Genomic DNA, 115,343 nt, shown 5'->3' with positions numbered 1-115,343 from the left:
AGACGACGTCGGGGCGGTGCTCGGCGATCGCCCGCTCGGCCGCGGCGACGCCGATCGAGAAGTCGGCCTCGCGCGGCCCGGAGATCCAGCCGGTGCCGGTGCCCCGGGCGATCAGGGCGTGCATGGAGTACGACGGCTCGAAGCCGAGCGCGGTGCGGCCGGGCCCGCCGAAGGTCTGCAGCAGCTGCTGGATGACCTCGTTGGAGCCGTTGGCCGCCCAGACCTCGCCCACGCCGACGGGGTACCCGGAGGTCTCGGTCAGGTAGGCGGCGAGCCGGGTGCGCAGCTCGACGGCGTCGCGGTCCGGGTAGCGGTTGAGGTCGCGGGCGGCCTCGCGGACCCGGGCGGCGATGGACTCGACGAGCGGTTCGGGCAGCGGGTAGGGGTTCTCGTTGGTGTTCAGCCGTACGGGCACGTCGAGCTGGGGCGCGCCGTAGGGGGACTTGCCCCGCAGTTCGTCCCGTACGGGGAGTGCGTCGATCGAAGTGGTCACGTGCTCGTCGGTACCTTCCAGCCGAACCTCGCCTTGATCGCCGCGCCGTGCGCGGGCAGGTCCTCCGCCTCCGCCAGGGTCACCACGTGGTGGGCGACGTCGGCGAGCGCGTCCTGGCCGTAGTCGACGATGTGGATGCCGCGCAGGAAGGACTGGACGGACAGGCCCGAGGAGTGGCAGGCGCAGCCGCCGGTGGGCAGGACGTGGTTGGAGCCGGCCGCGTAGTCGCCGAGGGAGACCGGGGCCCAGGGGCCGACGAAGACGGCGCCCGCGTTGCGCACCCGGTCGGCGACCGCGGCGGCGTCAACGGTCTGGATCTCCAGGTGCTCGGCGCCGTAGGCGTCGACCACGCGCAGGCCCTCCTCGACGCCGTCGACGAGGACGGTGGCGGACTGCTTGCCGGACAGGGCCGGCACGATCCGGTCGTCGATGTGCTTGGTGGCCGCGACCTGCCGGGCCAGCTCGGCGTCGACGGCGTCGGCGAGCTCCGGCGAGTCGGTGACCAGGACGGCGGCGGCCAGCGGGTCGTGCTCGGCCTGGCTGATCAGGTCGGCGGCGACGTGCACCGGGTCGGCGGTGGCGTCGGCGAGGATGGCGATCTCGGTGGGGCCGGCCTCGGCGTCGATGCCGATCTTCCCGGTGAAGTAGCGCTTGGCGGCGGCCACCCAGATGTTGCCGGGGCCGGTGACCATCGCGGCGGGCGGGCAGGACTCGGTGCCGTGCGCGAACATCGCGACGGCGGTGGCGCCGCCGGCCGCGTACACCTCGTCGACGCCGAGCAGGGCGCAGGCGGCGAGGATGGTCGGGTGGGGCAGCCCGCCGAAGTCGGCCTGGGCCGGGGAGGCGAGGGCGATCGACGGGACGCCCGCCTCCTGCGCCGGGACCACGTTCATGATCACGGAGGAGGGGTAGACGGACCGGCCGCCGGGCGCGTACAGCCCGACGCGGTCGACCGGGACCCACTTCTCGGTGACGGTGCCGCCCGGCACCACCTGGGTGGTGCGGGTGCTGCGGCGCTGCTCGCGGTGGACGACGCGGGCGCGGCGGATGGACTCCTCCAGGGCCGCGCGCACGGCGGGATCGAGCCCTTCCAGGGCGTCGTCGAGCGCCCGGGCCGGGACCCGGACCGACTCCAGGCGCACCCCGTCGAACTTCTCGGCGAAGTCGATCAGCGCCGCGTCGCCGCGATGATGCACGGCCTCGGCGATCGGCCGCACCTTCTCCAGGGCGGTCGCCACGTCGAAGTCGGCGCGCGGCAGCAGGTCGCGCAGCGCGGGGCCCTCGGGGAGGGCGTCGCCGCGCAGATCGATTCGGGCCAGGAAGGAATGTTGCAGCACGGCACCAATTCTCTCAGACCCGCGCCGGAGGCCGTGCGCCCGTTCCAGTGGCTGATACGGAGCACCCTCGGTGACCGTCCGCACACGCGATTCCCGTCGATTTCACTTTCCGTGTTCAACGGGTCACCGGATCGGGCATCACCGATTGTACGAAGGACCGAACCGGCGAGTACCCGGGAGGGAGGGGAAGGCCGTGACCGACGGGGCGGGACCGGACACGGGACGCACGGGCGAGCCGCCGGAGGACCTGACGCCGGTGGAGGCCGGCATGTGGCAGGCGTTCCGCGACGGCAGCGTGTACGACCTCAGCAGCGGTGACCCGGGCGTCGACGACCCCCACGGGGTGCACCCCTGGGGACCGGAACGGACCGTGCGCGCCCGCGTCGTGTGCTGGCTGCTGCTGGACGGACCGCCCGCGCTGACCGGCCGGGTCTCCTCGCTGAAGCTGGTGGGGGTGCGCATCAGCGGCACCCTCGACCTGGCGGGCGGCACGGTGGTGCCGTACCTGGAGATGCGGGGCTGCCGCTTCGAGCGGGACGTGCTGCTGCCGGAGGCGCGGTTCACCACGGTGCGGCTGGTGGACTGCTCGGTGCCGCGGCTGGAGGCGGCCCGCCTGCACACCGAGGGCGACCTGCACCTGCCGCGCTGCCGGTTCCTGGGCGGCATACGGCTGACGGACGCCCGGATCGGCACGGACCTGCTGCTCAACCAGGCCGTCGTGCACCGGGACCGCAGCGGCCGCTCGATCGCCGGGGACGGCATGACGGTGGGCCAGGACCTGACGGCGGAGATGCTGGAGTCACACGGGGAGCTGAGCCTGCGCAGCGCGCAGATAGGCGTCTCGCTGAGCCTGCGCGGCGCCCGGCTGAACAACCCGCACGCCCGGCTCGCGCTGAACGCGCCCCAGCTGACGGTGGAGCGGTCGCTGTACCTGACCCCGGCGGGGATCGGTTCCCAGGCGCGCAGCGGCATGACACCGGCGCGCGGGACGCGGATCCAGCGCTTCGACTGCCGCGGCGGGATACGCCTGGACGACGGGCGGTTCGGGGACGCGGTCGACTTCGAACGGGCCCGGTTCGTCCTCACCGACGACCAGGAGCTGTCCCTGCGCCGGGTGCAGACGTCCGAACTGCGCTTCCTCGGGGAGCGGCCGGCACGCGGCCGGGTGGTGCTGTCCGGGGCCCGGGTGGTGAACCTGATGGACCGCGCGGACAGCTGGCCGGGGCCCGGCCGCCTGCACATGGGGGGCTTCACCTACGAGAACCTGGTGCCGCGCGGCCCGTTCCCGCTGGAGATGCGGCTGAGGTGGGTGGCCGCGGCGAGCGCCGAGTACAACCCGGAGCCGTACGAGCGGCTGGCCGCGGTCCTGCGGGAGAGCGGCGAGGACGAGGACGCCCGCGAGGTGCTGCTGGCCAAGCAGCGTCGCCGCCGCGAGAGCCTCCCGGTCGCGGCGAAGCTCTGGGGGTACGCCCAGGACTGGACGGTGGCCTACGGGTACCGGCCCGGCCGGGCCGCCGTGTGGATGGCGGTGCTGTGGGCGGGCGGGTCGCTGGCGTTCGCCCGCGCGCACCACCCGCCGATCAAGAGCGGCGAGCACCCGGCCTGGAACCCGTCCCTGTTCGCCCTGGACCTGCTGCTGCCGGTGATCGACCTCGGCCAGGTGGGCTTCTGGCAACTGCGGGGCGGCTGGCAGTGGCTCGCGGCAGCGTTCGTCCTGCTGGGCTGGATCCTGGCCACCACGGTCGCTGCGGGCGCCACCCGGACCCTGCGGCGCCACTGACGGCGGGGGCGCGGCGCCGCACTCCGGTGGCCGCCCCGGCCGTCGACGACCGGCCGGCGACGACCGGGGGCCGGGCCCGGTGGCACGCCCGGCGGGCTTCCGGGCGCCCCGGTCCGGGCCCGTGCGGAACCCACGAGGTCCCCGGGGCGCCATTTTGCCGTCCCTTGACCGAGCGGCGTACAACCTTCCGCGACTTCCACACCAGGGGTGGCGCCGCTGTGACCTGCGGTCTTTCAATGGTCGACACCATGACCCCGCTGCACCCCTCCACCCGTTCGTCCCGGATCCGCGGGCTCAGGGGATTCCGGCGCCCCGCGCCCTCCTCCCCCGGCACCGTCGTCCTGCCGGCCGACGACGACGTGCTGCTCGACGCGCCCGACGACGTGCTGGGCCCGGCCCTCGTCGGTGCCGCCGCCGGGGACCACCGGCCCGCCGCCGACCTGCTCGCGGCGACCCGGCGCACCCGTGCCTGGGAGCGCCGCGACCGGTACGTGCGCCGCCTGGCGGGCTTCGCGCGCTCCCGGCCGGACTGGCTGGACACCTGGCGGGCCCTCGGCCCCGGGAACGCGGACCTGCTGCTGGTGGAGGCCCAGCTGGCGGTGGACCGGGCCTGGGACTCCCCCGCCCGCGCCGAACTGCTGCGGGAGCTGAACCACCTGATCACCGCCGCCGCCCGGGCGGACCGACGGGACCCGGTGCCCTGGCGCCTGGCCCTGGACCACGCGCGCGGGGCCCGCACCGGGCACCGGTACGTCGAGGAGGTGTGGGCGGCGGCCGTCCGCCGCGCCCCGCACCACTACGGCAGCCACGTGGCCGCCCTGCGCTACCTGGCGTCCGCCTGGCACGGCGCGCACCGCGAGTGCTTCGACTTCGCCGACCGGGCGGCCCAGGACGCGCCGGAGGACTCGCTCACCCGGACGCTGCCCCTGCTGGCGGCGTACGGCTACCTGACGGACGGCTGCGGCCCCGAGGTGCCGCGCGCCCGGCTCGACGCGGCGGCCGACCGCGCCGTCGCCCTGTCCGCCCGCCTCCCGGCGGGCCGCTCCTGGCCCGCCGGACCGCGCAACGTGCTGATCCACGTCCTGGTCCGTCTGGAGCGCTGGACGGACGCCCTGGAGGAGCTGCGCCGCACCGGCCCGTACGCCACCTCCTTCCCGTGGGACCGGGACGCGGAGGACCCGCTGGGCCGGTTCCTGGAGGTGCGCCGGGCCGTGCGCGAGGCGGTGGCGTCCGGCGCCCCCGCCACCCGGCGCGCGCCCCTGCGCGGCGGACCCGGCCATCCGCGGAGTGAACGGGGCGGCCGGTCCGGCCGCGGCGACCATTAGGCTTTTGCGTCGTGACCACCGTCCGGCTCCCGCTCTTCCCCCTGAACACGGTGCTGTTCCCGGGGCTCGTGCTCCCGCTCAACGTCTTCGAGGAGCGTTATCGCGCCATGATGCGCGAGCTGCTGAAGACCCCGGAGGACGAGCCGCGCCGGTTCGCCGTCGTGGCGATCCGCGACGGCCACGAGGTCGCGCCCAGCGCCCCCGGCATGCCGGACCCGACGGCCGTGCCGGAGCGCGGAGCGGCCGCCGGGTTCGGCGCCGACCCGGCGCGCGCCCTGCACCAGGTCGGCTGCGTGGCCGACGCGGCGACCGTCCGGGAACGGCCCGACGGCACCTTCGAGGTGCTGGCGACCGGCACCACCCGGGTGCGGCTGCTGTCGGTCGACGCCTCGGGGCCCTACCTGGAGGCGGAGCTGGAGACCGTCCCCGAGGAACCGGGCGACGAGGCCGGGGCCCTGGCGGAGGGCGTGCTGCGGTCGTTCCAGCAGTATCAGAAGCGGCTCGCCGGGGCGCGCGAGCGTTCCCTGTCCACGGGCTCGGAGCTGCCGGACGAGCCGGGCGTCGTGTCCTACCTGGTCGCCGCCGCGATGATGCTGGACGTCCCGACCAAGCAGCGGCTGCTCCAGGCCCCGGACACCGCCTCACGGCTGCGGGACGAACTCACCCTGCTGCGGGCGGAGACGGCCATCATCCGCAACCTGCCGTCGCTGCCCGCGGCGGACCTGACCCGGGGGCCGACGAGCCTCAACTGACTCCCCGCGCCGGGCCGGCCGGCCACGCGTCCCCGGCGGGGGCGGCCGTCCGGCCGACCCACGACGCCCCGCGACGCCCCACGACGCCCCGCGACGCCCCGCCGCAGCGTGCGGCACCCAGCAGACCCACGAGGACCGGGAGGTACCCGCCGCGATGGCGAAGAAGTCCAGGAAGCAGCAGCCGGGGGGCACCCCCGCGACGGTGGCGCTCACCGCGGCCGGCGTGGAGTACACGGTGCACACCTACGAGCACGACCCCGCGCACCCGTCCTACGGGGAGGAGGCGGCCGAGGCCATGGGGGTGCCGCCGGACCGGGTGTTCAAGACGCTGGTGGCGGACGTCGACGGCACGCTGACGGTGGCGGTGGTCCCGGTGGCCGGGCAGCTGGACCTGAAGGCCCTGGCCTCGGCGGTCGGCGGCAAGCGGGCCGCGATGGCCGACCCGGCCCTGGCGGAGCGCACCACGGGCTACGTCCGCGGCGGCATCTCCCCGCTCGGCCAGCGCAAGCGGCTCCGCACGGTGCTGGACGAGTCCGCCGCCCGCCACCCGACCGTCTGCGTCTCGGCCGGGCGCCGCGGTCTGGAGGTCGAGCTCTCCCCGGACGACCTGGCGGCACTGACCGGCGCGGTCGTCGCGCCGATCGGGCGCGGGTGAGGCGGGCCGCTCGGACGCGGTCAGCCGGGCCGGACGGGCACGGGCCGGACGGGCACGGGCCGGACGGGCACGGGCAGGCCGGACGGGCCGCTCAGGCACGGTCAGCCGGCCCCTCGGGAACGGGCGGGCGACGGACTGGACGGGCCGCGCCACGGATCGGGCGCGCCGCCGCCCGGACACGGGCCGGACAAGCCGCGCGCCCCGGGTGAGGCGGCGGACCGGGCCGCCCGGGTGAGACCGGCGGCGGGCGCCGGGCTGTCCCGGCCGCCGGCACGGCTCAGGCTCCGGGCGCTCCGTACGGGCCCTGCGGCAGGTGCGGGTCGGCCGGCGGGTAGGGCTCCGGGTCGCGGGGGCCGAACAGCGCGGTCAGACCGAGGTGCACGACGAGGGCCGCCAGCGGCCAGGCCAGCAGCGCGCCCTCCGCGCCCAGCTTCATCGGGGCGTCGAACGTGGCGCCCTCGCCCACCCGGCGCGCCTCGGCGATCACGTCCTGGGCGGGTCCCAGCCACACCCCGAGCCGCCAGGCCAGCACCGAGCCGAGCAGACCGCCGACGGCCAGCGCCACCACCAGCGGCACCCCTCCGTGCCGGCGGACCAGGAACACCGCGAGCGCGCTCACCGCGCCGAACGCCAGCGCGAGCAGCGTGAACGTTCCGTCGACGCCGACGGCCTGCTCGCCCTCGGTCTCCTTGACGTAGACGACCCAGTTGCCGTCGACCGCGTCACCGACCAGCGGCACGCGCGGCGCGAGCCACCACCACAGCACCCCGAGCAGCACGCCGCCGAGCGCCACCGCCACCGCGGCCACGGCGGCTTCCCGCAGTTCCGTCTTCATCCCGGGGCCGTCCTGTCCGTACCAGCCGTCTTGGGGGTGTCCGGTGTGCGCCGCGTCCTCGGCCGGGGCGGTCGTGCTGTCGACGGCCGCGGACCGGCCCGCGCCGGAGGCGGAATGCTCGTGCGGAGGCGGTGGTGGTGTCAGAGGTGCGCTCACCCTGACATCGTGCCAGGCGTCGCTGTGCGGCGCGTCACCGGACGGCGGCCCTGCGGTAGGCCCAGGTCGCCACGGCCAGGGACAGCACCCCGACCACTCCGCAGACGGCGAGGTCGCCGAGGACGAAGGCCCAGTCGGGATCCGGCGCGAACGTGCGCGCGTACGCCTCGACGCCGTACGTCGACGGCAGCAGGTCGCGCGCCAGCCGCACCGCCTCCGGCATCCGCTCCGCGGGCAGCACGCCCAGCAGCAGCGCCGCCGACATGCCGAGCTGGCCGAGGAGGGTGGCGAGCTCCGGCCGCGGGGCGAGCAGGCCCAGGGCCGCGCCGAGCCCGGCGAGTGCGGCGCCCGCCAGCGGGATCACCGCGGCCAGCACCCACAGGTGGGTCAGCGGCAGCCCGAACAGCAGGCAGCCGAACACGGCGGTGACGACGGTCCCCGGCACCGTGAACGAGGCGTACGCGCCGGCCGCGCCGAGCACCACGGCGGCCGGGGGGACGGGCAGGGTGGCGTAGTGGTCGAGGCCGCCGCTGGAGCGCAGCTGCCCGAAGTACTGGGCGAGCAGGTTCAGCGCGACGAAGGCGACGACCAGGACCGACGATCCGGCGACCACGGCCCGCGCCTCGCCGCCGCCGTCGACCACGCCGCGCATCAGGATCATGATCCCGACGGACTGGAAGGTCGCGACGAACAGCAGGGGGATCCGCGCCACCCGCGCCCGGGAGAGCTGGGCCCGGTACACCGCCGCGAGCGAGGGCCACAGCCGGGCCCGGGGACCGAGCTCGGCGGCGGCCGGCGCGGTCTCCTCGGCGGCCAGGGCACCGCCCGGCAGGACATCGGCGGGAACGACACTCACGTCGCGCTGCTCTCCTTCGCTAGGACCTTCGCCCGGAAGCCGGCCCGGCCGCCGTGCCGGGGTTTCGCCCGGCCCGGCGGAGGTGGTCGCCCCGTTCCGTACGGATGCCGCGGCCCGTGTGCTCACGCCTTCACCAGCCCCTGCCGCACGGCGCCGCCCAGCGCGAGGTACACGTCCTCCAGGCTGGGCGTGGCCAGCGTGAAGTCGTCCAGCGCGGCGAAGGCGGCACCGCCGGTGACGGTGGCGACGACCGTGCGGGCCTCCTCGGGCGCGAGCCGCAGGGTCCAGCGCCGGCCCGACTCCACGGCCCGGTCCCGCAGGGCGGCCACCTCGGGCACCTGGAGCGGTGCCTTCTCGCGCCAGACCAGGTCGACCCGGACCTCGCCGGCGACCTGCTCCTTCAGCCCGGCCGGGGAGTCGCAGGCGATGACGCGGCCCCGGTCCAGGACGGCGACCCGGTCCAGGACGGTCTCGGCCTCGATGACGTTGTGGGTGACCAGCAGCACGGTGGTGCCGTGCTCGGCCCGGCGCCGGTCGACGGCGGACCACACCGCGCGGCGCGCCACCGGGTCCATGCCGGTGGTCGGCTCGTCCAGCACGAGCAGCGGCCGCCGGCCCACCAGGGCGGCGGCGAAGCAGGCCAGCCGGCGCTGCCCGCCGGACAGCTTGCGCAGCGGACGCCCGGCGAGCGGGGTGAGCCCCAGTTCCTCCAGGACGACGTCGCGTTCCGCCCGCGCGCGCCGGGCCTCCAGGCCGCGCAGCCGGCCCGTGGTCTCGGCGGCGAGCGACACGGTGAGGTCGTCGAGGGCGGTGGACTCCTGGCCGAGGTAGGCGAGGATGCGGGAGGCCCGCTCGGGGTGGCGCACGATGTCGTGGCCGAGGATCTCCACGCTGCCGTGGTCCGGGCGCATCAGTCCGGTGAGCTGGCGCACGAGGGTGGACTTGCCGGCGCCGTTGGGTCCGAGCAGCCCGAAGATCTCCCCGCGGCGGATGTCGAGCCGGACGTCGTCGGTGGCCCGGACCTCGGGTGTCGCGGGCACCCCGCGCCGTCCGCGGACCGCGGGATAGGTCTTGGTCAGCCCGCGCACCGCACACACGACCTCGCCGTCGTGCCGGGTTCCCTGTGCCGCGCGCGTACTCACAAGGCACGAGACTACGGGGTCGCGAACCCCGGCCGGCCCTCGGGTCGCCCCGGGGCCCGCATGTCCCCCGCCGGGTGCCCAACCGGCCGCAACCGCGATCAACCCGGCAGCGGACGGCGGACCGGGCGGCGGACGGCGCCGGCCAGGGGAAAGACCGGCCACTCCCCGGCGCCGGGAGCGACAGCCGGGTCATTCCCCGGAGGGGGCCGCCCGTTCCGTGCCCGTCCGCAGGTCGAGTTCGCGCCAGAAGCCCGCCCGGATGGCGTAGCGGTCGCGTTCGTCGATCTGGTCGTCCTTGTGGGCGAGCAGGCCGAAGCGGGCGGCGTAGCGCAGCAGCTCGCCGTCCACGCGGTGCGGGATGCGCGGGTACATGGCGGACAGCTTCTGGATGTGGCTCTGGTCGCCCAGGCGTTCCACCCAGCGCCGGGCGAACACCTGTCCCACCTCGTAGGGGTCGCCGCCGACGGTGGTGATGTCCTCCTCGCGGTCGGCCCAGCGCTGCTCGGCCGTGGTCAGCTGGGCGAGGGTCGGCATGGAGGCGGCCTCGGCGGGTTCGGCGGCCGGGCGGTCGACCCAGCCCCTGTCGGAGGACCAGCGCAGGGTGGCGGAGGCGGGCGGCTGGGGGTGCGCGGCGGCGGGCCCGCGCAGGGCCGCCAGGTCCTTCGGGGTGGGCACCCCCTTGGTGCCGGGCGCCGGGGGCCGCTCGGCCGTGCCGTTCCGCCCGGCGGGGGCCGCCTCGCGGGGCTCCTGGGCGGTGCGCTCGGCCGCCGCGGCGAGCGCGGACTCCGGCAGCGGCGCGGACAGGATGGCGGCGATCTCGGGCCGGGGCGCGGGCGGCGGGGCGCACGTCCCGGGGTGCTCCTTGGGCCGTACCGCCTGGGTGATCCAGGCCCGGTCCAGCACCCGGCGCTCGTCGGCCTCGGCGACGAGGTCCTCCGACTGGTTGTAGTCCCCGTCGGCGGCCTGCACGGCCCACAGGTGGACGGCGACACCGTGTTCCTTGGCCGCCATCATGCCCGGCAGCAGGTCGCCGTCGCCGGTGACGAGGACGATGTCGGAGCAGGCGCGGTTGCGGGCCAGCTCGGTCAGCTCGGCGTGCATCGCGGCGTCCACGCCCTTCTGCGCCCAGCGGCCGTCGCTGCGGGTCAGCGCACCGAGCCGGACGGTGACACGTGGCATCACGCGCAGCCGGCGGTGCTCGGGCTGGGGGACGCGGTCGGGGGCGCCGTCGAACCAGTAGATGCGCAGCAGCGGCTGCTCGGTGTCCGATTCGGCGCGCTCGCGCAGGCCCTGGATCAGGGCGGTGTGGTCGACGGTGATGCGGGAGCGGGAGGGCTCCCCGGCGAGGAGACTGGCGGCCGCCCCCAGCAGATAGCCGGCGTCCACCAGGACGATGCAGCGGTCCACGCGATCCACCCTCTTTCCGGGAGGCTTGCTTCGGGCTGGGCTCGGTTCGAGTCTGCCCGACCACGCCGGGGTTGACGGCCCGAACTCGATCTTCGGCGTGGCGTTTCCACACTTCCTCCCCACCGTCCCTGTCACGCACGGTAATTGTCCAACATGCGCTTGTTATCAGGGTATGTGAATCTGATCCCGGCCCTGGCCCCTAGATACCCACAGGAGGCACCACCATGGCCAAGAACAAGAACCGTGACCGTAAGCAGCCGCAGGCCGAGCGCGCCCCGCGTGGGGCGCAGCCCACCGCGATGGAGACGCCCGACGAGCAGCGCACCACGGAGGTGACCCCCGGCGACGTCGGCCGGGGCAAGGGCCGGCAGAAGCGCTTCGGCCACAACTGACCCCTTCGTCCCGGAACGTTGACGCCCGGGACGGGGCAGGAAGAGGGGCACACCCGCCGGCGGGTGTGCCCCTCCTGTCGTACGGCTGCCGCGGGGCGGCCCGGCGCGCCTGCCGCGGCGCGGTTCCTGCCGTGGAGGCTCACCGGCGTCCCGGCGGGTCTCCCGGGCGGTTCAGCCCGCCAGGCAGGAGGGGCCCAGCAGGACCTTCAGGTCGCCGAACAGCGCCGGGTCGGGCTTCACCCGGTGGCGGTCCAGCCGCAGCACCGTCGTCCTCGTCGGCCCCTGGAGCTTGATGCGGACCTCGCTCTCGCCCTTGTGGTGGGTGAGGATCTCGCCGAGCCGGCTGACCATGGGCGGGGTCACGCGCGTCGCCGGGATGGTGAGCACGACGGGCGCGTTGGTGCCCGCGTTGGACAGGTCGGGGACCTGGAGCTCCATCGCGACCAGGCGCGGCACGTCCTCGCGCTTGTCCAGCCGGCCCTTGACGAACACGACGGCGTCCTCGACCAGTTGCGTCGAGACGAGCTGGTAGGTCGCGGGGAAGAACATGCACTCGATGGATCCGGCGAGGTCCTCCACGGTGGCGATCGCCCAGGCGTTGCCCTGCTTGGTCATCTTGCGCTGGAGGCCCGAGATGATGCCGCCGATGGTGACGACCGCGCCGTCACCGAAGTCGCCGCCGGTGAGCTGGGAGATGCCCGCGTCCGCCTTGTCGGACAGCACGTGCTCCAGGCCGAACAGCGGGTGGTCGGAGACGTAGAGGCCGAGCATCTCGCGCTCCTGCGCGAGGAGGTAGGTCTTGTCCCACTCGTCGTCGGTGAAGGTGACGTCCAGACCGAAGCCGGGCTCGCTGGTCTCGGCCTCGCCCATGCCGCCGAACAGGTCGAACTGGCCCTCGGCCTCCTTGCGCTTGACCGCCACCACGTTGTCGATCATCGGCTCGTACTGGGCGGTGAGGCCCTTGCGGGTGTGCCCCATGGAGTCGAAGGCCCCGGCCTTGATCAGGGACTCGGTGGTGCGCTTGTTGCAGACCACCGCGTCGACCTTGTCCAGGTAGTCCGGGAAGGAGGCGTACTTCCCCTTGGCCTTGCGGCACTTGATGATCGACTCGACCACGTTGGTGCCGACGTTGCGCACCGCCGAGAGGCCGAAGAGGATCACGTCGTCGCCCTGGGCGGCGAAGTTGGACTCGGACTCGTTGACGTTGGGCGGGAGCACCTTGATGCCCATGCGGCGGCACTCGTTGAGGTAGACCGCCGACTTGTCCTTGTCGTCCTTGACCGAGGTGAGCAGCGCGGCCATGTACTCGGCGGGGTGGTTCGCCTTGAGGTAGGCGGTCCAGTACGACACCAGGCCGTACGCGGCGGAGTGCGCCTTGTTGAACGCGTAGCCGGCGAAGGGGACCAGCACGTCCCACAGCGCCTGGATGGCTTCGTCGCTGTAGCCGTTCTTGCGGGCACCGGCCTGGAAGATGGTGAAGTTCTTGGCCAGTTCCTCGGGCTTCTTCTTGCCCATCACGCGGCGGAGGATGTCGGCCTCGCCGAGCGAGTAGCCGGCGATGATCTGGGCGGCCTTCTGCACCTGCTCCTGGTAGACGATCAGGCCGTAGGTGACGTCCAGGACCTCCTTGAGCGGGGCCTCCAGCTCCGGGTGGATCGGGGTGATCTCCTGCTGACCGTTCTTGCGCAGGGCGTAGTTGGTGTGCGAGTTCATGCCCATCGGGCCCGGCCGGTAGAGGGCCGAGACGGCGGAGATGTCCTCGAAGTTGTCCGGCTTCATCAGCCGGAGCAGGGAGCGCATCGGCCCGCCGTCGAACTGGAACACGCCGAGGGTGTCGCCGCGCTGGAGCAGTTCGAAGGTCGTCGGGTCGTCCAGGGGCAGCGACAGCAGGTCGATGTCGACGCCCTTGTTGGCCTTCACCATCTTGACGGCGTCGTCCATGATGGTCAGGTTGCGCAGGCCCAGGAAGTCCATCTTCAGCAGGCCGAGCGACTCGCAGCTCGGGTAGTCCCACTGCGTGATGGTCACGCCGTCGGTGTGCCGCACCCAGACGGGGACGTGGTCGGTGATGGTCTCGCTGGACATGATCACGCCGGCGGCGTGCACGCCCATCTGCCTCACCAGGCCCTCGACGCCCTTGGCGGTGTCGATGACCTTCTTCACGTCGGGTTCGTTCTCGTACATCGCCCGGACCTCGCCCGCCTCCGAGTAGCGGGGGTGGTCGGGGTCGGTGATGCCGGACAGCGGGATGCCCTTGCCCAGGACGTCGGCGGGCATGGCCTTGGTGATGCGGTCGCCCATCGCGTACGGGTAGCCCAGCACGCGCGCGGAGTCCTTGATCGCGTTCTTGGCCTTGATGGTGCCGTAGGTGCCGATCATGGCGACCTTGTCGGCGCCGTACTTCTCCGTCACGTAGCGGATCACCTCGACGCGCCGGCGCTCGTCGAAGTCGATGTCGACGTCGGGCATGGAGATGCGCTCGGGGTTGAGGAACCGCTCGAAGATCAGGCCGTGCGGGATCGGGTCGAGGTCGGTGATGCCGAGGGCGTAGGCGACGATCGAGCCGGCCGCGGAGCCTCGGCCGGGGCCGACGGCGATGCCCTGCTTCTTGGCCCACATGATGAAGTCGGCGACCACGAGGAAGTAGCCCGGGAAGCCCATCGAGATGATGGTGTCCATCTCGTACTCGACCTGCTTCATGCGGTCGTCCGGGATGCCGTCCGGGAAGCGGCGGTGCATGCCGCGCAGGGTCTCCTCGCGGAACCAGGTGACCTCGGTGTAGCCCTCCGGGATGTCGAACTTCGGCATCAGGTCGCGCTTGACGAACATGCCGGTGGTGTCGACCATCTCGGCGATCAGCCGGGTGTTGGCGCAGCCCTCCTGCCAGGCGTCCGAGGAGTCGATGGCGTACATCTCGTCCGTGGACTTCAGGTAGTAGCCCGTGCCGTCGAACTTGAAGCGGTCCGGGTCGGAGAGGTTCTTGCCGGTCTGGATGCACAGCAGCGCGTCGTGCGCGCTCGCCTCGTGCGCGTAGGTGTAGTGCGAGTCGTTGGTGACCAGGGGCGGGATGCCGAGCTTCTTGCCGATCCGCAGCAGGTCCTCGCGGACCCGGTGCTCGATGTCGATGCCGTGGTCCATCAGCTCCAGGAAGTAGCGGTCCTTGCCGAAGATGTCCTGGTAGTCGGCGGCCGCCTTGAGCGCCTCGTCGAAGTGGCCGAGACGCAGCCGGGTCTGCACCTCGCCGGAGGGGCAGCCGGTGGAGGCCACGATCCCCTCGGACCACTGGGCGATGGTCTCCTTGTCCATCCGGGGCCACTTCTGCAGCCAGCCCTCGGCGTAGGCGTCGGAGGACAGCCGGAAGAGGTTGTGCAGACCGGTGCTGTTCACCGCCCACATCGTCTTGTGGGTGTAACCGCCGGAACCGGAGACGTCGTCCCGCTTCTGGTGCGGCTGACCCCACTGGATCTTGCGCTTGTTGCGCCGGGACTCGGGGGCGACATAGGCCTCGATCCCGATGATCGGGGTGACCCCGGCCTTCTGGGCGGAGTGGAAGAAGTCGTACGCGCCGTGCAGGTTGCCGTGGTCGGACATGGCGATGTGCGTCATGCCCATCTCGTTGCAGGCGTCGAACATGTCCTTGAGCCGCGCGGCACCGTCCAGCAGCGAGTACTGGGTGTGGACGTGCAGGTGCGTGAACGGCGGCTTCGACACGGTGCGGCCTCCTGGGGGGACGTGCGGTGACGGACAGGCGGACGGTGGGGTGGTCAGCGTCGAAGTCTATGCCTCGGCACTGACACCGGGGTGCCTCACCCGCGTACCTTCGGGCAGGGGTCCCGGGCACTCCCGTGACCCGTCACACGTTAGGCGGGGGACGGATCAGCCGTCCCTCACCGTCCCGTACCTGGAGGCACCCCGCGATGTCGGTCCCGCAGCTCAATGACGAGCACCGCGGCGAGGAGATCCTCGCCGTCCTCGACACCGCCTTCGGCGAGCTCCTGGCCGCCGATCCGGCCGCGTTCCGCGTGAAGTTCCGCAAGATGGCGGCGAGTGCCTTCGCCTTCTACCGGGGGACGGCCTGCCTCTATTACCACGACTTGGACAGCGAGAAGCGCGGCGGCTCGTACCTGGACGACCGCACCTCGCGCGTGTGGATCCACGGCGACCTGCACGCGGAGAACTTCGGCACGTACATGGACTCCAACGGCCGCCTGGTCTTCAACGTCAACGACTTCGACGAGGCGTACGTCGGCCCCTTCACCTGGGACCTCAAGCGCTTCGCCGCCTCGATGGCGCTGATCGGCTACGCGAAGGCGCTCAGCGACGAGCAGATCACCGAGCTGGTGGAGATCTACGCCGCCGCCTACCGGGAGCGGATCCACGCGCTGGCGACCGGCGCCAAGAGCGACGAGGTGCCGCCCTTCACGCTGGACACCGCCCAGGGCCCGCTGCTGGACGCGCTGCGCGACGCGCGGTCGCTGACCCGCTTCGGGCTGCTGGACTCGATGACCGAGATCCGCGACTTCGAGCGCCGTTTCGCCCCCGGCGGCGGCGCGGTCGAGCTGGACGCGGCCACCCGCTACAAGGTGCTCGCGGCCTTCGACGGCTACCTGGAGACCCTGCCCGACTCCTCGCTGGCCCGCCCGGACTCCTACCGCGTCAAGGACGTCGTGGGCCGCCGCGGCATCGGCATCGGCTCGGCCGGGCTGCCGTCGTACAACATCCTGCTGGAGGGGCACAGCGACGCCCTGGAGAACGACGTCGTGATCTACATCAAGCAGGCCCAGACCCCGGCGGTTTCCCGCCACGTCACGGACTCGGCGATCCGGGACTACTTCCAGCACGAGGGCCACCGCACCGTGATCTCCCAGCGCGCCCTCCAGGCGCACGCCGACCCGTGGCTGGGCTGGACGGAGCTGGACGGCTCGGGACAGCTGGTCGCCGAGGTCTCGCCGTACGCCGTGGACCTGGACTGGGGCGACATCGACGACCCGGAGGAGATGGCACAGGTCGTCGCGGACCTCGGCCGGGCCACGGCGACGATGCACGCGGCGGCGGACGACACCTCCGGCGAGTCCCTGGTGCCGTTCTCCACCGAGCGGGCCATCGACGCGGCGATCGCCGCCGACGAGGAGGGCCTGGCGCCCCTGCTGGTCGACTTCGCCCACACCTACGGGGCCCGCGCCCGGCGCGACCACCAGATCTTCCTGGACCTGTTCCGCAACGGCAGGATTCCGGGGCTGTAACGTCCCGGCCGCACCCGCACCCTTTAGGAACCCCTTACGGGGACGCATGACAGACTCGTGACCGCCATGGACCTCACCGGAACCCCGCTCAGAGCCGTACGCGCGGCGTTGTTCACGGCCGTCGCCGTGACCCTCAGCACCGCGTCGCACGTGCTGCTGTCCGGGGCCCCGCTGCCGCTGAACACGGTGACCGCGATCGCGGCCGCCGTGTTCGTCCTGGCGTACGCGCTGGCCGGCCGGGAGCGGTCCTTCGGGCGGATCGCCGCCCTGCTGATCCCGCTGGAGCTGGCCGCGGACACGGTCTTCACCACCGGCCAGCACGTCTGTTACGGCCGGATGGGCGGCCCCGTCGCCGGCCCGCTGCGCTCCGTCGGCTTCGACCTGCTGTGCGGCGACGGCACCAGCGTGGGCGCGCCGCTCGCCCGGGTCACCGGCGCCACCGCCGACGGCGGCGACCGGCTGGCCGCCCTGCTGGCCCACGCCGACCAGGGCACCGCCTGGCTGCTGCTCGGGGCGCACGTCGGGGTCGGCCTGTGCGCGGCCGCCTGGCTGCGGCGCGGCGAGCGGGCGCTGGGCCAGGTGCTGCGCGCGGTGGCGGCCACCACCTTCCGGCCGCTGCTGCTGGCCGTCGCGGCGGTGTCGGCGCGCCGCACCCCGGACACCGGCCGCCCGGCCCGCCCGGCGGCCCCCGCGACCCCGGCCCGCCTCCTGCTCCTCGTGCACTCCCTGGGACGGCGCGGACCGCCGTGCTCCACCGCCGCCGCCCTCGCCTGAGGACGACGGCCCACCGGGCACCAGCAGTTCCCCCCAACCCACCGCACGCGCGCGGCGTGTGCGAGACCCCCATGGAGAACACCAGCATGAGCAAGCGGAACAGCCAGGCGGCGAGGACGGCGGCCCGGGAGCGGCTGCGCGCCGAGCGCGAGCGCGAGGCGAAGCGGGCGAAGGTCAAGCGGCAGATCGTCGTCGCCTGCTCGGTCGTCGGCGTCCTGGCGATAGCCGGCGGCGTCGGCTACGCCCTCGTCCAGGCCAACAAGCCGGGCGCCTGGGAGGCGGCGGCCGAGGAGAAGGTCGTCGCCCCGGCCAACACCTCGGGCAAGAACGGCACGACCGTCGTGATCGGCAAGGACAGCGCCAAGAAGACGCTGAAGCTGTACGAGGACCCGCGCTGCCCGGTCTGCGCCTCGTTCGAACAGTCGGTCGGCCCGACCATCCTCGAGGACTACGAAGCCGGCAAGTACAAGCTCCAGTTCATCGGCGGCACCTTCCTCGACGGCGACACCCGGGAGGGCGACCGCATGGCGGTCGGTGCCCACGGCGAGGGCTCCAAGAACGCGATGAGCGCGCTGGGCGCGGCCCTGAACGTGAGCCCGGAGGCGTTCCTCGAGTTCAAGGAGGCCCTCTACTCCGCGAAGTGGCACCCGCAGGAGTCTCAGGACAAGTTCAAGGACGACGACTACCTGATCGAGATCGCCGACTCGACCGACGCCCTGAAGAACAACAAGAAGTTCCAGGACGCCGTCAAGAACGGCACGTTCGACGCCTGGGCGCTCGCGATGTCGTACACCTTCAACACCAACAAGGACGACGTGCAGGGCACGCCCAGCCTGATCATGGACGGCAAGAAGCTGACGGGCGCGGACGGGCAGAACACGCCCATGACTCCCGAGGACTTCAGGACGGCCGTCGACAAGGCTCTGAAGGGCTGACGCCGCCGCACGACGGCCGTCGCCCCGGGGAGTGACGGCCGTCGCGGTCGGCCGGAATGATCTTTGACGATGACCCCGGGTCTGACATATACATGTCATGACCATTTCTCGAAAAGGGGGAATCATCATGTCTTTTCGTGTGAAGTCCATCCTGGGTGCCGTGGTCGCGGGAGCGGCCACGGTGATGCTCGCGTCCGCTCCGGCGGCCGCGGGCACCAATGTCTTCGTCGCCACGACGGACCCGTTCAACGGCGGGGGCGCCGGCTTCCACGCGGACGGTGAGATCTTCACCGTCTGCGACAACCGCGCCGACGGCATGCGGGCGAGCGGCCACATCGGCTGGATCGACTCGAAGGCCTCGCACTGGATCAAGCTGGAGGACGCCAACGGCTCCGGCAACTCCTGCGCCCGCAAGAACCTGTCGATCGGCGAGGGCATCTCCGTGACGGTGCAGATCTGCCTGAAGGACGGCGCCAAGGGCACGGCGAAGTACTGCGCCACCAAGCGCGGCAAGGCGTAACCCGGCCTCCCGGCCGGACGTCCGGGATCCGCTGGACGAAGAGTGGGCGAACTTTGGCGAGTTCGCCCACTCGGGCGTGTACCTGTCAGTAACCTGATCGGCTGTGACCAGTCGATACAGATCATCCGAGAACGGCGTCCCGGCCACCGCCGGCGCCACCTCCCCCTCCCCGCGCAGACGTACGGTGGTGAAGGCGGCCGCCGCCACCGCGGTGCTCGCCGCGCCGCTCGCCGGGGCGCTGCCGGCGCGGGCCGCGGCCACCCAGGCGCCCGCGTTCCTGCACGGCGTGGCCTCCGGTGACCCCCTGCCGGACGGTGTCCTGCTCTGGACGCGCGTGACCCCGGCGCCCGAGGCGATACCCGGCTCCGGTGCCGGGCCGGACACCGAGGTCAGCTGGACCGTCGCCCGGGACCGGGCGTTCACCGACGTCGTCGCGCGCGGGACCACCCTCGCCACCGCCGCGTCCGACCACACCGTGAAGGCGGACATCCGCGGCCTGTCGCCCGCCACCGACTACTGGTTCCGCTTCTCCGCCGGCGGGGCCGACTCCCCCGTCGCCCGCACCCGCACCGCCCCCGCCGCCGACGCCGCCGTGGGCGGGCTGCGCTTCGGCGTGGTCTCGTGCTCCAACTACGAGGCCGGCCACTTCGCCGCCTACCGCCACCTCGCGGCCCGCGGCGACCTCGACGCCTGGCTGCACCTCGGCGACTACATCTACGAGTACGGCACCGGCGAGTACGGCTCCCGCGGCCGGGCCGTCCGCCCGCAGGCCCCGGCCCACGAGATCGTCACCCTCGCCGACTACCGCGTGCGGCACGCCCACTACAAGACCGACCCGGACCTCCAGGCGCTGCACGCGGCGGCACCGGTCGTGGCGATCTGGGACGACCACGAGTTCGCCAACGACACCTGGTCCGGCGGCGCCGAGAACCACACCGAGGGGCCCGAGGGCGCCTGGGCCGCGCGCCAGGCCGCCGCCAAGCAGGCGTACTTCGAGTGGATGCCGGTGCGTCCCGCGCTGGCGGGCACCACCTACCGGCGGCTGCGCTTCGGCAAGCTCGCCGACCTGTCGCTGCTGGACCTGCGCTCGTTCCGGGACCAACAGGTTTCCGTCGGCAAGGGCGAGGTCGACGACCCCGACCGCACCCTCACCGGCCGGGCCCAGCTGGACTGGCTGAAGGCGGGCCTGAGCGCGTCGGACACCGCCTGGCGGCTGGTCGGCACCTCGGTGATGATCTCGCCGTTCGCCGTCGGGGCGCTGCCCGCCAGCCTGTTGAAGCCGCTCGCCAAGCTGCTGGGCCTGCCGCAGGAGGGCATCGCCCTCAACACCGACCAGTGGGACGGCTACACCGACGACCGCCGGGAACTCCTCGCCCACCTGCGGACGAACGGCATCCGCAACACCGTCTTCCTCACCGGTGACATCCACATGGCGTGGGCCAACGACGTGCCGGTGAACGCGGGCACCTACCCCGCCTCCCCGTCGGCCGCCACGGAGTTCGTGGTCACGTCGGTCACCTCCGACAACCTCGACGACATCGTCCGGGTGCCGGAGGGCACCGTCTCCGCCGTCGCCTCCCCGCTGATCCGCGCCGCCAACCGGCACGTCCGCTGGGTCGACACCGACCGCCACGGCTACGGCGTCCTGGACCTCACGGCCCAGCGCGCGCAGATGGACTACTACGTGCTGGCCGACCGCGCCGACCGGAACACCGCCGCCACGTGGGTCCGCTCGTACCGGACGCTCACCGGCACGCAGAAGGTCGAACGCGTCCACACCCCGGTCTGACCGGCCCCGGCCGGGGTACCCGGCCCGGTTCAGTCCTGGAGCGAGCCGAGGAAGCCGAGCGCCACCCGCCAGGTGGCCTCGGCGGCCTCCTCGTCGTAGTCCGGCAGGTCCGGGTCGGTGTAGAGGTGGCCGGCACCGGCGTACCGGTACACCTCGATGTCGGCACCGGCCCGGCCCAGCTGGAGGTACCAGGCGCTGAGCCAGTCGTCGGTCTCGAACGGGTCCGGCTCGGCGACGTGCAGCTGCACCGGCAGCTCGTCCACCGAGGCGTTCGCGGCGATGTCCGAGGTGCCGTGCAGGAGCAGCAGCCCGCGGGCCTTGTCGTCGCCCAGGGCGAGCGTCTGGGCCACGGAGGCGCCGAAGGAGAACCCGGCGTAGACCAGTCCGCGCTCGGAGTACGGCGCGGCGGCCAGGACCGCCCGCTTGAGCAGCTCGTCCTTGCCCGTCTCCTCCTGGTGGGCCATGCCCTCCTCGACCGTCTCGAACGTGCGGCCCTCGAAGAGGTCCGGCGTCCACACCTCGTGTCCGGCCGCGCGCAGCCGGTCCGCGGCCTGCCGGACGGCGGGCCTCAGGCCGTAGGTCGAGTGAAAGAGCATGATGTTCATGACGCCCATGGTGCCAGCCGGTCCGGCCCCGGCGGCGCCCGGCGGGAGGCAGAACCGGACGTAGGTCACAGGTTCACGCGGGCGCGGGCCGGTTAGGTTCGCAGACATGGATGACGTGCTCCGCCCGCTGATCGTGGTCGGCGGTTCGGTCCTGCTGACGCTGCTGCTCGGCTGGGCGACCGACCGTCTGCTGCGCAAGGCCGACGAACGCCACCACGACACTCCGTTGTGGGGGCTGCTGCGCCGTGCCCGCGTTCCCTGGCAACTGGTGCTGTGCGCCGCCCTGCTCAGAGCGTCCTACGTCGAGGCCCGCGTGTTCCCCGACCACCGGGAGAGCGTCGGCAGGATCCTGACCCTGGTGCTCATCGGGTCCACCGCCTATCTGGTGATCAGGATCGCGGCGGCGGTCGTGGAGACCACCTACACCCGGTACGCCAACGCGCAGTACCACCGCGATCCGGCGCGGGTGCGCCGGGTGCGCACCCAGGTGACGCTGATCAGGCGGGTGGTGTCGGCGGTCGTCGGCGTGGTGGCGGTGGCCGCGATGCTGCTGACCTTCCCCGCGATGCGCGCCGCCGGCGCCTCGCTGCTGGCCTCGGCCGGCATCCTCGGCATCGTCGCCGGTGTGGCGGCGCAGTCCACCCTGGGCAACATGTTCGCCGGGCTGCAGATCGCGTTCGGCGACATGGTGCGCATCGGCGACACGGTGGTGGTGGACGGCGAGTGGGGCACGGTCGAGGAGATCACCCTCACCTTCCTGACCGTCCGCACCTGGGACGAGCGCCGGATCACCATGCCCGTGTCCTACTTCACGTCGAAGCCGTTCGAGAACTGGTCGCGCGGTACGCCGCAGATGACCGGCACCGTCTTCTGGCACTTCGACCACCGGGCCCCGCTGGAGGCGATGCGCGAGAAGCTGCGCGACATCCTGCGGGAGTGCCCGGCCTGGGACGGCCGGGCCTACAACCTGACCGTGACGGACACCACGCCCACCACCATGGAGGTGCGGGCCCTGGTCACCGCCAAGGACGCCGACGACATATGGACGGTCCGGGTCACGGTCCGCGAGCAGATGATCCGCTGGCTGGCCGCCGAGCACCCCTACGCCCTGCCGCGGGTCACCACGGCGGGCGCTCCGGAGCGTGCCCCGGCCGACGCGGACGGCCGCCGCCGCACGGCCCCGGTACCGGCCGCCCGGCGCCCGCGCCTGTCCAAGAAGGACGGGTGAGGACGGCCGGGTACGCGCGGGGCAGGGCGACGGCCGCCCTCAGTGGCCGCGTTCGGCGCCGCCGTTGACCTGGATGATCTGCGAGGTGATGTGCGCCGCGCCCGGGGAGGCGAGCCAGTGCAGGGTGGCGGCGACGTCCCCGGGCGTCCCGACCCGCCCGGTGGACGTCTCGGCCGCCAGCCGGGCCCGCCGCTCCTCGTCGATGCCGTCGCCGAAGAAGGCGGTGTCCTCGACGTAGCCGGGCGCGACCACGTTGACGGTGATGCCGTGCGGGCCCAGCCGCCGGGCCAGGTCGTGCGCGTAGGGGTGCAGTCCCGCCTTGGCCGCCGCGTAGGCGACCTGCCCGGAGCCTCGGTAGGCGGCGATGGAGCTGAGGAACAGGACCCGCCCCCCGGGCTCGGCGAGCCGGTCCCGCAGTGCCTCGGTGAGCAGGACGGCGGTGAGCACGTTGAGCCGGAAGTTGACCGTCCAGTGGCGGGCGACGGCGTCCAGCGGGTCGTCGCCGCCGGCCGGCGGTTCGAGCAGGCCGTTCCCGCCGGCGCTGTGGATCAGGACGTCCACGGCGCCGAACTCCCGGCCGACGAAGGCCGCCACGCCCCGTACCGCCTCCGGGTCGGCCAGGTCGGCCGCGTGCGTCAGGGCGCCCGGCACCTCCGCCCGCTCCAGCACGTCACCGCGCCGTCCGAGCAGCAGCACCCGGTCCCCGTCCGCGGCGAACGTCCGTGCCGCCGCCAGCCCGATCCCCGTACCGCCCCCGCTGATCACCACGTTTCGCGTCATGCCCCGACCCTACGAACGGAACGGGCCCCGGCCGCGGCGCGCCGCACGGGACACGCCCGCCGGTGCGCGGCCTACCGCAGGCTGCGCACGTCCAGGTGGCGCAGGACCCGGTCGACGACCTCCGGGTGGGCGCCCGCCTCGCTGCGCGCGGCCAGCACCTCGTGCCGTGCGGCGCTGAGCAGTTCCTGCTGGATGCGGCGGATCCGCTTGGCCCGGCGGGCGCGCTGCCGGTGCGCCTCGCGCCGTTCCTCGTCGGCCATGTCCGGGCTGATGCGCACCCCGATGTCGAACGCGGTGCGCTGCATCTGCTCGGAGAGTTCCTCCGTCAGCTCCTCGGACTCCTCCAGCTCCCGCAGCCGCGCTTTGGCCGCCCTGGCCGCCCGGATCGCGAGTTCGCGCTCGTAGGCCTGCTCGCGGGCGGTGTCGGCCCGGACGCCCAGGCGTCGGACCATCCAGGGCAGGGTCACCCCCTGGAGCAGCAGCGTCGCCATGATCACGCCGAACGCGATGAAGATGATCTCGCTGCGTCCGGGGAACGGCTCCCCGGACTCCGTCTCCAGGGGGATGGCGAGGGCCAGGGCGACGGAGGCCACGCCGCGCATGCCCGACCACCACATGACCACGGTCTCCCGCCAGCCGAGGGGGATCTCCTCGCCGGTGTCGCGGGCGACGTGCAGCCGTTTCGTCAGCCAGGTCGCCGGCAGCAGCCAGGCGAGGCGGACCAGCACGACCACGGCCACCACCGCTCCGGCCCAGCCGAGCAGTTCGCCCCAGTGGCCGGCCGCGGTGTCGACGGCGTTGTGCAGTTCGAGGCCGACCAGGCCGAAGGCGATCCCGGTGACGAGGGTGTCGACGATGTCCCAGAAGGCGTGCCCGGCGAGCCGGGTCATCACGGCGTCGGCGTCGGTGGCGTACTCGACCAGGAACAGGGCGGCGGTGAGCACCGCGAGCACCCCGGAACCGTGCATCTCCTCGGCGAGGACGTAGGCGGCGAAGGGCACCAGCAGGCTCAGGGCGATCTGCAGGGTGGCGTCGCCGAGCCGGTCCATCAGCCGGTTGGCGGCCCAGCCCAGGGCGAGCCCGACGGCGACCGCCACCACCGCGGACAGGACCAGGTCCAGCCCGGCCTCCCAGGCGGAGAAGGAGCCGGTGACGGCGGCGGCGATCGCCACGTGGTAGAGCACGATGGCGGTCACGTCGTTGAACAGGCCCTCGCCCTCCAGGATCGACACCAGGCGGCGGGGCAGGCCGAGCTTGCCGGCGACGGCGGTCGCCGCGATGGGGTCGGGCGGTGCCACCAGCGCGCCCAGCGCGACCGCGGCGGCGATCGGCAGGCCCGGCACGATCGTGTGCGCGACGGCGGCCACGCAGAAGGTGGTGACGAAGACGAGCGCCACCGCGAGCAGCAGGATGGGCCTGACGTTGGCCGCGAACTGCCGCCAGGAGGTGCGGCGCACGGCCGCGTACAGCAGCGGCGGGAGCAGCAGCGGCAGGATCAGGTCGGGCGGGACGTCCACGTTCGGTACGAAGGGCAGCAGCGCCAGGACGATGCCGAAGACCGTCATCAGCACCGGCGACGGCAGCCCCAGCCGGTCCGCGACCGGAACGCTCACCACGGCCGCGAGCAACAGGGCGAACAACAGGGCCAGCTGATCCACGGTCACGGCTCCGGAACGAATCGACGGTCTGGGCTGTCCGGCACGAGCGCGAGCGGATCACCAGCCTGCCACGCCGCCGCCCCGGGGCCCGGTTGCGCCGGGCGCCCTACAGGGCGCGCCGCATGGCCCGGTGCGGCATCCCCGCGTCCGCGAACTCCGGTCCGTACGCCTCGTACCCCAGTCGCTCGTAGAAACGCAGGGCGTGCGTCTGGGCGTGCAGGTCGACGGCGGTGAGCCCGCGGGCGCGGGCGGCGTCCTCCAGGGCGCGCACCAGGGCGGCCCCGACGCCGAGGCCGCGCGCCTCGCGGAGCACCGCCAGCCGGCCGAGGGAGCCGACCTCCGGGCCGCCGCCGGTGCGCTCCGCGGCGGCGGCGCCGTGCAGCAGCCGGCCGGTGCCCAGCGGGCGGCCGTCCGCGCCGACCGCCAGCACGTGCACGGCACCGGCGTCGTGGGCGTCGTACTCGATGTCCTCGGGAACGCCCTGTTCGGCGACGAAGACCTCCCTGCGCACGGCGAAGCACGCCTCCCGGTCGGCGGCGTCCACCGCTTCGCGGACCGTGGGGCCGGCGGTCGTCGCCGTCATGCGTAGGTCTCCTCCCGGACCGTGTCCAGCGCCTGCTGGAGGTCGTCCGGGTAGTCGCTGGCGTACTCCACCCACTGCCCGTCGCCGGGGTGCTCGAAGCCGAGCCGCACCGCGTGCAGCCACTGGCGGGTCAGCCGGAGCCGCTTGGCGAGGGTGGGGTCGGCCCCGTAGGTCAGGTCGCCGACGCAGGGGTGGCGGTGGGCCGCCATGTGCACGCGGATCTGGTGCGTGCGCCCGGTCTCCAGCTTCACGTCGAGCAGGGAGGCCGCGCGGAACGCCTCGATCAGGTCGTAGTGCGTGACGGACGGCTTGCCCTCGGCGGTGACCGCCCACTTGTAGTCGTGGTGCGGGTGCCGGCCGATGGGGGCGTCGATGGTGCCGCTGGTCGGGTCGGGGTGGCCCTGGACGAGCGTGTGGTAGCGCTTGTCGACCGTGCGCTCCTTGAACTGGCGCTTCAGCGACGTGTAGGCGTACTCGGACTTGGCGACGACCATGAGGCCGGAGGTGCCGACGTCCAGGCGGTGGACGATGCCCTGGCGCTCGGCGGCGCCGGACGTCGAGATGCGGTACCCGGCGGCGGCGAGGCCGCCGATCACCGTCGGCCCGGTCCAGCCCGGCGAGGGGTGCGCGGCGACCCCGACGGGCTTGGCGATCACCACGACGTCGTCGTCGTCGTGCACGATGACCATGCCCTCGACGGGCTCGGCGACCACCCGCACCGGCGCGGGGGCCTGCGGCATCTCGACCTCGAGCCAGGCGCCGCCGCTGACCCGCTCCGACTTGCCGACCACCGATCCGTCGACCGTGACCTTCCCCGCGGCGGCGAGTTCGGCCGCCTTGGTCCGGGAGAAGCCGAACATGCGGGAGATGGCGGCGTCGACGCGCTCGCCCTCCAGGCCGTCGGGCACGGGCAGGGTACGGATCTCGGGAAGCGTGCTCACCCCGTCGAGTATGCCGGACCGCGGCGACCGCCCCGTACGCGCGTTCAGTCCTTGTGGACGGTGCCGTCCGGGTCGAGGCCCCGGAACGACAGCAGCACGATCAGGATGCCGCCGCACACGATCGCCGAGTCGGCCAGGTTGAACACGGCGAAGTGCTTCGGCGCGATGAAGTCGACGACCGCGCCCTGGAAGACCCCCGGGGAGCGGAAGATCCGGTCCGTGAGGTTGCCGAGGGCACCGCCGAGCAGCAGGCCGAGCGCGATCGCCCAGGGCAGGCTGTACAGCTTCCGGGCCAGCCGGATGATCACCACGATCACCACGGCGGCGATCGCCGTGAAGATCACGGTGAAGGCCTCGCCGAAGCCGAACGCGGCGCCCGCGTTGCGGATCGCCTCGAACCTCAGCCAGTCCCCGATGATCTCGATCGGCTCGTGGTGCTCCAGCTTCGCGACCACGATCATCTTGCTGATCAGGTCGAGGGCGTAGGCGAAGGCGGCGACGGCGAACAGCACCATCACCCTCCGCCTGCCCCGGGGACGCCCGGTCTCCTCCCGCGCCTCGGCGTCCTGGGCATCGGCCCGCTCCTGCCCGTCCCGGCCGGCGTCCGGGGATTCCGGCGTACCGATGATGCGCTCCGCCTCTGCCACGTGAGTCCCTCAACCTAGGTACCTGACTGAGGACGAGGGTACGACACGCCGTACGCGGCCCACCTGCTCAGTCGGCATCCGGGTCCGGTCAGTAGCGCCGCTCCTGCTTCTGCTTGCACTCCACGCACAGCGTGGCCCGGGGGAACGCCTGCATGCGGGCCTTGCCGATGGGGTTGCCGCAGTTCTCGCACAGGCCGTAGGTGCCGGTGTCCAGGCGCTGCAGGGCGTGCTCGGACTGGGTCAGCATCTCGCGGGCGTTGGCCGCCAGCGCCAGCTCGTGCTCCCGCGTGATGTTCTTGGTGCCGGTGTCGGCCTGGTCGTCGCCCGCGCCGTCCCCGGAGTCCCGCATCAGGCCGGCCAGGGACCGCTCCGAGGAGGAGATCTCCTCGCGCAGCCGCAGCACCTCGGACATCAGCCCGGCGCGTGCCTCCTCGACCTCCTCCGGCGTCCAGGGCTCCTCGCCCGGACGCACCGCGAGATCGCCGGGCTCCGCCGCGCCGATCCGTGCCTTGGGTACGGCGGTCGTGGCCGCCGTGGCCGTGCCCGGAGTCTTCTTAGCGCCCACCGTCGTCGCTCCCGTCTGCGGTGCGGTCGTGTCCGCGCCCGCGTCAGTGGCCGTGCCGCGCCCGGCCGTGTCGTGTGTGCCCCCGTCGTCCCCGGTGGTGCCCTTGCCCGCCCCGCCCGCTCCCCCGGTGCCGGCCCGCCCCCCGGCGGCGCCACGGGTCTTCCCGGCCGCGCGCCCGGCCCCGGTGTCCTTCCCGGCTGCGGTGCGCTTCCCCGGGGCGGGCGCCCCGGCGTCCGCCGGCGCCGCGGCGGCGGTGTCCCGCCCGGTCCGCGGTTCCTTCTCCGGGGCGCCCTTCCCGGCGCCCGCGGCCTTCCGTCCGGCGGATGCCCGCTTTCCCGCCGCCGGCTGCCCGGCGGCGTCCTCCGGGGTGCCCGCGCGGGCCGTACCGGTGTCCGCCGTCGCCTTCATGCCCGTGCCCGCCTTTCCGCCCGCGGCCGTCCCCCCGCGTGCGGCCGCGGTGCCGTCCGCGGCCGTGCGTCCCGCGGCTGCCCCGGATCCGGCGGACGCCTTCGCGCCCGCCGCTTTCTTCCCGGGGGTCGCCTTCCGCTCGCTCGCCTTCCTGCCCGCGGACGCCTTGGCGCCCGGGGCGGCCTTCGTCCCGGCAGGCGCCTTCCGAGCCGCCGGTCCCGTCCCGCCGGCCTTCGCCTTCGCCTTCGCCGGGTCCTTCGCCCTCCCCCGGTCCGCCGCCGCGGTGCCCTTCGCGGTCCCGGCATCCTCGGCCGTCCCGGGTGCCTTCGTGGTCCCGGCGTCCTCGGCCGTCCCGGGTGCCTTCGCGGTCCCGGCGTCCGTGTCCGTCCCCGTCTTCCGCTCCGGGTCCGGCGCACGCGCCCCGGCCTTCTTCGCCCCGGCGCTCCCGCCCGCCGCCCGGCCCGCGGACGGCCCGCGGGCCGTCCGCGCCGCGGTCTTCCGCGCCGGGTCCGCCGCCCGCTTCCGCCCGGCTCCACCGTCGGCAGCGTGCCCGGCGTCGCCGGACGCCGACTGCTGTACGGCGGTCTTCTTCGCCACCATGGCCGCGGCCCCTTCACATTTTGTGATCTTGCGCGCGAATCGTGCTGGGACGATAAATCGACTCGACCCCCACGGCAACGGGGCACACCGCCCGATTCCCCCGCCCCGCGGGCACCGCGCGGCGAGCCTGCATGCGTTGTGCCCAGCTCCCCGCCGGGTATGCCGCCCGGACGCACCTCCCGGGGATCCGGAACGGCACGGGTCGCCATTCGGGGCATGCCGCGCGTCCCGGCCACGCGGAAACCGGTCGGCCGCCGTCCGCCGCGCGCCGTACACTGGGCGCAGCGAAAAGCGTGGATGGGGACGAGTAGCGGCGTAGGCAGCCCAGAGCGACCCGGGGACGGTGTGAGCCCGGGGGCGAGCGCGACGTGAAGATCACCCCGGAGCCGCCGGAAGAAAGCCGCAGCGAGCAGCCGCGGCGAGTAGACCCGGCATCGCGACCCCAATGAGGGGGCTCACCGGCGCACACCACGCACCGGGGGGCCAAGGAGGGTGGTACCGCGGGAGCGCGCCGACGGCGGCGCACAGACACAGCTCTCGTCCCTCCGGACGGAAGGCAGCAAGTCCGCCGGAGGAAGCCCGCTGATGACAACGCCGACGTACCGACCGGTACCCGCCCAGGTCGACCTGCCCGCGCTCGAACACGCGGTGCTCGACTTCTGGCGCGAGCAGAAGATCTTCGCCAAGAGCCTGGAGCAGTCCCAGGGCCGCCCCGAGTGGGTGTTCTACGAGGGCCCGCCCACCGCCAACGGCATGCCCGGCGCCCACCACATCGAGGCCCGGGTCTTCAAGGACGTCTTCCCCCGCTTCCGCACCATGCGCGGCTACCACGTCGGCCGCAAGGCGGGCTGGGACTGCCACGGCCTGCCGGTCGAGCTGGCCGTGGAGAAGGAGCTGGGCTTCTCCGGCAAGCAGGACATCGAGGCGTTCGGCATCGCCGAGTTCAACGCCAAGTGCCGCGAGTCGGTGACCCGGCACACGGACGCCTTCACCGAGCTGACCCACCGCATGGGCTACTGGGTCGACCTCGACGACGCCTACCGCACCATGGACCCCGAGTACATCGAGTCCGTCTGGTGGTCGCTGAAGGAGATCTTCGGCAAGGGACTGCTGGTCCAGGACCACCGCGTCGCCCCCTGGTGCCCGCGCTGCGGCACCGGCCTGTCCGACCACGAGCTGGCCCAGGGCTACGAGACGGTCGTCGACCCGTCCGTCTACGTCCGCTTCCCGCTCACCTCCGGCCCGCTGGCCGGCGAGGCGGCGCTGCTGGTGTGGACGACCACGCCCTGGACGCTGGTGTCGAACACCGCCGTCGCCGCGCACCCCGAGGTCAGCTACGTCGTCGCGACGAACGGCCCCGAGGGCACAGAGAAGCTGGTCGTCGCCGAGCCGCTGCTCGCCAAGGCGCTCGGCGAGGGCTGGGAGGCCACCGGCGAGACCTTCACCGGCGCCGACATGGAGCGCTGGACCTACCGGCGCCCCTTCGAGCTGGTGGAGTTCCCCGAGCCCGCGCACTACGTGGTCAACGCCGACTACGTCACCACCGAGGACGGCACCGGTCTGGTCCACCAGTCCCCCGCCTTCGGTGAGGACGACCTCAAGGTGTGCCGCGCCTACGGCCTGCCCGTGGTGAACCCGGTCCGTCCCGACGGCACCTTCGAGGAGGACGTCCCGCTGGTCGGCGGCGTCTTCTTCAAGAAGGCCGACGAGAAGCTGACCGAGGACCTGGACGCCCGCGGCCTGCTCTTCCGGCACACCCCGTACGAGCACAGCTACCCGCACTGCTGGCGCTGCCACACCGCGCTGCTCTACTACGCGCAGCCGTCCTGGTACATCCGCACCACGGCGATCAAGGACCGGCTGCTGGAGGAGAACGAGGGCACCAACTGGTTCCCGGACTCCGTCAAGCACGGCCGGTACGGCGACTGGCTGACCAACAACATCGACTGGGCGCTGTCCCGCAACCGCTACTGGGGCACTCCGCTGCCCATCTGGCGCTGCGCCGAGGACCACCTCACCTGCGTCGGCTCGCTCGCCGAGCTGACCGAGCTGACCGGGACCGACCAGTCGGGCCTCGACCCGCACCGTCCGTTCATCGACGAGGTCACCTTCGCCTGCCCCGAGGACGGCTGCGGCGCCACGGCCACCCGCGTGCCGGAGGTCATCGACGCCTGGTACGACTCGGGCTCGATGCCGTTCGCGCAGTGGGGCTACCCGTACAAGAACAAGGAGCTGTTCGAGTCCCGCTACCCGGCGCAGTTCATCTGCGAGGCCATCGACCAGACCCGCGGCTGGTTCTACACGCTGATGGCGGTCGGCACCCTGGTCTTCGACAAGTCCTCCTACGAGAACGTCGTCTGCCTCGGGCACATCCTCGCCGAGGACGGCCGCAAGATGTCCAAGCACCTGGGCAACATCCTGCAGCCGATCCCGTTGATGGACCAGCACGGCGCGGACGCGGTGCGCTGGTTCATGGCGGCCGGCGGCTCCCCCTGGGCGGCCCGCCGGGTGGGCCACGGCACCATCCAGGAGGTGGTCCGCAAGACGCTGCTCACGTACTGGAACACGGTCGCCTTCCAGGCCCTGTACGCGCGTACGTCCGGCTGGGCGCCGTCCGAGGCCGACCCGGCGCCGGCCGACCGCCCGGTGCTGGACCGCTGGCTGCTCTCCGAACTGCACGCCCTCACCGAGCAGGTGACCCAGGCGCTGGAGGGGTACGACACCCAGCGGGCCGGCAAGCTGCTGTCCGCGTTCGTCGACGACCTGTCCAACTGGTACGTGCGCCGCTCGCGCCGCCGCTTCTGGCAGGGCGACAAGGCCGCGCTGCGCACGCTCCACGAGGTGGTGCAGACGGTCACCCAGCTGATGGCGCCGCTCACCCCGTTCATCACCGAGCGGGTCTGGCAGGACCTGGTGGTCCCGGTCACCCCGGGAGCGCCGGAGTCGGTGCACCTGTCGTCCTGGCCGGAGGCCGACCTCAGCGCCGTCGACCCCGAACTGTCGCGGCAGATGGTGCTGGTGCGCCGCCTGGTGGAGCTGGGGCGGGCGACGCGTGCCGAGTCGGGGGTGAAGACGCGTCAGCCGCTCAGCCGCGCCCTGGTGGCCGCGTCCGGCTTCGCCGCGCTCTCCCCCGAGCTGCACGCGCAGATCACCGAGGAGCTGAACGTCGAGTCCCTGGCGTCGCTGTCCGAGGTGGGCGGCTCCCTGGTGGACACGACGGCCAAGGCCAACTTCCGCGCGCTGGGCAAGCGGTTCGGCAAGCGCGTCCAGGACGTGGCCAAGGCGATCGCGCGGACCGACGCCGCCGCGCTGTCCCAGGCACTGCGCGAGGGCACCGCCTCGGTGGAGGTCGACGGGGAGAAGGTCGACCTCGCCCCGGACGAGGTGATCATCACCGAGACCCCGCGCGAGGGCTGGTCGGTGGCCTCCGACGCCGGTGCCACGGTCGCCCTGGACCTGGAGATCACCGAGGAGCTGCGCCGGGCGGGCCTGGCCCGGGACGCGATCCGGCTGATCCAGGAGGCCCGCAAGAACAGCGGCCTGGACGTCGCCGACCGCATCGCGCTCCGCTGGACGGCCGAGGACCCCGCGACCGTCGCCGCGCTGGAGGAGCACGCGGCCCTCATCTCCGACGAGGTCCTCGCGACGGACTTCGCCCGGGGTGAGGCCGACGACACGTTCGGTACGCCGTTCACCGACGCGGGCCTGGCCCTGACGTTCCGCCTGCGCCGGGTGTGACCCACGGGACGCGTCCCGCGCCGAGGGGTGCGGGACGCGTCCCCGTGCGGGTGCCGGACCGGCGGGCGCCTCACGCCCCGGCGGCACCGCACCGCACGTACCCCGAAGGGCGGGCCCCCGGAATCACCCGGGGGCCCGCCCTTCGGCGTTGCGTACGTCGGACAGCCGGTCCGTGGTCGAACACACGCCGCACGGACGTGTGGACGCGCGTAGCACGAGGGCGGGGCCCCGGTCTGGTGAAGACCGGGGCCCCGCCCTGAACGCTGCCGAGCGCTACGCCGTACTCATGGCCACGGGGGCCGTCAGTTGTCGTCCTCGTCGATGAGGAAGCCGCGCATCGGCGAGGGAGCCTGACCCATCGGGCCCGGACCCTGCGGACGCACCGGCGCCATCGGCTGGGTCATCGCCGGCTGCATCTGCTGCTGGCCGCCGCCGTAGGACGGGCCGCCGGACTGGCCGGGACCGCCCATGGGCTGGTTGCCGCCGTAGGACGGCGCACCGGCACCGGCCGGAGCCATCGAGGGCGCCGGGGACGGCGGCAGCGACGGAGCGGCGCTCGCGGGCTGACGCGGCGGGGCGAGCGAGTCGTCCGCCTGGGTCTCCAACTGACGCAGCTGCGACTCCAGGTAGGACTTCAGGCGGGTGCGGTACTCGCGCTCGAAGCCGCGCAGGTCCTCGACCTTGCGCTCCAGCGTGGCGCGGGCGGACTCCAGCGAGCCCATCGCGACACGGTGCTTCTCCTGCGCGTCCCGCTCCAGGGCGTCGGCCTTGGCACGGGCGTCCCGCTCCAGGCCCTCGGCACGCGAACGCGCCTCGCCCACGATCTTGTTGGCCTCACTGCGGGCCTCCGCGATCGCCTGGTCGGCGGTCTGCTGCGCCAGCGACAGCACGCGCGCGGCGCTGTCGCCGCCGGGGCCGCCCTGCTGGCCGGGAAGACCGGGAGGACCGCCCATGGGGCCGCCCATCGGGCCGCCGTGGCCCATCTGCCCCTGCATCGGGCCGCCCTGGCCCATCGGTCCGGGACCCTGACCCATCGGGCCGGGACCCTGCGGACCGCCCTGACCGCCGGGGCCGGCGGGCAGCTGCGGAGCGCCGCTGGGCAGCTGCGGCGGGCCCCCCATGGGGCCGCCCATCTGCTGCGGCGGGCCCGATATGCCGGCGGGCACCGGTGCACCGGGACCTCGCATGCCCTGCTGGGGCATGCCCTGGGGCGGACCCTGGGGTGGCCCCTGCTGGTCCTGCTCCGGTGGTTTGCGCATGTTCTGCTGGTTCTGCGCGGCGGCGCGCGTGGCCGCGGCCAGCTTGGCGCGCAGGTCCTCGTTCTCGCGCAGCAGGCGCGTCAGTTCGGCTTCGACCTCGTCGAGGAAGGCATCGACCTCGTCCTCGTCATAGCCTTCTCGGAGGCGGACGGTCGTGAACTGCTTGTTCCGCACGTCCTCGGGGGTCAACGGCATCTCTTCACCTCAGCGTAGTCATCGGCAGTCGGCAGGCCCATGTCGTCCACAGTCACCTCAGTGCATTGCCCACGATGGTGATCAGGATGTAGACGATGATCATCAATACGAAGAAGGACAGGTCGAGCGCCACGCCCCCGAGACGCAGCGGCGGGATGAACCGCCGCAACAGCTTCAGCGGTGGATCGGTGACAGTGTAGGTGGCCTCCAGGACGACCACCATCGCCTTGCCGGGTTGCCATGAGCGGGCGAACTGGAAGACGTAGTCCATGACCAGACGGAAGATGAGGACGATCAGGAACACCATCAGCGCGATGTAGATCACCTGCAAGAACACGCTCATGGCCTGTCTGTTCCCTCTCCCCTGTGTCCTGCTCGTCCGGTCTCACGTCTCAGCTCTGGTTGAAGAACCCGCCCTCTGCGATGCGGGCCTTGTCCTCCGCCGTGACATCGACGTTAGCAGGCGACAACAGGAACACCTTCTGCGTCACCCGCTCGATGCTGCCGTGAAGACCAAACACCAAACCGGCCGCAAAGTCGACAAGTCGCTTCGCGTCTGTGTCATCCATCTCAGTCAGATTCATGATCACCGGAGTGCCCTCACGGAAGTGTTCCCCGATGGTACGGGCCTCGTTGTAGGTCCGGGGGTGAAGTGTGGTGATCCGGTAAGGCTCTCGTTCCGACACGACCTTGGGCATGATCACCGGTGCGTTCTTCTCCAGGCTTGCGCGTTCTTGTGTGATGGATGCCACGGGCGCGATGCGCGCCGGGCGTGCCGATTCCGCGGGCAGCGAAGCGGCACGGGCGACCGGTTCACGGGGGGCGGGCGGCTGTACGACTCGTACCTCTTCGTCCCTTTGGGGCTGAAGTGAGCCGTGTGACGCGTGCGACGGTTCGTGCCGCCGGCGGTCCCGCTCGGGTTCGGGGTCGAGTTCGGGTTCAAAGTCGTCGTCTGGGTCGAATCCGCGGCCGTCGTACCCATCGTCCTCCACGAGGCCGAGGTAGACCGCCATCTTGCGCATCGCGCCGGCCATGCTTCGAGTCCTCCGCTCTGTGGTGGATCCGCTGACGACCGCCAAGTGCCCGCGATCCACGAGGTCCTTTACCCCCGCTGTCCGGCGGTATTGACCATATTTTCTGCTGTGGTCCGACTTCTTGGCGACGTTACCCGAGCGCGGGGCGGACTCCGAGTACCGCACTGCCGACGCGTACATGTGTCGCACCGGCGGCCACGGCCTGTTCGAGGTCCGCGCTCATCCCCGCGGAGACCATGTTCGCAGCCGGATGGGCCCTGCGCAGGTCGGTCGACAAATCCATCAACCGCTCGAACGCCGCCTGTTGACGCCCGGCGTACTCGCCGGTGAGCGGGGCGACGGTCATCAGGCCGTCCAGCCGCAGCCCTTCGGCCCCCGCGACCAGGTCGGCCAGCTCCCCGATCCCGCCGGGAGCGACCCCGCCGCGCTCGCCCCGGGCGGCCTCGCCCGCGTCCAGCGCGACCTGGATCAGGCACCCGACCTCGCGCCCGGCGCGGACCGCCTCCTTGGAGAGGGAGGTCACCAGCCGGGCCCGGTCGACGGACTGCACCAGGTGCGCGTAACCGGTCACCGAGCGGACCTTGTTGGTCTGCAACTGACCGACGAAGTGCCACGTCAGCGGCAGATCCGCGCACGCGGCCGCCTTCGGGGCGGCGTCCTGGTCCCGGTTCTCCGCCACATGACGCACACCGAGTTCCGACAGGATCCGCACATCGCTCGCGGGGAAGGTCTTGGTGACGACGATGAGGGTGACCTCGTCGCGCGCACGTCCGGCGGCGGCGCACGCGGCAGCGATCCGCTGTTCCACTTCCGCCAGGTTTGCGGCGATTTCCTGCTTACGGTCCGTCATGCCCCATCAGTCCAGCCACACATAGCCGGCGAGCCGACCCGTGGTGCGGTCGCGGCGGTACGAGAAGTGATCATCGGACTCCAGTGTGCACACCGGGGAGTGCTCCCTCTCGCGCACCCCCAACCGTTCGAGCTGCGCGTGCACGCCCGCGCCCACGTCGACCGCCGGCGTGCCCCAGCTCGTCTCGGCGTACGCCGAGGGCTCTGCCGCGGCGACCTCGTCGCGCATCGCCCCGGGCACCTCGTAGCACCGGCCGCACACGGCCGGGCCGGAGCGGGCGACGATCCGCGCCGGGTCGGCGCCGAGTCCGGTCATGGCCCGCACGGCGGCCGGGACCACTCCGGCGACCAGGCCGGGCCGGCCCGCGTGGGCCGCCGCGACGACACCGGCCACCGGGTCGGCGAGCAGCACCGGAACGCAGTCGGCGGTGAGCACGGCGAGGGCGAGGCCCCGCCGGGCGGTGACGACCGCGTCGACCTCGGGGACCGGACGGTCGCCCCAGGGCTCGTCGACGACGGCCGTGGCGGCCCCGTGCACCTGGTTCATCCAGACCACGCGGGACGAATCCAGGCCCAGGTGCTTCGCGGCCGCTTCCCGGTTGGCGCGGACGGCGCCGGGATCGTCGCCGACCGCTCCCCCGAGGTTGAGCTCCTCATACGGAGCGGCGCTCACCCCGCCCCACCGGTCGGTGAAGGCGAAGTGCGCGCCGCTCACGCTCTCGCGCAGACCTATCACTTCAGGAAGTCCGGTACGTCCAGCTCCTCGGCCGCGCTGTCGGCGTAGGTCCGGGACGGGGGCACCGGCGGCTGGGCGATCGGCAGGTCGGTCACCGGCTCCGGGGCGACCGGCTCCGGGTCCTCCTTCGGCGTGACGCTGCCGAGGGACCCGAAGGACGGGCGGCTCTCGGGCCGGGCGGCCGGGGCGGGCTCCTCACGCTTGGCCGAGGTCGAGCCGAGGACGTTGTCCCGCTTGGCCGGCGGCTGTCCGCCGTCGAAGCCGGCCGCGATCACGGTGACCCGGACCTCGTCGCCGAGGGCGTCGTCGATCACCGCGCCGAAGATGATGTTGGCCTCGGGGTGGGCGGCCTCGCTCACCAGCTGGGCGGCCTCGTTGATCTCGAACAGGCCGAGGTCCGAGCCGCCGGAGATGCTCAGCAGCACGCCCCGCGCGCCGTCGATGGAGGCCTCGAGCAGCGGCGAGGAGATCGCCATCTCCGCCGCGGCCACCGCGCGGTCGTCGCCGCGGGCGGAGCCGATGCCCATGAGGGCCGAACCGGCCTCCGACATGACCGACTTGACGTCGGCGAAGTCGAGGTTGATCAGGCCGGGGGTGGTGATGAGGTCGGTGATGCCCTGGACACCGGACAGCAGGACCTGGTCCGCCGACTTGAACGCGTCGAGCACCGAGACCTGGCGGTCCGAGATGGACAGCAGCCGGTCGTTGGGGATGACGATGAGGGTGTCGACCTCTTCGCGGAGCTCGGCGATGCCGTCCTCGGCCTGGTTCGCGCGCCGCCGCCCCTCGAAGGTGAACGGGCGCGTGACCACACCGATGGTGAGGGCGCCGAGCGAGCGGGCGATGTTGGCGACGACGGGTGCGCCGCCGGTGCCGGTGCCGCCGCCTTCACCGGCCGTCACGAAGACCATGTCGGCCCCCTTGAGGACCTCCTCGATCTCCTCGCGGTGGTCCTCGGCGGCCTTGCGGCCGACGGCCGGGTTGGCTCCGGCGCCGAGTCCGCGGGTGAGTTCGCGGCCGACGTCCAGCTTGACGTCGGCGTCGCTCATCAACAGAGCTTGCGCGTCGGTGTTGATGGCGATGAACTCGACGCCCTTGAGACCGACCTCGATCATCCGGTTGATGGCATTGACACCACCGCCGCCGACACCGATGACTTTGATGACTGCGAGGTAGTTCTGCGGTGCTGCCACGTCGAAGGCCTCTCGCCTCGAGTTACGTGTCGCCGCCTCACGGCCTTGCCGCGATCCGACGACTGATGCCGATTGGGACGGTCCGTATCGCCGACCCGAACCCTAACGTTGAAGTTTAGGGTTACCAGTGTGTCTGTTCCCTGGAGTCTTCTGAACAGGACACTAAGTCGACAAGTGGCGCACGTTCAACGAACACGCCGAACCTCCCGTTTTTCTTTTCACCCTATGTGATCAGGCGTAGCGCTGCCCAACCAGGGTGCTGGCCTGCACGGATACCCGTCAACTCCCTGATGACGCCGGAGCGGTGGGGACACTCACGTCGAAGTGCCGTGCGTCCGGGACGGCTTTCATGAGAGCGGTGAGCGTGCGGGCCTTGTCCGGCCCCTTCTCGCTGCTCCCCCAGGCGACCGTCCGCCCGTCCTTCAGCTCCAGCGAGACGGCGTCGTAGGAACGGACTTCGACCTTCCGGGTGGTGCGGGCCACGGACGCGGGGAGGTCGCGGGCCACCCGGACCGCCTCCCGCACCAGCCGGTCCTCGCCGAAGCGGCGCACGCTCGCGGCCGCGGAGCCGCGCCGGGGAAGGTCCAGGTCGAGCTCCGGGACACCGCGGGGGGCCTTGGTCACCGTGGCGAACCGGACGCCCTCGTCGTCCACTTCGACGAACTTCCCGCCCTTGCGCACCAGCAGGACGGGGCTGCGTTCCGTCACCCTCAGCTCCAGGCCGTGCGGCCAGGAGCGCACCACCTCGACGGTGTCGATCCGGGGCAGTTCACGCGCCAGGCGGGCCTCGATCGCCCCGGTGTCCACGGAGATCAGCGGCCCGCCGAGAGGGACGTCGGCCGCCTCGCGCACCTGCTTCGGCGTCAGGACCCGGGTGCCGCTGACGGACACCTTCTCCAGCCGCGCCAGATCGGATCCGTACAGCAGCCAGAAGCTGCCGCTGCCGAGGAAGGCGAAGGCGATGCCGAGCAGGACGAGCAGGCGCAGGCGCCTCAGGCCGAGGCGCCGTACGGGCGGCGGGCCGGACGACTCCCGCCGGCGTTCACCGCGCTCGGCGGTCGTCGATCCGGCCACGCTCCCTGCCTTCCGTCATACGCGTCTAACGGGGCGCACGGGCGGCGATCGCCTCGTACACCATGCCGACGAGCAGGTCGTCGGCGTCCCGGCGGCCGAACTCGGCGGCGGCGCGGGACATCTCGTACAGCCGGTGCGGGTCGGCCAGCACGGGCAGTACGTTCTGCTGCACCCACTCGGGCGTCAGCTCCGCGTCGTCGACCAGCAGTCCGCCGCCCGCCTTGACCACCGGCTGGGCGTTCAGCCGCTGTTCGCCGTTGCCGATGGGCAGCGGGACGTAGGCGGCCGGGAGTCCGACGGCGGAGAGTTCGGCGACGGTCATCGCGCCCGCGCGGCAGAGCATCATGTCGGCCGCGGCGTACGCGAGGTCCATCCGGTCCAGGTAACTTACCGGGATGTACGGGGGCATCCCCGGCATCTGCTGCACCTGCGGCAGTTCGTTCTTCGGACCGACCGCGTGCAGGATCTGGATCCCGGCCTGCTGGAGCCACGGGGCGACCTGCTGCACGACCTCGTTGAGCCGGCGGGCGCCCTGCGAGCCGCCGGAGACCAGCAGCGTGGGCAGGTTGGGGTCCAGCCCGAAGGCGGCCCGGGCCTCGGGGCGCACGGCCGCCCGGTCCAGCGTGGCGACGGCCCGGCGCAGCGGGATGCCGATGTAACGGGCGTTGCGCAGCTTGCTGTCGGGCGTGGACACCGCGACCTGGGCCGCGTACCGCGAGCCGATCTTGTTGGCCAGTCCCGGGCGGGCGTTGGCCTCGTGGACGACGATCGGCACGCCGAGCCGCTTGGCCGCGAGGTAACCGGGCAGCGCCACGTAGCCGCCGAAGCCGACCACGGCGTCGGCCTTGGTGCGCTCCAGGATCTGCTCGGTCGCCTTGATGGTGCCGCGCAGCCTGCCCGGCACGGTGATCAGCTCGGGAGTGGGCTTGCGCGGCAGCGGAACGGCGGGGATCAACGCCAGTTCGTACCCGCGCTCGGGTACCAGGCGGGTCTCCAGGCCGCGCTCCGTGCCCAGGGCCGTGATGCCCACGGTCGGATCCTGCCTGCGCAGGGCGTCCGCGAGGGCGAGCGCGGGCTCGATGTGGCCCGCGGTTCCTCCGCCGGCGAGTACGACATGCACCGAAATTCACCGCTCTCCGGACGGACGCGCCCCCGGGGCACGCCGTCGCATCGTGTTCCATCTCCGGGGGCCCTGAGAACCCCCGGCCCGCTTTCTACCAAAGCGGGGTTGCCGCATCGCAAGCGCCGCCCGCGCAGCGGGTTCGTCGCGCGCGAAGGCGATCAGCAACCCGATGGCGAACATGGTCGGCAGCAGGGCGGATCCCCCGTAGGAGAACAGCGGGAGCGGGACGCCGGCGATCGGCAGCAGTCCGAGGACCGCACCGAGGTTGATCACGGCCTGGGCCGTGATCCAGGTGGTCACGCCTCCCGCGGCATACCTCACGAAGGGGTCCTCCGTGCGTCCGGCCACGCGGATACCCGCATAGCCTAGAGCGGCGAACAGGGCGAGCACCGACAGCGTCCCCGCCAGGCCCAGTTCCTCACCGGTGACGGCGAAGATGAAGTCGGTGTGGGCTTCTGGCAGTTGGCCCCATTTCTCCACACTCGCGCCCAGTCCGGATCCGAAGATGCCGCCGGACGCCAGCGCGTAGATCCCGTGCACCGCCTGCCAGCAGTCCACCGGCCCCGCCTGGGGTTCGGTGGCCCCGAGGCAGGCCAGCCGGGCCATGCGGTTCGGGCTGGTCCGGATGAGGATCGCGCCGATCACCGCGGCGACCGACAGCACGCCGACGAAGAGCCGGGTGGGGGCGCCGGCCAGCCACAGCAGGCCGAAGAGGATCGCGGTGAGGATGATCGCGGTGCCCATGTCGCCGCCGATCATGATCAGTCCGAGCAGCATGAACGCGGCCGGGACCAGCGGCACCAGCATGTGCTTCCACTGGGTCAGCAGCCGCTTGTCGTGCTTGCGGGCGAGCAGGTCCGCGCCCCACAGCACCAGGGCCAGCTTGCCGAACTCGCTGGGCTGGATCTGGAAGGAGCCGCCGAGGGCGATCCAGTTCTGGTTGCCTTTGACCGCGACCCCTATCCCGGGCACCTGGACCAGCACCATCAGGAACACGGCGCCCGCGAGGATCGGGTAGGCCAGCGCGCGGTGCAGCCGCACCGGCATCCGGGAGGCGGCCAGCAGCAGCACCGATCCGATCACGGCGGCGAGCAGCTGCTTGCGGAAGAAGTAGGAGCCGGGCAGCGACATCTGCAGGGCGGTGATCTGGGAGGCCGAGTAGACCATCACCAGACCGAGCACGGTGATCAGCGAGCTGCCGCCGAGGATGAGGTAGTAGGCGGTCAGCGGGCGGTCCCAGGCCCGCCGGGCGCGCAGGTGGAAGGCGAGTACCGGGTTCTCGCGCCGGGGACGGCCCGCGTCGGCCGGGCGGGTGCGGGCCACGGGGGGCCCGCCGGTGCGGCTACCGGGCATCGCGGCCCCCGCGGTGTCCCGGACGGCCGGCCTCCGGTGCCCGGCCGTCCCGCGGGCGTACGCGGCACCGGCCGCCCGGCCCGGTCGCGGGGCGGCGTCGGCCGGAGCCGGCCGGATCCGCACAACAGGCCCTCGACGGTCCCACGCGTCCCTCCCAAGGTCGCCCGGCGCAGGCGGCCGGGTCAGGCGCCGAGTTCGCGCACCGCCTGGGCGAACGCCTCACCGCGCCGGATGTAGTTGGCGAACATGTCCATCGAGGCGCAGGCCGGCGCCAGCAGCACCGTGTCGCCGGGCCGTGCGAGCCGCCGCGCCTCCTGGACGGCCTGGAGCATGGCCCCAGTGTCGGTCCGGTCGAGGTCGACCACTGGTACCTCGGGGGCGTGTCGCGCCAGGGCTTGTCGGATCAGGGCGCGGTCCTCGCCGATCAGGACGACGCCGCGCAGCCGCCGGGCGGCGCCCGCGACCAGTTCGTCGAAGGTCGCGCCCTTGGCCAGGCCGCCGGCGATCCACACGATCGGGTCGTAGGACGCCAACGAGGCTTCGGCCGCGTGCGTGTTGGTGGCCTTGGAGTCGTCGACGTAGGCGACGCCGTCCACGTCGGCCACGTGCGCGATGCGGTGGGCGTCCGGCGTGAAGGCCCGCAGTCCGTCGCGCACCGCGCTCGCCGGGACGCCGTAGGCGCGGGCGAGGGCCGCCGCCGCAAGGGCGTTGGCGATGTTGTGCGGGGCGGGCGGGCGGACGTCGGAGACCTCGGCGAGCTCCTGGGCGCTGCGGTGCCGGTCCTCGACGAAGGCGCGGTCGACGAGGATGCCCTCGACGACGCCGAGTTGGGAGGGCGCGGGCGCGCCGAGGGTGAAGCCGACGGCGCGGCAGCCCTCCTCGACGTCTGCCTCCCGGACCAGGTCCTCGGTCGACGGCTTGCCGGTGGCGTCCGCGTTGTAGACGCAGGCGACCCGGTTGCCCTCGTAGACGCGGCCCTTGTCGGCGGCGTAGGCCGCCATGGAGCCGTGCCAGTCGAGGTGGTCGGGGGCGAGGTTGAGCACGGCGGCGGAGTGGGCGCGCAGCGACGGCGCCCAGTGGAGCTGGTAGCTGGACAGCTCGACCGCCAGGACGTCGTACGTCTCCTCGCCGGTCACCGCGTCCAGCAGCGAGACGCCGATGTTGCCGACGGCGGCCGTGCGCAGGCCCGCCGCCTCAAGGATGGCGGCGAGCATGCGCACGGTGGTGGTCTTGCCGTTGGTCCCGGTGACCGCGAGCCAGGGCGCGGCGTCCGGGCCGCGCAGCCGCCAGGCCAGTTCGACGTCGCCCCAGACGGGGACGCCGGCCCGCTCGGCGGCGGCGAACAGCGGCTTGTCCGGCCGCCAGCCGGGGGCGGTGACGACGAGGCCGGTGCCCTCGGGCAGGGTGTCCCCGTCGCCGAGGCGGACGGTGACGCCCAGCTTCTCCAGTTCGGCCGCCTGGGCCCGGGCGCGCTCGTCGTCGCCGTCGTTGACGACGGTGACGTGGGCGCCCAGGCCGTGCAGCACCTTCGCCGCCGGGACGCCGGACACGCCGAGCCCGGCGACGGTGATGCGCCGGCCGCTGAAGTCGTCAGGCCCCGTGGAGGTCACTTGTCCGCTGCCCATCCCGCGTAGAAGAGGCCGAGTCCGACGATCACACAGATGCCCTGGATGATCCAGAAGCGGACCACCACGAGGACTTCGGACCAGCCTTTGAGTTCGAAGTGGTGCTGGAGTGGCGCCATGCGGAAGACCCGCTTGCCGGTGAGCTTGAACGAACCGACCTGGATGACCACCGACATGGTGATGAGGACGAACAGGCCGCCGAGGATGGCGAGCAGCAGCTCGGTGCGGGAGCAGATCGCGAGACCCGCGAGCACGCCGCCGAGCGCCAGCGAACCGGTGTCGCCCATGAAGATCTTGGCCGGCGAGGTGTTCCACCACAGGAAGCCCAGGCAGGCGCCCATCAGGGCGGCGGAGACGACCGCCAGGTCGAGGGGGTCGCGCACCTCGTAGCAGGCGCCCGGGTTGGTGAGGGTCTGCGCGTTGGCGCAGGACTCCTGGAACTGCCAGACGCCGATGAAGGTGTAGGCGCCGAAGACCAGGACGGAGGCGCCGGTGGCGAGGCCGTCCAGACCGTCGGTGAGGTTCACGCCGTTGGACATGGCGAGGATCATGAACAGCGCCCACACCACGAACAGCACCGGGCCGATGCTCCAGCCGAAGTCGGTGATGAACGACAGCTTGGTGGACGCCGGGGTGTTGCCGCGGTTGTCGGCGAACTGCAGCGCCAGGACCGCGAAGGCGATGCCGACGATCAGCTGGCCGGCCATCTTCGCCTTGGCCCGCAGGCCGAGCGAGCGCCGTTTGACGATCTTGATGTAGTCGTCGAGGAAGCCGACCAGACCCATGCCGACCATCAGGCCCAGCACCAGCAGGCCGGAGAACGTCGGCCCGGCGTCGACGTCCTCGTCCAGGTAGCCGGTGATCATCTTGGCCAGGAAGTACGCGATGACCGTCGCCAGGATGAAGGCGATGCCGCCCATGGTGGGCGTACCGCGCTTGCTGGCGTGCTCGCGCGGGCCGTCGTCACGGATGTACTGGCCGTAGCCCTTGCGGGCCAGCAGCTTGATCAGCAGCGGGGTGCCGACCAGCGTCAGGAAGAGGCCAATGACTCCCGCGAACAGGATCTGCTTCATCATCGGGCGGCGACCTCACCCTCGGCCCCGGTCCCGACGAGCGCCTGCGCCACGCTCTCGAGCCCGACCGAACGGGACGCCTTCACGAGTACGACGTCTCCCGGGCGCAATTGACTGCGCAACAGGTCGACCGCCGCCTGTGCGTCGGACACGTGCACCGACTCCTCACCCCACGAACCCTCGTTATATGCGCCCAGTTGCAGCCAGGCGGCTTCCCTGCCCCCGACCGCGACGAGCTTGTTGACGTTGAGCCGGACGGCGAGCCGTCCGACCGCGTCGTGCTCGGCGAGCGCCTCGTCCCCGAGCTCGGCCATCTTGCCGAGCACCGCCCACGTGCGTCCCCCTGCGGCCCGGGAGGCCCTGCCCATGGCTGCCAGGGCGCGCAGGGCGGCCCGCATGGACTCGGGGTTCGCGTTGTAGGCGTCGTTGACGACCGTCACGCCGTCCGGTCGCTCGGTGACCTCCATGCGCCAGCGGGAGAGGGAGCCCGCCTCGGAGAGCGCACGGGCGATCTCGTCTGCGGACATGCCCAACTCGTGGGCGACGGCGGCCGCGGCGAGCGCGTTCGACACGTGGTGCTCACCGTACAGGCGCATGGTCACATCACTTGCACCGGAGGGTGTGTGAAGTCTGAAGGAGGGCTGCCCGCTGTCCGTGAGTCGCACGTTCTCGGCGCGTACGTCCGCTTCGCCGGACTCTCCGAAAAGGAGTACCTTCGCCTTCGTTCGGGAGGCCATGGCGCGCACGAGGGGGTCGTCCGCGTTGAGGATCGCGGTGCCGTCCTCCGGGAGGGACTCCACGAGTTCGCCCTTGGCCAGGGCGATCTGCTCGCGTCCGCCGAACTCCCCGATGTGGGCGGAGCCGACGTTCAGGACGAGTCCGATCCGCGGGGGCGTCAGACCGGTGAGGTAGCGGATGTGGCCGATTCCGCGCGCGCCCATCTCCAGGACGAGGAACCGGGTCTCCTCGGTGGCGGTGAGCGCGGTCAGCGGCAGCCCGATCTCGTTGTTGAGCGAGCCGGGGGTGAAGACGGTCGGCGCCTTCTGCCGGAGCACCTGGGCGATGAGGTCCTTGGTGCTGGTCTTGCCGGCCGAGCCGGTGAGGGCGACGAGGGTGGCGCCGAGGCGCCGTACGACGTGCCGGGCGAGGGCCCCGAGGGCCGCCTGGACGTCGTCGACGACGATGGCGGGCACTCCGACCGGGCGGGAGCCGAGCACGGCCGCCGCGCCGGCCTCCACGACCGACGCGGCGAAGTCGTGGCCGTCCACGCGTTCCCCGACGAAGGCGACGAAGAGGCTGCCGGGGACCGCCTCCCGGGAGTCCCGGACGACCGGGCCGGTGACCTGGACGGACGGATCCGGTATGTCGTGCGGCTGCCCGCCGACGACTTCTGCGATCTCGGCGAGGGAGAGGGCGATCACAAGTTCATCCCTGGGTCTTCTTGATGGCTTCGCGAAGCACCTGGCGGTCGTCGAACGGACGCACCACCCCGGCGATGTCCTGTCCCTGCTCGTGGCCCTTGCCGGCGACCAGCACGGTGTCGCCCGGCTCCGCGCGGGCGACGGCGGCGGCGATCGCGGCGGCGCGGTCCTCGAAGACCTGCACCTCGCCGCGCTCGTGGGCGGGCACGGAGGCGGCGCCCTGGAGCATGGCCGCGAGGATCGCCAGGGGGTCCTCGGAGCGGGGGTTGTCGGAGGTCAGGACGGCGGTGTCGGCGAGCCGGGCGGCGGCGGCGCCCATCGGCTCCCGTTTGCTGCGGTCGCGGTCGCCGCCGCAGCCGAGGACGACGTGCACCTTGCCCTCGGTGATCCGGCGCAGGGCGCGCAGCACCGACTCGACCGCGTCGGTCTTGTGGGCGTAGTCCACCACCGCCAGGTACGGCTGCCCCTCGTCCACCCGCTCCAGGCGGCCCGGCACGCCCGGGACGGCGGCGATGCCGTCGGCGGCGGCCTGCGGGTCGAGCCCGGCGGCGGCCAGGGCGACGATCGCGGCGAGGGTGTTGGCCACGTTGAAGGGCCCGGGCAGCGGGGAGGTGGCCGAGATCCGCTCGTCCTTCGGGCCGACCACGGTGAACGTCGAGTCCAGCGGGCCCACCTTGACGTCCTCGGCCCGCCAGTCGGCGTCGGGATGGCCCTCGGCGGAGAAGGTGACGACGGGGACGCCGGACTCCATGGCGAGCCGGCGGCCGTACTCGTCGTCCACGTTGACCACGCCGAACCGGCTGCGGGCCGGGGTGAACAACTGCGCCTTGGCCTGGAAGTAGTCCTCCATCCCGGAGTGGAACTCCATGTGCTCCGGGCTGAGGTTGGTGAAGACCGCGATGTCGAAGACACAGCCGTCGACCCGGCCGAGCACCAGGGCGTGGCTGGAGACCTCCATGGCGACCGCCTCGGTGCCGCGTTCGCGCATGACGGCGAACAGGGCCTGGAGGTCGGTGGCTTCGGGGGTGGTGCGCTCGGACTTGATCCGCTCGTCGCCGATGCGCATCTCGACGGTGCCGATGAGCCCGGTGCTGCGGACGGTCCGCAGGCCGCCCTCGACGAGGTAGGCGGTGGTGGTCTTGCCCGAGGTGCCGGTGATGCCGATCTGCAGCAGGTCGCGGCCCGGGTGGCCGTAGATGGTGGCGGCCAGTTCGCCCATCCGCGCCCGCGGGTCGTCGACCACCAGCGCCGGGAGTCCGGCCGCGGCGACGCGCTCGGCCCCGCCGGGGTCGGTGAGCACGGCGACCGCGCCGAGGCTCGCCGCCTGGGTGACGAAGTCGGCGCCGTGCACCCGGGCGCCCGGGAGGGCGGCGTACAGGTCACCGGGCCGGACGGCCCGCGAGTCGTGGGTGATGCCCGTGACCTCGGGGGCGTGTTCCGGCGCGGGGGCACCCAGCTGACCGGCGAGGTCCGCCAGGGGTGTGGCGGACGGCTGCACCGGCCGGGGCGGTCCCGGATAGGTCACGGGGTGGCCCTTCTGGGTGGTTTGCGACTGATCAGGGTGTGGCACGGCGGTGAGCGTACCGGGCCCGGCCGCGTCGGAGCCAAAGCGGGGCCCCGGCTCACCTCCGTCGCGGGCGGGCGGGGGTGCCGGGCGGGCGGCCGGGGTGGACGGGAGGTGCGGTGTTCCGGAGTCCGGGTGGTTCGTGGTCACGGGGTGGTTCCTGGTGGCTCGGTGTGCGGGGCGCGGGGGCTCGGGAGGGACGGGGGACGGCCGGCGTACGCGGGCGTACGGCCGGGGAGTGCCCGGCCCGGGACGGGGGCCGGACGGGGGGGCGGCGGTCGGGGGCGGACGGTCAGGGGGTGAAGGTGACCGGCAGTCTGGCGGGTTCGGCCCCGGTCGGCGGGACCTGGAGCGACTTCAGGGCGAACTCCATGACCTGCTTGTAGACGGGTCCGCAGATCTGGCCGCCGAAGTAGCTGCCGCGGGTGGCGTTCTGGATCACGCAGGAGACGGTGATCCGGGGCTTGTCGGCGGGCGCGAACCCGGCGAAGGAGGAGGTGTAGCCGTGGTACTTGCCGGTGGCCGGATCCACGCGGTTGGCGGTGCCGGTCTTGCCCGCGACGCGGTAGCCGGGGATGCGGGCCTTGGTGCCGGTGCCCTCCTCGTCGTCGACCACCGACTCCAGCATCCGGGCCAGGGTCGTGGCGGTCTTCTTGCTGACCACCCGCCGCTTCTCGGGCTTCGGCGCGGGGGTGAAGCGGCCGTCGGGGCCCTTGCTGCCGCGCACCAGCGTGGGCTCGATGCGCACGCCGCCGTTGGCGATGGTGGAGTAGACCGAGGCCGCCTGCATGGCGTTGACGGACACGCCCTGGCCGAAAGGAATCGTGTACTGCTGGGAGGTCGACCACTGGTCGGGCGGTGCCAGGATGCCCTTGGTCTCGCCCGGGAAGCCGAGTCCGGTGTGGCTGCCGAGGCCGAACCGGCGGAGGTAGTCGTACAGCACCTTGTTGGCGGCGGGCTGGGTCTTGCCGAGCTGTCCGGTGGCCAGGATCGTCCCGATGTTGCTGGACTTGGCGAGGACGCCGTTGAGCGTCAGGTACCAGGTGGGGTGGTCGACGTCGTCCTTGAACAGCCGGTCGCCGCGGTGCAGCCGGTTGGGCACCACGACGTGGGTGTCCGGGGTGGCGGCGTTCTCCTCCAGCACGGCCGCCATCGACATCACCTTGGCGGTGGAGCCGGGCTCGAAAGCGTCCTGGAGGGCGGCGTTGCCGAGCGTGGCGGGGTCGGCGTCGGAGAGGTCGTTGGGGTCGAACCCGGGGGCGTTGGCCATCGCGAGGACCTCGCCGGTGCGGGTGTCCTGGACGATGACGTAGCCCCGGTCGGCCCGGGACTTCTCCACCTGCTTGCTGATCGCGTTCTGCGCGGCCCACTGGATGTCGCGGTCGATGGTGAGCTCGATGTCGCTGCCGGGCACCGCCGGGGTCTCGGTGGAACCGGCCGTGGGGACCAGCCGGCCGCCGGACTGGGCGTAGCGGATCTTGCCGTCCTTGCCGGCCAGCTGCTCGTTCAGCTGGAGCTCGATGCCGCCGCCGCCCTTGCCGGAGGCGTTGACCCAGCCCAGTATCCCGGCGGCCAGCTCGTTGTTGGGGTACACGCGTTTGCTGGTGGGCACGGAGAAGACGCCGGCGAGGACGTTGACGGCCGCGTCGTCGCTCTCCGTCTTCTTCGCCAGCGCGGACCTCAGGTCCTTGATCTGTTTCCACACCTGCGGGGTCTGCCGGCCGGCCAGCTTGACGTAGCGCAGCTTCTCGTTCTCCGGCCGCAGCTTGTCGACCAGCTTCTCCTGGCTCTGGCCGAGGATCGGCGCGAGGAGGGCCGCCGCCTGTTCGGGGCCGTCGGGGATCTCCAGCTCGTCGGGCGCGAACATCGTCGGGTCGGCGGTGATGTCGTAGGCGTCCTCGCTGGTGGCGAGGGCGACCCCGTGGCGGTCGGTGATCTCGCCGCGCTCGGCGGCCAGCACCTGGCCGACGTAGCGGTTCTGTTCGGCCTTGGAGGCGTAGGTGCTCGCGTCCACGGCCTGCACCTGCACCAGGCGCACGACGAAGGCCAGGAGCACCAGGGTCAGGGCCAGGCCGACCAGGCGCAGCCGGGGGCGCGGGCTGCCCAGCCGGATGGCCTTGGGGGCCGGGCGGGCGGGGCCCGGGCGCCGGGCGGGCCGGGCGCCGGGCGCCGGGCGGCGGCGCGCGTCCGGCCGGCCGGCGGACCTGGCGGGGCCGGGCACCCGGCGGCGCGGCGGTTGCCTGTCGGACACTTCCGTCACCTGCCGGGGTTCGTCGAGGGGGCGGGCGTGGGGGCGGGGGCGCCCGTGGGGACGGACGCGGCGGCGCTGGGCAGCGGGACCGTCGCGGTGGCCATCGCCTCGGGCGCCGGGACGCGGGGCGCGCCGGAGGCGGCGGGCCCGGGGACGCCCTTGATGCTGCCGTCGGGCGCCAGGAAGGCGGGGTCGCCGCCGGGGACCATGCCGAGGTCGCGGGCGCGGCGCTGGAGGGCGTCGGGCGCGGAGTGGGCGTCGATGTCCCGCTGGAGGGCCTGTTCCTCGTCGGTGAGGTTCTTGGTGTCCCGCTTGAGGTCGTCGAGCTCGAAGGCGCCCTCGCTGAGCGCGGAGTTCAGCACCAGCAGGCCGATCAGTCCGCCGCCGAGGAGGAGGACGACGAGGAGGACGAAGGGGGTGCGGGCCGCCCTGGCCCGTCCGGCGGGGAGGAGCCGCGCGAGTCGGGCCGCCCTCCCCCTCAGTTCGGGTTTCCTGCTCACTCACGCTCCCCTGGGTTCGTTCTTCCTGCCCGTGTGCACGTCCCCTCGCCGGGCGCCGTTACTCCAGGTGCTCCCTGACGCGCTGGGCGCCGCGCAGCCGCGCGGGGGCCGCGCGCCGGTTCTCGGCGATCTCCTCCTCGGTGGGGAGTTCGGCACCTCGGGTGAGCAGCTTGAGCCGGGGCTGGTACCGCTCGGGGACGACGGGCAGGCCGGGCGGGGCGGTGGTGGCGGCTCCGGCCGCGAACACCTGCTTGACCAGCCGGTCCTCCAGGGAGTGGTACGACAGCACGGCGATGCGTCCGCCGACGTCGAGGGCGGCGACGGCGGCCGGGACCGCCCGCTCCAGCACGGCCAGCTCGCCGTTGACCTCGATCCGCAGGGCCTGGAAGGTGCGCTTGGCCGGGTTGCCGCCGGTGCGCTTGGCGGCCTGCGGCAGGGCGTCGCGGATCAGCTCCACCAGGCGCGCGCTGCGGGTGAACGGCTCCTTCTCGCGCTCGCGGACGACGGCGGCGACGATCCGCTTGGCCTGCTTCTCCTCGCCGTAGGTCCGCAGGATGCGCACGAGGTCGCCGGGCGGGTAGGTGTTCAGGACCTCGGCGGCGCTCACGCCGGCCGTCTGGTCCATGCGCATGTCGAGGGGGGCGTCCTGGGCGTAGGCGAAGCCGCGGTCGGCCTCGTCGAGCTGCATGGAGGACACCCCGAGGTCGAACAGCACGCCCTGCACGCGCGGCAGGCCGAGCCGGGCGAGGACGTCGGGCAGCTCGTCGTAGACGGCGTGCACCAGGGTGGCCCGCTCGCCGAAGGGGGCGAGCCGTTCGCCGGACAGGCGCAGGGCCTCCTTGTCGCGGTCCAGGGCGACGAGCCGGGCCTCGGGGAAGCGCCGCAGCAGGGCCTCGCTGTGGCCGCCGAGGCCGAGGGTGCAGTCGACGACCACCGCTCCGGGCCGCTCAAGGGCGGGGGCGAGCAGGTCCAGGCAGCGGTCGAGCATGACCGGGACGTGCCGGGCCGGCCCCGCCCCCCGCTCGCCGTCGCCGGCGTTCTCAAGCGCTTCGCGCCCTGTCACTGATGGGCCCTCTCACATCCGGCCCGGCCGTGACGCACCGCCGGGTCCCCGCCCTGACCCGGTGACGGGGCGGCCTGTCGGCGCCGGAAGCGGGAGGAGGCCGGGAGCGGGAGGAGGCCGAGCCGTGCGTACGCGCCGCGCACGCGAGGAGATCCCCGGGCGGGCCCGGGTCTCCCTGGAAAAACAGTCGGGCGGGAGGGCCTCGCCTCCCGCTTCGCGCCACTTTAGTCCACGGTGTCGCCCGGTCAATCAACCGGCCTGCGCGTCGCCCGTCCGGGCGCGGAACAAGCCCCGGAGGGGGACAATTCACCCAGAGGAGGCAGATCACATCGCCCCTGTGGATTACCTCACAACAAAGTCCGATGCGGTTCTTTGTCCCGTCTCATGACGCGCCCCGGCGGGAGGTGAGCATTACCGTCATGAGTATGACGACTTCTGCATCGGTCCCCGCAGGCTCAGGTGGCGCGGCACTCGGCGAGGAGACGGTCACCGACCGCCTGGTCGACGCCAACCATCGGTACGCCGCGGCCTTCACCGACCCCGGCATGGACGCCCGCCCCGTACTGCGGGTCGCGGTCGTGGCCTGCATGGACGCCCGCCTCGACCTGCACGCGGCACTCGGCCTCGAACTCGGTGACTGCCACACCATCCGCAACGCCGGCGGCGTCGTCACGGACGACGTGATCCGCTCGCTGACCATCAGCCAGCGCGCCCTGGGCACGCGCAGCGTGGTGCTGATCCACCACACCAACTGCGGCCTGGAGTCGATCACCGAGGAGTTCCGGCACGACCTGGAGATGGAGGTCGGCCAGCGCCCGGCCTGGGCGGTGGAGGCCTTCCGGGACGTCGACCAGGACGTGCGGCAGTCGATGCAGCGGGTGCGCACCTCGCCGTTCCTGCTGCACACCGGGGACGTCCGCGGTTTCGTCTTCGACGTCAAGAGCGGCCTGCTGCGGGAGATCGACCCCGCCTGACCTGCTGCCCGCCCGTTCGCGCCCCGGAGACCCCAGGACGTACAAAGGTCATACGACCTGACATATCGCCGCCGGTTGTCCACAGGCGAGTGACACGAATCGGTAACGGCGGCAAGAATGCGGGAGTGGTGTCGCGCGGAACCTTTCCCGCGTGGCATCCGTGATTCGGGGTGGGCCGGTCCGCACAGCGATGCGTCGGCCCGGGAACATGTGCCCCCGCTCCCACCGCGGGAGCGCGGGGAAAGGCCGAGGAGGGCCGGGTGCCGACCTTTGACGATCGAGCGAGCCATGGGGGCGCCCCCGACCGAGCGTATTCGAGGGTGGGGGATGATCTGACCGCCGTCGCGGAGCGCGTGCGGGGGTCGGTGGAAGGCGTGATCGAGGGCAAGCCCGAGGTCGTGCGGCTCTCGCTGACCGTGCTGCTCGCCGAGGGACACCTGCTCATCGAGGACGTCCCGGGAGTCGGCAAGACAATGCTGGCCAAGGCGCTGGCGCGGTCCATCGACTGCTCGGTGCGGCGGATCCAGTTCACGCCGGACCTGCTGCCCTCGGACATCACGGGGGTGTCCATCTGGGACCAGCAGCGCCGCGACTTCGAGTTCAAGCCGGGCGCCATCTTCGCGCAGGTGGTGATCGGCGACGAGATCAACCGCGCCTCGCCCAAGACGCAGTCCGCGCTCCTGGAGTCGATGGAGGAGCGCCAGGTCACCATCGACGGCAAGACCTACGAGCTGCCCAGCCCCTTCATGGTGGTGGCGACGCAGAACCCGGTCGAGATGGAGGGCACGTATCCGCTGCCGGAGGCCCAGCGCGACCGCTTCATGGCCCGTGTCTCGGTCGGCTACCCGAGTCCCGAGGCCGAACTGCAGATGCTGGACGTGCACGGCGGCGTCTCCCCGCTGGAGGACCTCCAGCCGGTGGCGCACGCGCACGAGATCCTCAAGCTGATCGAGGCGGTGCGCGGCGTGCACGTCGCCGAGCCGGTCCGCCGGTACGCGGTGGACCTGGTCGGGGCCACACGCACCCACCCGGACCTGAGACTCGGCGCCTCGCCGCGCGCGACCCTGCACCTGCTGCGCGCGGCCAAGGCGGCGGCGGCCCTGAACGGCAGGGAGTACGCCCTGCCGGACGACGTGCAGGCCCTCGCGGTGGCGGTGCTCGCCCACCGGCTGCTGCCCACCGCCCAGGCGCAGCTCAACCGCCGCACCGCCGAGCAGGTCGTGCAGGAGATCCTGCAGAGCACGCCGGTCCCGGCGGCGGCCCCGCAGCAGTCCGGCTTCGGTCCGGCACCGAGCGTCCCGGGGTACGGCCAGCACCCGCCGCGGAGGCTGTGATGTCCGCCGCGGGGGCGGTCCGGGCCGAGGGCGGACGCGGCGAGAAGGGCGGTGTGCGCACCGCCCTGGCCGGACTCACCACCCGCGGGCGCTCCTTCCTGGCCGCCGGGGTGGCCGCCGCGATCTGCGCGTACGTGCTCGGCCAGAGCGACCTGCTGCGGGTCGGGCTGCTGCTGTCGGTGCTGCCCCTGGTCTGCGCGGGGGTGCTGTACCGCACCCGCTACCGCGTCGCGGCCAGCCGGCGGCTCTCCCCCGCGCGCGTGCCGGCCGGGTCGGAGGCCCGGGTGCACCTGCGGATGGACAACGTCTCCCGGCTGCCCACCGGTCTGCTGATGCTCCAGGACCGGGTGCCCTACGTCCTCGGTCCGCGCCCGCGCTTCGTCCTGGACCGGGTGGAGGCGGGCGGGCGCCGCGAGGTGTCCTACCGGGTCCGCTCCGACCTGCGCGGCCGGTACCCGCTGGGGCCGCTCCAGCTGCGCCTGTCGGACCCCTTCGGCATGTGCGAGCTGACCCGGTCCTTCTCCACGTACGACACGCTCACCGTCGTGCCCCGGGTGGAGCCGCTGCCGCCGGTACGGCTCGGCGGCGAGGCGAAGGGCTACGGCGACGGACGGCTGCGGGCCCTGGCCCTGGCGGGCGAGGACGACGTGATCCCGCGCGGGTACCGCTACGGCGACGACCTGCGCCGGGTGCACTGGCGCTCCACCGCCCGCTACGGCGAGCTGATGGTGCGCCGCGAGGAGCAGCCGCAGCGCGCCCGCTGCACGGTCCTGCTGGACACCCGGGCCATCGCCTTCGAGGGCGCCGGACCCGACTCGGCCTTCGAGTGGGCGGTGTCGGGCGCCGCCTCGGTGCTGGTGCACATGCTGGAGCGGGGCTTCTCGGTGCGGCTGCTGACCGACACGGGCACCGTGGTGCCCGGCGAGGCCGGTTCCGACGGGTTCGCGGGCGCCGGCCAGGAGTCGGCCGATGCGGCCGGTCTGATGATGGACACCCTCGCCGTGGTCGACCACTCCGACGGCGCGGGCCTGTCCCGCGCGTACGACGTGCTGCGCGGCGGGAACGAGGGGCTGCTGGTGGCCTTCCTCGGCGACCTGGACGAGGAGCAGGCGGCCGTGTGCGCCCGGATGCGGCAGCGCAGCGGCGGCGCCCTGGCCTTCGTGCTGAGCCGGGAGAGCTGGCTGCGGGAACCCGCCGCCGGGTCCGGCACGTTGAGCGGGAGCGGGGACACCCTGCGGATGCTGCGCGAGGCGGGCTGGACGGCGGTCGGCGTACCCCGCGGTGCGGCGCTGGAAGGGCTGTGGCGGCTGGCGGAGCGGGAGCGTTCCGGCCTGGCCTCGGCGAACGGCGGGGAGGGACCGTGATGAGCGGGCGGATACGGCTGACGCTGGCCTCGTGGGGGGCCACGCTGCTCGCGGCGAGCGCCTTGCTGCCCCTGGTCAGGCCGGCCACCTGGCTGATGCAGGCGGCGTTCCTGCTCGCCGTGCAGGCGGGCGTGGGGGCGGCGGCCCGCAGGGTGCCGCTCGCCCGGCCGGTGACGGTGGCGGCCCAGCTGCTCGTCACCCTGTTCCTGCTGACCCTGGTCTTCGCCCGGGAGCACGCCTTCGCGGGCCTGATCCCGGGGCCGGAGGCGATCCGGTTCTTCGCCGAGCTGCTGGAGAGCGGCGGCAACGACGTCAACCGGTACGCGATACCGGCTCCCCTGTCCGACGGCATCCGGCTGATGCTGATCGGCGGGGTCCTGATCATCGGTCTGCTGGTGGACGCGCTGGCGGTGACGTTCCGCAGCGCCGCCCCGGCCGGGCTCCCGCTGCTCGCCCTGTACTCGGTGGCGGCGGGACTGGCCGACGGCGGCAGCGACTGGCTGTGGTTCCTGCTGGCGGCGGCGGGCTATCTGATGCTGCTGCTCGCCGAGGGACGCGACCGGCTGTCCCAGTGGGGGCGGGTCTTCGGCGGTGCCCCACGCGGCATGGACGGCGAGTCGTCCGGCGCGTCCGCCCCGGTGCGCACGGGCCGGCGGATCGGCGTGGTCGCGCTCGGCATCGCCCTGGTGGTGCCGCTGGCGCTGCCCGCGATGGACGGCGGCCTGCTGGACCCGGCCGGTTCGGGGGTCGGACGCGGCAGCGGGGGCGGCGGCACGATCTCGGCGGTGAACCCGCTGGTGTCGCTGCGCGACTCGCTGAACGTGAACGAGGACCGCCAGGTGTTGTCGGTGCGCACCGAGCTGGAGGACACCTCCGACCTGTACCTGCGGATCGTCTCGCTGGACGACTTCGACGGCACGACCTGGAAGCCGTCCAAGCGGTCCATCACCACGGTGCCTGACGGCACGTTCCCGACCCCGCCGGGCCTGGGCCCGGAGATCGAGCGCACCGAGGTCGGCACGACGATCTCCGCCGCGGACTGGTACGGCCAGGACTGGCTGCCGATGCCGTATCCGCCGAGCCGGGTGAGCATCCGGGGCGACTGGCGCTACGAACCGGTCGGGATGACGCTGGTCGGCGACCACGGCCAGAGCACCCGGGGCCTGACCTACGAGGTGCGCAGCCTCGACGTCCGGCCCACGGCGGAGCAGCTGGCCGGCGCGCCGGAACCGCTGGCCGCGCTGAAGCGGGAGTTCACCCAGCTGCCGGACTCGCTGCCGGAGGTGGTGCACCGGACCGCCCGTGAGGTGACCAGGGGCGCGGCGAGCGACTACGACCGCGCGGTGCTGCTGCAGGACTACTTCGCGGTGAGCGGCGGCTTCGAGTACGACACCCAGGTGGACGTCGGCAGCGGCTCCCGGGCCATCGCCCGCTTCCTGCGCGACAAGCAGGGCTTCTGCGTGCACTACTCGTTCGCCATGGCCTCGATGGCCCGGTCCCTCGGGATACCGGCCCGGGTCGCGGTCGGTTTCGCGCCCGGCACCCCACAGGCGGACGGCACGGTGTCGGTGGGGCTGCGCGACGCGCACGCCTGGCCCGAGCTGTACTTCGAGGGCATCGGCTGGACGCGCTTCGAGCCGACGCCCACCCGGGGCTCGATCCCGTCATACACCCAGCCCGACACGACGGACGACGCGATCCCGGACCCGGCCGCGCCGTCGGAGGAGACCTCGGCGGCCCCGTCCGCGGCCCCGTCGGCGACCGAGGGCTGCACGCTGGAGCGGATCCGGCTGGACGGTGCCTGCCCGAGCGAGTCGGCCGAGGCCGTGGTGGCTGCCGGTGACGACGGCCCGAGGTGGTACGCGATGCTGCTGTGGGCCCTGGGCGGGCTCGCGGTGCTGCTGGTGCCGCTGTCGCCGATGCTGTGGCGGCTGCGGACCCGTGCGGCGCGGCTGGGCGGCCACGGACGCTCGGAGGCCGACGCGGCCCCGTACGTCCTGGCCCTCTGGGACGAGCTGACGGACTCGGCCTGGGACCACGGGGTCTCCCCCGACGACTCCCTGACGCCCCGCAAGGCAGCCGCCCGGATCGTCCGGCTGGGCCGGCTCGACGACGAGGCCGCGGCCTCGGTGCACCGGGTGGCGGACGCGGTGGAGCAGGTGCTCTACGCACCGCGTCCCCGTCCTGCGGCCGGTCTGGCGGACGACGTCCGGCGCGTGATCACCGGCCTGCGGGCCGCGTCGGGACGCGGGACCCGGCTGCGGGCCCGGTTCGCCCCGCGTTCCACCGTGCGCGTGGTCTGGCGGGCGTCGGCGTGGTGGGCCGGGGTCCGCGACCGCGCCGCGGCACTCCGGCCGACGTGGCGCCCGTCCTGGCGCCCGTCGTGGCGCCGGACCTCGCGGCAGCAGGGCTGACGGGGACGGGCCGGGCGGCCGGACGGCAGAGCGGCAGAGCGGCAGGACGGCAGGACAGGGCTCTCCCGGGTTCGCGTGGGGGCGGGTACGGCTTCGGCTGGACCCGCCCCCTTCGGCGTCCGGGCGCGGGGCAGGTGGCCTCGGTGCGGGTTCGGGGCGGGGGGGGGTGGGTGCGGCTGAGCGGGGGTGCAGCGGCTGGGCGCTGAGCGGCAGGGGGGTGACCGGGCCGGGAGGGCGGTGCCGGCTGGGCGCTGAGCGGCACGGGCGTGAGCGGGCCGGGAGGACGGAGCCGGTCGGACACTGAGCGCCACGGGCGTGAGCGGGCCGGGAGGACGGAGCCGGTCGGACACTGAGCGCCACGGGCGTGACCGGGCGGTGACGGAGCTGCCGGGCACTGTGGGCGCCGCGTGCTGTGCTCGGACGGCAGTGGGCGTCGTGGTGCGTTCGGGGCGTCGGCCCCTTGCACTTGCCGGGCCGCAGCGCGGCGGGGGGATCAGCGCACCTCTCACGGCCACCGCACGCTGGGGCCGCGGACGGCACACGGTGAGGTGGCGCGGTCGGCGTGCGACGGGCCGGGGACGGGCGCGTGAGACCGCGCGGCGCACGGTGCCGCAGGACGGTGGGGCGCCGGGGGGCGGGCCCCGGATACCGGAGGAGGGGTGGCCCGGTGGGTCAGGGCATGCGGCAGGGGGTGGCCGCCGTCCGGGCGGTCACCCCCTGCTGCCTGTCTTCAGCTGTTCTGGCGCCTGCGCGATGCCGGTGGAACCGGTCCGGGCCTAATGGCCGCCCTGTTCGTCACGGCGGCGCTGCCAGCGCTCCTCGATCCTGTTCATCATCGAGCGTCGCTGCCGGCCCTGACGGCCTGCCTGCGGGGCGCCCGGCGCACCGGCGGTCTGTTGCTCGCCGGGCTTGGGCGCCTTGCGCCAGCCGGTCACGGCGAGAACCGCGCAGCCCAGCATGACGAGGAATCCCACCACGCTGAGCCAGACCTGCTGGGCGACCATACCGGCCATGAGGAGCGCAATACCTACGAGGAAGCCCACGACCGCCTGGTAGACCCGCCGCCGGGTGTACGTACGCAGCCCGCTTCCCTCGAGCGCCGACGCGAACTTGGGATCTTCGGCGTACAGCGCTCGCTCCATTTGCTCGAGCATGCGCTGCTCGTGCTCCGAGAGCGGCACGGAGTCCTCCTCATCGTGCAGTCGCCGGGGGCGACCCGGGGGGTCCCTACAGGATAGGCAGGGAATCGCCCCCGTGAAACCCGCCCCTCTACGCCAATGGGCCAACCGGAACCCGCCATGGACGTCCCGGCTCGCTGAGGCTCTCATTCCCCGGCGGCCGTCCCGTCATGCCGGGGCGGTCTCCCTCGATCATACGGCGCCCAGCCGCCATTCGGGGGGCCTGTGGCGCACTCCATGCGCGCGCGGGGTTTCGTACGAGCCCCTGATCAGCGGCGCGTCACACCTGACGACTCAGCCCACGGTGGCCCCGGTGCCCCCCGTGGTACCAGCGGCCCCGGTGGTCCCAGCGGCACCGGCCGCACCGGCAGCACCGGCCGTCCTGGTGGCCCCCCGCATCCCAGGTGGTTCAGTCCGTCCCCGGGGCTCCGTCGGCCTCGCGGGCCTCGCCCAGGACGTGGAGCTGGGTGGCCACGGCGTGGAAGGCGGCCAGCTCCGCCGCCGCGGCCTCCAGCCGGAGCAGGGCGTCCAGTGCCCCGGGCTCGGTGTCCACGAGGGCGCCGGGGACGAGGTCGGCGAAGACCCGCACGCCGTGCACGGCGGCGATCCGCAGCCCGGTGCCCTCGGCGAGCGCGGTGAGCTGGTCGGCGGTGAAGCGGCGGGGCATGGGGTCGCCGTCACCCCACCGGCCGTCGGGGTCGCCGAGGGCCTGGTGGGCCTCCGAGAAGTGGCCCGCCAGGGCGCGGGCGATCACGGCGCCTCCGAGGCCCGCGGCGAGCAGGCTGAGCACGCCTCCGGGACGCAGGGCGGCCACCGCGTTGCGCAGGCCGTGGGCGGGGTCGTCGACGTACTCCAGGACGCCGTGGCACAGCACGACGTCGTAGCCGCCCCGCTCGGCCACGTCGAAGAGGCCGTGGGCGTCGCCCTGGCGGCCCTGGACCCGGTCGGCGACGTCGGCCTCGGCGGCGCGGCGTTCGAGGGCGAACAGCGCGTTGGGGCTGGGGTCGACGACGGTCACCCGGTGGCCGAGCCGGGCCAGGGGGACGGCGAAGTTGCCGCTGCCGCCGCCGGCGTCGAGGACGTCCAGGGCCGGCCGGCCGGTCGCCTTCACCCGGGCCTCCAGGGCCTCCTGGAGGACCTCCCAGACCACGGCGGTCCGCAGCGCGGCCCGGGACCGGGAGGGTTCCGGGCGCGGCGACCCCGTCTGCGGGTGGGAGTGGGGGGCGGACGGGCGCATCGGGTCCGGCACGGCAGTTGCTCCTCGGCGCGGCACCGCCTTCATCCTCGGGCGGGGCGGATCGGACGGTCCGCCCGGACCGGGGTCGGGACGGGCGGGGTTCAGGCGCCTTCCACCCTATTGCCTCGGCCACGGGATCCGGTCACCTGCCGTCGCCGCCCGGGCCCGGCCTGCCGGGTCCGGTACGACCGGGCGACCGGGCGGCACGGCAAGCAGCGGCGGGGCGGCCGGGGCCCGGCCCGCACCGGGCCGTCCGGTCCCGCAGCGGGTGAGCGTCCGTGCCGGAGCGGCCGGCCCCGCGGCGGGGCGGCCGGCCCGGACGCGGACGGAACGGCCCGGTGTCGTCAGCCGGCGTCCGGCATCTCCCGTGCGGCACCGCCGCCCGGGTCCGGGGCCTGCGGGCGACCGGTGCGCGGACGGTCCGCGTCGGGGCGGTCGGTGTCGGGGCGGGGCTGCGGGAGGACCGGCTGCAGGACGAGCATCCGCTCCACCAGGCGCAGGAACACCGCCACGTCCCGTATGAGGTCGTCGGCGTCCCGCTCCGTCGCCGCGCCCCTGATGCCCGCCTCGGCCCGGGCGCGGCGCCGGGCCCCGGACGCGAACAGCGCGCTCCACTCGGTGAGTTCCGGCGCTATCTCGGGGAGCACTTCCCAGGCGCTCCGGATCTTCGCCCGCGCCCGGGGCGAGGTCTCGGGCCGGCCCCGGGCGGCGAGCACGGCGGCGGCGGTGCGCAGGGCGGCGAGGTGGGCCGTCGCGTAGCGCTCGTTGGGGGTTTCGAGGACGGTGGCCTCGTCGAGTCCGGTACGGGCCTGGGCGAGCAGGTCGAGGGCGGCGGGCGGGGCCCCGGCGCGGCGCAGCACGGGGTGGACGTCGCTCGCCGGGCCGGTCAGTGAGGGTGCAGGGCCGGCTGCGCGGCGCCGACGGGCGGCGGCTGCGGACGAGTGGGCCATGACGAACCTCCTGTCGTCTTCGTGACGGCACGCCCCGAGACGGGACGCCGTATGACACATCGTGAGGTATGGCACTGACAATCCGTTCTGACCTGCGACTTTGCTTCGAGCGGGCGTTCGGGCTAGCTTTTGCACTGACCAGTCAGTTCAAAAACAGTTCAAAACATGGGGGCATGAGTGGACGGTCAGGGCGGAGCCGCCGTGGCGGCCCGCGACTTCGGCCTGAAGGGACCGCGGGGCTGGGCGTTCCGCGGCGTCTCGGTCGACGCGGAACCAGGTGCGCTGATCGCGGTGGAGGGACCGTCCGGCTCGGGGCGCACCTGCCTGCTGCTGGCGCTCACCGGGCGGATGCGGCCTTCCCGGGGGCGGGCGAGCGTCGGCGGGTTCGACCTGCCGAAGCGGATGGCCGCGGTGCGCCGGATCAGCGCGCTCGCACACGTCACGGGCGTGACGGACCTCGACCCGGCGCTGACCGTCGGCGAGCACCTGCGGGAACGGGCGCTGCTCCAGCGCCGCTTCGGCGACACGCTGTCGGCGTGGCTGCGTCCGCGCGGCACGCGGGCCGAGGAGGAGAAGCGGCGCGTCGCCACCGCGCTGGAGTCGGCCGGACTGGTCCCGGACACCCTGCCCAAGGGCATGCGGACCGCTGTCCGGGACCTGGAGCGGGTGGAGGCGCTGCGCCTGTCCGTGGCGCTGGCGCTGCTCGGCGGGCCCGCGCTGCTCGCCGTGGACGACGTCGACCTGAAGCTGTCGTCCGCCGAACGGGAGGAGGTCTGGGACCTGTTCAGGGCGCTCACCGCCGCCGGCACCACGGTCGTGGCGGTGTGCAGCGAGTCCCCCGACGACGCGGTCCGCGTCCGCACGGACGCCGGCACCACGCCCGAGACCCCCGCGGACGACGCCCGCCCCGGCGCCACTGCGGACGACGCGTCCGCAGCCGAGGCCAAGACGGAGGCGGAGGCGGAGGCAAGGGCGGAGGGCGGGAGCGAGACCGGCGACACACCCGCACCCACGGCGCCCGGGGACGCCACGGACGGCACGGACGGCACGGACCGTACAGACCCCACGGACGGCACGAACCGCACGGACGGGACGGACGCCCCGGACCGCACCGATGCCACGGACGCGCCCGCCCCGCACCACGACACGAAGGAGGAGGCGGCCGATGCGCTCGCCGAAACTCGCCGCTCTTGAGCTCCGGCGGTTCGGCCGGGGCAAGCTGCCGCGGGCCGCGCTGGTCGCGCTGATGGTGCTGCCGCTGCTCTACGGCGCCCTGTACCTGTGGTCGTTCTGGGACCCCTACGACCGTCTGGACCGCATCCCGGTGGCGCTGGTCAACGACGACGAGGGGGCGACCGCGGACGGGAAGAGGATCACCGCGGGCGACGACATCGCGGACGGGCTGCACGACAGCGGCACCTTCGACTGGCGCGAGGTGAGCGCCGAGGAGGCGCGCCGCGGTGTCGAGGACGGCACGTACTACCTGTCGTTGACCATGCCCGCGGACTTCAGCCGCCGCATCGCCTCCAGTTCGGGGGACACGCCGGAGACCGGCGCCCTCCAGGTGCGGACCAACGACGCCAACAACTACATCGTCGGGCAGATCTCCCGCACGGTGTTCGGGGAGGTCCGCCAGGCCGCGTCGACGAAGACGTCCCGCTCGTTCCTGGACAAGATCTTCGTCTCGTTCTCCGACATCCACGGCCGGACGGAGAAGGCGGCCAAGGGTGCCGACGAGCTGAACGGCGGCATCGGCAAGGCGGAGAAGGGCTCCAAGGACCTCGCCGACGGCCTCACCGACGCCAAGGGGGTCAGCGGCAAGCTGTCCAAGGGCCTGGAGGACCTCGGCAAGGCGGCAGGCAGCCTCAAGGACGGCTCGCGCAAGGTCGCCGACGGCACGGGGGCCCTGGCCGACCGGGTGAACGCGATGGACACCACGGTCGGGCCGGTGCTGGAGAAGAACGAGAAGGCCATCGGCTCCACGGCACGGCTGGTCGCCGAGTCGGCCGGGAAGCTCCGGGACGACCTCGACGCCCTCCAGAAGCGCGCCCCGGGGGCCGCCGAGGAGGCCGGCACCGCCTCCACCGCCCTCGACGGCGTGCACCGGGCCCGCTGCGAGGAGGCGGCGGAGCCCGACGCCGCCTGCGCCGACCTGGCCAAGGCGAAGGACGCGGCGGCGGACGCGGCCGGTGTCGCCGAGGACGTCGGCGCCCTGATCACCGGGAACCGCGAGGAGCTGAAGAAGCTGGACACCCGGCTGGGCACCCTGGAGAAGCAGGCCGGGGCCCTCGCCGAGCGCGCGCCGAACCTGTCCGAGGACCTGGACGACGCGGTCACCCGGATCAACGCGCTGGACAAGGGCGCCGGAAAGGTGGCGTCCGGCCTGAAGAAGCTGCACGAGGAGCTGGGCAAGGCAGGGTCGGGCGCGTCGGGGCTCGACAAGGGCATCGGCAAGCTGGGCACCGGTGCCGACGACCTGAACGGCGGCATCTACAAGCTGGTCGACGGCTCCGGCAAGCTGGCGGGCGGGCTGCACGACGGCGCCGAGGCCATCCCGGACTACGACGCCGACGAGCGCGGCCTGCGCGCCGAGGTGATGGCCGACCCGGTGAAGCTGGTCTCCCGCGACCTGCACGAGGCGCCCAACTACGGCACCGGTTTCGCCCCGTACTTCATCCCGCTGTCGCTGTGGGTGGGCGCGATGGTGGCGTACATGCTGATCGCGCCGATGAACCGGCGGGCGCTGGCGGCGGGCGCCTCGGCGTGGCGGATCGCGCTGGCGGGCTGGCTGCCGGTGGTGGCCGTCGGAGTGCTCCAGACGGCGGCGCTGATGGCGGTGCTGCACTGGGCGATCGGGCTGCAGATGGCCCGGGCGGCCGGGACGGTGGGCTTCCTGTGCCTGGTCACGGCGTGCTTCGCGGCGATCGTGCAGTGGCTGAACGCCCGGTTCGGCGCGGCCGGCCGGATCCTGGTGCTGGCGCTGCTGATGCTCCAGCTGACCTCGGCGGGCGGCACGTACCCCGTGCAGACCAGCCCCGGCTTCTTCGAGGCGCTGCACCCGTTCCTGCCGATGAGCTACGTGGTGGAGGCGCTGCGGCGGCTGATCACGGGCGGCGGTCTCGGGCCGGTGTGGCAGGCGTGCCTGGTGCTGGCGGCGTTCACCCTCGGCGCGCTGGCGCTGACCGCCCTGTCGGCCCGGCGCCGCCAGGTGTGGACCCTGGACAAGCTGCACCCGGAGCTGAGCCTGTGACCGGGCGGCGCGGCGGTGCTGTGACAATCGGGGCCATGGAAAGCAGCAGCGCCGCGTCGGGCGGCAGCGCCCGGCGCGAGGCCACCCGGCAGAGACTCTACGAGGCGGCCGTCACCCTCATCGCCGAACAGGGCTTCTCCGCCACCACCGTGGACGAGATCGCCGAGCGGGCGGGGGTGGCCAAGGGAACGGTCTACTACAACTTCGCCAGCAAGTCGGTCCTGTTCGAGGAACTGTTGCGGCACGGGGTGGGTCTGCTGACCGCCTCGCTCCGGGAGGCGGCCGACCGCTCGGCCGGGGCGGGCGGCTCCGCGGTCGACGCCCTGGACGCGATGGTCCGCGCGGGGCTGGTCTTCATCGACCGCTATCCGGCCTTCACGCAGTTGTACGTTGCCGAGCTGTGGCGCACCAACCGGGCGTGGCAGTCCACGCTGATGGTGGTGCGCCAGCAGGCCGTGGCGGTCGTCGAGGGGGTGCTGCGGGAGGGCGTGGAGCGCGGCGAGCTGAGCGAGGAGATCGACGTCCCGCTGACCGCGGCGGCGCTGGTCGGGATGGTGCTGGTCGCCGCGCTGGACTGGAAGTCCTTCCAGGCCGAGCGGTCCCTGGACGACGTGCACGCGGCACTGTCCCGGCTGCTCCAGGGCCGGGTGAGCGGCTGCCGGTGAGCGGCTGCCCGTGAGCGGCTGCCCGTGAGCGGCGGTCGATGAGCGAAGGCGCCGGTCCGCCGGTGGCCGCGTCCCCCGCGGGCCACCGTCGGTCCGGCGCCTTCCTTGCTCCCCCGTGCGTTCCCCCGGTCGGAGCCCGTGCGATCACTCCCCCGGGCTCCCCCGTGCCTCGCTCCCGCCGGCGCCCGCCGGCGGAAGGAGCGGACGAGGGCCGCCTCCGTTCCGGCGCCCCGTGTCGCCGGTACCGGAGCCGCGCCCCCTCTCCGTGGTCCCCACTCTGCCGTTCACCGGGGTCCGCGCCCATCCGCGCGGGTACTCATCCGGGCGCCTGAGTACGGGTACTCACGCCTGGGGCACCGCGCCCGCCCACAGCGGGCCGCCCGCCGGGTGGCGTCATGGGGGCCCGGTACTCGGGCCGGGCCCCGCCGGTGCCGCCGGATACAGTCCCAGGCATGGCACGGATTGCGGTGATCGGCGCCGGGATGGGCGCGATGGGGGCTGCCGCCCGGCTGGCCGTGGCGGGCCACCGGGTGACGGTGTACGAGCGGACGGAGACCTACGGGGGCGCGCTGCGCCGGCGGGAGCGGGACGGCTTCCGCTTCGACACCGGGCCCGGCCTGCTCCCACTGCCCGCGGTGTACCGCGACCTGTTCCTGAAGACGGGCCGGGAGCCGCTGGAGGAGTGCGTCGGGCTGGTCCAGGTCGACCCCTCGTCCCGGCACGTGTTCGCGGACGGCACGGCCGTCGCGCTGCCGAACGCCTCGCGCGCGGGTGTGGTCGCCGCTCTGGACGGGGCCCTCGGCACGACCCCGAGCCGGCGCTGGGGCGACTTCCTGGTGCGGGCCCGTCAGGCGTGGGACCGGACCCGGCGCCCGCTGCTGGAGGAGCCCCTGTGGCCGAACTGGCAGGTGCTGGCCGAACGCGAGCCCTACCCGGCCGTCCCGCACCGCCGGCTGCTGCGCACCCGCACCGCGGGCACCCTCGCCGAGGTGGGCGCCTGGGAGCTGCGCGACCCCCGGCTGACCGCCCTGCTGGAGAGCCACGCGCTCGCCCTCGGCCTGGACCCCCGGACCACCCCGGCCAACGCGGCGGTGCTGCCGTACATGGAGCACGCCTTCGGCATGTGGTACGTGCGCGGCGGTCTGCGGGAGCTGGCCCGTGCGGTGCACGACCGGTGCCGGGCGCGCGGGGTGGAGTTCCGCTTCGGCGCCGAGGTGGTCCGGGTGCGGGAGAAGGACGGCCGCGCGGCGGGCGTGGAGCTCGCCGACGGCAGCGCCGAGGACGCGGAGTTCGTGGTCGCCGGTGCGGCACCCGGCGTGCTGGACCGGCTGTGCGGGGACACCGCGGTGCGCGGGGACGGGGAGCCCCCATCCCTGCGGACGGCGGCGAGCCGGCTCACGGTGCTGCTGGCGCTGCGCGGCGGGCGGCCGGAGGGCACCGCGCACCGCACGGTCGTGCACGCGGAGGACCGCGGGGCCGAGTTGGCGGCCCTGTTCGGCGACCGGCCCCGGCTGCCCGCCCGCCCGACGGTCACGGTGCTGCGGCCGGACGACCCGGCCCTCGTCCCGGACGCCGGCCACGAGGCGGTCACCCTGTCCGCGGTCGTGCCGGTGCCGCCCGGCGGGGGGCACGGGCAGGACGCCGAGGACCTGGCCGCCTGGGCCGGGCGGCTGATCGAGGTCGCGGAACGGGCCGTGCCCGGGCTCCGCGACCGCCTTCTGTGGCACGAGGTGCGCACGCCGGCCGACATCGCGGCGGAGACGGGGGCGGAGGGCGGAGCGGTGCCGGTGCCCGCCCTGGCGGCGGCCGGCGGGCGGCTGCTGCACGCGGCCAACACCACGCGCGTGCCGGGTCTGTTCACGGTCGGCGGCTGGTCCCACCCGGGGGGCGGCCTGCCGCACGCCGGGATGTCGGGGGCGCTGGTCGCCGGGCTGATCGTGGAGGGCCCGGACTTCCGCGGGTCGCAGTGAACGCCGGAGGGCGATCGCCGGACGGGGTGTGCTCGGGGCCGCCGGGACAGGACAGCCGGACGTGGCGCGCTCCGGGCACCGGTGACGCCGGAGGTGCGTGCTCCGGGGGCGCCGTGGAAGCCGGACGGGGTGCGCTCCGGGTCGTCGGAGACGCCTGACCGCGTGTGGTCCGGACCGCCAGGAGGCCGGGCAGCTGTGCCGCGCGTCCGCGGGCGGCCACCGGACCGCGGTACCGGGCCGTGCCGGGCACCGGCCTCAGCCGCCCCGGGTGCTCCGGGGCTCGGGTCGCGCTCGCGCGGGCCGGGCGCCGGGGAGGAGCCGCGTGTCCGGCGCCGGAACTGTCACGCGCCGCGTGCGCTCAGTAACGATACTGCTCGTCGTAGCCGTTGCCCGCGCCGTTGCCCGGCACCTGCTGGTCGCCCTGGTACGGGTAGGACTGCTCGGCCGGGAGTTCGCCGCCGTAGGTGTCGTCGGTGCGCTGCTGCGGCACCCAGAGCCCGCCGGCCGGGGTCTCGCCGCCGTAGCCGGCCGCGTAGCCGTCCTGGCCGTAGGTCTGCTGGTCGTAGTGCTGGGCCTCGGTGTAGCCGGTGTCGTACGAGGTCCCGCCGTAGGTCGCGTTGCCGATGTACGGGTCGGAGTAGGCGGCGTACTGCTGCTGCCCGGTGGTGTCGTAGCCCTGCTGCTGGCCGTAGCCGGAGTAGTCGTAGGAGTAGCCCTGGGCCGCGGTCGCGTACTGGTCCTGGTAGGGGTCCTGGGAGGGCACGGTGTACCCGCCGGTGTCCCCGTAGGTGCCGTAGGAGCCGGTGTCGTCGGGCATGGGCTGCGGCTCGTAGACCGTGGTGGTCTCGGCGGCCGAGGGGCGGGCGGCGGGGGTGAACACGTCGTCGCGGCCGTAGTCGTCGTCCTGGCCGTAGGAGTCGTCCTGGCGGCGGTCGGCGGACTCGTCCGGGTAGGCGGCCTCGGAGCCCTCGGACGCCTCCAGGCCTGAGACCTCCAGGGCCGGCTCCTCGCGGTCGTCGCGGCGGCCCTTGACGGCGGCCAGGCCCGGCGCGTTGACCGCCCAGCCCTCCGCGAAGCCGCGGCGGAAGGACAGGGTGACGTAGGTCTGGCCGATCGCGAAGGCGGCGGCGCCCAGGCCGATGACGACCACCGACGGGATCAGCACGCCGACGACCACGCCGAGGAACCCGCCGAAGGCGAGCAACCGCCAGCGCAGCCGCGCCTTGTACTGCAGCAGCACCTCGCCGAGCAACCACAGCGCGACGATGCCGAACGCGATGTAGAGGACCGTCCAGCCCATGTACGCCCCTCTCCCAGTGGCCGCTACGCAGTGTGTCGTACACCGGTGCGGCCGGTCCAGGCCCGCGGTGCGTGGTGCAGGCCCAGGTTCTCGTAGATTTCCAGCGTCGCCGTGGAGTTGTTGAGCGTGATGAAGTGCAGTCCGGGCACTCCCTCGGCCAGAAGCCGCGCACAGAACTCCGTGGCGAACTCGATGCCAATGGAGCGTACCGCCGCCGGATCGTCCTTGGCTGTGAGGATCCGCTCTTTCAGGGCGTCGGGGAACACGGCGTTGCTGAGCTTCGGCAACCGTTCCAGCATCTTCACGCTGGTCACGGGCATGACCTCGGGAATCACCGGAGTCTCACAGCCCGCGGCGTCGACTCGGTCACGCAGCCGCAGGTAGGACTCCGGCTGGAAGAACATCTGCGTGATCGCGTAGTCGGCGCCGGCCCGGCACTTGTCGACGAAGTGCGCGACGTCCGTGTCCCAGTCGGCCGAGCGCGGGTGCATCTCCGGGAAGGCGGCGACGCCCACGCAGAAGTCGCCCGACTCCTTGATGAGCCGGACGAGTTCGGCGGCGTAGGTCAGGCCCTGCGGGTGGGCGACCCAGTCGCCCATCGGGTCGCCGGGCGGGTCGCCGCGCACCGCGAGCATGTTGCGGATCCCGGCGTCGGCGTACTGGCCGATGATGTTGCGCAGTTCGGCGACGGAGTGGTTGACGGCGGTGAGGTGCGCGACGGGCGTGAGGGTGGTGTCGGCGACGATCTGCTCGGTCTCGTGCACGGTGCCCGCACGGGTCGATCCGCCGGCGCCGTAGGTCACGGACACGAAGTCGGGGGCGACGGCCTCGACGCGGCGCAGCGCGCTCCACAGGTTCCGCTGGCCCTTGGGGGTCTTCGGTGCCGAGAACTCGAAGGAGTACGTCGTCTTGCCACCGGCGAGCATGTCGCGCACGGTGCGTGCGCGGTCGGTCCTGGTGGATGCGGTTCCGAGGGCCATACCGGCAGGTTAGCCAGGGCCTGTCGGTCCCCCAACCGGATGGGGGAGATTTGCCGGAATTGCCGCGTTGCTGTCCACCTTTTGGACACTGCTGAGACGAAACGGGGTCATTCCGCGCCCGGCGCGGTCCGCCGGTCCGCCCCGTCCGCGTCCCCCTCGGCCGCCTGCCGGAGCCGCTTCGCGAACTCGGCCGCCGCCGCGCCCGGGTCGTCCGCCTCGGTGAGGGCGCGGACCACGACGACCCGGCGGGCGCCCGTGTCCAGGACCTCGTCGAGGTTGCCGAGGTCGATGCCGCCGATGGCGAACCACGGGCGCGCGGTGCCGAGGCCGGCCGTGTACCGGACCAGGCCGAGACCGGGGGCGTGGCGGCCGGGCTTGGTCGGGGTGGGCCAGCAGGGGCCGGTGCAGAAGTAGTCCACGCCCTCCTGGACGGCCGCCGCTGCGGCCTCGGACTCGGCGTGGGTGGAGCGGCCGATCAGGGTGTCCGGCCCGAGGATCGCGCGGGCGGCGGGCACCGGGAGGTCGCCCTGGCCGAGGTGGAGGACGTCGGCGCCGGCGGCGTGGGCCACGTCGGCGCGGTCGTTCACCGCGAGCAGCTTGCCGTGCCGCGCGCACGCGTCGGCGAGCACGGCGAGGTGCTCCAGTTCCTCGGCCGCCTCCATCCCCTTGTCCCGCAGCTGCACGATGTCGACGCCGCCCGCCAGGACGGCGTCCAGGAACTGCGGGAGGTCCCCCTGCCGCGTGCGGGCGTCGGTGCACAGGTACAGGCGGGCGTCGGCGAGTCGGCCCCGGACGGTGCCGGCGGCGGCCGGAGCGGTGACGGCGGTGGTGTCGGGCATGCGGTGCTTCCCCCAGGTCCCGGAGCGGGCGTCGGTGTGGGCGGTGTGTGCGGTGCCGGGCGCGGCGGTGCGGGCGCGCCGCCGTGGCGTTCCGGCGCCCCGGCGCCCTCCCGGCCGCGCGGTGGCCGCGGCCGCGCGGGCCGTGGCCCGGCGCCGCGCGTCGGGCCGGTGCCGCGCGTCGGGCCGGTGCCGTGCGTCGGGCCGGTGCCGGGTCCCGCCGGGCAGCGCCGAGCGGCCCGGCGGGACCCGGCCGGAACGGCCCGGCCCGCGGATGGTGCGGGTGGGTCAGACGGCGAGCGCCTGGGCGCGGCGCTTCACCTCCGTGCCGCGGTTCTCGCTCAGCGCCTGCGCGGGCGTGCCCGGCAGGCTGGGGTCGGGGGTGAAGAGCCACTCCAGCATCTCTTCGACCGTGAAACCGTCGTCCCGCAGGAGCGTCAGGGTGCCGACGAGGCCCTTGACGACCTTGTCCCCGTCGATGAAGGCGGCGGGGACGTGCAGCGCGCGGTTCTCACCACGGCGGACGGCGATGAGCTGGCCCTCCTTGACCAGCTGCCGGACGCGCGTCACCTCGACGCCGAGCATCTCGGCGATGTCGGGGAGGGTGAGCCAGGCGGGGACGAGAGCATCGATGTTTGCGTCAATCTCGGTCACGGGACAAGCGTGCCACCCGGCGCCGACAGTCGGAAGCCGGGCCCGCCCACCTGGGCCGACGGGCGCGTCGCGTCCCCGGCCCGCCCGCACCCCGGAGAGGCCGGGCACACACCCGGCACCGGCTCGGGCATCGGCGTCGACATCGGCACGGCATCGGCATCGGCATCGGCATCGGCAGGCCCCCTACCCCTCCCGGACTCGCAACGCCCCTTGGCCCTTACATACGCCGCCCGGGTCGGCCCCCACCGGCGCCCGTAGCGTCGCCACGGTCCCGTGGCTCCGTACGCCGTCACGCCCCGCCACGCACCCGTCACCCCGCCGTGGCGTCCGCGCCCGTCGCCCCCGTGCTCACCGCGCCGCCGACTTCAGCGGCCGGGCCGGGTCGGCCGCCAGGTCCGGGTCCAGGGGGGTGCCCGCCTCGATCAGCCGGCGCCCCTGGGCGAGGTCGCGCGGGCGCCCCACCGCCAGCAGCGCGACCAGGCGCCCGTCTCGCAGCCAGCAGACCGTCCAAGCCTGGTCCGCGGGGTCGCCGCGCCACACGGTCCGGTCGGCGTCCGCGTGGTGTCCCGCATATTGGACGAAGCGTCCGAACTGCTCGGACCAGAAGTACGGCACCGGGTCGTAGACGGCCGGCTCCCCGCCGGCCGCCTCCCCGAGAATGTTCGCGGCCACCGTGCGCGGCCCCTGCAGGGCGTTGTCCCAGTGGTGCACCAGCAGGCGCCCGCCGTACCGCAGCGAGGGGAAGGACGCGCAGTCCCCGACGGCGTACACGGACGGCGCGGACGTCCTCAGACGGTGGTCGGCGACGACCTCGCCCTGCTCCCCGAGCTCGATGCCCGAGCCGGTCAGCCAGCCGGTGGCCGGGCGGGCGCCGATCCCGACGACCACCGCGCCCGCGGGCAGCCGCGTGCCGTCGTCGAGCAGGACGGCCCCCGGTTCGACGCTCCGCACGCGGGTGTGCGTCCGCAGTTCCACGCCGGCGTCGGCGTACCAGCGGGCCATCGGCGCGGCGACCTCGGCCGGCAGGGCCTGGGCGAGGGGCAGGCCGGCGGCCTCGACCACCGTGACCACGCAGCCCGCCTCGCGTGCCGCGGTGGCGAACTCGGCGCCGATCCAGCCCGCGCCGACCACCACCACGTCGTGCTTCTCGGCCAGCAGCGGCCGGAGCCGGGCGGCGTCGTCCAGGGTGCGCAGCAGATGGACGCCGGGCACGCCCTCGGCCCCGGGCAGCCGGACCGGTTCGGCCCCGGTGGCGATCACCAGGACGTCGTAGGGGACGGGCCCGGCCTCCGTGTCGAGCACCCGGTCGGCGGGGCGCAGGCCGAGGACCTCGCAGCCGAGCCGCAGTTCGATGTCCAGGTCCTCGAAGTCGACGTCGAAGGCGGAGTCCTCGGCCTTGCCGAGCAGCACCGCCTTGGACAACGGCGGCCGGTCGTAGGGCTGGTGGGGTTCGGCGCCGATCAGGGTCACCGGGCCGGTGAAACCCTGCTCGCGCAGGGCGACCGCGGTCTGCACCCCCGCCATGCCGGCGCCCGCCACCACCACCCGGCGCGCGTCGGACGGTGCGGTTTCCTGCGTCTGCTCGCTCACCCGATCACCTTAGGCACCGGTCGGCGCGCCGGTCAGTCCCGTCGGGTGGTGAACCGGCGCACAGCCCCACCCGTGCGCCCGCCGGGCCCGCCGGCACCGGCCCCCCTGCCGGTGTGCCCGCGCGGGGACTAGGGTGGCCGCCGTAATCACTCGCGGGAGTCCGGACGCACCGGGCTGAGAGGGAGGCTGGCGGCCTCCGACCGTACGTACCTGATCCGGGTCATGCCGGCGAAGGGAGGGGCTGGACGCCCATGTCGCCCACACACACCCCGGGCACCGCACCGACCGCCTCGGACACCCCACCGACCTCGGACGTCCTCGTCGTCGGCGGCGGCATCATCGGCCTGGTGACCGCCTGGCGGGCCGCGCAGCGCGGGCTGGCCACGACCGTGGTGGACCCCGAACCCGGCGGCGGCGCGGCCCAGGTGGCCGCCGGCATGCTGGCCGCCGTCACCGAACTCCACTACGGCGAGCAGACCCTGCTGGGGCTGAACCTCGCCTCGGCGGACCGCTACCCCGACTTCGCGGCCGAGCTCACCGAGGTCACCGGCCGGGACCTCGGCTACCGCAGGTGCGGCACCCTGGCGGTCGCCCTCGACGCCGACGACCGCGCGCACCTGCGGGAACTGCACGCCCTGCACGAGCGGTCGGGCCTGGACTCGCAGTGGCTGACCGGACGGGAGTGCCGGCGCCTGGAGCCGATGCTCGCACCCGGGGTCCGGGGCGGGCTGCGGGTGGACGGCGACCACGGCATCGACCCGCGGCTGCTGGCAGCGGCCCTGGTGACCGCGTGCGAGCGGGCCGGGGTGGTGCTGCACCGCGCGTGGGCGGAGCGGCTGACCGTGGTGCGGGACCGGGCGACGGGCGTGGTCACCGCCGACGGCACGCAGCTGACCGCCGGTCAGGTGGTGCTCGCGGCGGGCAGTCTCAGCGGCCGGCTCGCGGGGATCCCGGAGGAGGTGCGGCCCCCGGTCCGTCCCGTGAAGGGCGAGGTGCTGCGGCTGACCGCGCCCGCGCACCGCACACCGTTCCTGAACCGGACGGTCCGCGCCGTGGTGCGCGGCAGCCACGTCTACCTGGTGCCGCGGGAGAGCGGTGAGCTGGTGATCGGGGCGACCAGCGAGGAGATCGGCTGGGACACCACGGTCACCGCGGGCGGGGTGTACCAGCTGCTGCGCGACGCCCACGAACTCGTGCCCGGCATCACCGAGCTGCCGCTCACCGAGACGCGGGCCGGGCTGCGCCCCGGCTCCCCCGACAACGCGCCGCTCCTCGGCCCCACCGGCCTGGCCGGACTGTTGCTGGCCACCGGCCACCACCGCAACGGGGTCCTGCTCACGCCGGTCACCGGGGACGTCCTCGCGCACGCCCTGACCACCGGTGAACTCCCCGAGGAAGCACGTCCGTTCACCCCCCGGCGGTTCGCCGCCGACGCACTTCTGGAGCAGTCCGCATGAACCCCGCACTCACCATCTCGGTCAACGGCGACCCCCTCGCGGTGGAGCCCGGCACGGTGCTCGACCACGTCGTGCGGTCGCTCACCGCGGCGCCCTCCGGGGTGGCCGCCGCCGTCAACGAGACCGTCGTCCCGCGCGCGCAGTGGCCGTCCACCCCCCTCGTGGAGGGGGACCGGGTGGAGGTCCTGACCGCGGTGCAGGGAGGCTGAGCGTGGCCGACGATCCGTTCGTCCTCGGGGACCTCACCCTCACCTCCCGGCTGATCATGGGCACCGGAGGGGCCCCCAGCCTCGACGTGCTGGAGCGGGCCCTGACGGCCTCGGGCACCGAGCTGACGACCGTGGCGATGCGCCGGGTGGACCCCTCGGTGCACGGCTCGGTGCTGTCCGTCCTGGAGCGGCTCGGCATCCGGGTGCTGCCGAACACGGCCGGCTGCTTCACCGCGGGCGAGGCCGTGCTGACCGCGCGGCTGGCACGCGAGGCGCTCGGCACCGACCTGGTCAAACTGGAGGTCATCGCCGACGAGCGCACCCTGCTGCCGGACCCGGTCGAACTGCTGGACGCGGCGGAGACGCTGGTCGACGACGGTTTCACGGTGCTGCCGTACACCAACGACGATCCGGTGCTGGCGCGGAAGCTGGAGGACGTCGGCTGTGCGGCGGTCATGCCGCTCGGCTCCCCCATCGGCTCCGGTCTGGGCATCCGCAACCCGCACAACTTCCAGCTCATCGTGGAGCAGGCGGGCGTGCCGGTGATCCTGGACGCGGGCGCGGGGACGGCCTCCGACGCCGCGCTGGCGATGGAGCTGGGCTGCGCGGGGGTGATGCTGGCCTCGGCCGTGACCCGCGCGCAGGAGCCGGTGCGGATGGCCGCCGCGATGCGGTACGCGGTGGACGCGGGGCGGCTGGCCCGGCTGGCGGGGCGCATCCCGCGGCGCCACTTCGCGGAGGCGTCCTCGCCCACGGAGGGCCGGGCCGCCCTGGACCCGGAGCGGCCCGCGTTCTGACCGGCGCCTCCCGCCCCGCGCCTTCCGGCCGGCGCCTTCCGACCCGCGCCCTCCGGCGGGCGCCTCCCGACCCGCGCCTCCCGACCCGCGCCTCCCGACCGGCACGTCCGGCACCGGGGCCGGCATCGGCGCGGGGCGGGGCGGGGCGGGCCCGCCCCGGCGGGCCGTCGCCGTCACCGGGGGCGGGCGCCGCCCGGGCCGACCGGGTCCCGCCCGCCCCCTGCGGCCGCGGATGCGGCCCCGCCTGCGTGCGACCGCGCAGTCGTGCGCCCCGCGTGTGTTGCGTCACAGGACGGCTGCAGTCCCGCCCCGATCGGGGCCGACCCGGTGGGGGTGCCGGCGACGGCTCGTAGACTCCCCTGCGTGGACACGACCCTTCAGGACCCTCTGGTCGGGCAGGTGCTCGACGGCCGGTATCGCGTCGAGGCGCGGATCGCGGTCGGCGGTATGGCCACGGTCTACCGGGCCGTGGACACCCGGCTGGACCGCGTGCTCGCGCTCAAGGTGATGCACCCGGCCCTCGCCGCCGACGCCTCCTTCGTCGAGCGGTTCATCCGCGAGGCCAAGTCCGTCGCCCGGCTGGCCCACCCGAACGTGGTGCAGGTCTTCGACCAGGGCACCGACGGGGCGTACGTCTACCTGGCGATGGAGTACATCGCGGGCTGCACCCTGCGGGACGTGCTGCGCGAACGCGGGGCGCTCCAGCCCCGGGCCGCGCTGGACATCCTGGAACCGGTGCTGGCCGCGCTGGGCGCCGCGCACCGGGCCGGGTTCGTGCACCGTGACATGAAACCCGAGAACGTGCTGATCGGGGACGACGGCAGGGTCAAGGTCGCCGACTTCGGGCTGGTCCGGGCGGTCGACACGGTCACCAACACCACCGGCACGGTGCTGGGCACGGTGTCCTACCTGGCACCGGAGCAGATCGAGCACGGCACCGCCGACCCGCGGGTGGACGTCTACGCGTGCGGGATCCTGCTGTACGAGATGCTGACCGGCGAGAAGCCGCACGACGGGGACTCCCCCGCGACGATCCTCTACAAGCACCTGCACGAGGACGTGCCGCCGCCGTCGGCCACCGTCCCCGGCATGGCCTACGAGCTGGACGAGCTGGTCGCGTCGGCGACGGCCCGCACCCCCGGCATCCGCCCGCACGACGCGGTGGCGCTGCTCGCGCGGACCCGTGAGGCACGGGCCGGGCTCACCGGGGAGCAGCTGGACGCCGTGCCCCCGCAGGCCCGGTCGGAGGAGCACGACAACGCCGAGGACCGGACGAGCGTCATCCCGCGCGCGCTGACGATCCCGCGCCCGCTGCCGGTCGACGGGGACGACGACGGTGACCCGTCGGCCGCCGGCGGCGGGGCCGGTTCCGACCACCGCACCAGCCGGCTCCAGGCACCGCCTCCCCTTCCGCCGTCGCCCCGGCGCCGGCCGGCGCTGCGGGGCGGCCCGATGGCGATCGTGGTCGCCGTCCTGCTGGTGCTGGGCGTCGGCACCGGCGTCTGGTACATCAACTCCGGCCAGTTCACCAAGGTCCCGCCGGTGCTGGGCAAGACCGAGCAGCAGGCCCGGGACCGGCTGAAGGACGCCGGGCTCGGCGTCGGCCAGGTGGACGAGGAGTTCAGCGACACCGTGGAGCGGGGCACCGTGATCAGCACGGACCCGAGGACGGGCGCCCGCATCCGGGGCAACGACTCGGTGTCGCTGGTGCTGTCCAAGGGCCCGCAGACGGTCCGGCTGCCCGACCTCGACGGGTACCGGCTGGACGAGGCGCGGTCGCTGCTGAAGGACGAGGGGCTGGAGCCGGGCATGGTCACCCGGGAGTTCAGCGAGGACGTACCGCGCGGCTCGGTGATCGCGACGAAGCCGGTCAAGGGCACCAAGGTCCGGGCGGGCTCGGCGGTGGCGCTCACGGTGAGCAAGGGCCGCCCGGTCGATGTGCCGGACGTCACCGGCGACGAGCTGGACGACGCGCGCGCGGAGCTGGAGGAGGCCGGGCTCGTGGTCGAGGTGGCCACCGAGCGGGTGAACTCGGAGCACGACGCGGGCGAGGTCGCCCGGCAGTCCCCGGCCGCCGGCCGCGAGGTGGCCGAGGGCGACACGGTGACGCTGACGCTGTCCAAGGGCCCGGAGATGGTGGAGGTCCCCGACGTCGTCGGCGACAGCGTGGACGAGGCCAAGGAGAAGCTGACGGGCGCCGGGTTCGACGTGAAGGAGGACCGGGGGCTGCTCGGTCTGTTCGGTGACACGGTCAAGGGCCAGTCGGTGGAGGGCGGCGACACGGCGCCCCGGGGCTCGACCATCACGATCCGCATCCGCTGACCCCGCCGACGTCCGCACCGCCCGCGCACCGGGGGCGCCCCCGGCGTCCGCACCGCCCGCGTACCGGGGGGCGCCCCCGGCGTCCGCACCGCCCGCGCACCGGGGGGCGCCCCCGGCGTCCGCGCCGCCCGGGCAGGGCACCCCCGGCGGCCGTGGCCCGCCCCCGCCCGCCGTCGTGCCCGTGGCCGCCGGTGGCCGCGGGCGTCGGCCGTCCCCGGCTGCCCGCCCCGGCGGCGGGTCCGCACCGTCCCCGGACGCCCCGACGACGGCCCCGCACGGGCCCCCGCCGGGCTCCGTGCGGGGTCATGACACCCTGGAGGGGTGAAGAACCACCCGTCCGGCCGCCTCCGCAACCCGATCGGCGGCCATGTGCCCGTGGCCGGCGGCCTGCATTCCGTCGGTCTGTCCTACGCCCGTGACCTGGGCGCGGAGGCCGTGCAGGTGTTCGTGGCCAATCCGCGCGGGTGGGCCACCCCGGCCGGCAACCCGGCCCAGGACGAGGCCTTCCGGGAGGCCTGCGCGGCCGAGTCGCTGCCGGCGTACGTGCACGCCCCGTACCTGATCAACTTCGGTTCGCACACCGGGGCGACCGTGGAGCGGTCCGTCGCGTCCCTGCGCCACTCGCTGCGGCGGGGGCGGGCGATCGGGGCGCTGGGCGTGGTGGTGCACACCGGCAGTGCGACCGGCGGCCGGGAGCGGCCGGTGGCGCTGGCGCAGGTGCGCGAGCACCTGCTGCCGCTGCTCGACGAGCTCACTAACGACGACGACCCGTTCCTGCTGCTGGAGTCGACGGCGGGGCAGGGTTCCTCGCTGTGTTCGCGGACCTGGGACTTCGGGCCGTACTTCGAGGCGCTGGACGCCCACCCGAAGCTGGGCGTGTGCCTGGACACCTGCCACGTCTTCGCGGCCGGTCACGACCTGACCGGGCCGGACGGCATGCACCGGACGCTGGACCTTTTGGTGGACACGGTGGGCCCGGGGCGGCTGAAGCTGGTCCACGCCAACGACTCGATGGACGTGGTGGGCGCCCACAAGGACCGGCACGCCAACATCGGTGCCGGGCACATCGGCGAGGACCCGTTCCGGGCCCTGATGACCCATCCGGCGACCGAGGGCGTGCCGCTGGTCATCGAGACGCCCGGCGGCAAGGAGGGGCACGCGGCCGACGTGGAGCGGCTGAAGAAGCTCCGGGACGGCTGACCCGCCGCCGTGCGGCGTCCTCAGAGCTCGGGGCCGTCCCCCGGTTCCTCCTGGTAGGAGTAGCGCTGCTCCCGCCAGGGGTCGCCGATGTTGTGGTAGCCGCGCTCCTCCCAGAAGCCGCGGCGGTCGGCGGTCATGTACTCGACACCGCGCACCCACTTCGGGCCCTTCCAGGCGTAGAGGTGGGGGACGATCAGCCGCAGCGGGAAGCCGTGCTCGGCGGTCAGCAGCTCGCCGTCCTTGTGCGTGGCGAACAGGCTCCGCTCGGAGGCGAAGTCCGCGAGCCGCAGGTTGGAGCTGTAGCCGTACTCGGCCCACGCCATCACATGGGTGACGTCGGGGGCGGGCGGCGCGAGGTCCAGCACGGTGCGGGCGGGGATGCCGCCCCACTCGGCGCCGAGCATGCTGAACTTGGTGACGCAGTGCAGGTCGGCGACGACCGTGGTGTACGGCAGGGCCGTGAACTCGTCGTGGTTCCAGCAGTGCTTGTCGCCGTCGGCGGTGGCGCCGAAGACCCGGAACTCCCAGCGTTCCGGCCGGAACTTGGGGACGGGACCGTAGTGGGTGACCGGCCAGCCGCGCTGCAGGCGCTGTCCGGGCGGGAGGTCGAGCCGTTCGGCTCCGTGTGCGGTGCGCTCCCTCGGTTCGTTTTCCGCCGGCTGACCCATGTGTCCATCCTGACAGACCGGGGCCGATGCACCCGACCCGGGCCACGCAGGAACGGACAATCGGCCCAAATGACACTAACCATGGCCTTACTTACTAAGTGCGGGCTTACTGGACGATCTTCCCGCGGCGGTGCAATCATGCGCGCAATCTGCCAGTTTCCGCGCGGAAGGATCCCCCGTCATGCAGGGCGACCCCGAGGTCATCGAATTCCTCAACGAGCAGCTGACCGCCGAGCTGACCGCGATCAACCAGTACTTCCTGCACTCGAAGCTGCAGGACCACAAGGGCTGGACCAGGCTCGCCGAGTACACGCGCGCCGAGTCCTTCGACGAGATGCGCCACGCGGAGGTCCTCACCGACCGGATCCTGCTGCTCGACGGGCTGCCCAACTACCAGCGGCTGTTCCACGTCCGGGTCGGGCAGACGGTGACCGAGATGTTCCAGGCGGACCGGGAGATCGAGGTCGAGGCCATCGACCGGCTGCGGCGGGGCGTGGAGGTGATGCGGAGCAAGAACGACATCACGTCGGCGAACATCTTCGAGGCGATCCTGGCCGACGAGGAGCAGCACATCGACTACCTCGACACGCAGCTGGAGCTCATCGACAAGCTGGGCGAGGCGCTGTACCTGTCGACCGTGATCGAGCAGTCCTCGCCGGAGGCCCCGGGACCCGGCCTGAAGTGAGGGTGCGTCGTCGTCCCCTGCCGGACGGACCCCGCTACGCGGCTTCCGGGAGGTCCGTGGTGAGGGGCGGGCGGCCCTGGTCGGCGAGCTGCCTGCGGGGGCAGGCGCCCCGGCCGAGCAGTGCCTGGATGCGCCGGACGCAGCCACCGCAGTCGGTGCCCGCCTTGCAGGCCGAGGCGATCTGGCGGGGCGTGCAGGCGCCCGCCTCCGCGTGGCTCCTCACTTGCTCCTCGGTCACGCCGAAGCAGCTGCAGACGAACACGCGGGTTCACCTCCCGACGGTGGTGCTGGGTCGTGCCATCCCCGACCCCGGATCGGTGAGGCAAACCTAACCTTACTGGTCGCCCCGGAGGGTGCAACAGAGGGGTGGGGCCCGGATCGGTGTGATCCGGGCCCCACCCCTTTCCCGTGGTCACCGCCACGGCACGGCCGGTCACCGGCCCCGTGCGGCGCCTACTGGTCGCGGTACATCTCGGCGACGAGGAAGGCCAGGTCCAGCGACTGGCTGCGGTTCAGCCGGGGGTCGCAGGCCGTCTCGTAGCGCTGGTGCAGGTCGTCGACGAAGATCTCGTCGCCGCCGCCCACGCACTCGGTGACGTCGTCGCCGGTCAGCTCCACGTGGATGCCGCCCGGGTGGGTGCCGAGCTCCTTGTGGACCTCGAAGAAGCCCTTGACCTCGTCCAGCACGTCGTCGAAGCGGCGGGTCTTGTGGCCGGAGGCCGCCTCGAAGGTGTTGCCGTGCATCGGGTCGGTCACCCAGGCGACGGTGGCACCGGACGCCGTGACCTTCTCGACCAGCTCGGGGAGCCGGTCGCGGATCTTGTCCGCGCCCATCCGGACGATGAAGGTCAGCCGGCCGGGCTCCCGGTCGGGGTCGAGGCGCTCGATGTACTGCAGCGCCTCCTCCGCCGTGGTGGTCGGGCCCAGCTTGATGCCGATCGGGTTGCGGATCTTCGAGGCGAACTCGATGTGCGCGTGGTCCAGCTGCCGGGTGCGTTCGCCGACCCACACCATGTGCGCGGAGACGTCGTACAGGTGGCCGGTGCGCGAGTCGACGCGGGTGAGCGCCGACTCGTAGTCGAGCAGCAGGGCCTCGTGCGAGGAGAAGAACTCGACGGTCTTGAACTCCTCCGGCTCGGCGCCGCACGCCTGCATGAAGTTCAGCGCCTGGTCGATCTCCCGGGCCAGCTGCTCGTAGCGCTGGCCGGACGGGGAGGACTTCACGAAGTCCTGGTTCCAGGCGTGCACCTGCCGCAGGTCGGCGTAGCCGCCGGTGGTGAAGGCGCGCACCAGGTTCAGCGTCGAGGCGGAGGCGTGGTACATCCGCTTCAGGCGCTGGGGGTCCGGGATGCGGGCCGCTTCGGTGAAGTCGAAGCCGTTGACGGAGTCGCCCCGGTAGGTGGGCAGGGTGACGCCGTCGCGGGTCTCGGTCGGCTTGGAGCGCGGCTTGGAGTACTGGCCGGCGATGCGGCCGACCTTCACCACGGGCACGGAGGCCGCGTAGGTGAGGACGGCACCCATCTGGAGCAGGGTCTTCAGCTTGGCCCTGATGTGCTCGGCGGACACGGCGTCGAAGGACTCGGCGCAGTCGCCGCCCTGGAGCAGGAACGCCTCTCCGCGCGCGACGGCGGCCATCCGGGCACGCAGCTGGTCGCACTCGCCGGCGAACACCAGCGGCGGATACGTTTCGAGCTCGGCGATCACATCGCGCAGAGCCTGGGCATCCGGGTACTCGGGCTGCTGCGCCGCGGGCAGGTCTCGCCACGTCGCCTGAGCGGCGACACTTCGGGAATCAGCGTTCACGGTCACGCCTCAACATTACGGGGTGAAGCCGCCCGCTCCGGGCCATGCCCAGCAAGTGAGACGCACCGTACGCCCCGCGGACATGCGCTAAGGTGCTCGGCATGTTCGCGCACTCGCACCTCACCTGGTGGTGGACCGCTCCCCCGGCGGCCCACTGACTGCGCGTACGCACAGACTCCGCGAAGGCCGCCCGAGGGCGGCCTTCGGCGTTTCGCGGCGTCGGCCGGCCGGCCTCCCGTCACCGAGGGACCCGCACCGATGAACCCGACCGACCTGCTCGCCGGCCTTGCCGCCGACCCCCGTCCGTTCGCCCTGCTGCGCCGCCGCACCCCCGGCCACGACCACGACGTGGTCGAGCTGCTGCGCGGCCCCGTCACCTCCCGCGAGCGCCTGGCCGACCTGCCCGACGAGGGCCTGGCACTCGTCCCGTTCCGGCAGATCCGCGAGCGCGGCTTCGACGTGCGCGACGACGGCACGCCGCTGCTGGTGCTGACCCCCGAGGAGCGCCACGAGATCCCGCTGGCCGACGCCCTCGCCGCCCTCCCGGCGCACGACGTCCGCGTGGAGGACGGCGGCTTCGACGTGGACGACGAGGAGTACGCCGGCATCGTCGGCCGGGTGCTGCGCGAGGAGATCGGGCGGGGCGAGGGCGCCAACTTCGTCGTCCGGCGGACCTACCAGGGCCGCGTCCCCGGCTTCGGACGGGCCGACGCGCTCGCCCTGTTCCGGCGGCTGCTGGAGGGCGAGCGGGGCGCGTACTGGACGTTCGTCGTGCACACCGGGGACGGGGCGGGGCCCGCGGACGCGTCCCCGGAAGGGCGGGGGACGGGCGGGCGGACGCTGGTCGGGGCCAGCCCGGAGGTGCACGTGCGGGCGTCCGGCGGGACGGTGGTGATGAACCCGATCAGCGGAACGTACCGCTACCCGGCCGCAGGGCCGAGCGCCGAGCACCTGCTGGACTTCCTCGCCGACGGCAAGGAGATCGAGGAACTGTCGATGGTCGTCGACGAGGAACTGAAGATGATGTGCACGGTCGGCGACCGGGGCGGCGTCGTCGTCGGCCCCCGGCTGAAGGAGATGGCGCACCTCGCGCACACCGAGTACGAGCTGCGCGGCCGGTCCTCGCTGGACGTGCGGGAGGTGCTGCGGGAGACCCTGTTCGCGGCCACCGTCACCGGGTCGCCGGTGCAGAACGCCTGCCGGGTGATCGAACGGCACGAGGCCGGCGGGCGCGGCTACTACGCGGGCGCGCTGGCGCTGCTCGGCCGGGACGCGGGCGGCGCGCAGACCCTGGACTCGCCGATCCTCATCCGCACCGCCGACATCGACGCGGACGGGCGGCTGCGGGTGCCGGTCGGCGCGACGCTGGTGCGGGGGTCCGACCCGGCGGGCGAGGTGGCCGAGACGCATGCGAAGGCGGCCGGTGTGCTGGCCGCGCTGGGGGTGCGTCCGGGCCGCCCGCGCACGGAGGGGGCGCGGCCCCGGCTCGCCGACGACCCCCGGGTGCGGGCCGCCCTGGACGGGCGCCGGGCCTCGCTCGCGCCGTTCTGGCTGCGGATGCAGGAGCCGTCGGGCCCGCCGACGGGCCACGCCCTGGTGGTGGACGCCGAGGACACCTTCACCGCGATGCTGGCGCACGTGCTCCGTTCGGGCGGCCTGGAGGTGACCGTGCGGCGCTACGACGAGCCCGGCCTGCGGGAGGCGGCCCGCGTACACGAGGGCCCGATCGTCCTGGGGCCCGGCCCCGGCGACCCGTCCGACACCACCGACCCGAGGATGCGGTTCCTGCGCGCCCTGACGGCCCAGGCCCTGCACGGCCACCGGCACGGGGTGCTCGGGGTGTGCCTGGGGCACGAGCTGATCGCCGCCGAGCTGGGCCTGGACATCGTCCGCAAGGAGGTGCCGTACCAGGGCGCGCAGACGGAGATCGACTTCTTCGGGCGGCCGGAGACGGTCGGCTTCTACAACAGCTTCGCCGCGCACTGCGACGACTCGACGGCGGCGGAGCTGGCCGCGCACGGCATCGAGGTGAGCCGGGCGGCCAACGGCGAGGTGCACGCGCTGCGCGGGCCGGGCGGGGCACCCGGCGGCGCGTTCGCCGGGGTGCAGTTCCACCCCGAGTCCGTGCTGACGCTGAACGGCGCGGCGCTGGTCGGGGAGCTGATGGGTCAGCTGCGCGGCACCAGCACGTTCTCCGAGCGGCGGCCCGCGGTGTAGTCGAGGACGTTGTCCACCGTGGTCCCGATGATCTGGCCGACGGCCTCCCGGGTGTAGTACGCCTGGTGGGAGGTGACCAGCACGTTGGGGAAGGTGACGAGGCGGGCCAGGGTGTCGTCCTCGACGGCCTCCAGGGACTTGTCGAGGAAGAACAGGCCCGCCTCCGCCTCGTAGACGTCGAGGCCGACCCCGGTGAAGCGGCCCGCGCGCAGTTCGGTGACCAGGGCGGCGGTGTCCACCAGGCCGCCGCGGCTGGAGTTGATCAGGATGGCGTCGTCCTTCATCGACCTCAGCGCGGCGGCGTCGATCAGGTGCCGGGTGGCGGGCAGCAGCGGGACGTGCAGGGTGACGAGGTCGGACTCGGCGAGGAGCTGCTCCTTGGGGACGTAGGACAGGCCCAGCTCCCGGCAGGCGGGGTTCTCGGTGACGTCCCAGCCGAGCAGGCGCATCCCGAAGCCATGGGCGATCCGGGCGAACGCCTCGCCGATCTTGCCGGTGCCGAGGATGCCGGCGGTGCGGCCGTGCAGGTCGCGGCCCATCAGCCCGTCGAGACGGAAGTCGAAGTCGCGGGTGCGGGTGGAGGCGCGGACGATGCGGCGGTTGACCGCCATGGCGAGGGTCCAGGCGAACTCGGCCACCGAGTACGGCGAGTAGGACGAGACCCGGGCGACGGTGAGGCCGAGGCGTTCGGCCACCCGGAGGTCGATGTTGTTGAAGCCGGTGGACCGCTGGGCGACCATCCGGGTGCCGCCCGCGGCGAGCTGCTCCAGGACGGCTCCGCCGAGGTCGCAGTTGACGCTGGTGGAGATCACCTCGTGGCCGGAGGCGATGGGGGCGGTGTCCTCGTCGAGGAAGACCCCCAGCCCGCGCACCGCGTGGTGACCCTCGAAGGCCCGTTCGATCAGGGGACTCTCGTCGGCCTGCACGCCGAATGCCAGGATCTCCACGCGTTCCCTCCGGGGTCGTGCCGGTGCCTGCGGCTGCCGTCGCGGCGAATATACGGGCCGGGAGGCGCCCGGTGCGTGAGCCGGACGGCCCCGGCGGGTGAGCCGGCCGGCCGTGGACCCGGGGACGGGCCCGCCGGGCTCGCGGGCCGGGTGGCTACGCGTCGTCGAGGCCGCGCTCTATGGCGTACCGGACGAGTTCGACGCGGTTGTGCAGCTGGAGCTTGCCGAGGGTGTTCTGCACGTGGTTCTGGACCGTGCGGTGGGAGATGACGAGCCGCTCGGCGATCTGCTTGTAGCTGAGGCCCTTGGCGACCAGGCGCAGCACCTCCGTCTCCCGCTCGGTCAGCCGGGGGGCCTTCGACTCCTGGTCGTCGGGCGCGGGCGCCGGTTCGGCGGCGAGCCGGCGGTACTCGCCGAGGACGAGTCCGGCCAGGCCCGGGGTGAACACGGGGTCGCCGTCGGCGGTCCGGCGCACCGCCTCCTGCAGTTCCTGCGTGGACGCCGACTTCAGCAGGTAGCCGGTCGCGCCCGACTTCACCGCCTCCAGCACGTCGGCGTGCTCCCCGCTCGCCGACAGCACCAGCACCCGCAGGGCGGGGTGGGCGGCGACGACCTCCTTGCAGACCTGGACGCCGGGCTTGCCGGGCAGGTTGAGGTCGAGGACCAGCACGTCGGGGGTGGTGGCCCGGGCGCGGCGCACGGCCTGTTCGCCGTCGCCCGCCGTGGCGACCACCTCGAACCCGGACTCCGCCAGGTCGCGGGCGACGGCGTCGCGCCACATCGGGTGGTCGTCGACCACCATCACCCTGACCGGCTCCCGGTCCCGGTCGTCCTGCCGCTGTGCCGCCGTGTCCGTCATCGCTGCTCCGCCTTCCCCCGGGGGTCCCCGTCGGTGCCGTGCTCCCGGCCGCCCGGGAGTCCTCCGTGGTCGCTGTCGTCGTGGTCCGTGCGGCCGCCCGCGCGGGCGGCGCCGTCCCCGCCGGGCCTGGGGAGCCGCAGCTCCACCTCCGTGCCCTGCCCGGGGACCGAGATCCAGTCCGCCCGGCCGCCGAGGTCGCGCAGCCGCCCCCGGATCGACAGGGCCACCCCGAGCCGTCCCTCGCCCTCGGCCTCGGCGAGCCGCCCCTCGGGGATGCCGGGGCCGTCGTCGCGCACCGAGACGATCACCTCGTGCGGCTCGTCCTCGACCAGGATCCAGGCGCGCGCCTCCTCCCCGGCGTGCCGGCGGACGTTGTCCAGGGCGGCCCCGACGGCCGCGGCCAGCTCGCGGGCGGCGGCCGCCGGCAGCAGGACCGGGGCCCCGGGCCCGGACAGGGCGGTCCGGGAACCGGCGAACGGGGCGAGCAGCGCGCGCAGGTCGGCCTGCGCGCCGTCGTCCCGGCCGTCGGGGTCCGCGGCGGCCGCGACGGCGCTCGGGGCGGCGTCCCCCGGCGTGCGGCCGGCCGGGACGAGCCCCCCGGAGACGAGGGTGCGCAGGGCCACTTCCTGTTCCCCGGCCATCCGGCCCAGCTCGGCCGCCTCGCCGCCGATCACGGCGCCGCGCCGCTGCACCATCGCGAGCACCTGGAGCACGCTGTCGTGGATGTCCCGCGCCAGCCGCTCGCGTTCCCTGGTGGCGGCCTCGATCTCCAGGGCGCGGGCCAGGGTCCGCTCGGAGGCGCGGGCGACCTCGACCACGTAGCCGATGGCGATGGAGGCGACCCAGACGAGGATCACGTTGTGCACGGTGTCGCGGGCCGGACTGCCGCGTTCCACCAGGTTGGCCACGGCGACGAGGCTGGAGGCGAGGGCCGCCCAGCGCCAGCCGCCCTTGACCGCGAACGCGAGCACCGCTCCGGCCGTCCAGATCGACGGCAGGGTGGGGCCGCCCGCGTGGACCCGCTCGGGCGCGTCGGCCAGCGGGGTGAGCAGGATGCCGGTGAGGGCGAGGGTGAGGTCGGCGGCGAGGAAGCGCTTGGTGCAGGCCGCCGCGCCGGCGACCTTGGGCAGGGTGGCGAGCGTCCAGCCGGCCAGCACCGCGAAGTAGCCGACGGCGAGCCACGGGCGGCGGAACTCCTCGTGGGCGGTGGCGAACAGGCCGACCGCGTAGAGCATGGTGAGCACCCGGTAGCCGGCGAGCGCGCGCCACAGCGGCTGCTCGACCGACATCCTCATGACCTTCTCGCGCCCCGGCATCGTCCCCGTCCCCCCACGTCCGGCCCGCGCCCGGGCCGGCCGGCCCGCCTACTCGGTGCGGTCCCGGCCGGACGGCTCCGGCCGGTCCCGGCCCGCCTCTTCCATCGCCGTCCGCAACTTGGCCGCCTGCTCCTTCTCCGCGCGGGCGAGGGCGGCCCTGGCGGCCTTCTCGGCCTCCTTGTCGGCCTTGGCCGCCTCCGCGAGCTGCCGCTTCATGGCGGTGGCGTACATGTCGACGTACTCCTGGCCGGACAGCTTCATGATTTCGTACATGACCTCGTCGGTCACCGCCCTGAGCACGAACCGGTCGTGCTCCATGCCCTGGTAGCGGCGGAAGTCCAGCGGGCGCCCGATGCGGATGCCCGGCCGCATGAGCTTGGGCATCACCTTGCCGGGCGGCTGGATCTTCTCCGTGTCGATCATGGCGACCGGCAGCACGGGGGCGCCGGTGGCCAGTGCCACGCGGGCCAGACCGCCCGGCTTGCCGCGGTAGAGGCGGCCGTCGGGCGAGCGGGTGCCCTCCGGGTAGATCCCGAACAGCTCACCGCGTTCGAGGACCTCTATGCCGCTCTTGATCGCCGCCTCGCCGGCCCCCCGGGTGCCGGAGCGGTCGACCGGGAGCTGGCCGACCCCTTTGAAGAAGGCGGCGGTGAGCCGCCCTTTCACACCGGGCGTGGTGAAGTACTCGGCCTTGGCGATGAAGGTGACCTTGCGGTCCAGGACGGCCGGCAGGAAGAAGGAGTCCGAGAAGGACAGGTGGTTGCTGGCCAGGATCGCGGGACCCTCGGCGGGTACGTTCTCCAGGCCCTCCACCCAGGGCCTGAAGGCGAGCTTCAGCGGCCCCCCGATGGTGACCTTCATGGTGCCGTACAACAACCGCGTGCCTCCCGTGTGTGTGGCACGAACCTTATCCCGGCGAGCGGCCGATGGACCCGACGGCCCTGGTCGGTGTCAGTGCGGTCGCGTACGGTGAAGGTCCTGCGCGTCGTGCGGCCCCCGGCCCGGGCGCGCCGGCCCCGTCGTCCGTCGCCGCACCGCGCGTGTGCCCGTCCGTCCCACGAACAGGAGGCCGAGGTGCCGCTCCTGACCGGAGCAGAGCCGTTCCGCCACGAGGGCGGTGGGACCGCTGTGCTGCTGTGCCACGGCTTCACCGGTTCGCCCCAGTCGCTGCGCCCCTGGGCGGAGCACCTGGCCGGACACGGCCTGACCGTCTCGCTGCCCCTGCTGCCCGGACACGGCACGCGCTGGGAGGACCTGCGGGTCACCGGCTGGCAGGACTGGTACGCCGAGGTGGACCGCGAGCTGCGGCTGCTGCGGGAGCGCTCCGAGCGGGTGTTCGTGGCCGGGCTGTCGATGGGCGGCGCGCTGGCCCTGCGGCTGGCCGCGCGGCACGGGGACGCGGTGAGCGGCGTCCTGGTCGTCAATCCGGCGAACCGGATGCACGGGGTGGCCGCGCACGCCCTCCCGGTGCTGCGGCACCTCGTTCCGACGACGCGGGGCATCGCGAGCGACATCGCCCGGCCCGGCGTCACCGAGCTGGGCTACGACCGGGTGCCGCTGCACGCCGCGCACTCCCTGCGGACGTTCCTGCGGACGGTGGACGGCGAGCTGCCCCAGGTGACGCAGCCCCTGCTGCTGATGCGCAGCCCGCAGGACCACGTGGTGCCCCCGGCGGACTCGGCGCGGATCCTCGGCCGCGTGTCCTCGACCGACGTGACGGAGGTCCTGCTGGAACAGAGCTACCACGTGGCGACGTTGGACCACGACGCGGAGCGCGTCTTCGACGAGAGCACCGCGTTCATCGGGCGGCTCGCACCCGGCGCCGTCGACGGGGCCGGTCTCGGCAAGGAAGGGACGACCGCAGGTGACTGAGCACGACGCGGGCCGCGAGGACCGTGAGGGCCGTGAAGGTCACGAGGGCCGCGAGCCGGAGGAGAAGGGGATGGAGAAGGGCGCCGACAAGGACGTGCCCTTCGACGAGGACGCCGCGTGGCGGGCGATCGTCGCCGGGTACGGCGACGAGCCGCCCGACCCGCCGGGCGCCAAGCCGTTCAAGTCGGTGGAGGACCTCGCGCTGCTGGAGAGCACGGCCAACGACCCGGCCGACTCCCGTGACGACGGGGTGCAGACGCAGGCCCCGGCACCGGCCAAGGCGGACGAGGAACCGGCCACCCCGCTGGGCGGCTCCGTCTCGTTCGCGCCGGGTGTCGGCCCCCGCGACTACACGGTGCCCGAGCCCTCCGACGACGACCTCGACGAGACCGACGAGGGCCACTTCGTCCCGCCCGAACCGCCCCCGCTGCCGGAGACGGACCCCGCGGTGAAGCTGGCCTGGCTGGGCGTCCTGGGCGGCCCGCTGCTGCTCCTGCTCGCGGTGCTGCTCGACTGGTACATGTCCTGGTGGCTGACCACGCTCAGCATCGGTGGCTTCCTGGGCGGCTGCGCCACCCTGGTCATGCGCATGCGCACCGACGACGAGGACGACGACGACCCGGGCCGCGGCGCGGTGGTCTGACCGTGCGCGCCTACGCCACCGGGGCGGCCGGCACCCTCAGGGCGGCCAGTACGGGAAGGTGATCGGTGGCCGCCCTCAGGTCGGCCTCCGTCACGCCCGGGTGGTCCAGGGGCACCCCGCAGCCCAGCGCCTCCACACCCGGGGTCGCGAAGACCGCGTCGATGCGCCGGTGCGGCTCGTTCCTGGTCCAGGTGTGCTCGCCGCCCCAGGGCGCCGCCGCCCGGCAGTCGGTGAGGGACGCCGCCAGCCGCCGGAAGGTCCGCCCGCCCGGCCGCTCGTTGACGTCTCCCCCGGCGACCGCGTGCTCGGCCCCCATCCCGGCGAGCCGGTCCAGGAGCATGCCGCCCTGCTCGTAGCGCTCGTCGGCGTCCAGCGACAGGTGGCAGCTCAGCACCCCGAGCCGGGCCCCGCCGAACCGCACGACGGCGGTGGCGAACCCCCGCCGGTGCTGCCCGGGACGCAGCGGCAGCAGCACGTCCTCGGTCCGCTCCACGGTCGCGCGCAGCGAGCACAGCAGCGCGGGGCCGGCCGCCGTGGCGCCCCCGGAGAGGATCACCAGTCCGGAGTCCGAGGCCAGCCGGGCCAGCTTCTTGCGCCACCGGAAGAACCGCGGCGCCTCCTGCACCAGGACCAGATCGGGAGCGCAGGCGGTGATCACCCGGGCCAGCGCCGCCGTGTCGTCGCGCAGCGAGCGGATGTTGTAGCTCAGCACCCGGATCACGGCCGAACCGTCGGGCTCGGTACGGGAGTCGGGCAGCGGCCCAGTCGTCACCATGCCGGTCAAGATACGCCGCCCCGCACGATCCGACGGGCCGTACGGGCCGGGCACGCCCCGGAAGGAACCCGCTCAGCGGGCGGCGGCCAGGTCGGCGAGGAAGTCCCGCCAGGCGGACGCGGAGACGGCGAAGCGGGGGCCGTTCCTCGTCTTGGAGTCCCGCACGTGCACGGAGCCGGGGGTGACGGCCACCTCCACACAGCTGTCTCCCTGGGACCCGCTGTAGCTGCTCTTGAACCAGCTCAGCTCGCCGTGACCCATCTGGCCCCCTCAGCAGTCCACGAACGCGACGAACTCACGCCAGGCGGAACCGGACACCTCGAACCGCGGCCCGTTCTCCGACTTGGAATCCCGCACGTGCACGGTCCCCGGCACGACAGCCACCTCCACACAGTCGTCCCCCTCGGAGCCGCTGTAGCTGCTCTTGAACCAATCAAGACCACCGTGGGTGCTCATAGCGCTCCTCGCATCCGCTGCAACAACTCGCCCGAGTCCGCCGGGGACAGGGCCTGCGAGCGCATCTTGGCATAGCGCATCTGCATGACGCTCACCGCTTCTCGGTCAAGAATGAGCTGCCCCGTCTTCTGGCCTTCCGCGTAACCCACCCACTGACGCTCCGGCGTCTCCAACAGCCTCATGGGCCCATCCGTCCCCGCGTGGTACGGCTGGCGCAGCGGCATGATCTGCAGCTCCACGTTCCACAGCTCCATGCACGCCAGCAGATGGCCGACGAGGTCGCGGGTGACCTCCTCGCCGCCCGTGTGCCGCAGCAGGACCGACTCCTCGACGATGAAGCTGAACGCGATCGGCGGTCTGCGTCCGAGCAGTTCCTGCCGGGCCCGACGGGCGGCGATCCGCTGCTCCAGTTGCTCCTCGCTGGGCGGGGGCGGGACGTTGAGCATGACCGCGCGGGTGTACGCCTCGGTCTGGAGGAGTCCCGGCACCACCCGGCACTCGTACGTGCACAGGGTGACCGCGGCCTCCTCCAGCTGCGCCCATTCCCGGAACCAGACCGCGAGCCCCCGTTGCCGCCCGAGGTGGCGGACCATGGCCCGCAGCACGCCGAACGCCTCCAGTTCCTCCTCCGCGCGTTCGACGAAGGCCGCGCTCGGCATGCGCCGACCCTGCTCGACGGAGGCCACGGAGGCGTACGAGTAGTTGAGCCGCTCCGCGAGCTGTTCCTGGGTGAGCAGGGCGCGTTCCCGGAAGGTCTTCAGGGCCGCCCCGAACGCCTTGAGACTGTCGGACGAGTCGAGTGTGCTGCTGCTGCCGTTCGCCATGGGTCACGACTCCCTTGCCGTGCTGGTGCACACCTTGCACGGCGTACAACACCCGGTCGTCCCGGTGGGGTTACGCGCAAGACGCGGCAGCGACCCGTACACGCGGGCCGGTACGGGTCCGTCGGCCCGCCTCAGCCGGACGTGGGCCCAACGGGCGCACTGGCCCGTCCCCGGTGCCGGCCGCCGAGTTCGGCGTCGAGGGTCTCCTGGGCCACCCGCATCGCCTCGGCGTACCCGGGCTGCTGGAGCCGCTTCCACATCTCGTCCTCGCTGAGATCCTCGACGTGGCAGGTCACCCACCAGATGTTGCCGAACGGGTCCCTCACCCGCCCTCCGCGCTGCCCGAAGGCGTCGTCGGCCACCGCTGTGACGACGTGGGCGCCGGCCTCGACGGCCCGTGCGCAGGCGCGGTCCGCGTCGGGGACGAAGACGGTGAGCAGGCTCGGCATCACCGGCCAGTCCGGGCGCCGGTCGAAGGCCGAGACGACGGTGTCCCCGACCCGCACCTCGCCGTGGCCGATCGAGCCGTCCTCGGTCTCCACCCGGCCGAGTTCCTCCCCGTCGAACGCCCGGGTGACGAAGTCCAGGAAGGCGCCCGTGTCGTCGGTGACGACCCAGGGTTCGACGGTGGTGCGGCCGGCCGGTGCGGCGCTGTTCTGCTCGGACATCGCGCTCCCTCTCGCTGGCCGGCCCTCGGCGGTCGGCTCCGGGGAACGTAACGCGGAAATAGGTCAGGAGCAGTCCTCCAAGGTCCTCATCCACGCGAAAACGGCTGCGCCCGCCGTCCCCTTCATCGGGGTGGGGCGGGCGCTGCCGGGCTGGTGGGGGGCGGTCACATGATGGGGTCCGGCTCCCGGGCCAGGTCGGCCGCGCCGACGAGGCCGGCCTTGTTGCCGAGGCGGGCTCCGAGGACGTCGGCGACCGGGCGCCAGTTGCCGCCGACCAGCCACCGCTTGTAGGACTTGCGGATCGGCTCCAGGACCAGCTCGCCCTCCTCGGAGAGCCCGCCGCCGACGATGAAGGCGGACGGGTCGAAGAGGGAGGCGAGGTCGGCGAGGCCCGCGCCGACCCAGCGGGCCAGCTCGCGGTAGGAGTCGACGGCCACCCGGTCGCCCTGCCGGGCGGCCATGGACACGTGCTTGCCCTCGATGCCGTCCGGCGTGCCGTCGCCCAGGGCGAGCAGCGTCTCGGCGTTCTCGGGCGTGGCGTTGGCGCGCTGCTGCGCGTAGCGGACCAGGGCGCGGCCGGAGGCGTACTGCTCCCAGCAGCCCTGGGAGCCGCAGCCGCAGAGGAGGCCGTCGGGCACCATGCGGATGTGGCCGAACTCGGCGGCCACGCCGAAGTGGCCGCGGCGCAGCTTGTTGCCGATGATGACGCCGCCGCCGAGGCCGGTGCCGAGGGTGATGCAGATGACGTTGCGGTGGCCCTTGCCGGCACCGAACTTGTACTCGCCCCAGGCGGCCGCGTTGGCGTCGTTCTCCACGACGACCGGGAGGTCGACGCGGGCCTCGACCTTCGCCTTCAGCGGCTCGTTGCGCCAGTCGATGTTGGGGGCGAAGTAGACCTCGGACCGCTGGCGGTTGACGTAGCCGGCCGCACCGATCCCCACGCCGACGATGTCGTGCCCGGCCCGCGCACCCTCCACCGCGGAGGCGATGGCGTCCACGATGCCCTCGGGTGTGCCCGGGGTCGGCACCTTGTGGGTCGAGAGGATGTTGCCTTCCTCGTCGACCACGCCGGCCGCGATCTTCGTGCCGCCGATGTCGACGCCGATGGTGAGTCCCATGAATCCCTCAGTTTCGGTCGAGCCCCGCTACCGCCCACGGTACCCGAGGCACTGCGTGCGGTTACGCGGCGTCCGCACGGTGGGCGGGCACCGGCCGGGGTTCGGGACGCTGCGGCGGCCGGCCGGGGAGGGCTCCTGGCGGCCGCCGTGTCAGTCGAGGTCGATGCGCTCGCCGGGTCCGGAGCCGTCGTCGCCGTCCCGGCCCTCGCCCAGGTCACGGGGGTCGGTGTCGCGGACGCCGGTGTCGCGGGAGGTCCAGCGGCGCTCCTGGTCCTGGACCGCGGCACGGTAGGCGGCGAGGAGTTCACCGCCCGCGGCGGCGAGGTGGTCGAAGACGTCCGGGTTGCGTTCGATGACGGGCTCCACGGCGGCCTTCGCCTGCTGGACGACCTGGCGCACCACCTGCTGCGCCGCCGGCCCGGCGACCGCGCCGAGCAGCGGGGACTGCAGACCGGAGAGCTTGTCGGCGACGGCGTCGACCAGCTTCCGCAGCTCCTCGGCGGCCGAGCCGGCGGGCGGGCCGTATTGGGCACGGCGGCGGGCCTTCTCGGCCTCCAGGTCCTCGGCGCAGGCGGTCGCCCAGGCGTCGGCGTCGGCGGGGGCGCGCCGGCCGGCGGCGGTGCCGGCGCCGGTGCTCGCGGCCGGGGCCTCGGCGGCCGGGTGGTCGACGACCGGGACGTCGGCCGCCGGGGCGGGCCGGGCGTCGGCCGCGGGCCGCTTCTCGTCCGCGTCCCGCGCCTCGTGCACGGCCTCGCTCCATGCGTCGTCGGACGGGGGGAGCTGTTCGCTCATGACGGACTCCTGACTACGGATGGCCCTTACGACGGTACCCGAACGGGCTCGGGGCCCGGCCCGCGCACGACGGCGCGCAGGCCGGATCCGGCAGGCCCGTTCCGGGTGCTGTCCCGGGAGTCCACGAGTCCACGTGTCCCCCGCGGTGCTCCTCCCGTGGCCCGGGCCGGCCCTCCCGCCGGCACCGGCGGCTTCACCGGGCCTGCGGCCACAGCCCCGGATCGGGCCGGAACCGGATGCGCAGCTCGCCCTCGCGCAGCGCGGCGCCGTCGACGGTGCAGCGGCGCAGCGCGGAGGGCAGGGCGACGATGCGGCGGAACGGTCCGGCGGCGAGAACGAGTTCGTCGCCCCGCCGGATCAGGTCCAGTTCCTCGCGCCGGGCTCCGGGCAGGGGGATGCTCCAGACCAGCACCCCGTCGTCGGCGAGGCAGTCGGTGACGGGCCAGTCGACGGCGGCCGGGGCCGCGCCCGCGCCGGGCAGGCGGAGGGCGGCGAGGTCGTCGGTGCCGCGCGGGTCGCGTCCGAGGTGGGCGACGGGGTGGACGGTGAACGTCTCCCGCCAGTCGGCCAGGGTCTTGCGCTGCTGGGCGACGGGGCCGGCGAGCCAGCTGTCGTCGAGGTTCTCGGGCAGGACCCGGCTGGCGACGACGGCGTCGGCGCGCAGTCCCCGCAGGGCGAGGCCGAGGACGGCGGTGCGCACCGCGTCGGCGCCGGCCGGGGAGGGCTCGGCGACCAGGCGCACGCTGGTGGAGCGGTCGGCGAGGACGGCCTCGACGGCGGCCAGCTCCAGGTCCCAGCGGGCGGCGGTCTCGTACAGCCGCTCGGCGGGCAGCGGCACCCCGGCGAGCCGTCCGAGCACGGGCCGCAGGGCGCGGGCCGCCTGCCGCTCGGGCGGCAGGAGGCGGCGCAGGTAGCGGCGGAGTTCCGCGGGAAGGGCGAACAGCGCGAGGGCGCGTTCGCCGGGCGGCAGGTCGACGACGAGGAGGTCGTAGGCCTCGGACAGGGCCGCGTCCCGCAGGGCGCGCAGCAGGGCGAGTTCCTCCGCCCCGGGCAGCGGGGTCAGCTCCTCGGGTTCGAGGCGGGAGGCGCCGAGCAGGTCGAGGGCGGCTCCCGCGCGGTCCTGGAGGGAGATCAGGTCGTCCCGGAAGTCCGCGCCGGGGTCGACACGCCGGGCGGTGAGCCCGGGAGCGGCCTCGACGGACCCGGCGCCGACCGGTACCCCCAGCACCGCGCCCAGGGTGTCCGTCCGGTCGGTGCCGAGGACGAGGGTGCGGGCGCCCGCGCGGGCGGCGGCGAGCGCGGTGCCGGCCGCGACGGTGGTACGGCCACTGCCGCCGGGGCCGGTGATCAGGAGGGTACGCATGAGGGTGAACGGTACCCGGGTGCCGGCCGGCACGGACGGTGTGCGTGCGTGCCCCGGCGGCGCCCGGAGCCGCGCCGGGTCCTGCCCTCCGGGCCTACTTCGCCCCGGACTCGACCCGCTTCTTCAGGCCGGCCAGGGCGCGGTCGATGATGACCTTCTCGGCCTTGCGCTTGATCATGCCGAGCATCGGGATCTTGACGTCCACGGTGAGCCGGTAGGTCACCTCGGTGGTGGCCGCGCCCGCGGGCCGCAGGACGTAGGAGCCGTCCAGGGAGCGCAGCATCTGGGACTTCACCAGGGTCCAGGAGACCTCGTGCTCACCGGTCCAGGTGTAGGCGAGGGTCTGGTCGTCCTTGATCGCACCGGCGTCCATGACGAGGCGCACCTGCTCGGCGCGGCCCTGCCCGTCGGTCCGAAGGACCTCGGCCTCCTTCACCTCGCCGGTCCAGTCCGGATAGCGGGCGAAGTCGGCGATCACCCCCATGACCTCGGCCGGAGCCGCCTCGATCGTGATGCTCGAGCTGGTGTGTTCCGCCATCGCCGTGGCTCCTCCAGGTGCGGGCCGGTCGTCGGATCGCCGTGCACGGGCTCCCCGCGCACGCCCGTGCAGCGGAAGGCTACCGCGCACCCGACCGGCACAACGCACCCGACCTGGGACATCCTGGCCGGATCCGGCTCACCGCCGAAGGATCCGGGCGGCGGCCGGCCGGGGGCCCGGGGCGGACCCGCGGGCGGGAGGCTCCGATGGCCACCCGCGGGCGTGAGGCCTGAAGCGGACCCACGGGCCGAAGGCTCCGATGGGGACTCGCGGGCGTGAAGCCTGAAGCCGGCTCACAGGCCGAAGGCTCCGATGGGGACTCGCGCGTGTGAGGCCTGAAGCGGGCTCACAGGCCGAAGGCTCCGAGGCGGACCCACGGCCGAGGGCCCGGAGCGGCTCACCACTGCAGGACCCAGGGCCGGCCGCTGCTCGCGAAGTGCCCGACGTTCACGCACTCGGTGGCGCCGACCCGCATCCGGCGCACCAGCGGCTGGTGGACGTGGCCGAACAGGGCGTAGCGGGGCCGGGTGCGGTGGATGGCGTCCAGCAGCGCCCGGCTGCCGCGTTCGAAGCGGCGGGCCACGGTGTCGTAGACCAGGTCCGGCACCTCGGGCGGGATGTGGGTGCACAGCACGTCGACCTCGCCCACCGCCTCGATCTTCGCCGCGTACTCCTCGTCGCTGACCTCGTACGGCGTGCGCATCGGGGTGCGCAGTCCGCCGCCGACGAAGCCGAAGACCCGGCCGCCGATCTCCACCCGCTCGCCGTCCAGGACGGTGACGCCGGGCCCGGCGTACTCCTGCCAGAGCGGGGGCATGTCGACGTTGCCGTACGTGGCGTACGTCGGCGTCGGGAAGGCGGCGAACAGCTCGGCGTACTGCTTGCGCACGGCCTTCTCGATCGCGGTGGCCCGGTCCCCCTCGATGCCCGCCCACAGCCGGGCGCCGAACGCGCGGGCCTCCTCGAAGCGGCGCGCGGTGCGCAGTTCGACGATGCGGTCCGCGTTCTCCTCCCCGAACAGGTCGGGGAAGATGCCGCGGGAGTGGTCGGCGTAGTCGAGGAAGAGCACCAGGTCGCCCAGGCAGATCAGGGCGTCGGCGCCCTCCCCCGCCCGGGCGAGGTCACGGGCGTTGCCGTGCACGTCGCTGACCACGTGGACGCGGGTCCGCCCGTTCGGGGGCTGTGCGGTTGCCATGCCGATCAAGCGTAAACAGCGTTTCCGGCGGTGAACAGTGGCGGCCCCCGGCGCCGCCGCCGTTGGCCCGTCGCCCGGCAGGTGGACTACGCTCCGCAAAGAAGCACCAGCCTGTGTGACGCAGCGAACATCTCACCGGGACCCCCTGTCGTAGAGGCCATACCGGCGGGTAACGTCCGGGCAGTCCAGTCGTGCTCGGGATTTCAACCGTTGACTTCGCGAGCACTCTCCCGAGCCTTGGACCGCACCGTCGCATCGCACAACGTCGTGGCGCCGGCGCCCTAAGAGGAGCAGCAGTCTTGCGCGAGTTCAGCCTTCCGGCTTTGTACGAGGTCCCTGCGGACGGCAACCTGAGTGACATCGTCCGCCGCAACGCCGCGCAGCACCCCGATGTCGCGGTCATCGCCCGCAAGGCCGGCGGAGACTGGCAGGACGTGACGGCCACCGCGTTCCTCGCCGAGGTGCGCTCCGCCGCCAAGGGACTGATCGCCGCCGGAGTGCAGCCCGGGGACCGGGTGGCGCTGATGTCGCGGACCCGTTACGAGTGGACGCTGCTGGACTTCGCGATCTGGAGCGCGGGCGCGATCACCGTGCCGGTGTACGAGACCAGCTCCCCGGAGCAGGTGGCCTGGATCCTCGGCGACTCCGGCGCCACCGCCTGCGTGGTGGAACTGGACGCCCACGAGGCCACCGTGGAGTCGGTGCGCGACCGGCTGCCCGAGCTGAAGCACGTGTGGCAGATCGAGGCGGGCGCCGTGGACGAGCTCGGCCGGCTCGGCCAGGACGTCGCCGACGCCACGGTCGACGAGCGCAGCTCCGTCGCGAAGGCCGACGACCCGGCCACCATCGTCTACACCTCCGGCACCACCGGCCGCCCCAAGGGCTGCGTGCTCACCCACCGCAGCTTCTTCGCCGAGTGCGGCAACATCGTCGAGCGGCTGCGCCCGCTGTTCCGCACCGGCGAGTGCTCCGTGCTGCTGTTCCTGCCCCTCGCCCACGTCTTCGGACGGATGGTGCAGATCGCTCCGATGGTGGCGCCGATCAAGCTGGGCCTGGTGCCCGACATCAAGAACCTCACCGACGAGCTGGCCTCGTTCCGGCCGACCCTGATCCTGGGCGTGCCGCGGGTCTTCGAGAAGGTCTACAACTCGGCGCGCGCCAAGGCGCAGGCCGACGGCAAGGGCAAGATCTTCGACAAGGCGGCCGACACCGCGATCGCCTACAGCCGCGCCCTGGACACGCCGTCCGGGCCGTCGCTCGGCCTGAAGCTGAAGCACAAGGTCTTCGACCGGCTCGTCTACGGCAAGCTGCGCGCGGTCCTCGGCGGGCGCGGCGAGTACGCCATCTCCGGCGGCGCGCCCCTCGGCGAGCGCCTGGGCCACTTCTTCCGCGGCATCGGCTTCAGCGTGCTGGAGGGCTACGGCCTCACCGAATCCTGCGCGGCCACCGCGTTCAACCCCTGGGACCGGCAGAAGATCGGCACGGTCGGACAGCCGCTGCCCGGCTCCGTGGTGCGGATCGCCGACGACGGCGAGGTGCTGCTGCACGGCGAGCACCTGTTCAAGGAGTACTGGAACAACCCGGCCGCGACGGCCGAGGCGCTGGCCGACGGCTGGTTCCACACCGGCGACATCGGCACCCTCGACGAGGACGGCTACCTGCGGATCACCGGCCGCAAGAAGGAGATCCTGGTCACCGCGGGCGGCAAGAACGTCGCCCCGGCGGTGATCGAGGACCGGATCCGGGCGCACGCGCTGGTCGCGGAGTGCATGGTGGTGGGCGACGGGCGGCCGTTCGTGGGCGCGCTGGTCACCCTCGACGAGGAGTTCCTGGGCCGCTGGTGCGCCGAGCACGGCAAGCCGGCGGGGTCCACGGCGTCGGAGCTGCGGGACGACCCGGACCTGCTGGCCGCGATCCAGACGGCGATCGACGACGGGAACGCGGCGGTGTCCAAGGCGGAGTCGGTGCGGAAGTTCCGGGTGCTGCCGGCGCAGTTCACGGAGGAGTCGGGGCATCTGACTCCGTCGCTGAAGCTGAAGCGGAATGTCGTGGCCAAGGATTACGCGCACGAGATCGAGGCGATCTACGCGAAGTAGGGGCTGCGGGTTTGCGTGGTTCCCCACGCCCCCTCGGGGGGTGTTGTGCCCCCTCCCCCCGCCGTCGGGCGTGGGCGTGGCCTCGGGTGGGGCGCGATTGCGGGATCGTGGCGGGGGTGGTCGGGCGGGCGGCCCGTGCGTTGGGGTTGAGTGCGCAGTTCCCCGCGCCCCTGGAGGGGCGCTGCCCCACCGTCGGATCAGACCGGGGCCGGGGGTTCGGCGCCGGCCGCGGGATCGTGGCGAGGGTGGTCGGGCGGGCGGCCCGTGCGTTGGGGCTGGGTGCGCAGTTCCCCGCGCCCCTGGAGGGTGATTTGCCCCGCCGGCGGATCAGACCGGGGCCGGGGGTTCGGCGCCAGTCGGGGGATCGTGGCGGGGGTGGTCGGGCGGGCGGCCCGTGCGTTGGGGCCGGGCGCGCAGTTCCCCGCGCCCCTGGAGGGGCGCTGCCCCACCGTCGGATCAGACCAGGGCCGACGCGCGGTTCCCCGCGCCCCTGGAGGGGTGCTGCCCCACCGTCGGATCAGACCAGGGCCGACGCGCGGTTCCCCGCACCCCTGGAGCCGTCGGTGAGACGGGGGCCGGGGGGTTACAGCAGGGTCTTCAGGTGTTCTGCCAGGAGGTCCCAGCGCCACTTCTGTTCCACCCATTCCCGGCCGCGCTCGCCCATCCTGCGGCGCAGGTCCGCGTCGCCGAGGAGGGTGATGAGGCGGTCGGCGGTGGGTCCCGGGGTTCCGCCGGGGACGACCCAGCCGGTCTCGCCGTCCAGGACCGCGTCGGGCGCGCCGCCGGAGTCGCCGGCGACGACCGGGAGGCCGGTCGCGGAGGCCTCCAGGTAGACGATGCCGAGCCCTTCCACGTCCAGGCCCCGCCGCCGGGTGCGGCAGGGCATCGCGAAGACGTCGCCGGCGCCGTAGTGGGCGGGCAGCTCGGACCAGGGGACGGAGCCGGTGAAGCGGACCGAGCCGGCGACCCCGGTGTCGTGGGCCAGGCGGCGCAGGTCCTTCTCGTAGGGGCCGCCGCCGACGATCAGCAGCACGGTGTCCGGCTCGGCGGCCAGCACCGCGGGCAGGGCACGGATCAGGGTGTCCTGGCCCTTGCGCGGCACCAGGCGGGACACGCAGACCACCACCGGCCGGTCCGTCAGGCCGAGCCGGGCGCGGACCTCGTCGCCGCCCGAGCCGGGGTGGAAGGTCTTCTCGTCGACGCCGGGCGGCAGCTGCACCATCCGGGCCGCCGCCTCGGGTGTCAGGGCGCCGGCGATGCGCTCGCGCGTGTACGCGCCGAGGTAGGTGAGCGTGTCGGTGGACTCCCCGATGCGGCGCAGCAGCTGCCGGGCGGCGGGGAGCTGCGCCCAGCCCGCCTCGTGGCCGTGGGTGGTGGCCACGATCCGCTCGGCGCCGGCCCGGCGCAGGGCCGGGGCCATCAGCCCGAGGGGGGCCGCCGCCCCGAACCAGACCGAGGTGCACCCGTGCTCGCGCAGCAGGCCGACGGCCCGCCGGGTGACCGCCGGGGTCGGCAGCAGCATCGTCGTGCGGTCGCGCACGACGGTGAAGGGCTGCTCGGCGTCGAAGGCGGCGGTCGCCGCGACGCCCTCCCGGGACCGCTTCCAGGTGGAGGCGTAGACGACCAGCCGGCCGGGGTCCAGACGCAGCGCCATGTTGTGCAGGAACGCCTGGATGCCGCCCGGGCGGGGCGGGAAGTCGTTGGTCACGATCAGGGTCTTGTGCATCGCCGCAGACCCTACCGAACCGCGGCCGGGGCCGGTCGCGGCGGCGTCCCGGGGGCACGCCCGGGGCCCGGCCGCTGTGGCACCGGGGGCGGGCTCCGGGACATCATGGCTCCCTCGGCACCCCCACACCGAGCCTCCCACCGAGACCCCCCACACCGACGGACAGGATCGACGTGAAGACGACGGGCGCGGCACGGCCCCTCTTTGGACTGCTGACCGTCTGGGCCTTGACCAGGACGTTCCTTCTGCTGTGCGTGCTGAAGGTCGTCGTCTTCCCCGGTCCCGACGTCACGAGCGACGTGTCGGTGATCTACCACGACTGGTTCGCGGTGCTGCGTACCGGAACGTTTCCGCTGAACGACGTCACCTGGCAGTACCCGCCCGCCGCGGCCCTGGCGATCCTCTCTCCCGCGCTGCTGCCGTTCCTGGAGTACGCCACGGCGTTCTACGTCCTGGTGTGCGTGGCCGACCTTCTCACCCTGGGCCTGCTGTGCCGGGCCGGGGGCCGCCGCGGGCGGTCGTGGGCCGGGGCCTGGGTGTGGGTGGCCGGCGTCCCGCTGCTCGGGCCGACGGTGTACGCGCGCTACGACGTGATGGTGACCGCGGTGGCGGTGGCGGCCCTGCTGGCCGGGGCCGGCCGGCCGCGGCTGATGGGGGCCCTGGTGGCGTTCGGGGCGCTGCTGAAGGGCTGGCCGGCGCTGCTGCTGCTCGGGGTGCGGCGGCGCTCCGCCTGGGTGTCGGCGGCGCTGACCGGCGCCGGACTGGCGGCGCTGTTCGCGGCGGTGATGCCGGGGGCGTTCGCCTTCCTGACGTTCCAGCGCGACCGGGGCACGGAGGTCGAGTCGCTGGGCGCGCTCGTCCTGCACGCGGCGCGGCACTTCGGCTGGGAGGGCCAGGTGCTGCTCAACTACGGCTCGGTGGAGTTCGTCGGCCCGTACGTGGGCTGGGTGAGCACCGGCGCGCTGCTGCTGAGCGCGGCCGGGTTCGGCTGGCTGGTGCTGTGGCGGCTGCGGGCGACCCGGTTCGCGCCGCACACCGTGGCCGACGCGGCGTTCACGGCGGTGCTGGTGTTCACCACCACGAGCCGGGTGATCAGCCCGCAGTACATGGTGTGGCTGGTCGGCCTCGGGGCGGTGTGCCTGTGCTTCCGGGCGGGCGGCCGGATGCGGCTGCCGGTGGGGCTGGTGCTGGCCGCGTGCCTGGTGACGGTGCTGGAGTTCCCGGTGTGGTTCGCGCACGTGGTGGCCAGTGACCGGCTCGGCATCGGGCTGCTGGTGGTGCGCAACGGCCTCCTGGTCGCCGCGACGCTGCTGGCGGCCCGGGCCCTGTGGTCGGCGACGGTGTCCCCCCGCCCGGCCCCGCCGACGCCGTCGCCGTCACCGCGGCCGAGCCGTACGGACGGGGCCCGGGTGTCCTCCTGACCGTGGGGACGGGGCCCAGGTGTCCCCCTGGCCTTGCGGAGGAGGCTTGCGGAGGAGGCCCGGGTGTCCTCCTGACGTGCGGAGGGGGACCCGGACCCGGGTGTCTCCCCCGGCCGTGCGGGGCACGGGGTGTCCTCGTGCGGCCGTCCTGCCGCCCACCGCGCCGGGGGCCGGTCAGCCCAGGGTGCGCCGCAGGTCCTCGCGCCACTGGGCGGTGAAGTCCGCGAGGGTGGTGCCCAGGACCTCGTGCAGCGCCTGTTCGACCGCGCCCTCGCGCCGGTCGTGGGCGCCCACCGCCCGGTAGAAGGCGCGCAGACGGTCCTCGCCCCAGCGGTCGGCGACGAGGCGGCAGGCCGTCCAGCCGCTCTCGTAGGCCCGGGCCAGGCTCCCGGAGTCGCCGGAGAAGCCGAAGTCGTCGTCGTCGGGGAGGGCGTCCGGGACGTCGCCGCGGGCCACCGCGCGCGCCAGTTCGGGCGCGGTCCGGGCCGGGGTGCGGTCGCCGCCGCGGTAGCCGACCCAGTCGGCGAAGCCCTCCGACAGCCACAGCGGGGTGGCGGCGCCGGTGTGGGCGCGGGTGGCGACGTGGGTCGCCTCGTGGGTGAGCACCACCTGGCGGCCGGAGTCGCCGAGCAGCCCGAACGCCTCGGGGTTGACGATGATCCGGTCCGCGGGGGCGCGCTCCCCGGCGCCGGTCTCGCCGGTGGTGACCGCGGCGATGCCCCGGTAGGACGAGGCGGGCGAGTTGAGCAGCCCGGCCATGCCCTCCAGGGAGGTGGGCACCAGGACGACGAGGTGCCGGGACCATTCCCGGCCCCACGCGTCGGACACCGCGGGCACCGCCCGGCCGGCCAGCCGGGCGTAGTCGCGCAGCCGCTCGTCCGACTGCCCGACGCCGAGCACCAGGCCGCCCGCGCCGCGGACGGCCCGGACCCGTCCCTGGTCCCACAGCTGCTGGCCCGACGACCCGGCCGGCCGGTCGGTGTCGACGCTCCACCGGCCGTCGCCGCCCCGGGTGAGGCGCAGGGTGCGGGCGGTGGTCACCGGCGAACGGTCGTAGCCCTCGATGCGGTAGCGGAGGTCGGCGTCGGCCGTGGCGGTGTCGCCGGTGCGGTGCACGGCGGTCACCCGGTAGGACCAGTCGGCCAGCGGCACGGCGCGCAGGTTGTCGTACCCGGCCCGGGTGCCGGTGCGGGCGTGGGCGGCGGCGTCGGCGTCGAGCAGGGCCCGCGCGCGCCGGTCCAGCATGGACTGCACCTCGGCCCGGGTGCCGTCGGCCGGTCCGCCGCAGGCGACCAGTGACACGAGCAGCAGGCACAGCACCACCACCCACGCCCCCGGACCCCGCACACGGCCTGCCACGTTGTCGAGGGTACGGGCGCGCGGCCGTTCCGGTCAGACCCTGGTGACCGAGGAGACGGGCATCATCCCGACCGGGTCGTAGCGCACGGGGGCGCCGGGGTAGGGCGCGTGGATCACCTGGCCGTTGCCCACGTACATGCCGACGTGGCTGGCGTCGGAGCGGTAGACGACCAGGTCGCCGGGGCGGGCCTGGGAGAGCGGCACCTGCCGTCCGGCGTACCGCTGGGCCTGCGAGGTGCGCGGGAGGGCGATGCCGGCCTGCGCGTACGACCACTGCATCAGGCCCGAACAGTCGAAGCCGTTGGGGCCGTTGGCGCCCCAGACGTACGGCTTGCCCAGGGCGGAGCGGGCGGCGGCGAGGGCGGCTCCGGCGCGGCCGGAGACCGGTTCGGCGTCGCCGGGGGCGGGCAGGCCGGCGCGTCCCGAGCGGGTGGCCCGGTCGTAGGCGGCGCGGGCCTCGTCCGGGAGGGAGTTCAGCAGCCGCCGGGCCTCGGCGAGTTTGCGCTCGACGGTCTTCTTGTGGTGGGCGACGGCCTTGCGGCTGCGTTCCAGGTCGCCGAGCTTGCGGGCGGTCTCGGCGCGGTCCTGGGCCAGGGTGCGCAGGGCCTCCTGGAGGGTGCGCAGTTCGCCGGCCCGGCGGGTGCCGATGCGGTCCAGGACGGAGGCCTTGTCGAGGTAGTCCTCGGGGTCCTCGGAGAGCAGCAGCTCCAGGGACGGGTCGAGGCCGCCGGAGCGGTACTGGGCGCCGGCCATCGAACCGAGGGCGTCGCGCAGGGTGTTGACGCGTTCCTGCTGCCGGGCGAGACCGTCCTGGGCGGTGCGGACCTGCCGGCGCAGGGTGTCGGCGCGTTCGTCGGCCTCGTTGTACGCCTCGGTGGCCTTCTCGGCCTCCTCGTAGAGCCGGTCCACCTCGGCCCGGGCGTCGTCGTGCGGTGCGGCGGCGGCCGGTACGGCGCCCAGGACGGCGGCGGCCGCGGAGAGCAGCCCGACGGCGACGGTGGTGCTCCGGTCGGACCCGGAGGACGGTGCAAGGCGGCGGTGGGACCCCACGGGAAGCCGCGCTCCTTCCGCTGGCGGACGGGGAAACGCGGCAGACAGTAACCCCGCGGCGGTGGGCGGGCCAACGACCCCGGCGGGCACGCACGGTGACGCCCCGCCGCTGACGCAGGTCACAGGCGGGGCGTGGGCCGCACGGCGACGGCGGGATTCCCCCGAACGGGGGCACCTCGTCCCGGTGTCACACCGGGCGCGGCGGCGCCGGGCGGTGGTGGTGCGGAGCGGTCCGGGTCAGACGCGGACGCCGAACATGAACGGGCCGCCGATGGTGTTCATCGACTCGTAGCGCACGACGGTGCCGGTGCGGGGGGCGTGGATGATCTGGCCGTTGCCCGCGTAGAGGCCCACGTGGTGCAGGTCGTTGAAGAAGAAGACCAGGTCGCCGACCTTGAGGTCGCCGACCGAGTAGATCTTGGTGCCGGCCCCGGTCTGCGCCTCGGAGGTGCGCGGGATGCCGACGCCGGCCTGGGCGTAGGCCCAGGAGGTCAGGCCCGAGCAGTCGAAGGAGGACGGGCCGGTGGCGCCGTAGACGTACGGGGTGCCCAGCTTGCTCTGGGCGGCGGCGAAGGCGGCGGCGGCGCGGCCGGAGCCGGCCGGGACCTTGACGGAGAGCGCGTCACGCTGGCTGGCGCGGGTGGCGCGGTTCTCCTCGTCGGCGAGCTGTGCCTTCTGCTCGGCGGTGAGGCTGTTGAGCAGCTTCTGCGCGGAGGCCAGCTTGCCCTGGACCTCCTTCTTCTTGTTGCCCAGTTCGGTGCGCGTGGAGGCGAGGTCCTTGAGCTTCTCACTGGCCTCGGAACGCTGCTGGGCGAGCTCGCGCTGCTTCTTCTGGATCTTCTTCAGCGCGTCGACCTGCTGGGTGCTGAGCTGGTCGAGGGTGGACGCCTTGTCGAGGTAGTCGTCCGGATCGGCGGAGAGGAACAGCTGCACCGAGGGGTCGATGCCGCCGCTGCGGTACTGGGCGCTGGCCATCGAACCGAGGCCGTCGCGCAGCTCGTTGAGCTCCTGCTGGCCGCGGGCGACGTTGTCCTGGATGGTGGAGATCTCCTTCTGGAGCTTCTCCTGCTTCTCCTTGGCGCCGTTGTACTTCTCGGTGGCCTGCTCCGCCTGCTCGTAGAGCTTGTCGACCTTGGCCTTCACCTCGTCCTTGCTCGGCTTCTCGCTGGGCGCGGCGTTGGCGGCCTGCGAGCTGAGGACGACGGCTGCGGCGGCAGCGGTGGTGAGCACGGTCACACGTGCGCGGTTCGGCTGCTTGGGACGACGGTGGGACGCCACGGAGGCGAGCTCCTTCTTCCTCCAGCCGCCTACCGACACGCCGGTGGGCGGGGGCCTCCGCCGTCGCCACCCCATGTGAACGATCACCCGAGCGGAGGTTCGAGGCCCGACCCTAGTGATTCTCTTGTGATCAGTTCAAATCCCTGGACCCGAAATCTCCGTCACAGCGTGTTTCTTTGCCATGAACTCACGTGCAGTGATATGGAGCTGACGCTACGTTGCGTGACGATCCCGCCAATTCGGGCAATCGGCGGGTACGTTGCGGTTGGGTCTTAGGGTCCTGATGGGGCGTAGGGCTCCTTAACGTCCGGCGGGCCGTATCCGGCGTCCGGGAGGGCGCTACGCCTTGGAGAACCGCTTCAGGAGCACCGCGGAGGCGACCGGGCGGGCGCCCGCGCGGGCCACCCCGTCGGCGACCTCGCGGTCGGTGGAGACGACGATGACCGGCCGGCCCGGCGGCTCGGCGCGCACCAGCTGGCGGATCAGCTCGTCGGCCGTGACGCCCGGCTTGGAGAACAGCACCCGCACCCCGCGCGGCGGGGCCAGCAGGACCGGCGCGGCCAGTTCGGCCCCGTCGAAGACGCAGGTCACCTCGGCGCCGGTCTGCGCGGCCGTCTGGGCGAGCTGGCCCAGCAGCCGCAACCGCTGCTTCTCCAGCGGCATCTGGGGATAGCCGGTCTTGGTGACGTTGTAGCCGTCGACCACCAGATGCGCCTGCGGCAGCGCCAGCAACTGGTCGAGGATCGCCGGGTCGTCCTCGGACAGCGCGCGGGCGGCGATGTCCTTGGGGGTCATCCGGCCGGGCTCCACGGCGTCCACGGTCTCGGCGGGGCGCACGGACACCGGGGGCAGGGCCAGTTCGCGCCGGAGCCCCTGGGCGGCGTCCAGGACGGTGTCCAGGAGCAGCCGCACCCGCATGTCCTCCACGCTGCGCCCCTCGCGGGCCGCGCGGCGGGCGGCCTCCAGGGCGGCCTCCGTCTCGCCGAGGCGCCCTTTGATCCGCCGGGTCTCGCTCTCGGCGGCCGACACCTGCGCGTGGCTCTCCGCGCGGACCGCCTCCAGCTCGCCCTGCACTTTGCGCAGGGCGGCCTGACCGCGTTTGACGTCGCTGAGCGCGGACCGCAGCTTGCGGTGCAGCGACTCGGCCTCTTTGCGCGCCGCGTCCAGTTCGGAGCGCAGCCGCTCGGTCTCGGCGCGGGTGTGCTCCCGGGCCCGGGCGAGCTCGGCGCGCAGCCGCTCCAGCTCGGCCCGGCTCTCCTCGTCGGCGCGTTCGGCGTCGGCGCGCTGGGCCTCCTCGCCGGCCGCGGCGACCAGCTTCACCCAGCCGGCCGGGCGCAGCACGTAGGCCGCGGCCGCCACGTCCAGGGGGTCGGCGGCCGGGGGCGGGGAGCCGGAGTCCAGGGCGCCGGTCAGTTCCGGCTGTGCCTGCCTGAGCTTCTCCCCGATGCGCTGCCGGAACAGCGGGTCGGTCTCCAGCGCGGAGGCCATCGCGTTCCCGGCGAACTTGACGCGGCGGTTCGGCGTGAACCGCGCGTACTGGCGGAGCTGGGCGGGCAGCTCGGCGACGGTCAGGCCGCCGAAGCCGTCCGAGACGATCTGGACGACCCTCCGGCGCACGCCGTCGGGCAGCGGACGGTCGAGCACCTCAGCGGCGCCGTCCTGCGGCCCCCCGCCCGTGGTCTCCACCATCCGTCACACCTCATCGCCTGTGTGCCACCCCGTGTACGGGGTCACCGTCAGCGGGGCCCTCCCCCTCCGACGACGTCGCTCGAGAGGGAGGGATCCCCTTCGTTCAGGAGCCGGCACCCGGCCTGTCCACCAGTTCCACCTGGTCCACGGCGTTGCACCAGCGGCACCGCACCGACTCGATGGTCTCACTGAGCACCTCGCGCTCCTCGACCTTCGGCTCCCCGGCCAGGTCGAGGTGGACGTACTCGACGACCTTCGAGGAGCGGGTCACGTCGAAGCGCGTGAGGTTGCCGCAGAGGGTGCAGCGCCACCGCGTGGCGGCGGTCGGCAGGGGAACCGTCATCGTGGCTGTTCGCCTTCCTTCCGGTCTCGGGGCGCGCCGGGCACCCCGGTGGGTCAGGGTCGTAACCCTACGGCCTGGCGGGTCCCCGCCGCCCGCCCGTCCACGGCGGCGAGGCGGTCTGCGCCGATGCGTCCCGTTACGTCATGCTCTGTGTCCATGGTCCCCAACTGGAGAGCACCCCTCGCGCGGGCGGTCCGGCGGCCGTCGGCGCCGGTGACCCACACGCTGGTCGTCGTGTGCTGCCTGGTCTTCCTGCTCGGCCCGGCCTCCGGGCTGAACCCGGCCAACGGGACCGGGGAGGAGCTGCTCGCCGTGCAGCGGGCGTTCTTCCGGCGCTGGGGGGTGATCCCCGCAGACCTGTTCGACGGGTCCCTCCGGGCGGCCCTCACCCCGGCCACGGCCCTGTTCGTGCACGGCAGCTGGGTGCACCTGCTGGGCAACATGCTGTTCCTCCACGTCTTCGGCACGATGACCGAACAACGGATGGGCCGCCCGCGCTTCACGCTGTTCTACGTCTGCTGCGGATACCTCGCCCTGCTCGGTTACGCCCTCGCCAACCCCGGCTCCGAGCAGTCCCTGGTGGGGGCCTCGGGCGCGATCTCGGCGGTGCTCGGCGCGTTCCTGTTCCTGTTCCCCCGCGCCCGGGTGACCAGTCTCCTGCCGTTCCTGTTCTTCCTGCCGGTCCGCTTCCCCGCCTGGGTGGTGCTGCCGTTCTGGGCGGCGCTGCAGTGGCTGGGGGCGGGACGGGCGTCCGACGGGCCGGGGGTCGCCTACCTCGCGCACCTGGTGGGCTTCGGGCTGGGCCTCGGCTGCGCGTGGGTCTGCTCGGGCCGGACGACTACAGTGAAGGCGCCCCCTGCTCCGGCCCCCGAGGGAGAGAACCAGCCGTGATCACCGCGATCGTCCTCATCAAGACCAGCGTGGACCGGATCCCCGAGATCGCGGAGCGGATCGCCGCGCTGGACAGCGTCAGCGAGGTCTTCTCGGTCACCGGGACCTACGACCTGATCGCCATGGTCCGGGTCCGGGAGCACGAGGACCTGGCCGAGGTCATCCCCGGCCGGATCAGCAAGATCCCGGGCGTGGAGGGCACGGACACGCACGTGGCGTTCCGTACGTACTCCCAGCACGACCTCGAGGCGGCGTTCGCCATCGGGCTGGACAACTGAGCGACCGCCGGAGGGGACCGCCCGGACGGCCCGGACCGCCCGGACCGGCGCTTCGGGATGCGGCACCGCCGGTCAGGGACGCGGTGCCGGCTCAGGCCGCGGGGGCGTCCGGGACGCAGCGGCCGTCCACCGTGCGGTAGGTCCAGCGCGCCCCGTCCCGGACGAGTTCCTTGACCGCGCGCACGAACCGCTCCACGTGCTCGTCCGGGGTGCCCGCCCCGAGGCTGACCCGGACCGCGTTCAGGGCCCGCTCCCCGGGCGCGGCGTCCGGGGCACCGCACTCGCCCCGGTGCCCCGCCGCGCCGCCCAGCAGCCTGCGGACCAGCGGGTGGGCGCAGAACAGGCCGTCCCGTACGCCGATGCCGTACTCGGCGGACAGCGCGGCGGCGACGTGGGAGCTGTTCCAGCCCTCGACGACGAAGGAGAGCACGCCGACCCGCGGGGCGTCGTCCCCGAACAGGGACAGCCACCGCACCTCGGGCACGTCCGCGAGCCCCTCGCGCACCCGGCGGATCAGCCGCCGCTCACGGGCGACGAGGGTGTCGAACCCGGCCTCGGTGAGCGTCCGGCACGCCGAGGCGAGGGCGTGCACGCCGATGACGTTCGGCGAACCCGCCTCGTGGCGGGCGGCGTCGGTGTGCCACTCCACCTCCACTCCCCCGTCCGCGCGGCGGCCGACCCGACGGCTGGCGCCGCCGCCCGCGAGGTAGGGCTCGGCCGTGCGCAGCCAGTCGGCCCGGCCGGCCAGCACCCCGGAGCCGAAGGGGGCGTACAGCTTGTGGCCGGAGAGGGCCACCCAGTCGACGTCCAGGTCCCGCACGCTCACCGGGTGGTGCGGGGCCAGCTGGGCGGCGTCCAGGACGATCCGGGCGCCGTGCGCGTGGGCGGCGGCCGCCAGTTCGCGCACCGGCCACAGCTCGCCGGTGACGTTGGAGGCGCCGGTGACGCACACCAGCGCGGGCCCGTACGGCTCGCGGTCGGCGAGGGCGCGCTCCAGGGTCTCGACGGCCTGCCGCGGGCTGTCCGGCGCGTCGAGGACGGTCACGTCGCGTCGGCGCCAGGGCAGCAGGGCCGCGTGGTGCTCGGTCTCGAAGACGAAGACCCGGCAGTCCTCGGGCAGGGCGGAGGCGAGGAGATTGAGGGAGTCGGTGGTGGACCGGGTGAACACCACCTGGTCGCCGGACCGGCAGCCGAGGAAGTCGGCGACGGTCCGGCGGGCGTTCTCGAACAGGTCGGTGGAGAGCTGGGACAGGTACCCGGCGCCCCGGTGGACGCTGCCGTAGTACGGCGCGTAGGCGGCCACGTCGTCCCAGACCCGCTGGAGGGCAGGCGCGCTGGCGGCCTGGTCGAGCGCCGCGTAGGTCACCTCCCCGCCGGTGACGAGCGGAACGGTGACGTCCCGGCCGAGGACGGGCAGCGGGGCGCGGACGGCCGGGTCGGTGTCGGCGGCGACGGCGGTGGCGGTGGCGGTCGTGGAGGGGGCGGCGGTGGCAACGGACATGGCGAACTCCCGTACGCGGCAGGCGGATCCCCCGGGCGAGCGACGACGGCTCGAGCCCGGTGGTGAGGGGGAAAGAAGGGATGCGGAGGCGGGGCTCTGTGGCCCTAGCTCATTCGCTTGCACATGTCCGGCTCCTCGACGACCAGGACCCCTGGCTCGCGAGGGGTCCGCGCTTGCCGGGGACCTTGCTGTCCACGGCCTGGTCCTCACCCGGGGCACCCCGCCACGGACGGAGGGTTGCCGGACAGCCGGCCGGGGCCTGATGGCTGTCGCTCATGACCTGCACAGGAACGTACGGGAAGAAAACGGGGTCCCGCAACCCGGTTCCGGATCGCGGGACCCCCGAGAACGGGTGCGTCATGCGTTGCTGACGGCCACCCACCGGTCCAGGACGCGCCGGGCGGCCCCCGAGTCGATCGACTCGGCCGCCCGCTCCATGCCGGCGCGGATCTGCTCCGCGAGGGTGGCCGTGCCGGGCTCCAGCGCCACCAGCGCCGCCGCCGAGTTCAGCAGGACGGCGTCGCGCACCGGGCCGCGTTCGCCGTCCAGCAGCCGCCGGGCGACCTCCGCGTTGTAGGAGGCGTCGGCGCCGCGCAGCGCCGTCACGTCCACGAGGTCGAGGCCCACGTCGCGCGGGTCGAAGACCTCCTCGGTCACCGATCCGTCCCGGACCACCCAGACGTGGGACGTGCCGGTGGTGGTCAGCTCGTCCAGGCCGTCGTCGCCGCGGAACACCAGCGAGGAGTGCCCGCGTCCGGCGAACACGCCGGCCATGATGGGCGCCATCCGCGGGTCGGCGACCCCGACCGCCTGCGCCTTCACCCGGGCCGGGTTGGCGAGGGGGCCCAGGAAGTTGAACACGGTGCGGATGCCCAGCTGGCCGCGGGCGGCCGCCACGTGGCGCAGCGCGGGGTGGAACTTCACCGCGAAGCAGAAGGTGATCCCGGCTTCCTCGGCGACCTCGGCGACCCGCCGCGGGGTCAGTTCCAGGTTGACGCCGAGCTTCTCCAGCACGTCGGACGCGCCGGACGCGGAGGAGGCGGCCCGGTTGCCGTGCTTGACGACCTTCGCCCCCGTGCCGGCGACGACGATCGAGGACATGGTGGAGATATTGACCGTCTTGGCGCCGTCCCCGCCGGTGCCGACGATGTCGACCGTGGCGCCCGGCACCTCGATCACGTTGGCGTGGTCGTACAGGGCGCGGACGCAGCCGGAGATCTCCTCGACGGTCTCGCCCTTGGCGCGCAGGGACACCGCGAAGCCGGCGATCTGGGCGTCGGTGGCCTCCCCGCGCATGATCAGGTCCATCGCCCAGGCGGTGTCGTCGGCCGACAGGTCACGGCCCTCCAGCAGACCGTTCAGCAGGGCGGGCCAGGAGCGGCCCGCCGCGGTGTCGCCTCCAGCGGGGGTCACAGCGCTCATCAGCCGCTCCTGTGGTCGTCACACGCTTTTCCGCCCCCACCCTATCCAGCCCCGGACACGGCGAAGGCCCCCGTCCGCGGACCGGACGGGGGCCTTCGACCGTGGTGTGGCGACGCTTCGCTCAGCGGTGGAGGGGATCAGTGGTGGCCGTGGCCGCTGGTGATCTCCTTGTACTCCTCGGCGGTCGGCTTCGGAATCTGCGACTCCTGGCCGTAGTACGCCTTGCTGAGCTTGGCGCGCAGCTTCTCGGTGGCCTTGACCTTGCGCTCGACGCCGTTCTCGTCGACCGTCGGGCCGATCTCCGCCGGCTTGTACTGCTCGTGCGCCGTGAGCGTGTGGAGCTGCTCCTGGCTGAGCGGCTCGTGCACCTCGATGAACTCACCGTGCGGCAGGCGCTTGATGATGCCCGCCTCGCGGCCGTGCAGCACCTTGTCCTTGTCGCGGCGCTGGAGGCCGAGGCAGATCCGCTTGGTGACGATGAACGCCACCACCGGGCCGACGAAGAACCCGATGCGCACGAACCAGGTGACCGCGTTGATCGACAGGTGGAAGTGCGTGGCGACGATGTCGTTGCCACCGCCCACCAGCATGATCAGGTACGCGGTGATCCAGGCGACGCCGAGCCCGGTCCGGGTCGGGGCGTTGCGCGGGCGGTCCAGGATGTGGTGCTCGCGCTTGTCGCCGGTGATCCAGGACTCGATGAACGGGTAGAGCGCCAGGACCCCGAGGAACAGACCGAACAGGACCAGCGGGACGAAGACGCCCAGGACCAGCGTGTGGCCCCAGAAGTTGATCTCCCAGCCCGGCATGGCGCGGACCAGACCCTCGGCGAAGCCCATGTACCAGTCCGGCTGGGCGCCCGTCGAGACGAGGTCCGGCCGGTACGGGCCCAGGTTCCAGATCGGGTTGATGGTGACCAGGCCGGCGATCAGCGAGATGAAGCCGAAGACCAGGAAGAAGAAGCCTCCCGCCTTGGCCATGTACACCGGCAGCAGCGGCATGCCGACGACGTTCTTGTTGGTCCGGCCGGGACCCGCGAACTGCGTGTGCTTGTGGTAGAAGACCAGGATCAGGTGGGCGACCACCAGACCCAGCATGATGCCCGGCAGCAGCAGGATGTGGATCGAGTAGAACCGGGCGACGAAGTCCGTCCCCGGGAACTCCCCGCCGAACAGGAACATCGAGATGTACGTGCCGACGATCGGCACGGACAGGATCGCGCCCTGCGTGAAGCGGACACCCGTACCGGACAGCAGGTCGTCCGGGAGCGAGTAGCCGGTGAAGCCGGTGAACATGCCCAGCACGAACAGCAGGAAGCCGAACAGCCAGTTGATCTCACGCGGCTTGCGGAACGCGCCCGTGAAGAAGACGCGCATCATGTGCACGAACATGCCGGCCAGGAAGATGACCGCTGCCCAGTGGTGGATCTGCCGGATGAGCAGGCCACCGCGCACGTCGAAGCTGATGTCGAGGGTCGAGGCGTAGGCCTGCGACATCAGCTGACCCTGCATCGGGACGTAGCTGCCGTGGTACTCCACCTCGGCCATCGACGGGTGGAAGAACAGCGTCAGGTACACACCCGTGAGGATGATGATGATGAAGCTGTAGAGGCAGATCTCACCGAGCATGAAGGACCAGTGGTCCGGGAAGATCTTCCGCATGTTGGCCTTGGCCAGGGAGTAGATCCCCAGCCGGCCGTCGGCCCAGTCGGCGACGCGCTCGCCGGCCGGTGCCTTCCCGCGAGAGCGGGAGTCGGTGGTCGTCGTGGTGCTCATCCGCGCTCCCAGAATGAAGGGCCGACGGGCTCGTCGAAGTCGCTCTGCGCTTCGAGGTAACCCTCGTCGTTCACGCCGATGCGCAGCTGCGGCAGCGCGTGACCGGCGGGACCGAAGATCACCTTGGCGCCGTCGGAGAGATCGAAGGTGGACTGGTGGCAGGGGCACAGCGCGTGGTGCGTCTGCTGCTCGTACAGCGAGATCGGGCAACCGACGTGGGTGCAGATCTTCGAGTACGCGAGGATCCCCTCGTGCGACCACTCCAGAGAGCGCTTGTCCTTGATGTTCTCCGGCTGGATCCGGACGAGCATCAGCGCGGCCTTGGCGATCTCGTTCTGGAACCCGTGCTCGTGCGGGTCCAGGCCCTCGGGCTGGGCGAAGGTGAGCGAGCCGACGATGATGTCCGAGGGACGCAGCGGCTCGTTGGTGTTCTGGTTGATGAGCAGCTTGCCCTTCGACCAGGCGGTGTGGCGCAGCTTGTCCTCGGGCAGCGGGCCGAGGTCGCGCAGCAGCACGACACCGGACAGCGGCACCAGGGTCAGCGCACCGAACATCGTGTTGCGGATGAGCTTGCGGCGCCCGATGGCCGACTCCTTGGCGCCCTGCCGGAAGTCGTCCATGACCTTGGCCTTGACGTCCGGCGCGGCCTGGATCGGGTGCCGTTCGTCGGTGAGCTCGACGTCCGACATCAGGGTGCGGGCCCAGTGCACGGCGCCGGCGCCGATGGCGAACAGCGCGATGCCCAGCGTCACACCGAGCGCGAGGTTCAGCGCGCTGATGTGGCCCAGCGTCCAGATGTAGACGATCTTGTCGACCGGGATCGCCACGAAGGCGACGATGAAGCCGATGGTCGCCAGCATCGACACCGTGAACATCAGGGCCACCGTGCGCTCGGACCGCTTGGCGGCCCGCTCGTCGATGTCCTGGATCCGGTGCTCGTGGGGCGGCAGCCCCGGGTCGGCGAACGGGTCCTTCTGGTCCGCGACGCCGACGGTGCCGTGAGCGGTGTCCTGCGCGGTGGGCAGGTTCTCTTCGGGAATGTCTTGGCTACTCATGACTTCTTGGCCTTTGCGGTCCGAGCGGCGACCCACACAGCGACGGCGATCAGCCCGCCGAGGCCGAAGACCCAGCCGAAGAGGCCTTCGGCGACCGGGCCCAGCGAGCCCAGCGCGAGGCCGCCCGGGCTCTCGGAGTCGTCGCTGTTGACCTCCTGGAGGTACGCGATGATGTCCTTCTTGTTCTGCACCGTCAGCACGCTGTCGGGGAACGAAGGCATGTTCTGCGGGCCGGTGAGCATGGCCTGGTACACGTGCTTCGGATCGACGTCCTCGAGGTCCGGAGCGTACTTGCCGTGCGTCAGGGCGCCACCCTTACCGGTGAAGTTGTGGCACTGCGCGCAGTTGGTACGGAACAGTTCACCGCCCTTGGCGATGTCGGCGCCCTGAGGGCCGTACTCCTCCTCCGTCGGAACGGCGGGGCCGGCGCCCAGCGAGGCCACGTAGGCGGCCAGCTGGTCGATCTCGGCCTGGCTGTACACCGCCGGCTTGCGCGGCGCCTGAGCGCTCTGCGAGGTGGCGGCCGGCATGCGGCCGGTGGCCACCTGGAAGTCCACGGCCGCGGCGCCCACGCCCACCAGGCTCGGCCCGTCGGAGGTCCCCTGACCGCCGGTGCCGTGGCAGCTGGCGCAGCCGACCGCGTAGAGCTTCTTTCCCTCCTCGATGGTGAGGGACTGGGCGGTTTCTTCGGCCTGCGCCTTGTCCGCGGGTGCGAACACGGCGTACAGCCCCCCGGTGCATGCCAGCGCGAGGAGGAGAACCACGAGCGCCGCCAACGGGTGGCGTCGTCGTGCGGAGAGCTTTTTCACGGATTACCCCGGTGTCAGGATCTTCTGCGTCGATGCTTCTGGTTGGTGCGCCACAGGAGCGCGCACGGTGATGGGCCCGGCTACTTGATCATGTAGATCGTGGCGAACAGGCCGATCCAGACGACATCGACGAAGTGCCAGTAATAGGACACGACGATGGCGGCTGTGGCCTGATCGTGGGTGAACCTCCGGGCGGCGTAGGTCCGGCCCAGGACCAGCAGGAAGGCGATGAGACCGCCTGTCACGTGCAGGCCGTGGAAGCCGGTGGTCAGGTAGAACACCGAGCCGTACGGGTCGGAGCTGAGGGACAGGCCCTCGTGCTTGACCAGCTCGGTGTACTCGACGATCTGACCGCCGATGAAGACCGATCCCATGATGAAGGTGACGATGAACCACATCCGGAGCTTCTTCACGTCACCGCGCTCGGCGGCGAAGACGCCGAGCTGGCAGGTGAGCGAGGAGAGCACCAGGATCGTGGTGTTCGTCGCCGCGAACGGGAAGTTCAGCGTGTCGGCCTTCTCCGACCAGAAGTCTGGTCCGGTCACCGATCGCAGGGTGAAGTACATCGCGAAGAGGGCCGCGAAGAACATCAGCTCGGAACTCAGCCAGATGATGGTTCCGACGCTGGTGAGGTTCGGTCGGTTGACCGACGGGTGCGCGTGCCCGGTATCTACTGTCGTTGCTGTCGCCACGCCGACATTATGTCGGTCGCTTATCCCGCCCTCACCCCGGGGGGTGCCGTTCGGAGTGTCCGCCCCTCCTGGACTGCCCGG

The 115,343-nt window shown here is 73.4% G+C and carries 100 protein-coding genes and 2 riboswitches (1 of these 102 only partly in view); of the genes, 33 read left to right on the top strand and 67 right to left on the bottom strand.

The window, feature by feature from the left end; all coding sequences use genetic code 11:
* Both ACSU53_RS23500 and hisD read right to left on the bottom strand, forming a co-directional pair.
* A protein-coding gene (locus ACSU53_RS23500; RefSeq protein ID WP_437030710.1) for a histidinol-phosphate transaminase crosses the window boundary here: on the bottom strand, positions 1–493 show its start. Its footprint begins 650 nt before the window's first position; the window shows 493 of its 1,143 coding nt (coding positions 1–493); its start codon is at positions 491–493; the stop codon falls past the left edge of the window.
* Entirely contained in the window at positions 490–1,830 is a 1,341-nt protein-coding gene (gene hisD / locus ACSU53_RS23495) for a histidinol dehydrogenase (protein ID WP_437030708.1), read from the bottom strand. Before hisD ends, ACSU53_RS23500 begins: the two co-directional genes overlap by 4 nt.
* A gap of 193 nt (positions 1,831–2,023) precedes the next feature.
* On the opposite strand from hisD, the gene ACSU53_RS23490 reads away from it, so the two are divergent.
* The 4 genes from ACSU53_RS23490 (at position 2,024) to ybaK (ending at position 6,342) form a co-directional block, all read left to right on the top strand.
* The gene (locus ACSU53_RS23490; RefSeq protein WP_437030706.1) at positions 2,024–3,610 is read left to right on the top strand and encodes an oxidoreductase; all 1,587 of its coding nucleotides are present in this window, start codon (positions 2,024–2,026) and stop codon (positions 3,608–3,610) included.
* Between the two features lie 236 nt (positions 3,611–3,846).
* A complete protein-coding gene (locus ACSU53_RS23485; RefSeq protein WP_437030704.1) occupies positions 3,847–4,935 on the top strand; it encodes a hypothetical protein in 1,089 nt (362 codons plus the stop codon).
* Positions 4,936–4,946: 11 nt separating this feature from the next.
* A complete protein-coding gene (locus ACSU53_RS23480; RefSeq protein WP_437030703.1) occupies positions 4,947–5,687 on the top strand; it encodes an LON peptidase substrate-binding domain-containing protein in 741 nt (246 codons plus the stop codon).
* Between the two features lie 154 nt (positions 5,688–5,841).
* Positions 5,842–6,342 (top strand): Cys-tRNA(Pro) deacylase, encoded by a 501-nt coding sequence (gene ybaK, locus ACSU53_RS23475; protein WP_437030701.1) that lies wholly within the window; start codon positions 5,842–5,844, stop codon positions 6,340–6,342.
* A gap of 277 nt (positions 6,343–6,619) precedes the next feature.
* Here ybaK and ACSU53_RS23470 read toward each other — a convergent pair whose 3' ends face one another.
* The 4 genes from ACSU53_RS23470 to ACSU53_RS23455 all read right to left on the bottom strand — a co-directional run bounded on the left by ACSU53_RS23470 (position 6,620) and on the right by ACSU53_RS23455 (position 10,738).
* Complete coding sequence (locus ACSU53_RS23470; RefSeq protein ID WP_437030699.1) at positions 6,620–7,333, bottom strand: AAA family ATPase; 714 nt, start codon at positions 7,331–7,333, stop codon at positions 6,620–6,622.
* A 34-nt stretch (positions 7,334–7,367) separates the two neighbouring features.
* Positions 7,368–8,189, bottom strand: a complete 822-nt coding sequence (locus ACSU53_RS23465) for an ABC transporter permease (protein ID WP_437030697.1) — start codon at positions 8,187–8,189, stop codon at positions 7,368–7,370.
* A 122-nt stretch (positions 8,190–8,311) separates the two neighbouring features.
* Positions 8,312–9,286 (bottom strand): ABC transporter ATP-binding protein, encoded by a 975-nt coding sequence (locus ACSU53_RS23460; protein WP_437033366.1) that lies wholly within the window; start codon positions 9,284–9,286, stop codon positions 8,312–8,314.
* A gap of 234 nt (positions 9,287–9,520) precedes the next feature.
* Positions 9,521–10,738: an NYN domain-containing protein gene (locus tag ACSU53_RS23455; protein ID WP_437030695.1), complete on the bottom strand. Its 1,218-nt coding sequence runs from the start codon at positions 10,736–10,738 to the stop codon at positions 9,521–9,523.
* 224 nt (positions 10,739–10,962) lie between these two features.
* On the opposite strand from ACSU53_RS23455, the gene ACSU53_RS23450 reads away from it, so the two are divergent.
* Positions 10,963–11,130, top strand: coding sequence for a hypothetical protein (locus tag ACSU53_RS23450; protein ID WP_437030694.1), 168 nt, complete (start codon positions 10,963–10,965; stop codon positions 11,128–11,130).
* A 171-nt stretch (positions 11,131–11,301) separates the two neighbouring features.
* Here ACSU53_RS23450 and dnaE read toward each other — a convergent pair whose 3' ends face one another.
* Positions 11,302–14,841, bottom strand: coding sequence for a DNA polymerase III subunit alpha (dnaE, locus tag ACSU53_RS23445; protein WP_437030692.1), 3,540 nt, complete (start codon positions 14,839–14,841; stop codon positions 11,302–11,304).
* 206 nt (positions 14,842–15,047) lie between these two features.
* Here dnaE and ACSU53_RS23440 point away from each other — a divergent pair, with 206 nt between their 5' ends.
* The 5 genes from ACSU53_RS23440 to ACSU53_RS23420 all read left to right on the top strand — a co-directional run bounded on the left by ACSU53_RS23440 (position 15,048) and on the right by ACSU53_RS23420 (position 20,391).
* Positions 15,048–16,373: a DUF2252 domain-containing protein gene (locus ACSU53_RS23440; RefSeq protein ID WP_437030690.1), complete on the top strand. Its 1,326-nt coding sequence runs from the start codon at positions 15,048–15,050 to the stop codon at positions 16,371–16,373.
* A gap of 66 nt (positions 16,374–16,439) precedes the next feature.
* Positions 16,440–17,147 carry a hypothetical protein gene (locus ACSU53_RS23435; protein WP_437030688.1) on the top strand — a complete coding sequence of 236 codons (708 nt, stop codon included), beginning with the start codon at positions 16,440–16,442 and terminating at the stop codon, positions 17,145–17,147.
* Positions 17,148–17,233: 86 nt separating this feature from the next.
* Positions 17,234–18,082 (top strand): thioredoxin domain-containing protein, encoded by an 849-nt coding sequence (locus tag ACSU53_RS23430; protein WP_437030686.1) that lies wholly within the window; start codon positions 17,234–17,236, stop codon positions 18,080–18,082.
* 127 nt (positions 18,083–18,209) lie between these two features.
* A complete protein-coding gene (locus ACSU53_RS23425; RefSeq protein WP_437030684.1) occupies positions 18,210–18,602 on the top strand; it encodes a hypothetical protein in 393 nt (130 codons plus the stop codon).
* Positions 18,603–18,705: 103 nt separating this feature from the next.
* Entirely contained in the window at positions 18,706–20,391 is a 1,686-nt protein-coding gene (locus tag ACSU53_RS23420; RefSeq protein WP_437030682.1) for an alkaline phosphatase D family protein, read from the top strand.
* A gap of 29 nt (positions 20,392–20,420) precedes the next feature.
* On the opposite strand, the gene ACSU53_RS23415 is transcribed toward ACSU53_RS23420, so the two are convergent.
* Complete coding sequence (locus tag ACSU53_RS23415) at positions 20,421–20,996, bottom strand: dienelactone hydrolase family protein (protein WP_437030680.1); 576 nt, start codon at positions 20,994–20,996, stop codon at positions 20,421–20,423.
* 106 nt (positions 20,997–21,102) lie between these two features.
* Between ACSU53_RS23415 and ACSU53_RS23410 the strand changes: the two genes are divergently transcribed.
* Positions 21,103–22,224, top strand: coding sequence for a mechanosensitive ion channel family protein (locus ACSU53_RS23410; protein WP_437030678.1), 1,122 nt, complete (start codon positions 21,103–21,105; stop codon positions 22,222–22,224).
* Positions 22,225–22,263: 39 nt separating this feature from the next.
* Here ACSU53_RS23410 and ACSU53_RS23405 read toward each other — a convergent pair whose 3' ends face one another.
* The 6 genes from ACSU53_RS23405 to ACSU53_RS23380 form a co-directional block, all read right to left on the bottom strand.
* Complete coding sequence (locus tag ACSU53_RS23405; protein WP_437030676.1) at positions 22,264–23,004, bottom strand: SDR family NAD(P)-dependent oxidoreductase; 741 nt, start codon at positions 23,002–23,004, stop codon at positions 22,264–22,266.
* Positions 23,005–23,075: 71 nt separating this feature from the next.
* Positions 23,076–24,662, bottom strand: coding sequence for a Na+/H+ antiporter (locus ACSU53_RS23400; RefSeq protein ID WP_437033364.1), 1,587 nt, complete (start codon positions 24,660–24,662; stop codon positions 23,076–23,078).
* Positions 24,663–24,768: 106 nt separating this feature from the next.
* Entirely contained in the window at positions 24,769–25,245 is a 477-nt protein-coding gene (locus ACSU53_RS23395; RefSeq protein ID WP_437030674.1) for a GNAT family N-acetyltransferase, read from the bottom strand.
* Positions 25,242–26,186 carry an RluA family pseudouridine synthase gene (locus ACSU53_RS23390; RefSeq protein ID WP_437030672.1) on the bottom strand — a complete coding sequence of 315 codons (945 nt, stop codon included), beginning with the start codon at positions 26,184–26,186 and terminating at the stop codon, positions 25,242–25,244. Before ACSU53_RS23390 ends, ACSU53_RS23395 begins: the two co-directional genes overlap by 4 nt.
* A gap of 44 nt (positions 26,187–26,230) precedes the next feature.
* Positions 26,231–26,833: a signal peptidase II gene (gene lspA, locus ACSU53_RS23385; RefSeq protein WP_437030670.1), complete on the bottom strand. Its 603-nt coding sequence runs from the start codon at positions 26,831–26,833 to the stop codon at positions 26,231–26,233.
* Between the two features lie 88 nt (positions 26,834–26,921).
* The gene (locus ACSU53_RS23380; RefSeq protein WP_437030668.1) at positions 26,922–28,406 is read right to left on the bottom strand and encodes a TraR/DksA family transcriptional regulator; all 1,485 of its coding nucleotides are present in this window, start codon (positions 28,404–28,406) and stop codon (positions 26,922–26,924) included.
* Between the two features lie 585 nt (positions 28,407–28,991).
* Between ACSU53_RS23380 and ileS the strand changes: the two genes are divergently transcribed.
* Entirely contained in the window at positions 28,992–32,144 is a 3,153-nt protein-coding gene (gene ileS / locus ACSU53_RS23375) for an isoleucine--tRNA ligase (protein ID WP_437030666.1), read from the top strand.
* Between the two features lie 302 nt (positions 32,145–32,446).
* On the opposite strand, the gene ACSU53_RS23370 is transcribed toward ileS, so the two are convergent.
* The 16 genes from ACSU53_RS23370 to rsmH form a co-directional block, all read right to left on the bottom strand.
* Positions 32,447–33,598 carry a DivIVA domain-containing protein gene (locus tag ACSU53_RS23370; RefSeq protein ID WP_437030664.1) on the bottom strand — a complete coding sequence of 384 codons (1,152 nt, stop codon included), beginning with the start codon at positions 33,596–33,598 and terminating at the stop codon, positions 32,447–32,449.
* Positions 33,599–33,650: 52 nt separating this feature from the next.
* A complete protein-coding gene (locus ACSU53_RS23365; protein WP_362089036.1) occupies positions 33,651–33,941 on the bottom strand; it encodes a YggT family protein in 291 nt (96 codons plus the stop codon).
* Positions 33,942–33,990: 49 nt separating this feature from the next.
* Entirely contained in the window at positions 33,991–34,632 is a 642-nt protein-coding gene (locus ACSU53_RS23360) for a cell division protein SepF (RefSeq protein WP_362089037.1), read from the bottom strand.
* Positions 34,633–34,762: 130 nt separating this feature from the next.
* On the bottom strand, positions 34,763–35,482 hold the full coding sequence (locus tag ACSU53_RS23355; RefSeq protein ID WP_437030661.1) for a YggS family pyridoxal phosphate-dependent enzyme: 720 nt from the start codon (positions 35,480–35,482) through the stop codon (positions 34,763–34,765).
* Positions 35,483–35,488: 6 nt separating this feature from the next.
* Positions 35,489–36,217, bottom strand: a complete 729-nt coding sequence (gene pgeF, locus ACSU53_RS23350; RefSeq protein ID WP_437030660.1) for a peptidoglycan editing factor PgeF — start codon at positions 36,215–36,217, stop codon at positions 35,489–35,491.
* Complete coding sequence (gene ftsZ / locus ACSU53_RS23345) at positions 36,214–37,410, bottom strand: cell division protein FtsZ (protein ID WP_432055210.1); 1,197 nt, start codon at positions 37,408–37,410, stop codon at positions 36,214–36,216. The genes pgeF and ftsZ overlap by 4 nt, the downstream gene beginning before the upstream one ends.
* A 279-nt stretch (positions 37,411–37,689) precedes the next feature.
* Entirely contained in the window at positions 37,690–38,484 is a 795-nt protein-coding gene (locus ACSU53_RS23340) for a cell division protein FtsQ/DivIB (RefSeq protein ID WP_437030658.1), read from the bottom strand.
* 25 nt (positions 38,485–38,509) lie between these two features.
* A complete protein-coding gene (gene murG / locus ACSU53_RS23335) occupies positions 38,510–39,604 on the bottom strand; it encodes an undecaprenyldiphospho-muramoylpentapeptide beta-N-acetylglucosaminyltransferase (RefSeq protein ID WP_432055212.1) in 1,095 nt (364 codons plus the stop codon).
* 6 nt (positions 39,605–39,610) lie between these two features.
* The gene (gene ftsW / locus ACSU53_RS23330) at positions 39,611–40,960 is read right to left on the bottom strand and encodes a putative lipid II flippase FtsW (RefSeq protein ID WP_437030656.1); all 1,350 of its coding nucleotides are present in this window, start codon (positions 40,958–40,960) and stop codon (positions 39,611–39,613) included.
* A 182-nt stretch (positions 40,961–41,142) separates the two neighbouring features.
* Entirely contained in the window at positions 41,143–42,585 is a 1,443-nt protein-coding gene (murD, locus tag ACSU53_RS23325) for a UDP-N-acetylmuramoyl-L-alanine--D-glutamate ligase (RefSeq protein ID WP_437030654.1), read from the bottom strand.
* On the bottom strand, positions 42,567–43,658 hold the full coding sequence (gene mraY / locus ACSU53_RS23320) for a phospho-N-acetylmuramoyl-pentapeptide-transferase (RefSeq protein ID WP_362090170.1): 1,092 nt from the start codon (positions 43,656–43,658) through the stop codon (positions 42,567–42,569). The genes murD and mraY overlap by 19 nt, the downstream gene beginning before the upstream one ends.
* Positions 43,658–45,079, bottom strand: a complete 1,422-nt coding sequence (locus tag ACSU53_RS23315; protein WP_437030652.1) for a UDP-N-acetylmuramoyl-tripeptide--D-alanyl-D-alanine ligase — start codon at positions 45,077–45,079, stop codon at positions 43,658–43,660. The genes mraY and ACSU53_RS23315 overlap by 1 nt, the downstream gene beginning before the upstream one ends.
* 4 nt (positions 45,080–45,083) lie before the next feature.
* On the bottom strand, positions 45,084–46,604 hold the full coding sequence (locus ACSU53_RS23310; protein WP_437033362.1) for a UDP-N-acetylmuramoyl-L-alanyl-D-glutamate--2,6-diaminopimelate ligase: 1,521 nt from the start codon (positions 46,602–46,604) through the stop codon (positions 45,084–45,086).
* A 331-nt stretch (positions 46,605–46,935) separates the two neighbouring features.
* The gene (locus tag ACSU53_RS23305; protein WP_437030650.1) at positions 46,936–48,894 is read right to left on the bottom strand and encodes a peptidoglycan D,D-transpeptidase FtsI family protein; all 1,959 of its coding nucleotides are present in this window, start codon (positions 48,892–48,894) and stop codon (positions 46,936–46,938) included.
* Between the two features lie 5 nt (positions 48,895–48,899).
* On the bottom strand, positions 48,900–49,394 hold the full coding sequence (locus tag ACSU53_RS23300; protein ID WP_437030648.1) for a hypothetical protein: 495 nt from the start codon (positions 49,392–49,394) through the stop codon (positions 48,900–48,902).
* A gap of 58 nt (positions 49,395–49,452) precedes the next feature.
* Positions 49,453–50,457 carry a 16S rRNA (cytosine(1402)-N(4))-methyltransferase RsmH gene (rsmH, locus tag ACSU53_RS23295; protein ID WP_437030647.1) on the bottom strand — a complete coding sequence of 335 codons (1,005 nt, stop codon included), beginning with the start codon at positions 50,455–50,457 and terminating at the stop codon, positions 49,453–49,455.
* 425 nt (positions 50,458–50,882) lie between these two features.
* Here rsmH and ACSU53_RS23290 point away from each other — a divergent pair, with 425 nt between their 5' ends.
* The 4 genes from ACSU53_RS23290 (at position 50,883) to ACSU53_RS23275 (ending at position 56,543) form a co-directional block, all read left to right on the top strand.
* Positions 50,883–51,431, top strand: coding sequence for a beta-class carbonic anhydrase (locus ACSU53_RS23290; protein WP_437030645.1), 549 nt, complete (start codon positions 50,883–50,885; stop codon positions 51,429–51,431).
* A 260-nt stretch (positions 51,432–51,691) separates the two neighbouring features.
* The gene (locus tag ACSU53_RS23285) at positions 51,692–52,765 is read left to right on the top strand and encodes an AAA family ATPase (protein ID WP_437030643.1); all 1,074 of its coding nucleotides are present in this window, start codon (positions 51,692–51,694) and stop codon (positions 52,763–52,765) included.
* Entirely contained in the window at positions 52,765–54,129 is a 1,365-nt protein-coding gene (locus ACSU53_RS23280) for a DUF58 domain-containing protein (RefSeq protein WP_437030641.1), read from the top strand. The genes ACSU53_RS23285 and ACSU53_RS23280 overlap by 1 nt, the downstream gene beginning before the upstream one ends.
* Positions 54,129–56,543: a transglutaminase TgpA family protein gene (locus ACSU53_RS23275; RefSeq protein ID WP_437030639.1), complete on the top strand. Its 2,415-nt coding sequence runs from the start codon at positions 54,129–54,131 to the stop codon at positions 56,541–56,543. Before ACSU53_RS23280 ends, ACSU53_RS23275 begins: the two co-directional genes overlap by 1 nt.
* A 776-nt stretch (positions 56,544–57,319) precedes the next feature.
* On the opposite strand, the gene ACSU53_RS23270 is transcribed toward ACSU53_RS23275, so the two are convergent.
* The 3 genes from ACSU53_RS23270 to ACSU53_RS23260 form a co-directional block, all read right to left on the bottom strand.
* The gene (locus tag ACSU53_RS23270; RefSeq protein ID WP_437030637.1) at positions 57,320–57,724 is read right to left on the bottom strand and encodes a DUF3040 domain-containing protein; all 405 of its coding nucleotides are present in this window, start codon (positions 57,722–57,724) and stop codon (positions 57,320–57,322) included.
* 406 nt (positions 57,725–58,130) lie between these two features.
* Complete coding sequence (locus ACSU53_RS23265; RefSeq protein ID WP_437030635.1) at positions 58,131–58,970, bottom strand: class I SAM-dependent methyltransferase; 840 nt, start codon at positions 58,968–58,970, stop codon at positions 58,131–58,133.
* Between the two features lie 332 nt (positions 58,971–59,302).
* Positions 59,303–59,908, bottom strand: a complete 606-nt coding sequence (locus tag ACSU53_RS23260; RefSeq protein WP_437030634.1) for an SAV_6107 family HEPN domain-containing protein — start codon at positions 59,906–59,908, stop codon at positions 59,303–59,305.
* Between the two features lie 177 nt (positions 59,909–60,085).
* On the opposite strand from ACSU53_RS23260, the gene ACSU53_RS23255 reads away from it, so the two are divergent.
* From ACSU53_RS23255 to ACSU53_RS23240, 4 genes are all read left to right on the top strand, one after another.
* Positions 60,086–61,102: an ATP-binding cassette domain-containing protein gene (locus ACSU53_RS23255; protein ID WP_437030632.1), complete on the top strand. Its 1,017-nt coding sequence runs from the start codon at positions 60,086–60,088 to the stop codon at positions 61,100–61,102.
* Positions 61,074–63,158: a YhgE/Pip family protein gene (locus tag ACSU53_RS23250; RefSeq protein ID WP_437030630.1), complete on the top strand. Its 2,085-nt coding sequence runs from the start codon at positions 61,074–61,076 to the stop codon at positions 63,156–63,158. Before ACSU53_RS23255 ends, ACSU53_RS23250 begins: the two co-directional genes overlap by 29 nt.
* A gap of 35 nt (positions 63,159–63,193) precedes the next feature.
* A complete protein-coding gene (locus ACSU53_RS23245; protein ID WP_437030628.1) occupies positions 63,194–63,823 on the top strand; it encodes a TetR/AcrR family transcriptional regulator in 630 nt (209 codons plus the stop codon).
* A 452-nt stretch (positions 63,824–64,275) separates the two neighbouring features.
* Positions 64,276–65,793: a phytoene desaturase family protein gene (locus ACSU53_RS23240; protein ID WP_437030627.1), complete on the top strand. Its 1,518-nt coding sequence runs from the start codon at positions 64,276–64,278 to the stop codon at positions 65,791–65,793.
* Positions 65,794–66,151: 358 nt separating this feature from the next.
* Here ACSU53_RS23240 and ACSU53_RS23235 read toward each other — a convergent pair whose 3' ends face one another.
* The 5 genes from ACSU53_RS23235 to ACSU53_RS23215 form a co-directional block, all read right to left on the bottom strand.
* Positions 66,152–67,093, bottom strand: a complete 942-nt coding sequence (locus ACSU53_RS23235; protein WP_437030625.1) for a hypothetical protein — start codon at positions 67,091–67,093, stop codon at positions 66,152–66,154.
* Positions 67,094–67,116: 23 nt separating this feature from the next.
* A complete protein-coding gene (metF, locus tag ACSU53_RS23230) occupies positions 67,117–68,073 on the bottom strand; it encodes a methylenetetrahydrofolate reductase [NAD(P)H] (RefSeq protein WP_437030623.1) in 957 nt (318 codons plus the stop codon).
* A gap of 107 nt (positions 68,074–68,180) precedes the next feature.
* The gene (gene thiE / locus ACSU53_RS23225; protein ID WP_437030621.1) at positions 68,181–68,912 is read right to left on the bottom strand and encodes a thiamine phosphate synthase; all 732 of its coding nucleotides are present in this window, start codon (positions 68,910–68,912) and stop codon (positions 68,181–68,183) included.
* A gap of 285 nt (positions 68,913–69,197) precedes the next feature.
* Positions 69,198–69,563, bottom strand: a complete 366-nt coding sequence (locus ACSU53_RS23220) for an Rv2175c family DNA-binding protein (RefSeq protein WP_437030619.1) — start codon at positions 69,561–69,563, stop codon at positions 69,198–69,200.
* A 348-nt stretch (positions 69,564–69,911) separates the two neighbouring features.
* Complete coding sequence (locus ACSU53_RS23215) at positions 69,912–71,153, bottom strand: NAD(P)/FAD-dependent oxidoreductase (RefSeq protein WP_437030617.1); 1,242 nt, start codon at positions 71,151–71,153, stop codon at positions 69,912–69,914.
* A gap of 142 nt (positions 71,154–71,295) precedes the next feature.
* Positions 71,296–71,407, top strand: a riboswitch (TPP riboswitch).
* On the opposite strand from ACSU53_RS23215, the gene thiO reads away from it, so the two are divergent.
* The 5 genes from thiO (at position 71,405) to ACSU53_RS23190 (ending at position 77,138) form a co-directional block, all read left to right on the top strand.
* Positions 71,405–72,610 (top strand): glycine oxidase ThiO, encoded by a 1,206-nt coding sequence (gene thiO / locus ACSU53_RS23210; RefSeq protein ID WP_437030616.1) that lies wholly within the window; start codon positions 71,405–71,407, stop codon positions 72,608–72,610. It overlaps the preceding riboswitch by 3 nt.
* Complete coding sequence (gene thiS, locus ACSU53_RS23205) at positions 72,607–72,819, top strand: sulfur carrier protein ThiS (RefSeq protein ID WP_437030614.1); 213 nt, start codon at positions 72,607–72,609, stop codon at positions 72,817–72,819. Before thiO ends, thiS begins: the two co-directional genes overlap by 4 nt.
* A gap of 2 nt (positions 72,820–72,821) precedes the next feature.
* Positions 72,822–73,616, top strand: coding sequence for a thiazole synthase (locus ACSU53_RS23200; RefSeq protein ID WP_437030612.1), 795 nt, complete (start codon positions 72,822–72,824; stop codon positions 73,614–73,616).
* A gap of 363 nt (positions 73,617–73,979) precedes the next feature.
* Positions 73,980–75,938, top strand: coding sequence for a Stk1 family PASTA domain-containing Ser/Thr kinase (gene pknB, locus ACSU53_RS23195; protein ID WP_437030610.1), 1,959 nt, complete (start codon positions 73,980–73,982; stop codon positions 75,936–75,938).
* Between the two features lie 321 nt (positions 75,939–76,259).
* Entirely contained in the window at positions 76,260–77,138 is an 879-nt protein-coding gene (locus ACSU53_RS23190; protein ID WP_437030609.1) for a deoxyribonuclease IV, read from the top strand.
* Between the two features lie 20 nt (positions 77,139–77,158).
* On the opposite strand, the gene ACSU53_RS23185 is transcribed toward ACSU53_RS23190, so the two are convergent.
* Positions 77,159–77,806 (bottom strand): sulfite oxidase-like oxidoreductase, encoded by a 648-nt coding sequence (locus ACSU53_RS23185; protein WP_437030607.1) that lies wholly within the window; start codon positions 77,804–77,806, stop codon positions 77,159–77,161.
* A 181-nt stretch (positions 77,807–77,987) separates the two neighbouring features.
* Between ACSU53_RS23185 and bfr the strand changes: the two genes are divergently transcribed.
* The gene (bfr, locus tag ACSU53_RS23180) at positions 77,988–78,491 is read left to right on the top strand and encodes a bacterioferritin (RefSeq protein ID WP_437030604.1); all 504 of its coding nucleotides are present in this window, start codon (positions 77,988–77,990) and stop codon (positions 78,489–78,491) included.
* A gap of 34 nt (positions 78,492–78,525) precedes the next feature.
* Here bfr and ACSU53_RS23175 read toward each other — a convergent pair whose 3' ends face one another.
* Together ACSU53_RS23175 and ACSU53_RS23170 are read right to left on the bottom strand one after the other, a co-directional pair.
* On the bottom strand, positions 78,526–78,753 hold the full coding sequence (locus tag ACSU53_RS23175) for a (2Fe-2S)-binding protein (protein WP_432055239.1): 228 nt from the start codon (positions 78,751–78,753) through the stop codon (positions 78,526–78,528).
* 191 nt (positions 78,754–78,944) lie between these two features.
* Positions 78,945–80,300: a class II 3-deoxy-7-phosphoheptulonate synthase gene (locus ACSU53_RS23170; RefSeq protein ID WP_437030602.1), complete on the bottom strand. Its 1,356-nt coding sequence runs from the start codon at positions 80,298–80,300 to the stop codon at positions 78,945–78,947.
* 252 nt (positions 80,301–80,552) lie between these two features.
* Here ACSU53_RS23170 and ACSU53_RS23165 point away from each other — a divergent pair, with 252 nt between their 5' ends.
* Positions 80,553–82,511 (top strand): anthranilate synthase family protein, encoded by a 1,959-nt coding sequence (locus ACSU53_RS23165; protein ID WP_437030598.1) that lies wholly within the window; start codon positions 80,553–80,555, stop codon positions 82,509–82,511.
* Here the strand turns inward: ACSU53_RS23165 and ACSU53_RS23160 are convergent.
* The 4 genes from ACSU53_RS23160 to ACSU53_RS23145 all read right to left on the bottom strand — a co-directional run bounded on the left by ACSU53_RS23160 (position 82,463) and on the right by ACSU53_RS23145 (position 86,494).
* On the bottom strand, positions 82,463–83,458 hold the full coding sequence (locus ACSU53_RS23160; RefSeq protein ID WP_437030596.1) for a 2-hydroxyacid dehydrogenase: 996 nt from the start codon (positions 83,456–83,458) through the stop codon (positions 82,463–82,465). The genes ACSU53_RS23165 and ACSU53_RS23160 overlap by 49 nt on opposite strands.
* 154 nt (positions 83,459–83,612) lie before the next feature.
* Positions 83,613–84,317 (bottom strand): response regulator, encoded by a 705-nt coding sequence (locus tag ACSU53_RS23155; protein WP_437030594.1) that lies wholly within the window; start codon positions 84,315–84,317, stop codon positions 83,613–83,615.
* Entirely contained in the window at positions 84,314–85,633 is a 1,320-nt protein-coding gene (macS, locus tag ACSU53_RS23150; protein WP_437030592.1) for a MacS family sensor histidine kinase, read from the bottom strand. Before macS ends, ACSU53_RS23155 begins: the two co-directional genes overlap by 4 nt.
* A 48-nt stretch (positions 85,634–85,681) precedes the next feature.
* Positions 85,682–86,494, bottom strand: a complete 813-nt coding sequence (locus tag ACSU53_RS23145) for a lysophospholipid acyltransferase family protein (protein WP_362089077.1) — start codon at positions 86,492–86,494, stop codon at positions 85,682–85,684.
* 213 nt (positions 86,495–86,707) lie between these two features.
* Between ACSU53_RS23145 and ACSU53_RS23140 the strand changes: the two genes are divergently transcribed.
* Positions 86,708–87,505 (top strand): alpha/beta hydrolase, encoded by a 798-nt coding sequence (locus tag ACSU53_RS23140; RefSeq protein ID WP_437030590.1) that lies wholly within the window; start codon positions 86,708–86,710, stop codon positions 87,503–87,505.
* Positions 87,498–88,148 carry a hypothetical protein gene (locus tag ACSU53_RS23135; RefSeq protein WP_437030588.1) on the top strand — a complete coding sequence of 217 codons (651 nt, stop codon included), beginning with the start codon at positions 87,498–87,500 and terminating at the stop codon, positions 88,146–88,148. Before ACSU53_RS23140 ends, ACSU53_RS23135 begins: the two co-directional genes overlap by 8 nt.
* A 10-nt stretch (positions 88,149–88,158) precedes the next feature.
* On the opposite strand, the gene ACSU53_RS23130 is transcribed toward ACSU53_RS23135, so the two are convergent.
* The 10 genes from ACSU53_RS23130 to ACSU53_RS23085 form a co-directional block, all read right to left on the bottom strand.
* Entirely contained in the window at positions 88,159–88,923 is a 765-nt protein-coding gene (locus ACSU53_RS23130) for an endonuclease/exonuclease/phosphatase family protein (protein ID WP_437030586.1), read from the bottom strand.
* A 72-nt stretch (positions 88,924–88,995) separates the two neighbouring features.
* Positions 88,996–89,184 (bottom strand): DUF397 domain-containing protein, encoded by a 189-nt coding sequence (locus ACSU53_RS23125; protein WP_437030584.1) that lies wholly within the window; start codon positions 89,182–89,184, stop codon positions 88,996–88,998.
* Between the two features lie 9 nt (positions 89,185–89,193).
* Positions 89,194–89,379, bottom strand: coding sequence for a DUF397 domain-containing protein (locus ACSU53_RS23120; protein WP_437030583.1), 186 nt, complete (start codon positions 89,377–89,379; stop codon positions 89,194–89,196).
* Positions 89,376–90,203, bottom strand: coding sequence for a helix-turn-helix domain-containing protein (locus tag ACSU53_RS23115; protein WP_437030581.1), 828 nt, complete (start codon positions 90,201–90,203; stop codon positions 89,376–89,378). Before ACSU53_RS23115 ends, ACSU53_RS23120 begins: the two co-directional genes overlap by 4 nt.
* Positions 90,204–90,334: 131 nt before the next feature.
* The gene (locus ACSU53_RS23110) at positions 90,335–90,871 is read right to left on the bottom strand and encodes a VOC family protein (protein WP_437030579.1); all 537 of its coding nucleotides are present in this window, start codon (positions 90,869–90,871) and stop codon (positions 90,335–90,337) included.
* Positions 90,872–91,035: 164 nt separating this feature from the next.
* Positions 91,036–91,989, bottom strand: a complete 954-nt coding sequence (locus ACSU53_RS23105) for an ROK family glucokinase (protein WP_437030577.1) — start codon at positions 91,987–91,989, stop codon at positions 91,036–91,038.
* Positions 91,990–92,139: 150 nt separating this feature from the next.
* Complete coding sequence (locus ACSU53_RS23100) at positions 92,140–92,781, bottom strand: DUF5304 domain-containing protein (RefSeq protein ID WP_437030575.1); 642 nt, start codon at positions 92,779–92,781, stop codon at positions 92,140–92,142.
* A gap of 193 nt (positions 92,782–92,974) precedes the next feature.
* Entirely contained in the window at positions 92,975–94,144 is a 1,170-nt protein-coding gene (locus ACSU53_RS23095; protein ID WP_437030573.1) for an ArsA family ATPase, read from the bottom strand.
* Positions 94,145–94,238: 94 nt separating this feature from the next.
* Positions 94,239–94,682 carry an SRPBCC family protein gene (locus ACSU53_RS23090; protein WP_437030572.1) on the bottom strand — a complete coding sequence of 148 codons (444 nt, stop codon included), beginning with the start codon at positions 94,680–94,682 and terminating at the stop codon, positions 94,239–94,241.
* Between the two features lie 397 nt (positions 94,683–95,079).
* On the bottom strand, positions 95,080–95,877 hold the full coding sequence (locus tag ACSU53_RS23085; RefSeq protein ID WP_437030570.1) for a metallophosphoesterase family protein: 798 nt from the start codon (positions 95,875–95,877) through the stop codon (positions 95,080–95,082).
* A 299-nt stretch (positions 95,878–96,176) separates the two neighbouring features.
* Between ACSU53_RS23085 and ACSU53_RS23080 the strand changes: the two genes are divergently transcribed.
* Positions 96,177–97,973, top strand: a complete 1,797-nt coding sequence (locus tag ACSU53_RS23080) for an AMP-dependent synthetase/ligase (RefSeq protein WP_437030568.1) — start codon at positions 96,177–96,179, stop codon at positions 97,971–97,973.
* A gap of 583 nt (positions 97,974–98,556) precedes the next feature.
* Here ACSU53_RS23080 and ACSU53_RS23075 read toward each other — a convergent pair.
* Positions 98,557–99,699, bottom strand: a complete 1,143-nt coding sequence (locus ACSU53_RS23075) for a glycosyltransferase family 4 protein (RefSeq protein WP_437030566.1) — start codon at positions 99,697–99,699, stop codon at positions 98,557–98,559.
* A gap of 173 nt (positions 99,700–99,872) precedes the next feature.
* On the opposite strand from ACSU53_RS23075, the gene ACSU53_RS23070 reads away from it, so the two are divergent.
* Positions 99,873–101,120: a glycosyltransferase 87 family protein gene (locus tag ACSU53_RS23070; RefSeq protein WP_437030565.1), complete on the top strand. Its 1,248-nt coding sequence runs from the start codon at positions 99,873–99,875 to the stop codon at positions 101,118–101,120.
* A 174-nt stretch (positions 101,121–101,294) separates the two neighbouring features.
* Here ACSU53_RS23070 and ACSU53_RS23065 read toward each other — a convergent pair whose 3' ends face one another.
* The 5 genes from ACSU53_RS23065 to ACSU53_RS23045 all read right to left on the bottom strand — a co-directional run bounded on the left by ACSU53_RS23065 (position 101,295) and on the right by ACSU53_RS23045 (position 106,839).
* A complete protein-coding gene (locus ACSU53_RS23065; protein ID WP_437030563.1) occupies positions 101,295–102,479 on the bottom strand; it encodes a hypothetical protein in 1,185 nt (394 codons plus the stop codon).
* 33 nt (positions 102,480–102,512) lie between these two features.
* Entirely contained in the window at positions 102,513–103,529 is a 1,017-nt protein-coding gene (locus ACSU53_RS23060) for an NlpC/P60 family protein (protein ID WP_437030561.1), read from the bottom strand.
* 237 nt (positions 103,530–103,766) lie between these two features.
* Complete coding sequence (locus ACSU53_RS23055) at positions 103,767–104,807, bottom strand: NlpC/P60 family protein (RefSeq protein WP_437030559.1); 1,041 nt, start codon at positions 104,805–104,807, stop codon at positions 103,767–103,769.
* A gap of 339 nt (positions 104,808–105,146) precedes the next feature.
* On the bottom strand, positions 105,147–106,496 hold the full coding sequence (locus tag ACSU53_RS23050) for an NYN domain-containing protein (RefSeq protein ID WP_437030558.1): 1,350 nt from the start codon (positions 106,494–106,496) through the stop codon (positions 105,147–105,149).
* 103 nt (positions 106,497–106,599) lie between these two features.
* The gene (locus tag ACSU53_RS23045) at positions 106,600–106,839 is read right to left on the bottom strand and encodes a hypothetical protein (RefSeq protein ID WP_164333726.1); all 240 of its coding nucleotides are present in this window, start codon (positions 106,837–106,839) and stop codon (positions 106,600–106,602) included.
* A gap of 156 nt (positions 106,840–106,995) precedes the next feature.
* Between ACSU53_RS23045 and ACSU53_RS23040 the strand changes: the two genes are divergently transcribed.
* Together ACSU53_RS23040 and ACSU53_RS23035 are read left to right on the top strand one after the other, a co-directional pair.
* Positions 106,996–107,730, top strand: a complete 735-nt coding sequence (locus ACSU53_RS23040; RefSeq protein ID WP_437030556.1) for a rhomboid family intramembrane serine protease — start codon at positions 106,996–106,998, stop codon at positions 107,728–107,730.
* Complete coding sequence (locus ACSU53_RS23035; protein ID WP_190095628.1) at positions 107,727–108,008, top strand: Lrp/AsnC family transcriptional regulator; 282 nt, start codon at positions 107,727–107,729, stop codon at positions 108,006–108,008. Before ACSU53_RS23040 ends, ACSU53_RS23035 begins: the two co-directional genes overlap by 4 nt.
* Positions 108,009–108,099: 91 nt before the next feature.
* Here the strand turns inward: ACSU53_RS23035 and ACSU53_RS23030 are convergent, their stop codons facing one another.
* The 6 genes from ACSU53_RS23030 to ctaE all read right to left on the bottom strand — a co-directional run bounded on the left by ACSU53_RS23030 (position 108,100) and on the right by ctaE (position 115,262).
* The gene (locus ACSU53_RS23030) at positions 108,100–109,509 is read right to left on the bottom strand and encodes an aminotransferase class V-fold PLP-dependent enzyme (RefSeq protein WP_437030554.1); all 1,410 of its coding nucleotides are present in this window, start codon (positions 109,507–109,509) and stop codon (positions 108,100–108,102) included.
* A gap of 164 nt (positions 109,510–109,673) precedes the next feature.
* A riboswitch (SAM riboswitch) is annotated at positions 109,674–109,790 on the bottom strand.
* Positions 109,791–109,866: 76 nt separating this feature from the next.
* On the bottom strand, positions 109,867–110,931 hold the full coding sequence (trpD, locus tag ACSU53_RS23025) for an anthranilate phosphoribosyltransferase (RefSeq protein WP_437030552.1): 1,065 nt from the start codon (positions 110,929–110,931) through the stop codon (positions 109,867–109,869).
* A gap of 137 nt (positions 110,932–111,068) precedes the next feature.
* A complete protein-coding gene (gene qcrB / locus ACSU53_RS23020) occupies positions 111,069–112,706 on the bottom strand; it encodes a cytochrome bc1 complex cytochrome b subunit (protein ID WP_437030550.1) in 1,638 nt (545 codons plus the stop codon).
* On the bottom strand, positions 112,703–113,761 hold the full coding sequence (qcrA, locus tag ACSU53_RS23015) for a cytochrome bc1 complex Rieske iron-sulfur subunit (protein WP_437030548.1): 1,059 nt from the start codon (positions 113,759–113,761) through the stop codon (positions 112,703–112,705). Before qcrA ends, qcrB begins: the two co-directional genes overlap by 4 nt.
* Positions 113,758–114,570 (bottom strand): cytochrome bc1 complex diheme cytochrome c subunit, encoded by an 813-nt coding sequence (qcrC, locus tag ACSU53_RS23010; RefSeq protein ID WP_164338243.1) that lies wholly within the window; start codon positions 114,568–114,570, stop codon positions 113,758–113,760. The genes qcrA and qcrC overlap by 4 nt, the downstream gene beginning before the upstream one ends.
* Positions 114,571–114,650: 80 nt before the next feature.
* Positions 114,651–115,262, bottom strand: a complete 612-nt coding sequence (ctaE, locus tag ACSU53_RS23005) for an aa3-type cytochrome oxidase subunit III (protein WP_362089103.1) — start codon at positions 115,260–115,262, stop codon at positions 114,651–114,653.
* Between the last annotated feature and the right edge of the window lie 81 nt (positions 115,263–115,343).

The sequence above is a fragment of the Streptomyces sp. enrichment culture genome, assembly GCF_964273255.1.
Taxonomy (GTDB): Bacteria; Actinomycetota; Actinomycetes; order Streptomycetales; family Streptomycetaceae; genus Streptomyces.
The sequence above is the reverse complement of the archived record's forward strand: the minus strand, read 5'-3'. Positions and strand labels throughout refer to the sequence as shown.

Coding starts and splice junctions, on each gene's coding strand:
- ACSU53_RS23045 (WP_164333726.1), bottom strand. CDS start 106,839: ATGACGGTTCCCCTGCCGACCGCCGCCACGCGGTGGCGCTGCACCCTC.
- ACSU53_RS23110 (WP_437030579.1), bottom strand. CDS start 90,871: ATGTCCGAGCAGAACAGCGCCGCACCGGCCGGCCGCACCACCGTCGAA.
- ACSU53_RS23095 (WP_437030573.1), bottom strand. CDS start 94,144: ATGCGTACCCTCCTGATCACCGGCCCCGGCGGCAGTGGCCGTACCACC.
- ACSU53_RS23250 (WP_437030630.1), top strand. CDS start 61,074: ATGCGCTCGCCGAAACTCGCCGCTCTTGAGCTCCGGCGGTTCGGCCGG.
- ftsW (WP_437030656.1), bottom strand. CDS start 40,960: ATGCCCGGTAGCCGCACCGGCGGGCCCCCCGTGGCCCGCACCCGCCCG.
- ACSU53_RS23240 (WP_437030627.1), top strand. CDS start 64,276: ATGGCACGGATTGCGGTGATCGGCGCCGGGATGGGCGCGATGGGGGCT.
- ACSU53_RS23115 (WP_437030581.1), bottom strand. CDS start 90,203: ATGGCGAACGGCAGCAGCAGCACACTCGACTCGTCCGACAGTCTCAAG.
- ACSU53_RS23120 (WP_437030583.1), bottom strand. CDS start 89,379: ATGAGCACCCACGGTGGTCTTGATTGGTTCAAGAGCAGCTACAGCGGC.
- ACSU53_RS23355 (WP_437030661.1), bottom strand. CDS start 35,482: ATGACGGACCGTAAGCAGGAAATCGCCGCAAACCTGGCGGAAGTGGAA.
- ACSU53_RS23395 (WP_437030674.1), bottom strand. CDS start 25,245: ATGACGGCGACGACCGCCGGCCCCACGGTCCGCGAAGCGGTGGACGCC.
- ACSU53_RS23075 (WP_437030566.1), bottom strand. CDS start 99,699: ATGCACAAGACCCTGATCGTGACCAACGACTTCCCGCCCCGCCCGGGC.
- ACSU53_RS23105 (WP_437030577.1), bottom strand. CDS start 91,989: ATGGGACTCACCATCGGCGTCGACATCGGCGGCACGAAGATCGCGGCC.
- ACSU53_RS23235 (WP_437030625.1), bottom strand. CDS start 67,093: ATGGGCTGGACGGTCCTCTACATCGCGTTCGGCATCGTCGCGCTGTGG.
- ACSU53_RS23260 (WP_437030634.1), bottom strand. CDS start 59,908: ATGGCCCACTCGTCCGCAGCCGCCGCCCGTCGGCGCCGCGCAGCCGGC.
- ACSU53_RS23130 (WP_437030586.1), bottom strand. CDS start 88,923: ATGGTGACGACTGGGCCGCTGCCCGACTCCCGTACCGAGCCCGACGGT.
- bfr (WP_437030604.1), top strand. CDS start 77,988: ATGCAGGGCGACCCCGAGGTCATCGAATTCCTCAACGAGCAGCTGACC.
- ACSU53_RS23245 (WP_437030628.1), top strand. CDS start 63,194: ATGGAAAGCAGCAGCGCCGCGTCGGGCGGCAGCGCCCGGCGCGAGGCC.
- thiO (WP_437030616.1), top strand. CDS start 71,405: ATGTCGCCCACACACACCCCGGGCACCGCACCGACCGCCTCGGACACC.
- ACSU53_RS23370 (WP_437030664.1), bottom strand. CDS start 33,598: ATGCCGTTGACCCCCGAGGACGTGCGGAACAAGCAGTTCACGACCGTC.
- thiS (WP_437030614.1), top strand. CDS start 72,607: ATGAACCCCGCACTCACCATCTCGGTCAACGGCGACCCCCTCGCGGTG.
- ACSU53_RS23430 (WP_437030686.1), top strand. CDS start 17,234: ATGAGCAAGCGGAACAGCCAGGCGGCGAGGACGGCGGCCCGGGAGCGG.
- macS (WP_437030592.1), bottom strand. CDS start 85,633: ATGCCGGGGCGCGAGAAGGTCATGAGGATGTCGGTCGAGCAGCCGCTG.
- ACSU53_RS23125 (WP_437030584.1), bottom strand. CDS start 89,184: ATGGGTCACGGCGAGCTGAGCTGGTTCAAGAGCAGCTACAGCGGGTCC.
- ACSU53_RS23415 (WP_437030680.1), bottom strand. CDS start 20,996: ATGAACATCATGCTCTTTCACTCGACCTACGGCCTGAGGCCCGCCGTC.
- ACSU53_RS23185 (WP_437030607.1), bottom strand. CDS start 77,806: ATGGGTCAGCCGGCGGAAAACGAACCGAGGGAGCGCACCGCACACGGA.
- ACSU53_RS23365 (WP_362089036.1), bottom strand. CDS start 33,941: ATGAGCGTGTTCTTGCAGGTGATCTACATCGCGCTGATGGTGTTCCTG.
- ACSU53_RS23440 (WP_437030690.1), top strand. CDS start 15,048: ATGTCGGTCCCGCAGCTCAATGACGAGCACCGCGGCGAGGAGATCCTC.
- ACSU53_RS23380 (WP_437030668.1), bottom strand. CDS start 28,406: ATGGTGGCGAAGAAGACCGCCGTACAGCAGTCGGCGTCCGGCGACGCC.
- ACSU53_RS23435 (WP_437030688.1), top strand. CDS start 16,440: ATGGACCTCACCGGAACCCCGCTCAGAGCCGTACGCGCGGCGTTGTTC.
- ACSU53_RS23360 (WP_362089037.1), bottom strand. CDS start 34,632: ATGGCCGGCGCGATGCGCAAGATGGCGGTCTACCTCGGCCTCGTGGAG.
- qcrB (WP_437030550.1), bottom strand. CDS start 112,706: ATGAGCACCACGACGACCACCGACTCCCGCTCTCGCGGGAAGGCACCG.
- trpD (WP_437030552.1), bottom strand. CDS start 110,931: ATGAGCGCTGTGACCCCCGCTGGAGGCGACACCGCGGCGGGCCGCTCC.
- mraY (WP_362090170.1), bottom strand. CDS start 43,658: ATGAAGCAGATCCTGTTCGCGGGAGTCATTGGCCTCTTCCTGACGCTG.
- ACSU53_RS23100 (WP_437030575.1), bottom strand. CDS start 92,781: ATGAGCGAACAGCTCCCCCCGTCCGACGACGCATGGAGCGAGGCCGTG.
- ACSU53_RS23040 (WP_437030556.1), top strand. CDS start 106,996: ATGGTCCCCAACTGGAGAGCACCCCTCGCGCGGGCGGTCCGGCGGCCG.
- ACSU53_RS23450 (WP_437030694.1), top strand. CDS start 10,963: ATGGCCAAGAACAAGAACCGTGACCGTAAGCAGCCGCAGGCCGAGCGC.
- ACSU53_RS23280 (WP_437030641.1), top strand. CDS start 52,765: ATGTCCGCCGCGGGGGCGGTCCGGGCCGAGGGCGGACGCGGCGAGAAG.
- ACSU53_RS23410 (WP_437030678.1), top strand. CDS start 21,103: ATGGATGACGTGCTCCGCCCGCTGATCGTGGTCGGCGGTTCGGTCCTG.
- ACSU53_RS23165 (WP_437030598.1), top strand. CDS start 80,553: ATGAACCCGACCGACCTGCTCGCCGGCCTTGCCGCCGACCCCCGTCCG.
- ACSU53_RS23145 (WP_362089077.1), bottom strand. CDS start 86,494: ATGAAGGTCACCATCGGGGGGCCGCTGAAGCTCGCCTTCAGGCCCTGG.
- ACSU53_RS23425 (WP_437030684.1), top strand. CDS start 18,210: ATGTCTTTTCGTGTGAAGTCCATCCTGGGTGCCGTGGTCGCGGGAGCG.
- ACSU53_RS23090 (WP_437030572.1), bottom strand. CDS start 94,682: ATGGCGGAACACACCAGCTCGAGCATCACGATCGAGGCGGCTCCGGCC.
- ACSU53_RS23050 (WP_437030558.1), bottom strand. CDS start 106,496: ATGGTGGAGACCACGGGCGGGGGGCCGCAGGACGGCGCCGCTGAGGTG.
- ACSU53_RS23155 (WP_437030594.1), bottom strand. CDS start 84,317: ATGACGGACACGGCGGCACAGCGGCAGGACGACCGGGACCGGGAGCCG.
- ACSU53_RS23290 (WP_437030645.1), top strand. CDS start 50,883: ATGACGACTTCTGCATCGGTCCCCGCAGGCTCAGGTGGCGCGGCACTC.
- qcrA (WP_437030548.1), bottom strand. CDS start 113,761: ATGAGTAGCCAAGACATTCCCGAAGAGAACCTGCCCACCGCGCAGGAC.
- ACSU53_RS23405 (WP_437030676.1), bottom strand. CDS start 23,004: ATGACGCGAAACGTGGTGATCAGCGGGGGCGGTACGGGGATCGGGCTG.
- murD (WP_437030654.1), bottom strand. CDS start 42,585: ATGGGCAGCGGACAAGTGACCTCCACGGGGCCTGACGACTTCAGCGGC.
- ACSU53_RS23085 (WP_437030570.1), bottom strand. CDS start 95,877: ATGGCAACCGCACAGCCCCCGAACGGGCGGACCCGCGTCCACGTGGTC.
- ileS (WP_437030666.1), top strand. CDS start 28,992: ATGACAACGCCGACGTACCGACCGGTACCCGCCCAGGTCGACCTGCCC.
- ACSU53_RS23030 (WP_437030554.1), bottom strand. CDS start 109,509: ATGTCCGTTGCCACCGCCGCCCCCTCCACGACCGCCACCGCCACCGCC.
- ACSU53_RS23275 (WP_437030639.1), top strand. CDS start 54,129: ATGAGCGGGCGGATACGGCTGACGCTGGCCTCGTGGGGGGCCACGCTG.
- thiE (WP_437030621.1), bottom strand. CDS start 68,912: ATGCCCGACACCACCGCCGTCACCGCTCCGGCCGCCGCCGGCACCGTC.
- ACSU53_RS23485 (WP_437030704.1), top strand. CDS start 3,847: ATGGTCGACACCATGACCCCGCTGCACCCCTCCACCCGTTCGTCCCGG.
- ybaK (WP_437030701.1), top strand. CDS start 5,842: ATGGCGAAGAAGTCCAGGAAGCAGCAGCCGGGGGGCACCCCCGCGACG.
- metF (WP_437030623.1), bottom strand. CDS start 68,073: ATGGCCCTCGGAACCGCATCCACCAGGACCGACCGCGCACGCACCGTG.